This window comes from Jeotgalibacillus sp. ET6 (genome assembly GCF_029667115.1).
Lineage (GTDB): Bacteria > Bacillota > Bacilli > Bacillales > Jeotgalibacillaceae > Jeotgalibacillus.
In genome coordinates this window covers 461,374-576,716 of sequence record NZ_JARUIU010000002.1, presented here as the reverse complement: position 1 = coordinate 576,716, position 115,343 = coordinate 461,374, and the positions used below count along the sequence as shown (strand labels likewise).

The following is a 115,343-nucleotide window of genomic DNA, read 5'->3' as shown; positions in this document are numbered from 1 at the left end:
TAGAATGTTTTTGCTCCAAGGTATTGAGCCGTTTTAGCCAGCTGGTCTTCGATGCGAAGAAGCTGATTGTATTTTGCTACACGGTCTGTACGTGATGGTGCACCTGTTTTGATTTGACCGGCGTTTGTTGCAACAGCGATATCAGCGATTGTTGCATCTTCTGTTTCACCAGAACGGTGAGAGATGACTGCTGTATAGCCTGCACGTTTAGCCATTTCGATCGCGTCAAATGTTTCAGTCAGTGTACCAATTTGGTTTACTTTGATTAAGATTGAGTTTCCGATTCCCTGCTCAATTCCTTGAGAAAGCTTCGTTGTGTTTGTTACGAACAGATCGTCTCCAACTAGCTGTACGCGATCGCCAAGGCGGTCTGTAAGCAGTTTGAAGCCTTCCCAGTCGTTTTCATCAAGACCGTCTTCAATGGATACGATCGGGTACTTGTCAGCAAGTTCTGCGTACCAGTCAACCATTTCAGCGGATGATTTCACAACGCCTTCACCAGAAAGGTGGTAGTTTCCATCTTCTTTATTGTAGATTTCAGAAGCTGCTACGTCCATTGCAAGAAGAACTTCTTCTCCTGGCTTGTAGCCGGCTTTTTCAATCGCTTCAATAATGGTAGAAAGTGCTTCTTCGTTCGATCCAAGGTTCGGAGCAAATCCGCCTTCGTCTCCAACAGCTGTGTTCAGGCCTTTGCCTTGAAGAACTGATTTAAGTGCGTGGAAAATTTCTGCACCCATGCGAAGTCCTTCACGGAATGTTTCAGCTCCTACAGGCATAACCATGAATTCCTGAATGTCAACGTTGTTGTCAGCGTGCTCGCCGCCATTAACGATGTTCATCATTGGTACTGGAAGCTGCTTCGCGTTGAAACCGCCAAGGTACTGATAAAGAGGCATGTCAAGATAGTCAGCAGCAGCATGTGCTACAGCCATTGATACGCCAAGAATAGCGTTAGCGCCAAGCTTGCCTTTGTTTTCTGTACCGTCAAGCTCGATCATTGCTCTGTCAATTGACACCTGGTCAAGAACAAGATAGCTGTCGATTAGTTCTGGTGCAATGATGTTGTTCACGTTATCTACTGCTTGAAGAACACCTTTGCCCAGGTAACGGCTTTTGTCTCCGTCGCGAAGCTCAACTGCTTCGTGCTCGCCAGTTGATGCACCGGATGGAACAAGTGCACGGCCAAATGCGCCGCTTTCAGTGTAAACTTCTACTTCAATTGTTGGGTTGCCGCGTGAATCCAGAATCTCGCGTGCATAAACATCTGTAATTAATGGCATGAAAAACGCTCCTTTTAATAAATTATTTTTTAATTAGGGATGTTCCTGTCATTTCTTCAGGCAGTTCTACTTTTAATAGATCAAGAAGGGTTGGCGCTAAATCGCCCAGAATACCGCCTTCTCGGAGCTCGGCACCCTCTTTTGTTACGATCACAGGCACGGGATTTGTCGTGTGAGCCGTCATTGGGTTGCCTTCAAGCGTCCGTACTTCATCTGAGTTGCCGTGGTCAGCAGTGATAATTGCGTGACCGCCTTTTTCATGAATGAGATCGACAATTTTGCCAAGGCATTCATCTACTGCTTCAATTGCTTTAATCGTTGGTTCAAGCTTGCCGCTGTGTCCTACCATATCCGGATTGGCAAAATTCAAGAGAATCGCATCAAAGCGGTCTTCTTTAATTTCTCCAAGCAACGCGTCCGTCACTTCGTATGCACTCATCTCGGGTTTTAAATCGTAGGTTGCCACTTTTGGCGAGTCAATCAAGATTCGTTCTTCCCCCGGGAATTTCTCCTCACGTCCGCCGCTCATAAAGAACGTAACATGTGGATATTTTTCGGTTTCTGCAATGCGCAGCTGAGTCAGCCCATTTGCAGAAAGAACCTCACCAAGGGTATTCTTTAAGTCTTCGCTTTTAAAGGCAACATCTGCCTGTACTCTTTCACTATAATGCGTAAACGTGACAAATTGCAGATCGATTGGCTTGTATTGGCCAAGATCAAAACTGTCAAAAGCGGGATCCGATAAGGCAGCTGACAGCTGAATCGCACGGTCTGGACGGAAATTAAAGAATATAACAGAGTCATTATCCTGTATTCGTCCGACTGCTTCACCATCTTTTTCAATAATAAATGGCTCTACGAATTCATCATGCACTTCCTTTTCATAGGAAGCTTCTACACCTTCGCGGGCAGTGGCGTGGGCCGGACCAACACCATCTACCATCACACGGTATGCTTTTTCAACACGTTCCCAGCGGTTATCCCGGTCCATGGCAAAGTAGCGCCCTGAGATTGACGCAAACTCCCCGACTCCAAGGTCTTCCATCTGGGCTTCTGTATCCTCAATGTACGTTAATGCGGTTGAGGGGCCGACATCACGTCCATCTAAGAAGCCGTGTACATACACTTTTGTTAAACCATGTTCTTTTGCCAGCTTTAACAGGGCAAAAAGATGGTTGTAATGACTGTGAACACCGCCATCTGACAGCAGACCCATCAGATGAAGCGCTTTGTTATGACGCTTTGCATTTTCAACCGCAAGAAGAAATTCCGGGATATTGTAAAAATCTTCATCGCGAATTGAAATATTGATTCTGGTTAAATTTTGATAAACGGTACGTCCTGCCCCAATGTTCAAGTGACCAACTTCAGAGTTGCCCATTTGTCCATCCGGAAGGCCGACTGCTTCACCACTGGCAGTCAGCATATTGTGGGGGTATTCAGCCCAATATCGATCAAAATTCGGTTTATTTGCCTGAGCCACTGCATTTCCTTCTTTTTCATCCCGAAGAGCGAATCCGTCGAGGATGATTAAGGCAACTGGTGCTTTAGACATTCGCACCAGCCTCCAGCAATTGAAGGAATGACTCTGCTTCTAAGCTTGCACCACCAACAAGGGCGCCGTCAATATCACTTTGGTCCATATATTCTTTAATGTTGCCTGGTTTCACGCTGCCGCCGTATTGAACGCGCAGTGCATCTGCTGCTTCCTGGGAAAACTGTTCTGCCACAACAGAACGTACATGTGCACATACTTCATTTGCATCTTGTGCAGTAGAAGATTTGCCTGTACCGATCGCCCAGATTGGCTCGTACGCGATGACCGTTTGTTTAACCTGATCTTCGGTTAAACCGCTGAGGGCTGCTCTTACTTGTCCGCCAACGAACGTTTTGGTTTCATCGTTTTCACGCTGCTCAAGCGTTTCGCCTACACACACAATCGGAACAAGTCCGTGAGAAAACGCCGCATGTGTTTTTTTGTTGACTGACTCGTCTGTTTCATTGAAAAGCTCACGACGCTCAGAGTGTCCGAGAATCACGTACTCAACGCCAAGATCTTTAAGAGCTGCAGGACTTGTTTCGCCTGTAAATGCTCCGCTTTCTTCGAAGTACATGTTTTGAGCTCCAACTGCCACAGGAGCATCTGCAGTTAAATTCACCAGACTTTCAAGAAATAAAGAAGGTGAACAAATCACTGATTCCACTTTATCTTTAGAAGGGACTTTTGATGCGACCTCTTCTGTAAAGGCTCTGGCTTCTGAAGCCGTTTTGTTCATCTTCCAGTTTCCTGCAATAATGGGTGTACGCATAATAAACGTCCTTTCTCACTTGAATTTTAAATACTTGCCTACTCTTTGTCGTTTAGCGCGACAACGCCTGGAAGCTCTTTGCCTTCCATAAACTCAAGAGAGGCACCGCCACCTGTTGAGATGTGACTCATTTGATCTGCTAAGCCGAATTTTTCCACAGCTGCAGCAGAGTCTCCTCCTCCGATGACAGAGTATGTATCCTCTGCATCTGCCAAGGCTTGTCCTACCGCTTTTGTTCCGTTTGCAAATGGTTCCAGTTCAAAAACGCCCATCGGTCCGTTCCAGATTACGAGCTTAGACTGCTTAATTACATCACTGTAAATTTCGCGTGTTTTCGGTCCGATATCCAGCGCTTCCCAATCTGAAGGAATGGAGTCGATATCCACTTCTTTCGTATTGGCATTTTCAGAGAAATCATCCGCAACAATAACGTCTTTTGGCATGTAGAACTTAACGCCTTTGTCTTCTGCTTTTTTAATAAATTGATTGGCAAGGTCGATTTTGTCTTCTTCCAGAAGGGATTTACCCACTTCATAGCCTTGTGCTTTCAAGAAGGTGTAAGCAAGACCGCCGCCGATAATCAGGTTGTCGACGTTGTCGAGCAGATTATCAATTACACCAATTTTATCTTTTACTTTCGCTCCGCCAATGACTGCTGTAAACGGGCGTTCCGGGTTGGATAACGCTTTTCCAAGCACATCAAGTTCTTTTTCCATCAGCAAACCGGAGACAGCCGGCAGGTATTGTGCAATTCCAGCCGTTGAAGCATGTGCACGGTGAGCAGCGCCGAAAGCGTCATTTACATAGACATCCGCTAATGCAGCGAATTCTTTTGCCAGATCCTGATCGTTCTTTTCTTCGCCCGGGTAAAAACGGACATTTTCAAGAACAAGCACGTCACCTTCCTGCAAATCTGCTACAGCCTGTTGTGCTTTTTCACCGTAAGCTTCATCCACTTTTTTCACATCTTTGCCAAGTAATTCGCCAAGATGCTCCGCTACAGGAGTAAGACGCAATTCTTCAACCGCTTCTCCTTTTGGACGGCCTAAATGACTTGCCAGAATTACTTTCGCTCCTGCCTCAACAAGATGCTTAATGGTCGGCAAAGCGGCACGAATACGAGTGTCATCTGACACATTTCCGTCTTTCATCGGAACGTTAAAGTCCACGCGGCAAAAAACGCGTTTTCCCTTCAGTTCAATTTCTCTCATGCTCTTTTTGTTCATTGCAAAAGGCCTCCTTATGGTGGGTTGAGGGGTTGCTTTGAAAAAAGGGAGGGGGAACCATCCCCACTCCCCGTTATCCCCTCTAATTATAGAGGATGAAGTGGTTAAAAACCAATCATTCTTCTATAGTAAAAAGGTTGGATTTTATAGTCCTTTTTCAGCCATGAAAGCAGCTAGGTCAACACAACGGTTAGAGTAGCCAGTTTCATTGTCATACCAAGAAAGTACTTTTACCATGTTTCCTTCAAGAACCATTGTTGAAAGACCATCAACAATTGAAGAAGAAGTATTGCCATTGTAATCTGTTGATACAAGCGGCTCGTCGCTGTATTGAAGAATTCCTTTAAGGTTTCCTTCAGCAGCTTCTTTAAGCGCTTCGTTTACTTGATCAGCTGTTACTTCCTGATCAAATTCAGCTACAAGGTCAACAAGTGATACGTTTGGAGTCGGTACACGCATTGCCATACCATTTAATTTGCCTTCAAGCTCTGGAAGCACTAGAGAAACAGCTTTCGCAGCACCAGTTGATGTTGGAATGATGTTCTCAGCAGCTGCACGGGCACGACGGTAGTCTTTGTGAGGCAGGTCAAGAATCTGCTGGTCATTTGTGTATGAGTGAATCGTTGTCATCATACCGCGCTTAAGACCAAATTTGTCGTTAAGAACTTTTGCAAATGGCGCAAGACAGTTTGTTGTACAAGAAGCATTTGAGATTACGTGGTGGCTTCCTGCATCGTATTTGTCTTCGTTAACACCCATTACAAGTGTGATATCTTCATCAGAAGCTGGCGCAGAAATAATAACTTTCTTCGCTCCGCCTTCAAGGTGCTTCGCAGCGTCTGCACGCTTCGTGAAACGTCCAGTAGACTCGATTACTACTTGAACTCCAAGGTCTCCCCATGGAAGCTGAGCAGGATCTTTTTCTGCAAGGACTTTGATTTTATGACCGTCAACGACAAGGTCGTCTCCGTCTACAGTCACTTCAGCATTTAATGTTCCGTGAACTGTATCGTACTTAAGAAGGTGAGCAAGCATATTAGCATCAGTTAAATCGTTTACTGCTACTACTTCTACCTCCGGGTTATTTAGTGCTGCACGATATACGTTACGTCCAATACGTCCAAATCCGTTAATACCAATTTTTACAGTCATGAATAAGTTCCTCCTTCATAATTTTGGGGATGGTTAAATCTATTTTAAAAGGGATGACCCTTTCAAAAGCTCTTTTGCTGCTCCTTCGTCTGTAATCAGAGTCGAAGAAGACTGAGGCGTGCCTTTAAAATACGATTGAATGGCATTGGCCTTGGATGCTCCTCCCGCAACAGCAAACACATTGGGGACGGAAGCTAAATCTTTTAATTGAAGGCCGATCGTTTTGACTTTGTGTACGATTTTGCCGTGCACGTCAAAATAGTAGCCAAATGCTTCTCCTACTGCCTGACCTTCAAGAATGGTTCTGAGGTCGTCTTCGCTGGTGTTGCGGCGCTTTGCCATGGTAGCGGCATCGCCTATTCCGTGAAGAACAATAGAAGCAGAAGTAATTAAAGCCATAACTTCCTTGATGGAAGGCTCCTTCATAATGGATTCATACATTTCCCGGCTTACCTGATCCGGCACATACAAGACGCGATGCTTGGCGCCTGACTTTTGAGCCATTGTGGCACAAATGACATTGGCCTGGTTTTGAACGTCTTCCCCTATGCCTCCTCTAGCCGGAACAAAAAGCATATCCGGTGAAGCAAAGTCCGGGGTCAGCATCCCTGCAACAGACGACATGGTTGTGCCTCCTGTTACCGCGATAGTAGTATGGTCGGTTACGCAGGCCTTCATGCTTTGAATTGCAGCCCGTCCCAGCTCTTCTTTCACCCATGGCGAATCGTCGCTGTTTCCCGGTACAATCATGACACGGCGGACACCGAGTTTTTCTTTTAAGGAATCCTCCATTACGTTTATACCCACAATTTCATTCATCATGCGTTCAAGCGGCAATAAGATGTCGAAACCATCTTTTGTCAAACTCATACCGGACGCATGAATATGAAGCAGATCCTGTGATTTCAGGAACTCTACCTCACTCCGCAGTACGCGTTCAGTCATCCCAAGCGACTGGGCCAGACTTCTTCTTCCCACGGGCTGCAGAAAACGAACGGATCGCAGAATATGATACTTCTGCTGTAAATCATCAAGCAGGTTTGGCACCAATCGCTTTTGGATGTCAATAAATGTTGGCATAAAAAAGCTCCTTTTTTAAGTTGGTGTGATCTTTTATGTATTCCCTAACTGACGTTAAAATATCGAGCTGGACATTAATAGTCCCTCATAGACATATTATGTCCCATTAAGGATAAAAAAAGATCCCTGCTGCATTTTTAATCATAACAGGGAATGATTTAGGTTACAAGCAATAATGTCAAGTGTTTTTTTGCAAACGTTTACTTAGCGTAGGGTAGTCAACTTGACCGAACTGAATGACTTTCCCGTCTGTTTTTATAACCGGGATCATCAGCCCATATTCTTCTGTCCATTCGTCCCGCTCATTAATATTCTTTTCCTCTATTATAAAGAACTGATCCTCCTGCACGAGTTTCAGCATTATTTTCGCTTCCTCGCACAGGGGGCAGTCAGGGCGTGTATAAAATTCCACAATCATTGTCGCTTCCTCCTATATTTTATTCTGCGGATTGATCCTGCGTAAGGGCAAATCACCAGGGAACAACATCTTTATAAACGAGAAGCGGATTCTTTTTCAAAATGCTTTGCAAGTTCTACGATCATAGCACCCATCCGTTCCCGCTCCGGGGCTATATACCGGATTACGCCTTCGTCTCTCAAGGCTTCTGACGTTACTTTTCCAACTGAAACGGCAAGTGCCTGCTTTTCAAATACCTGAAGAATCCGGTCAGTCAGATCCTTTTTTCTCGCATAATCAAAAAGCGACCTTACCTGAATTTGTGTGGTAAAGCATACTGCATCTGCCTCACCGCTAAGCAGTTCACTGCATAGCGTTCCGACGGTTTCTTCATCGGGTGGAATATGCTGATACGGCAGAATCGTCTCAACCTCTGCACCTTTGTTTTCAAGAAATGCAATCAGGCTTGGTGCAGATTCTCCGTGAAGCTGAATCACCACCTGCTTCCGGTCAAAATCCACCTCTGCAAGCGAACGAATCAGCCCTTGCGTAGAGCCGTCTTCGTCAACAGCCAGAGGCTCAAGCCCGGTTCTTTTTAAAACGTTTAGTGTTTTATAGCCGCGGGAAGCAATTTTTGCCTCTTTGAGTCTGCGTAAAAATTCCTCCTCTTTACCCATGTTACCCGCTATTCGCAGCAGCGTTTCCGTGCCGATGCCTGTTGTGAAAATAATCCAGTCTGCGCCGTCCTCAATAAACCGGGCAACAGAGGGCTCCACTTCTTTCTCTGCTAAAAACACCGTTCCCTGGAGAGGCCGGCTGACCGGTTGTCCACCCTGTTTTTGGATCAATGCACTAATCTCTTCTATCTTTCTCGATCCGCCGATGACGATCGTTTTGCCTTCAAGTCCTTTTGCCATTGCCATCACTCCAATCCGATCTGATTGCTTTGATTAATCTTAACATGATTTACAGCTTGATGTGAGAATGAAGACAGACCGAAATATAAGCTGATAATTGATCATTAGACATATACCCGGCTTAAGCTGATAAACCCGAAGCTTTTTTACAAAAGAAAGCACCCCAGAGGTCAGTTTTATCCTGCCTACCGGGGTGCACTAAAATAATATTCATGAAGATTGTTAGTTCCTATTTTTTACTTGATTAGACCTTCCACCTCTGCCTTCACTTCGTCCGATACCGCTCCGCTTCCTCCTAAAATAACAGACCTTTTAAACTCTCTGTCCTGAATGATGGAAGCTGTTTCTGAAGGCAGGCTGTCCTTTCTTGTCAGAACTAGCAGGCTGTCAGTCTTGACTGCATAAGCCGAGCCAGTCAGTGCATCTGCAAAATCATAACCAGCTGCCACTGCCAGACGATCAGAATCTAACTGGAAGTAATCTGTGATATGAGCTGCCGTGTCATAGCGGTTGTCTCCGCCAATTCTCGTTTTCAGCTTGTTAGGAAGCTGTCCAAATACCTTGCCTGAAACAGCTCCTCGGCCCCCAATAACGATTGCCTCTTTATATTTTTTAACTTCATTGTATGTTTCTTCAGAGAGGGAACTCTGACGTGTTAATAAAATCGGATACCCATTCTCAGCTGCATAAGATGATATCGACAATGCATCGGCAAAATCACTGCCGTCTGCCACAAATGCTCTTGAGGTTTTTGCGTTCATTTTTTGGGCTACTTTGACAGCTGTCTCATATCTGGTTTTTCCGGAAATCCGTTCTACAGTCAGCCCTTTCTTTACAAGAGCTTCTTTAACGGCTGCAGAAACCGCTCCTTCTCCACCTAATAGCACTGCTTTTGAAGCACCCAGCCGTTCAATCTCAGCCAGTGTTTCTTCCCCTATTTTGTTCGTTTTCGTCAGGAGAATTGGAGCATCCAGACTTTTTGCAAGCGGTGTGCCCACCAACGCATCCGGGAAAGCATCTCCCCTTGCGAGTACAACGGTATCAGCTCCGTGCTTCCAGCCTTCTGCAGAAATAGCTGCCGCTGTTTCATAACGATTAGCGCCTTTCAAACGGTCTTTTTCTTCTTCCGATCCTTCTTCTATTACTTCAGCATTTTCTAGAGTGGCAATAAAATCAATATCTGTTTTAAAAGGAAGCAAACGGTAGTTTCCAGATTCACTGGCCCCATTAGTCCATAAAGAACTTCCTCCGTCATAATGAGAGGACTGCCAGTATCTTAGTCCAGTAGACTTATTGAAAACCATCATTACTTCTTCATCCATTTTTACTTTCACCGGCTCTTCAAATACATAGGTTGCTTTCATGCCGGTCCTGTTATTATTAATTTGATAAGGCTCTGATTTTTCCTCTGAATAATGCGCTCTGCTTAATGGCAGAGAGTCATAGGAATAAGTTTCGCTGCTGCCCGTTGTAAACTCGTATTTTTTTTCACGAAGTGTATCAGAGTCGCCTGGTGCTTCACTAGGGCGATAGGCATCCAGATATTCAGGAATCCGGTCCGTGTTAAAAATAAACACAGTGAATTCTTTTAACAAGGCATACTCTGCATTTTCGTCAATGGTTCCTGTGCCTTCTATTCCCTGCTGATATGGAGTGATCGATTGACCGATATAGTGTCCCCATCCATCTGGAGTAGCAGAATCAGTTTTGGCAATCGTAAATTCTTCACCAGTGCCTGCAACTTGGTCATCCGACTCAACAGGAACTTCCGGCTGAATATCCAATGGCTGCTGTACCAACTCTTCGCCAGCCACACTGAACCTCACTTCACTCAATCCTACAGAGCGGATATCGCCATGATTAGAGGTAAAAACAAATTTAATGAATTTTGCATTAGCTGCATTAATTTCTTTGATTTGAGCTGCTAAAGGCTGCCCAGATTCATGCTTTTCCAGTTCGATTGAGGTTAATTTAGTGAATTCCGCATCTGAAATCGTCATATCAGAAGAAACGTATACGTCGATTCCTTTTGCCCCCATTTTTTCAAGCTCCTGATCCAAAGAGCCTTCTCCGAATTGCCAGATCAGCGCATTTTGAATATTGACACGCTGCCCAAGGTCAAAAATCAAATATTCTTCCCGTTCTTCAATCGGCTTCACATTTGTCTTATCACCTTCTAAATTTCCATTCTGGCTGACTCCCAGGTACTGAGAATTCCACATGGTGTCCTTCGCGCTTTTAAAAGTGCTGCTGTTATGGATCGAATTTTGATCTACTTCAGTCTGACTTTCATATCCATTTATTCCTGACCCATCTGTTAATTGGGAAGGCAGCCGTTCCCCCCAGCGCTCTTCAAATGACGAAAAGCCCCCGACGATAGGTGTGATAATTTCTCCTGGCGAGAAAGTGCTGCTTTCATTGTTAAACCTGCGTTCAAATTCAAATCCTTCTTTAAATTCATTGTAGCGGTCTGTCATGTAATCATCGACATAAGGGGAATATGTAACATGAGAAAGTAAATCGTTATTGAAATCGAATTCGATCATTCTTAAGTAACCGTTTCCGCCCTTTGTCCCTCCTTGATAATCTACTAAATATTGATTAACCTCCAAGCCATCGTTATTTGAACGGGTTATATTAAATGCGCCATGATCATGACCATTCACAGTCATAAAAATTTGATTGTTTTCTGCAATAAACTCATCAAAAATGGCTTGAGGTGAATTTCCGTCCGTTTTCCTCACGTATGGAACACTGTCCTGTGATCCGTCAGGCTTAATAAGTGTATGGGTGATCATGATAGCTGGTTTATCCTGATGAGCATCCAGTACACTTTGCCCCCATGCCAAATCTTCATCTGTTGCATCAATATTTAAAAACAAAACGAGAAATTCTCTTCCTTCTGCTGAAAAAGTATAGGCTGAGTTTAGTTCATCTTCAGAGTGTGCCAGGTAGCCTGGTTTGTTTTCCATTCGACTTTTGCCAAAGTAATCAACATAATTGGCTCCATTTCCACCCATGTCATGGTTTCCAATCGTGACACCATATGGAACATTAGCATCGTCAAGAATGTTCATTGAACGATCGGCATTCTCCCACTGACGAATTTCATTTCCATCAACCAGGTCTCCAACATGCATCGCAAATTGAATGTCTTCCTCCTGGTAATGATTCGCCAGCCAGTCCATCTGAGAATTATAAATCTCCGGAAAATGATTTGAATAGACTTGAGTATCGGGGATAATCGCAATCTTGAATTTGCCATCATTTTCTAAGCTGCTTTCTGCTTTTGCAACCGTCCCCTGAAAAACGCTGGACAATAACAACACCATGACGAACCCTATGGAAAATAACCTTTTAAACATCTCTGCATACCCTCCTATATTTGTATTACAGATATAATGGTAGATTACAAAAATTAAAGGGCTGTGCCTGTTGCGTTAAGGTTGTGTAAAATAAAAAAATTGATAAATATGGAAATAAAAGATGGAAGCTTTTGTACACTGGTTTATTAGGTGTACAGCATTTAGCTCAGTTAATCAAACTGATTCACTGTTTGTAAAAAAACGGGAAGAAGAGTTTAAAACGTTGATCAGTTGTTTTTTGAACTTGGTCTGCCCTTAGTGAACGAAACCTTTCGAGAAGATGTTCATCGGCAATTTGCTTTTGTTATAAGTCTGATGAAAGTTTGTTGGCAGCAGAGGACATAGGAGAAATTAATTGGAGTAAGCATGAAAAGTTTATGATTTTGCTTTAAAACTTTCTTGAAGAATCACTTCTAAAAAAAAACAGTCCTGCACACCTGAACGACGAAAATCAACGTTCAATCATGTGCAGGACTGTCTGCTTACGTACATATAGGTGTGTATGCCCTCGAAGGGAATCGAACCCCTATCTCAAGAACCGGAATCTTACGTGTTATCCATTACACCACGAGGGCAAAATCAAAAGTGAATCCATTTCAATAATAAATATATATTTCATATGTGTTCTTTAAGGACACTTGATTATTATAATAGACAATTAGAGGATATGCAATAGTAAATGTCGAATCCTCTTGGTAATGCCTCAAACTTGTTAAACGTATAGTTGAATGGGTATGATGGTAGTAATACCGTAAGCAGGAAAATCAATCATATGATTTGACCTTTCCTGACCTTAGATGTATGATGACAATACATATCTCATATGAAGAGAATCAAAGGAGGCATTTCGGATGAATTTAATTCCAACAGTTATTGAACAAACAAATCGCGGCGAGCGTGCGTATGATATTTATTCGCGCCTGCTAAAAGACAGAATCATTATGCTCGGAAGCGGCATTGACGACAATGTAGCCAATTCAATCGTTTCACAGCTTCTTTTCCTGGAAGCAGACAATCCTGAAAAAGATATCTACCTTTACATCAACTCTCCGGGCGGAAGCATTACAGCCGGAATGGCAATCTACGATACGATGCAGTTTATTAAGCCAAAAGTTCAGACCATCTGTATTGGTATGGCTGCTTCAATGGGAGCATTTCTTCTTGCTGCCGGTGAAAAAGGCCACCGCTACGCTCTGCCAAATGCTGAAGTTATGATTCATCAGCCACTGGGCGGTGCACAAGGTCAGGCAACTGAAATTGATATTGCAGCGAAACGGATTCTTTTCCTTCGCGACAAGCTGAATCAAATACTTGCAGACCGCACTGGCCAGGACTTTGAAACCATTCAGCGCGATACAGAGCGTGATAACTTCATGACAGCCGGCCGTGCGAAGGATTATGGCCTGATCGATCAAATCATGGAACGAAACGATATTACAGAAACAAAATTATAAGACCATTAAAAGAAGACCCGTCCATTTCATTGGCGGGTCTTCTTTTTACATTTAAACTGCGGATCACGCTTTGTTCTTATTAAATTTCACAATGCTCGGCAGCAGCCAGAAACCAATAATTGCTCCTGTTAGTATACTGCCGATAAAAAAATTTCTTTCAAACTGTCCATTAATCAGGCTTAGGATTATGGCGAACAGCCCCAACAATGCAGCAAAGGACAGGCTGAGTACCACTCTTTTCTTATTAATACTAAAACTCCTTCTGCTTTTAACATATGGAACGTATGAAGATTGCACTATGTCTTTTCCCTGTTTCAGTCTTTTTACACTTGTCAGGACCTGGCGGTTTTTATCCTATCTTTAAAATGTGCGAAATGCTGTGGATTTATATATTTTGGGCAAATAAAAAACCCCCGCAAAAATTCAGCAGGGACGTTGCGACAAGCTATTTAGTTTCTTCCACGTATGATGCAAGCGATTGCAGAGCTTCTTCTTCATCCAATCCCTCTGTCATCAGCGTAAAGGTGGTACCCGGTCCTAATGCTAAGCTCATCAGTCCCATGATGCTTTTTGCATTAACCTTTTTTCCATCTTTCTCAATAAATACGTCTGCTTTATAACGTGTGGCTTCCTGTACAAAAAGTGCTGCCGGCCTAGCCTGCAAACCGGACTTTAATTTAACTGTTACGTCCTGTTGCTTCATTTAACATCCCCCTCATGTGGTCATATTACAGATGAAAGCTTGATTTGTATTCTTGTCTATACCACAAATCAGCTTGTTCAACCTTAATTTTCTACCATTTCTCCTTTACGGAGCTTTTCTGCGATTTGATCAATCTTCCGCAATCGATGATTAATGCCTGACTTGCTGATATTTCCACCCGAAACCATTTCACCCAGTTCCTTTAATGTTACATCCTGATAAGCCACTCTTAATTCAGCTATTTCCCGAAGCTTGTCCGGCAGGATGCTTAACCCTGCGTGCTTTTCAATAAATCGGATGTTCTCTACCTGACGCAGGGAGGCTCCGATCGTTTTATTCAGGTTAGCTGTTTCACAGTTCACCAGTCGGTTAACAGAATTGCGCATATCCCGGACAATCCGAACATCTTCAAAGCGGAGAAGTGCCTGGTGCGCACCGATTAAACTGAAAAATTCCGTGATTTTTTCTGCTTCTTTTAAATACGTGATAAAGCCTTTTTTGCGCTCAATCGTTTTGCTGTTCAGCCCAAATGTATTCATCAACTGACTAACTGAATCATTGTGCTCTTCATACAGGGTGAAAATCTCCAGATGATAAGAGGACGTTTCAGGGTTATTTACAGACCCGCCTGCGAGAAACGCACCGCGTAAATAAGCTCGCTGACAACATTTTTTCCCCAGAATGGAAGGAGAGATTTCGTGATTAATGGAAAAGCCCTCTTCCAGGATATTAAGATCTTTTAAAATTTGCTGTGCCTGTTCTACCACTCTTACTATATAAACGTTATTCTTTTTCAGCCTCATTTTCTTACGAACAAGAAGCTCGACTTGTATAGCGTAATTTTTTTTAATTAATGTATAAATTCTTCTGGCAATTGCTGCGTTTTCTGTTTGGATATTAACCACCAGCAGCCGATTGGAGAAAGAAAGCGATCCGTTCATGCGGATAAGAGCAGAGAGCTCTGCTTTTGCGCAGCAATCGGCTGCTTCGATCTGAGTCAGCTCTTTTTTAGTTTCTGATGCAAATGACATACTCATTCACCAGCCTTTCTTCAGATCATTGAAAACCACCGTCTCTTTAACTGATCGATCACAGATGTCACAAACAAATTAACGGCTGTTCAACTGGTCTGATTTCTTACTCGTAATATCTTACCAATTATTAGGAATCTCGATTTTCATGGAGCAGCTTAGCAATGATGGATGCTACCCGTTCTGTGTCGTGTCGGATGAGTCCATTATGGTGTGTAATAATTTTATCATAAACTGCCTTCAGACCGAGACCTTGAAGGCGATCTACATCAAATTGTACGGGTTCTGCCATTTCTTTATCATAAAGGGATTTTACTTCCATCGGAATTTCTTCGTTGTTTACCAGGACATAATCCAAAAAGTGCTCTCCCATATGTTCATAAAGAGCCTTAATATGATCTCCGGCTGTATAGTTGAGCGTTTCACCGGCCTGCGTCATTAAATTGCAGATATAAACCTTTGGCGCTTTAGAGGCAAGGATTGCTTTACCTATATTTTTCACGAGCAGATTGGGAAGGATGCTTGTGTATAACGATCCCGGTCCAATCACGATCATATCCGCTTCCTGAATCGCTTCCACTGCCTGAGGCAGCGCTTTCACGTGTTCAGGCGAAAGAAAGACCCGGCTGATTTTTTTTCCTGAGAAGGGAATTTTTGATTCACCCTTGATGACGGAACCATCCTCCATCTCTGCTGAAAGAAGAATGCTTTGATTAGCAGAAGGCAGCACCTGACCCCGAACATTTAATACCTTGCTCATTTCCTGTATGCCATGGGCAAAATCTCCTGTAATGGAGGTCATTGCGGCAATAATGAGATTTCCTAAGGCGTGTCCGCTTAATTCATTCTGGCTCGCAAAACGGTATTGAAACATTTCTTCAACCAGCGGCTCTACATCAGATAACGCTGCCAGTACATTTCGAATATCACCCGGAGGCGGTATGTTTAAATCTTCCCGAATTCGCCCTGAGCTCCCGCCGTCATCCGCTACTGTCACAATGGCTGTTAAGTCAAGAGGCTGGTTTTTTAAGCCCCGGAGAAGCACAGATAACCCTGTGCCCCCTCCTATTACAACAACTTTTCCCTGCTCGGAATGCTTTGGTGTCAACTTGTTTTCCTCTTGCGTTTTTCAATATCACGGTGGGTAATTCGTGTATGATAATCTTTGGCAAAGGAACGGGCAATTTCCTCAGTCAGAGCGACAGAACGATGCTGTCCGCCAGTGCAGCCAATCGCTACAACAAGCTGGCTTTTTCCTTCACGTTTATAATGCGGAAGCATAAAGGTTAAAAGGTCCAGCGTTTTTTCTAAAAACTTCTGTGTCTCGGTCCATTTCATGACGTATGTTGACACTTCCTCATCAAGACCTGTCTGCAGCCTCATGTGGTCAATATAGTGCGGGTTGGGAAGAAACCGCACATCAAATACGAGATCCGCATCGATCGGAATTCCATATTTAAAGCCGAAAGACATAACGTTCACAGTGAAAAGCGACTGTTTATTCGCTGAGAATTCTGCGAGTATTTTTTCCCGCAGTTCTCTTGGTTTTAGTGTGGACGTGTTGTAGATTGTTTGAGCACGCCCTTTTAAATCCTGAAGCAAAAGCCGCTCCTGCTCAATTCCTTCGAGCGGCAGACCAAGCGGCGCAAGAGGATGGGAACGCCGAGTTTCCTTGTAGCGTCTGACAAGTGCATCGTCATCGGCATCCAGATAAAGAATTCGCGGGGTGACGTAATCGGATTCGTGAAACTGATCCAGCGCTTTAAACAGTGAATCAAAAAATTCCCTGCCTCTTAAATCCATCACAAGCGCCACACGATTCATTTTATTGTTCGATTCCTTCATAAGCTCTAAAAACTTTGGCATCAATGTAGGAGGAAGGTTATCTACGCAGAAAAAACCGAGATCTTCAAAGCTTTGTACGGCGACTGTTTTTCCCGCACCGGACATTCCTGTTATAATGACCAGTTCAACATCATTGACAGCTGACATGAGGACTCCCCCTTTTTCTTAATTAGGATCTAAACGATAGGAAAGAAGCTTAAAATCCTTCGTATACGTAAACGTTCCATAAATAACACCCTGACCGTGTGCTACATATTCGAGAATATGACGGTCGCCTTCAGCCATATCGAGAGTTTGAATCGCTTCTACCGGCTGCCATTGAAGAATGCCTTCCGGTGATTCATCCATAATGACTCCATCTCCCTCAGTAGCTAAAAACGTAAACATCATCCACTCTGAAACGACTTCGCTGCCTTCTTTAATAATAAATGTAAAAATTCCTTTAATATCGGGATTTTTAACATAAATACCGGTCTCTTCCCGGTATTCCCGTATACAGGCGTCGCGTACTGATTCTCCTGCTTCCATCTTGCCGCCTGGTGCAACCCACCAGTTTCTGCGGGGCTTTTGAAGCAGCAGCGCCTGCCCGTCTTTTATATAAACACAATTTGTAATTCGCTGCATTTTATCACCTGCTTAATTTTGCTCATTCATTTTATTATACATGCTTTTAACTCCCTGAACAATTAGGGAGGACCCCGCGTTTACTTTGAAAGCTGATTTTTGCAAATGCCATTGTACCCGGTATACAAAAAAAGGGCACGGACAACGAGGTCCGTGCCAAAAGTAATCTATAACTAAAAGGGGGTCAATTACTTATGGTTCTACTATACCCCTAAAGTATTGCACTGCTGTTACAGTGAAGTAACGTTTCCATAAAGTTTTTGTATAGACAGATTTTTTATTGTGCGACTTTTAACGATTCTTTTAATTCTTCTACATAATGCTGAACAGCTTGTGCTGCAATGCTTCCGTCACCGGTTGCAGTTACAATTTGACGAAGTGTTTTGTCACGTACGTCGCCCGCTGCAAAAATTCCGGGTACATTTGTCTGCATCGTGCTGTCAGTTTCAATGTATCCTTCGTCGTTAAGAATTTTTAACGATTCAAACGGCTTCGTAAGCGGGACCATCCCGATATAAATGAACGCTCCATCTGCTGCAAAAGGACTCTCTGAGCCATCTTCTGTTGACATCAGCGTAACGGATCCTACTTTTCCATTTTCCTCGTTAATTTCCTTGACTGTGTGATTCCAGATAAATTCAATTTTATCATTATCAAAAGCGCGCTGCTGAAGGATTTGCTGAGCGCGAAGCTTATCCCGGCGATGCACAATCGTTACTTTATTTGCAAAGCGGGTAAGGTAGATTCCTTCTTCTACTGCAGAGTCTCCCCCGCCTACAACGACAAGGTCTCTTCCTTTGAAGAACGCTCCATCACATACAGCACAGTAAGAAACGCCGCGGCCGCCAAGTTCTTTTTCACCCGGCACTCCAAGTTTTTTATATTCTGCACCGGTAGATAGAATAATGGAGCGGGCTTTATATTCTTTAGATCCTGCTTTAATCGTTTTAAATTCTTTGCCGTCGATGATTTCTTTTACATCACCGTACGCGTATTCTGCTCCGAATTTTTTTGCGTGATCAAACATTTTATTTGAAAGATCCGGACCGAGGATATGATCAAAACCAGGGTAGTTTTCAACATCTTCTGTGTTTGCCATTTGTCCGCCCGGCACACCGCGTTCAAGCATCAAAGTGGAGAGATTTCCCCGTGATGTATATACTGCTGCAGTCATACCGGCCGGACCGGCTCCAATAATCACTACATCATAAATTTTTTCTTCTGTCATGAAAATACACTCCTTTTCGTACTCCTAAGTGGTTTCCACTTCATCCACATTTATCGTAATGTAAGAGGAAGCAGGCGTCCACTAATCTGCTTACGGCAGAAAATTTTGTATATCGTTAATGTATTTACGCATCGTTGCTGTAGATACTCCGTGTTTTTGAGCGACTTCTTTTTGCGAAACGCGGTGAGCTCTTACTTTTTTCCAGGAATATTCGACTGCAGCGGTGAGAGCTGGGATGTTTTTAAACCCGTACTGCTCCTCAGATGCAAAAAAGACAATGTGAAACCACATATAATAAAGCCCTTTGTTTTCTTCCAACGCTGCATCAAATGAACGATTCAGCAGCAGGGCAACCTCATGCGCCCGGTGAATTGGACTTTGATCCATTCGGTCACCATGGTTACGCAGCAAATTAAAATATTCTTCTTCCACGCTCGTAAAGTAAGCGGGCGGTACTTCATCTGCTAAGGATGAGCCTGCCATTGATGCTTTGAATAAAGAGAACAATCTTTCCTCCGGATACATCTCTTCGGAAAGTGCGTCATCCTCAGGCTTCGTGTTCCATGGCTCATGCCCCTGTTTTTCGGGCTGCTCATCAAGCACGCGCTTCCATGCGTCTTCTGCCACTTTTTTGTGACCGGAGTGCCATGCGGAATGAGAGAGCCAGAAATAAAAACCTGCGTCTCCTTCAAATCCTCTTTTAACAAGGCTCTTCAGCCAGCCATATGCTTTTTCGTGCCGTCCCACAAGCGCAAAAGTAGCTCCCAGTTTAAACCGATGCTCGTATAAAAACGGCCGGACAGACTCAAGCGCATCCATCAACTGATCTAATTCATCGACTCTTTCCTGATAATGATAAAAAACAGCCAGGTTGCAAAGGGCATGCAGATTGCCGGGATTCCGGTTCAGCACCTCTGTCAGCAAAGCCGTCGCCTGCTCGGTTTCGCCAAAATAAAAATAAGCCAGAGCTAAATTATTATAGGCAGACCAGTAATCAGGGAACCGCTCAATGACTTCCTCAAGAAGTTCAATGGCTTCTTTAAATTTTCCTTCAGCAAGTAATTTCCCTGCTTGCTCCTGATGCATAATCAGTTCGTCCTGATCTAAATCCTCATCCCACTCTTCCTCTTCCTCTTCAAGGGACATGAGTTCAAGCAAATCCTCTGCATCTTCAGCAAATTCACCGTCTTCATTCAGATCCAGGTAGGCAGTCGCATGCTTATAGGCCTCCTGAAAAAGTCCAAGATGTGCAAAGTTATTGGCCATAAAATAATGAATCTCTGACATTGAGGGATCCAATTTGTTCAGAACGTGCCGCAGCCTGTCATTCGAGCTTGCAAACTCGCCGATTTCTGTCTCGATAATTGCAGCCTGGACTAAAATCATTGGTTCTGCCGGTTCTAATTCATGCGCACGCAGTATATATTTCAGCGCTTTATCTAATTGGCCGCGTTGATACATGGCCATACCTCTTCTGTAATAGCTTTCTCCAGTTGGATTAAACGGATACACTTTTCCCATTCTTTCCGTTTTTTTCGATCCTTTTTTCATGTATAGCCTCCGTACATTGTAGTAACCAACCAATGATAGCATATTTTCTGATTTACCTGTTGAAATTAAGCTGATTCATGAAAAAAGAATTATGATGGCAAGGGTAAAATTTCCAACAACAAACTAAAACTTCTTCATTAGAATATGATCAATTACTCCATCTGTTCCTGTTTTGGCGCTCAGCATATTTTACATTTAAGAATTTTAAAAAAGTGATCCCCGGGCTTGCTAGAGGATCACTTTTTTAAAAATTATTTTTTCGGTTTATTATGCCGCTCTTCCAGGACGTTCAGCACCTCTTTAAATGGCAGCTTCTGCTCACGGAGCAGCACCATCGTGTGGTAAAGAAGGTCCGCCGTTTCCCACTTTAACTCTTCTGCATCACGGTTTTTGGCCGCAATAATCACTTCAGAGGCTTCTTCTCCAACTTTTTTAAGGATTTTATCCACACCTTCTTCAAACAGATAAGTGGTATAAGCTCCTTCCGGCCGCTCTTCATCCCGTTCAGCGATTAAACGTTCAAGCTTGGTAAGCATACCCGCTGAGTCTTCATTCAACTGAAGGTCTTCATTTTGATAAACCGTTTCTTCAAAGCAGGTTTGAGCGCCCGTATGGCAGGCAGGACCTTTAGGCAGCACTCGCACAACAAGAGAATCCTGATCACAATCCAGTTTGATCTCAGCGATTTGCTGCGTGTTGCCGCTTGTTTCCCCTTTATGCCAAAGCTCCTCGCGTGATCGGCTCCAAAACCATGTTTCTTTTGTCTCCAGTGTTTTTTTCAAGGATTCTTCATTCATATACGCAACTGTCAGCACGTCGCCGGTTTCAGCGTGTTGAACCACAGCCGGCACTAAGCCGTTCTGGTCAAAGCGAATGCGCGTTATATCTAAACTCATCGTACATTCACTCCCTCTTCTTTTAAATGCGCTTTTACTTCTGCGATGCTCGTTTCTTTATAATGAAAAATAGAAGCGGCAAGTGCGGCATCGGCTTTTCCATCTCTAAATACTTCTGTAAAATCCTTCGCTTCCCCGGCGCCTCCGCTCGCAATCACCGGAACGGAGACAGCCTCGCTTACCGCTTTAGTCAACGCAAGATTAAAGCCTTTTTTCTCGCCGTCGCTGTCCATACTTGTCAGCAGGATTTCTCCCGCTCCAAGGTCAACTGCTTCTTTTGCCCAGGCTACAGCCTCTTTATCGAGCGGGTTTCTGCCTCCGTGAGTATAGACGCGCCACGTACCAATTGTTTCATCCCACTTCGCATCAATCGCTACCACAATACACTGAGAGCCAAAATAATCGGCTCCCGCTTTAATTAAATGAGGATCCAACAGAGCAGAAGTATTTAAGGACACTTTATCCGCCCCTGCACGAAGCAGCCTTTTCATATCTTCAAGTGTTTTAATTCCGCCGCCCACTGTAAATGGGATGGCAAGCTCGGATGCTACGTCCTGCACAACATCCACCATGGTTTCCCGGCCTTCATGAGATGCCGAAATGTCGAGAAACACGAGCTCGTCTGCTCCCTGCTCATCGTAAGCGCGAGCGAGTTCAACAGGGTCCCCTGCGTCACGAAGCTCAAGGAATTGAATGCCCTTTACAACCCTGCCCTCTTTTACATCCAGACAGGGAATAATCCGTTTTGCAAGCATTAAGAAACCTCCTCAACTGCTTCTTTCACGGTAAATTTATTGGTGTAAATGGCTTTGCCGACTATTGCTCCAGCCACGCCGCTTCCTGATACTGCCTGAAGAATACGTAGATCCTCAAGAGAACTGACACCGCCTGAAGCTATAATCTGGGCTCCGGTTGCCTCAGCGAGTTCAATAACCGCGTCTACATTAGGGCCGCTTAACATGCCGTCGGTTGCAATATCAGTGAAAATAAAGGTTTTGGCCCCAGCCTCCGCGAGCTCCTGCCCAAGGTCCACTGCACGCAGAGCTGAGGTTTCAATCCAGCCGTGCGTTGCCACATAACCATCTTTTGCGTCCAGTCCAATCGCGATGCGGCTGCCATACTTGCCAAGCCACTCCTTTACAAGCTCTTTATTGGTTACAGCAAGGCTGCCGATGATGACGCGGTCCACTCCCTGATCCAAATAGTGAACCACATCTTCTTCCGTACGGATTCCACCGCCCACCTGAACCTTTGCTGGCAATTCGTTTACGACACGAAGGACATGCTCATCGTTAATTCTTTTGCCGTCTTTGGCTCCATCAAGATCCACCATATGAATCCATTCAGCGCCTTCATCTACAAATTGCTTTGCCATATCAAATGGAGAATCTCCATAAACCGTCTCCTGATTGTAATCCCCTTGAGTCAGCCGGACACATTTCCCGCCTCTCATATCTATAGCCGGATAAATTGTGAAACTCATTTGAGCACCTCCGTCATTTTTACATAGCGTGTATAATTCCGAAGCAGCTTGATCCCTAAGTCCCCGCTTTTTTCAGGGTGAAACTGCATGCCGAATACACGGCCTTTTCCCACCACAGCGGGTACTTCACCAAAATAATCCGCTGAAGCAACTAATGTATCCTGATCGTGTTGTGCAATATAATACGAGTGAACAAAATACACATGATCCTCTGTCAGCGCTTCAGTTAATGGCGACTGCTGATGAAAATTCAATTTATTCCACCCCATATGAGGCACCTTATAAGAGGAACCATCCTGATCCTTGCCGCTAAAATGAACCGCTCTTCCCTTTAATAAGCCAAGTCCCTGATGCAGCCCGTTTTCTTCACTTTCTTCAAACAGCAGCTGCATGCCGAGGCATATACCAAGAATCGGCTTGCCTTTCTGGACCTGTTCAGTAATAAAAGAAGCGAGGCCGGTTTCATTTAATAGCTTCATAGCATCCCGAAAAGCACCAACGCCTGGAAGAATCAGCGCCTCTGCGTGAGCCAGCTGTTCTTTATTGTCACTGATTAAATAAGGAACCTCCATACGTTCAAGAGCTTTTGAAACACTGAATAAATTACCCATTCCATAATCGACAATTCCGATCATTTACAACATCCCTTTCGTTGACGGCACACCTTTCATGCGCGGATCAATGGTCGTTGCCTCATCAAGAGCCCGTCCTAACGCTTTAAATACGGCTTCAATCATATGGTGCGTATTGTGGCCGTAATGCACATTTACATGCAAGTTCATTCTCGCTTCAAGCGCAAGCTTCCATAGGAACTCATGAACAAGCTCGACATCGAAGGTTCCCACACGGTCAGTTGGAAAATCAGCTCTCATTTCAAGATGGGGACGATTGCTTAAATCCACCGTCACCTGAGCGAGCGCCTCATCCATCGGAACAAATGCATTGCCGTAGCGCTTAATGCCTTTTTTATCACCTAAAGACTCCAAAAGCGCCTGTCCCAGCACAATTCCGATATCTTCCGTTGTATGATGATCATCAATTTCCGTATCCCCTTTTGCATCAATGGAAACATCAAATTGTCCGTGCTTTGTAAATAAGTCCAGCATATGCGTCATGAACGGCACAGCTGTTTTGATTTCCGACTTACCCTCTCCATCGATCGAAAACGAGAGATTGATATTCGTTTCGTTTGTTTTACGGTGAAAGGAAGCTTGTCTATTATTCATTGTCTGGTCCTCCTAAACATATGCTTCTATTGTGTCATTTGCTTTTATTTCTTTCGTTTTCTTACCGCCGATTTGAAAACCGGGCCTCGACTGCCCGCGCATGCGCTTCAAGTCCTTCCAGCCTGGCAAAATGAGCCACTTTTTCAGCATTTTCGACGAACGCTTCCTCGCTGTAGGCGATAATGCTGGACTTTTTCACGAAGTCTTCTACAGAAAGCGGGCTTGAAAAACGGGCGGTTCCGCTTGTCGGCAGGGTATGATTAGGGCCTGCAAAATAATCTCCAATCGGCTCTGAACTGTATCGTCCAACGAAAATCGCACCTGCATGACGGATTTTCCCGACGGTTTCCATGGCATGTTCAAGCTGGATTTCAAGATGTTCAGGTGCGATCTGATTGACAGCCTGAATTGCTTCTTCCAGGCTTTGAGCCACGTAGATTGCACTTTGTTCGTTAATCGCCGCTTCAGCGATTTCCTTCCTCGGCAAATCTTCAAGCTGAAGGCGCACCTCTTTTGATACGGCTTCAGCAAGCTCTTCAGATGTTGTCACAAGATTCGCTTGGGACAGCTCCCCGTGCTCTGCTTGTGATAATAGATCTGCGGCCACTTCCTTTGCATGAGCGGTGTGATCAGCGAGCACGGTAATATCGCTCGGTCCTGCTATCATATCAATATCTACGATTCCAAACACTTCACGCTTTGCCAGCGCAACATAAATATTGCCGGGACCCGTAATTTTATCAACGCGTTCAACAGATTGTGTTCCGTACGCCAGTGCAGCGATCGCCTGAGCTCCGCCTATTTTATAGATTTCCCTAACTCCTGCAAGACGGGCTGCTGCTAAGACACCAGCCGGCACTCTTCCATCCGGACCAGGCGGTGTAACCATCACAACGCGTTTTACACCAGCCACTTGAGCAGGGATGGCATTCATCAGTACGGAGGACGGATAGGCAGCAGTTCCGCCCGGCACATAGATTCCGACTGCATCCAATGGGGTAACCTTTTGCCCGAGAATGGTTCCATTCTTTTGTGTAGTCATCCATGATTGCTGAATCTGCCTCTCATGAAACGCAGTTATATTTGCTGCTGCTTCATTTAAAACGGACCACGTCTCTTCATCCATTTCAAGAACTGCTGCATCCATTTCATCGTCTTCCACTTTTAATGATGAAAGTTCTGCTCCGTCAAATTGAGCGGTGTACGATTTTACTGCCTGATCACCGTTTTGTCTGACATCTTCAATAATGGCTTGAACGCTTTTGCGCTGTTCTTCTGTTCCCTGATCAAGAGAAGGACGGGGAATGGAGTAGTCGGATAAATATCGTATATTCATAAGGATTATTCCTTTCCTTTCGGGATTAACGCTGTTTTTTCCTGCTTAACGGATTGTTTCTTTAGAAATCACATCATCGAGACGATCGACCATTTCCTGAATCCGCTGATGTTTAATCCGGTAGCTGACCGGATTGACAATGAGGCGGGACGTAATATCCACGATCCGCTCATATTCCACGAGCCCGTTTTCCTTCAGGGTGCGTCCGGTAGAAACAATATCCACAATTCGGTCAGTAAGTCCGATAATCGGAGCAATTTCAATTGATCCATTCAGTTTGATAATTTCCACCTGTTCGCCCTGCTCCCGAAAGTAGGAGGATGCTACATTCGGATACTTTGTCGCTATTTTAGGCGCGACTTCATTCATTACAGTATCCGGCAAACCGGCAACAGCAAGGTAACAGTGACTGATCGCAAGGTCGAGGAGCTCATACACATCCCGCTCTTCTTCAAGCATGACATCTTTTCCTGCGATGCCAAGATCAGCTACTCCATGTTCAACGTACGTAGGAACATCCATTGGCTTTGCCAGGATAAACCGGAGCTTTTCCTCCGGCACCTCAATAATCAGCTTTCTTGAATCATCAAATTCAGGAGGGAGCCTGTAGCCAGCATTTTTCAGCATAACAACTGCTTCTTCGAAAATTCTGCCCTTTGGCATCGCGATTGTTAATTCTTTCATTTTCAGACGCCTGCCTTTCCTGATCTGCCTACCATCCATTCCACCTCTGTAAATTGAGCAGTGAAACGATCCATATCCTTAACACCTGTTACATCCTGACTGATGACCTGTCTGCCCTCTGAGCGCAATTTATAAGTAAAATCGATCGCTTCTTTTCTTCTTTCCGCTGAAAATAGAACCAGCAGCGTTTCACTTTTCTCTGCCTGAGGGGATAAAGCTTCTATTAAATAGTCAAGCCGGATGCCAAAGCCTGTGGCTGCCACCTGAGCGCCAAATTTATGAAGAAGGTGATTGTATCTTCCACCATTGCCTAGCGAATAGCCCACTTTGTCCGCATACACCTCAAATAAAACGCCTGTGTAATAGCTCATATGACTGACGAGTGAAACATCCATCGTGACATATTGAGTCAGATTGTATTCTTCCAGAATGGAAAGCAGTTCTTCAAGCTCAGATAAAGGCTCTGTTCCTTTATCTCCTTCTAAAAGCTCACGCGCATCCTGAATGGAATCGCCATTTCCTCTGATCGTCAGCAAACGAAGAAGACGCTGTTTATCAATTGAAGACAGCGACAGCGATTCAACATGCTTTCGGTAGCCGACATAATTTTTATCATATAAGTATCTTTTCAGCTGCTGAGCCCGTTCTTCCGTGCCGACAATTTGCAAAAACAGTTCCTGTACAAATCCCATATGGCCAATGGAAATGGTGAAATCCTCAAGACCTGCTGTCCGTAGGGAAGAAATTAGTAATGCAATGGTTTCCGCATCACCGCTGACTGAAGCATCACCAATCAATTCAACACCCATTTGTTCAAACTCTGCAGGACGGCCTCCTTCACGCTGCTGTGCGCGAAACACATTCGCAGAGTAGGCAAGCCTGAGCGGATTGCGGTCTTTTAATAGCTTTGATGCCGCTACTCTTGCGATAGGTGCTGTCATATCCGGTCTCAGTACAAGTGTTCTTCCCTGCTGGTCGAGAAGCTTAAACAGCTGCTGATCCAAAATGGCTGAAGCTTCCCCTACCGTTTCATCGTACTCCAAAGTAGGAGTTTCTAAGAATTCATAGCCCCATGCAGACATTTCACTTTCTACATGTGAGCGGATTTGCTTTTTCATCTTATATAGATGAGGAAATGTGTCTCTCATTCCCATCGGTTTTTCAAACATAAACAACTCAGACATAATCAGGACAACCCTTTCTATTTGGAAAGTGTTTTTTAAATAATCTCATACTTTGATTCATACCTCCACTTTCAAGCCGGAAACCATCCGGTCAGACCGTGAATGCAATAAAATAACCGAAATCCTTTAGTTCGCTAATGTGGTAGTAAAATAAAGATATTTAGTAGTGTACTAATTATGAGGACGCTCGTCAAGGGGATTGACTAGTTGTTTTGATGAACCGACAGGCTGAACTGAAATCTTCTGCAAACATGCATTTGAATATAAAAAACCGTCACGACCTCCATTTAAATGGTGTCATGACGGTTCATCTTTTTATTCATACGGAAAACAGGAAAGGAGTTTAGATTAACAGCTCAATTTCTGCTGCTTCTTTTAATTCCTCCACATGTGCTACAAGTGGTTCCTGCTGTTTTTGCTGCATAAGTGACGTTCTGATGTTTTCACTTACTTCTTCAAGCTCAGGCATTTCCTGACCGGCTGCTTCATATTGCTCTACTTGAGAGTCATATGCTTCCTGAATTTCTTCATCTGTCGGTTCTTCTACAGGGACAGCCTGCTCGATATACTTATCAAATTTAATGGATTCAGCAATTTGGTCACGAAGAGCATCGACTTCCATTCCTTGTTCTTCAAGAATATTATTCAATTCTTCTTCTCCGCCGAATTGCTCTTGAAACGCATTAAATTCTTCGTCAATTTCTTCTTCAGTTGCTGTTACTTCTTCTTCATCCGCTTGTTGAAGAATTAACGTCTGATTCACAAGGGTATCAAGCGTTTGTGTTTTAATTTGTTCTGCAGCTTCTTCACTTGTCGGGTCCTGTCCCATTTGAGACATTTGGCCCTGAATTTGTGTTAGCGCTGCATTATAGTCTTCACCCGTAATTTCCTGATCATTAACAGTCGCAACTACTTCATCTGCTTCTACTTGCTGCTCATCTAATTTTGCCTGCATTTCTTCAGCAGCAGCTTGTTGTTCTTCTTGAGAAGCTTCATCTTGTGGAGCACCTTCCTCTTGCTGTTCAGTTTCTTCTTCAGGTGCATCTGCTGTATTTTCTTCGTCGTCACTGCACGCCGCTAATCCTAACGCCAACGCTCCAGCTGCGAATGGAAGTAATATTTTTTTAAAGTTCATACTTGTAAAACTCCTTCCGGATGTTTGATTCTCATTATTTCTAAGCCTAAAAAGCATTGTAACGGACAATTGATAAAAGATAAACCCATAACGCTTAAAGAATGTAAATTGACATACAATTGTCACTTTTTTAATTTTATTTTTTTATAAATGGAATATTGCAGCTGCCCCATTAGCAAAATCACTTTAAGTTAACCGAAATAAAATTGAGTTGACTTAAATTTATAATTTTATATAATTGCATTAGTACATAAGATAAAGGAGTAGATGTTATGGTTAAATCTCCACTGCACGGCATGGTGCTGGCTTCATTTTTTGCTGCACTAATGGCCATTGGAGCGAATATTACCTCCATTGTTCCCATATTGGTTATTGGCAGTATTCCCCTCACCCTTCAAACTGTAGTATGCATCCTTTCCGGATTATTATTAGGCAAGAAGTGGGGACCGGTAGCCATGGTCATTTACATGTTAATCGGTTTGGCTGGAATGCCCGTCTTTGCTCAATGGTCTGGGGGAATCCGCATACTCATCAGTCCTACATTTGGATTTATTTTATCTTATATTGCCGTAGCGTGGTTTAGCGGTTTAATTACAGAAAAAAAGAAAACCTATTCATTGCTATTAACTGCCGCTTTTTTGGGAACAGCGATTAACTATGCAATAGGAACGAGTTGGATGTACATGGCTTACAAGCTTTGGTTTGCGGCTCCGGATGGGTTTACGTATGCCATGGCCTGGATCTGGATGCTTCCTTTTGTACCGAAAGACCTCATTTTAGCCGGAATTGCAGCCCTTGTGTCCATGAAGGTGCTTCAGGCATTTCCACAAACGCGGATGAGAAAACGGGCTGCAGCGTGAGCAATCGATTATGCAGTTTAAAAAGAGCTTGGGACAACGTGTCTCAAGCTCTTTGACGGGTTCACTCCGCTTCAGGCGGCGGCTTTCCGTAGGGACGGCGCTAAGACTTTCCAGGGCCCTGCCCTGCAAAGTCTCAGCTAGCCGACATGGAGTCGCCACCTTCCGCTCACTGCTTGTCAGGTCAGCGATTTTTACCTTTCCAACTGATCGCTTGGAACCTTGCTCTTTTCCGTTTCCTTTAAGCGGATTATCTGCATCGGGTTGCCTCCTACAAAAGCTCCTGCAGGAACATCTTTATGAACGAGCGTGCTCGCAGATACAATCGCTCCGTCCCCGATCCGCACACCAGGCAAGATCGTGGTATTCGCACCAATCAGAACTTCATCCCCAATTTCTACATTTCCAAGCCTGTATTCCTTTATTAAATACTCATGGGCAAGAATGGTCGTGTTATAACCAATTACACTGTTTTTGCCGACAGATATTTTTTCCGGAAACATAACATCAAGCATCACCATGAGCGCAAAGGAGGTTTGTGGTCCAACTTTCACACCTAAAAATGTACGATAGAGCCAATTTTTCATCCCCAAAAAAGGAGTGTAGCGGGCCAGCTGAATGACAACAAAGTTCCGCATGACCTTCCAAAAGGGAATGGTTTTGTAAATATGCCACAAAGAATTCGCACCGGAGACTGCAAACCGTTCTGTGCGTCTCATTTTTTTGGCTCCGGAATGATGGATAGCAAATCACTCATGGATTCAAGCATCCAATCCGGCTGATAGGAAAGTAAATAATCTTTGCCTTTTGCAGACCAGGCAACACCTGCTGTTCTTGTTCCTGCATTTTTGCCGCCTTCAATATCGTGGTGATTATCACCGACCATCAGACTTGTTTCTGCAGATGAACCGAGCTTTTGAAGTGCAAGCAGAAGGGGTTCCGGATCAGGTTTTGCATTTTTAACATCATCAAGCCCGACAACCACATCAAAAAAATGATCCAGTTTCATCAGTTTTAATCCCTTGTTCACAACATCATTGCGTTTCGTTGAGACAATCGCCATTTTAATTCCGCGATCGGATAACGTCTGGATCGTTTCCTCGACCCCTTCAAATCCGGTAACCAGCACATCATGCTGCTCCAGGTTAAATGCACGATAGAAATCCACCATTTCCTCCACTTTTTCCGGATTTACTTTCTGAAAGGATTCAACAAGAGGCGGGCCCATAAACGGCAGCACATCCTCCCGTTTATACTGGTTCGGAAAGTAATGATCCATCACGTGAAGGAAGGATGAAATAATCAATTCGTTCGTATCAATTAACGTCCCGTCCAAATCAAAGAGGACCGTATCAATGGGTTTGTTCATAGTTCAGTTTCCTTTCCCGTGCAATTTCATTCCGCTTCCAGACATAAGCAACAGTCATCGTCAGCAGAACCGCTGTTGTGATCCGGATTAAAAGCAGCGGCAGCACAGGAATGCCAAGCGGAATAAAGATTAGTGTATCTTCTACCACGGCATGACAGGCGACTAGAAAAATAAAGGCAAGTGTTGCATCTTTTTTGCTGACGCCATCTTCCTGTACAGCCTTAATCATCACACCGGCGCCATAGGCTAAACCAATCGTTAAGCCTGCCACCAGTGTCATGGACGTATTTTCCTTCATTCCGAGCCCTCTTGTTACAGGAGCCATCCATCTTGAAAATACATCGAGCCATTTTAAATCTCTCATGATTTGAATAACAATCATGAGCGGGATCACAATGATCGCCAGCTGCAAGACACCAAACGCAGCTTTCTCGAGTGCCATGAAGACAATGGATCCCCATCCGCTCACTTCTGCTCCAGATTGTGCAGGCACCATCCCATACTGAGCGATTTCCTGACCCCCGCTCCAGACAAGGTTAATAACAATAGCGGAGACAAAAGCCAAACCTAAACGCACGACAAGGACGACCCACAGCTTCACGCCGACTTTTAAAGCCACACCTGTTTCAATCAGCAGATTATGAGAAAACGAGAGCATAACCGCAATAATAAATACCTCTTTAACGGTCATTTCAAGTGTCAAAATTCCGGCAATACCGGCATATAAGTTCAGAAAATTCCCAAGCACCAATGGAACTGCCGCTTCCCCGCTTAAACCAAACAAGCCCATAAAAGGCGCAATTAATTCAGTTATCCATGGCAGGACCGGGGTGTACTGCAGCAGCATGACAATAAAAGTAACGGGGAAAATAATCTTCCCGAGCGTCCAGGTTGTTTGCAGCCCGGCTTTTAAACCGTCAACAAAGGTTTGTTTTGTCAATCTGATCCCCACCTAGTTGTTTCGTTTATCATTGTACCGTGTATTTACACCTTTTTTCCTCCGGTAAATCATGATCGTAATCGCCCCAACAATTAAAACAACAGACAGCAGCTGTGCCACACGTATCGTATCTGTCAGCATCAGACTGTCGGTTCTGAGTCCCTCCACAAACGCACGTCCAATTGAGTACCAGATCACATACGTCAGAAAGATTTCGCCTCTTCGCGGATTCACTTTGCGCAGAAGCAGCAATAAAATCAGCCCTGCCAGATTCCATAAGGACTCATATAAAAAGGTTGGATGATAGTAAGCAAACGTTCCATCCACATTGATGTACATCTGATCAATAATCCAATCAGGAATAAAAAGGTTTTCTAAAAACGAGCGGGAGACTTCTCCGCCGTGAGCTTCCTGGTTAATAAAATTCCCCCAGCGTCCAAGCATCTGGCCTAAAATAATGCTCGGTGCTGCAATATCAACAATTTTCCAAAAGGATAGACCTTTTATTCTCGCATAAATCACACCTGTCGCAACTGAACCAATCAGAGCACCATGGATGGCTATTCCGCCATTCCAAATTTGAATAATTGCCCCCGGATTTTGCGAGTAAAAATCCCACTGAAAAATTACATAATAAATACGAGCAGAGATAATGGCGATTGGCACTGCCCATATCAATAAATCTGCAAACATGTCCTTTGGCATCCCAAGGCGGTCCGCTTCGCGATTGGCCAGGATATACCCTAATATAATTCCTGTCCCGATAATTAATCCATACCATGCGATATTTACTTCCCCAAAACTGATCGCAATTGGATCAATCGGCTGTATTGCTGCTAGCATATTCTTTCCCCTTTCAACTGGCTTCTCTTAAATATCATCATGATCCCCGTCCACAATTACATCAGCTAGACGATTTGAAAATTGTTCTGCTGCATTGACGCCCATCCGCTTTAGACGGAAATTCATTGCGGCAACTTCAATAATAACAGCTAAATTTCGTCCCGGTCGAACAGGGAGCGTAATTTTCGTCACTTCCGTATCAATGATTTTCATTTTTTCTTCATCCAGCCCAAGGCGGTCATACTGCTTATTTTTGTCCCAGATTTCAAGGTCAATGACGAGTGTCACCCGCTTATAGCTTCTGACTGCGCCCGCTCCAAAAAGCGTCATGACATTAATAATCCCAAGCCCTCTGATTTCAAGCAAATGCTCGATTAATTCAGGCGAGGTCCCAATCAGAGTATCCGTATCTTCCTGCCTGATTTCCACACTGTCATCCGCTACCAGCCGGTGCCCTCTTTTGACCAGTTCAAGTGCCGTTTCACTTTTCCCGACTCCGCTTTTTCCGGTTATCAGAACCCCTACACCATAGATGTCTACTAAAACACCATGCAAAGCAGTAGTCGGAGCCAGCTTGCTTTCAAGGAAATTTGTGAGTCTGCTTGAAAAACGGGTTGTTTTAACCGGCGTTCTCATCACCGGAACCTGATTTTGCATGGATGCTTCTATTAATTCACCCGGAACTTTTATGTCCCTGGATAAAATGATGCCAGGTGTATTGTCTGTACACATCTGAGACATCCGGTCCATTCGCTCGTCCTTTGACAAAAGCTCATAAAAAGACATTTCCGTCCGTCCTAAGAGCTGAATACGCTCTGCAGGATAATAGGAAAAATAGCCCGCCATTTCAAGACCCGGTCGCGAGATATCACTCGTGATAATCGGCCGGTGTATGCCCTCTTCCCCGCTTACCAGTTCTAATTTAAATTGATCGATAATATCTTTCGTCGTAACCTTTGCCACGAATGAAGCCTCCTTCTTAATTTCCTCTATGTATTTCCTTCGTCACCCATACTTTCTATTGTAGCACTTTGGAAATTGATTCACTATATTTGTTCTTTCAAAGAATCGCTTCAGGGTGTCTAATTTTACCCCGGCACGCAATCTTACAAGTAAAAGGGAGGAATGAGCATGACACTAATCGCGATTGATGCAGGTCACGGCTATGAAACACCTGGTAAAAGAAGTCCGGATGGAATGAAGGAGTATGAATTTAACCGGGCAGTGGCTAAAGTATGTAAGGATCAGCTTGAACAGGCTTCTGTCAGGACGCTTCAAACGTACAGTGATAACCGGGACGTTCCATTATCAGAGCGAACCGCAAAAGCGAATAACGGGAAAGTAGACTATTTTATTTCCATTCACGCCAATGCGTTCGGAAACGGACAGTGGAATGAGGTTCACGGAATTGAAACCTTTATTCACACGTCAAAAGGTCAGTCAGTCCATCCGCTTGCCAGTAAAATTCACGCTGACTTGATAGCCAAAACGGGGAGAAAAGACAGAGGCTTAAAAAAAGCAGATTTTCACGTATTAAGAGAAACTCATATGCCGGCATTGCTGCTTGAGTGCGGGTTTATGACCAATCGTGAGGAAAAGGCGCTTCTTGCTTCAACAGCCTACCGGACATTATGCGGAAAGCAAATTGCCGCCTCCATCCTGTCTTTTTTAAATAAATCCCAACCTTCCCCTGCAAAGGATTCTTCTTTGTACCGCGTCCAGGCAGGGGTGTTTTCGTCAAGAGAACGAGCAGAGCAGCAGGTAAAGAAATTAAAGAAAGCAGGCTTTGAAGCAGCAATCGGAACCATCCCATCACAGTAACAATCAGAAACCCCCAGCGATTTTCGCTGGGGGTTTCTGGCAGTCTTTAGTTTATTCGTTATTTATAAAGTGAAATAGTGGCAACGGCCAAATCAAAAAGGATTATTATCCCCTTTTTAATGTTCTCTAATAATAAACAGCAGCAAGAGTTCTCCCTGCTGCTGTCTGTCTTTTAGCCATTTTCTGAAGCAGGCTTTTTATTGCCGGATGAGAACTTCATCTTTAACCCAATGCCAATGGCAGCGAGCGCAATAAGACCGCCTATGATCCCTGTACCAAAAAAGAAAATATATAAAATCCATTTGAAAAATGCCATCATTTCCACGTCAATTATGTAAAACCCTAATAGCGAAAATAAGACACTAATACCTAAAAATGTGGCTCCAATAGCACTTAGACCAAACCACGTTGTTCGATTAATAATCTTTTCCATGTTCGTCACCTGCTTTTTCTTTTTAGTTTCTCCTAATGTACGGTTACTATCACTATACCAACAAAGCCGGTTGTGGAAACATATAGAAGGAAAAAGTTTAGACTTCGCTGCACAAAAAAAGCAGCACATTAAAATAAGCTGGGGGACTTATTTCCATGCGCCGCGTGGATGTATATGGTGAATCTGATCACCTGTATTCGGTTAATTATTCCTCTGAGGCAGGTTCTGTTTCTTCTTTTTTCACTTCATAGGGCTTTACACTGACCGCGCCTGTTTTAGCATCAGCAAACAAGTAAAGCTTGGAACCGTCATTTTTTTCACGGGTAAAATGCAGCTTTCTTTGCATTAATTCCTCGCGTTCTTCAACATGATCCATTTCACGGTGATTAATATCGAAGCGCCCGAAGTTTGATTTTAACGTACCGTCAAGACTCGCATCATTCGGAACAAAAAGGCTGATCGATCCTGCCAGCGTTTTTGCTTCGATTTTACGGGCAGAAGTGCTGGAAGTTCTGCATACAATATTGCCGTTAAGCGACTGCACATCCATCTCATCCACTGCACCTTCAATCGAAACCTTCCCATTCACACTTTCTGCATCAATTAAATCTGCCCTCGTATTCTTTACCTCTATACCGCCGTTGGCTGTTTCAAGCTCTCCACGCTCAATCAGCATATTGGCAAGCTCAATTTTGCCGTTGGCCGTTTTGACTTTTATTTTGTTTACATTGGCAGAGTCGCCATGAAACTTTCCGTTAAATAAACGGATGTCCCAGCGGTCATAGCTGTTGCGGGGAACATAAATGACAGTATCAAGCTTAATCATTTTCAGATCAGAAATAAAACGCAGCTTCTTATATTGAGCATTAAATATTACCGATTCCCGAATCTGATTTTTCGCTTTTGCTTCATCATCTGAGCGGTAAACCTTTACATCGCATTCTGCTTTAACATAATTCTCATCCCATGGCTTTATCTCAACTTTGCCGTTTGCCACACTGATTTCAATATCCTGCAGCTCGTTTTCCTGCACTTCGAATTGATGTCTGAATTCAAGTGAAGGACCCATATTAAACTCTAAATCCATTCCCTTAACTTTTTCAAAGGCATTTTGAACAAAATCCATTATGCGGTCTGATGACTGGCTGCTGCTGTCATTTCTGGTTTGTCTGCCGGAATTCGTCTGAAAGATATCCTCTAAATTAAAGGGGAATTCCTTCTTTTTAGGGCGTTCCTTATATGAATCCTTTAAAGATGAATCAGTCTGTCCGGTCGTTGAGTGGCTGCTAGTCGTGTGAGATGACGACGTTGACGAAGCGGCACTTGAACTGCTTTGTGTGGAATTCGGCTGTTTCTCAAGCGCTTCAAGCAAAGTCAGTGCTTCAGTGGCGGTAATCGTTCCCTTCTCCACCATATTTAAAATTCGTTTACGTTCGTTTTCCATTATTCTGACACGCTCCTTAAAATGAAATGGTTGTTTCAATTCTTTTGAACGTTCCTAGTCTTATTACGTATAGCACTCACAAAAGTTTCATTTGGATTTTCTTACATTAAGCATACCAGACCCACTGCTAATCTCACCGGTCTGAAGACTGAGATTCACTGGCTCTTTAGCCGTATACATTAAAAGCAAAAAGGAACTGCTCCACCAGCTTTTATGTGCATGACATGACAAGCAGTGTTCCACAGTTCCTTTTTCTTCTTAAGAGCTAGTAACCGGTTCTCCCGTTCTTTCTGCCATCCGCTTCGCCATGCGTTTGCGCTCCCGTTCAAGAACAGGCCCCAGATACTTCCCGGTATAAGACCCTTTTACTTTGACAATATCTTCAGGCTTGCCTGATGCAACGATCGTACCTCCACGGTCTCCTCCTTCAGGTCCAAGATCAATAATCCAGTCAGATGCTTTAATGACATCCAGATTATGTTCAATGACCAGAACCGTATCTCCGTTATCCACCAGACGCTGCAGCACATCAAGCAGACGGGAAATGTCATCTACATGAAGTCCTGTGGTCGGCTCATCCAGTATATAAAGAGAACGGCCGGTTGAACGTCTGTGAAGCTCAGAAGCCAGCTTCACCCGCTGCGCTTCTCCACCCGACAATGTGGTGGCCGGCTGACCCAATCGGACATAGCCAAGTCCGACATCTACAATCGTTTGGAGCTTCCTGCTGATCTTCGGAATGTTTTCAAAGAACGACAAGCCGTCTTCTACGGTCATTTCCAGGACATCAGATATATTTTTGCCTTTATATTTTACTTCCAGCGTCTCCCGATTATACCGCTTCCCGTGACAAACCTCACAAGGAACGTATACATCAGGCAGAAAATGCATTTCTATTTTTATGATGCCGTCTCCTCTGCACGCTTCACAGCGGCCGCCTTTTACATTAAAACTGAATCGGCCTTTTTTATATCCGCGCACCTTCGCTTCATTTGTGGTTGCGTAGACATCACGAATATCATCAAATACCCCGGTATAAGTGGCCGGGTTTGAACGCGGTGTTCTTCCAATCGGCGACTGGTTAATATCAATTACTTTATCCAGCTGGTCAATTCCTTTAATGGCTTTATGCTCGCCAGGTTTTGTTTTCGCTTTATGAAGCTTCTGAGCAAGTGCTTTGTGAAGAATCCCGTTTATAAGTGTACTTTTCCCCGAGCCAGATACACCTGTTACAGATGTAAAGACGCCTAATGGGATATTTACCTTTGCGTTTTTCAAATTATTTTCTTTCGCACCGCTGATTTCAAGCTTTCTTCCGTCCCCTTTGCGGCGTTCATGAGGAAGAGGAATAAATTTCTCACCGGACAAATATTTTCCGGTAAGGGATTCCTTGCTTTTCATCACTTCTTCAGGAGTTCCTGCAGCGACGATCTCTCCGCCATGGACACCCGCTCCCGGTCCTACATCAATTAAATAATCCGCTGCCATCATCGTGTCTTCGTCGTGCTCAACAACAATCAGAGTATTTCCGATGTCCCGCATATTTTTTAGCGTTTCAATCAGTCTGTCATTGTCGCGCTGATGAAGACCTATTGATGGTTCATCTAGAATGTACAGAACGCCAGTCAGCTGAGAACCAATCTGAGTGGCCAGGCGGATACGCTGTGCTTCCCCGCCGGACAGGGTTCCGGCAGCACGGCTGAGCGTTAGATAATCCAGCCCCACATTAATCAGGAAAGATAGCCGTTCGTTAATTTCCCTGAGAATCAGTCTTGCAATCTGAGTCTCTTTTTCAGTCAGTGAAAGCTCATTAAAAAATTGTCTGGCTTCTTCTATTGAATAAGCCGTTACCTGGCCAATATGGAGCTCATTGATTTTAACCGAAAGGCTTTCTTTTTTCAGACGATGCCCTCCACATGTTGGACAATCCTGCTGACCCATGTATTTTTGCATCTGCTCACGAATGTATTCAGAGCTTGTTTCACGGTAGCGCCGCTCCACGTTGCGCAATACTCCTTCAAATTGAATGGTATTCTCCCTGACCTGACCGAAATCATTCGTGTAGCGGAAATAGATCTTATCTTTTCCTGAACCATAAAGAATTTTATCCATTTTCTTTTTCGGTATATCCTTAACCGGTATATCCATGTTGATATCATAATGCTTGCATACTGCTTCAAGCATCGATGGGTAGTATTGAGAGCTTGTTGGTTCCCAGGGTGCAATAGCATGTTCTTTCAGTGAACGTGTGCGATCGGGAATCACAAGATCCAAATCCACTTCAAGCTTAGCCCCTAAGCCATCACACTCCCCGCAAGCGCCAAAAGGAGAATTAAACGAAAACATCCGCGGCTCCAGTTCATCGATTGAAAATCCGCAAATCGGGCAGGCATGATGCTCGTTGAATTTAATTTCCTCATGCTCCATGACATCAATCATGACGTTGCCTTCTGCTAATCTCAATGCACTTTCAAGTGAATCTGCAAGGCGTGATTCAGCGCCTTCTTTCACAACGATCCGGTCGACTACAACTTCGATTGAATGTTTTTTATTTTTATCAAGCTCAATTTCATCTCCGATATCGGCCATTTCACCGTTAACCCGAATACGTACATACCCTTGCTTTTTAATATCTTCCAGTACCTTGGCATGCGTGCCTTTTCGACCCGATACGATCGGCGCAAGCACCTGAAGCCGGGTACGCTCAGGATACTCATAGATACGGTCTACCATTTGTTCCACTGTCTGTGATGTAATCTCAATTCCATGGTCCGGACAAACAGGACGTCCTACACGGGCAAACAAAAGACGCAGATAATCATAAATCTCAGTCACTGTTCCCACCGTTGAACGGGGGTTTTTGCTTGTTGTTTTCTGATCAATGGAGATCGCAGGGGAAAGTCCTTCTATTGCATCCACATCCGGCTTATCCATTTGACCAAGAAATTGTCTTGCATAGGCAGAAAGTGATTCCACATATCGCCGCTGTCCTTCAGCATAAATGGTGTCAAAGGCCAGCGAAGACTTGCCTGATCCGGAAAGACCTGTCATAACGACAAGCTTATCTCTTGGGATGGTCACGTCAATATTTTTTAAATTATGGGCTCTAGCACCCTGAATGATGATTTGATCTTTTGCCATATAGGGTCATCCTTCCGCTTTTAACTCCAGTACCAGATCGCGCAGCTCTGCCGCACGCTCAAAATCAAGCGCTCTTGCTGCTTCTTTCATTTCTATCTCCATTGATTCTATTACTTTAGCCCGTTCTGGTTTGGATAGCTTTTTCATTTTTGAAGCAGGTGAAACGTATTCTTCAGATTCTTCCGCTGCATGGGTAGCGCGTATAACATCCCTGATTTTCTTATCGATCGTAACAGGGGTAATGTTATGCGCTTCGTTATAAGCAATCTGCTTTTCACGTCTCCGGGATGTTTCATCGAGAGCCCGCTGCATGGAGTCTGTAATTTTATTTGCATACATGATGACATGTCCGTTTGAATTACGCGCGGCACGTCCAATCGTTTGAATAAGTGATCGATCCGAACGTAAAAAGCCCTCTTTATCGGCATCCAAAATGGTAATGAGGGATACTTCCGGAATATCAAGTCCCTCTCTAAGCAGGTTAATTCCCACTAATACATCATACTTGCCTAATCGGAGATCTCTTATAATTTCGATCCGCTCAAGCGTTTTAATTTCAGAATGCAGATATTGAACTTTAATGCCAATCTCTTTTAAATAATCCGTTAAGTCCTCTGACATTTTCTTCGTCAAAGTTGTAATCAGTGTTCGCTCATTTTTCTTAATTCTTTCCTGTATTTCTCCAATAAGATCATCAATCTGACCTTCGATCGGCCGTACTTCGATTGTCGGATCAAGCAGCCCTGTCGGACGAATGATCTGTTCCACCATTTCCGGTGTATGCTCAAGTTCGTATGGTCCAGGCGTGGCTGAAACAAATACTGCCTGGTTCACAAGATTCTCAAACTCATCAAATTTTAACGGGCGGTTATCAAGCGCCGAAGGAAGTCTGAAGCCGTGATCCACCAGCACTTTTTTACGCGCCTGGTCACCATTGTACATCCCGCGCACCTGAGGAAGAGTCACATGGGACTCATCGACGACAAGAAGAAAATCCTTTGGAAAATAATCGATAAGTGTATAAGGTGTAGCGCCTGCTTCACGCAGAGTCAGATGCCTTGAATAATTCTCGATCCCTGAGCAAAAGCCCATTTCATTCATCATTTCAAGATCATAGCGTGTACGCTGCTCCAAGCGCTGTGCTTCAAGCAGTTTATCTTCTTCTTTAAGTACTTTCAGCTGTTCTTCTAATTCTTCTTCTATATTTAAAATGGCTTTTTTCATTTTTTCTTCGCGGGTAACGAAGTGGGAAGCCGGGAAGATGGCCACATGATCCCTGTCGCCCAGTATTTCACCGGTCAGCGCATCCACCATTCTGATCCGGTCAATTTCATCACCAAAAAATTCTATTCTGATGCAGTGCTCATCATTTTTAGCAGGGAAAATCTCCACGACATCCCCGCGAACACGAAACGTACCGCGCGTAAAGGCAATATCGTTTCGTTCGTATTGTATATCGACCATTTTCCGAAGGAGCTGGTTCCGTTCAATCTCCATTCCCTTTCGAAGAGAAACCACAAGCTCACTGTACTCTTCCGGTGAACCTAAACCGTATATACAGGATACACTGGCTATGATAATAACATCATCCCGTTCAAACAACGACGACGTAGCAGAGTGTCTGAGCTTATCAATTTCATCATTTATACTTGCATCTTTCTCTATAAATGTATCTGTCTGCGGCACATAGGCCTCAGGCTGATAGTAATCATAATAGCTGACAAAATATTCAACTGCATTATTGGGAAAAAACTCTTTAAACTCACTGTAGAGTTGCCCGGCGAGTGTTTTATTGTGCGCAATCACAAGGGTCGGCTTTTTCACTTCCTGAATAACATTGGACATCGTAAACGTTTTTCCGGTTCCAGTCGCCCCCAGCAAGGTTTGATGTTTTTTGCCTTCCTTAATGCCCTCAACTATTTTCTTAATGGCCGTAGGCTGATCACCGCCAGGCTCATAATGCGACTGAAGATCAAACTCCTGCTTCATGAATATGCCTCCCTTTTCCGAACAAGTCCTTCTTCTCTATTCATACCCTTTATCCTAGAACGAAACAGGGTAAACCGTCAAAATTATCGACTCAACTCACATCTCATTCTATTTTATCACACAGCCAAACCAAAAAGATAGCAAAAAGGGAACGTATATTCGCATGTATATTTTGGATGCTTTTTTGTAATGATGTTTTGGTGTAAAGGGCTAAAGGGGCCAGACCCCTTTAGCCCTTTACTTCAACAAAGAATAAACCAATAAGAAAACGCGTCGTCAGGAGACGCCGCGCATTTTTTCGTTATTGTGCTTCATGTATTTGTTTACAAACCAGAGGCCGAGGGTCAGGGAGGCTGCGTCTACAATAATGACAATCCAGCTGCCGACATAGCCCTTGTAGGATGATGCTGCGATAAGAGCAATTGTGAGAATCATGGCGATGGTCCGGCTGAAGGTCACTCTGGTGAAAAGGATCACCAGTAGGGCAGGGGCGAAGAGTGCAAGCAATAGTTTAGTTCCCATGTCAATCACCTCATTCTATGATTCCATCTTACGCAACTCAGTCTCCATCCGCAATAAGGCTTTGAGTGATTTTACTTAATTCACTTTGCGGAATAAACTTTTCTGCCAGCATGTCCGGCAGTACATTGTCCAAAAAGAATTTAACACAGTCCATCTCATTGAATTTTACAATGGTGGTGAGTGCCTCCTGATAAATTTCAAGAAAAATGGGCTCAGGATTTCCTTTTTGAATTTCTCCGAATGACTCATATATCAAATCAATTTTATCCGCTACTGATAAAATATTGCCCTCAAGAGAGCCGTCTTTTCCTTCTTTGAAGCGCTCCAGATAAATGTCCTGAAAGGCTGCAGGGAATTCCTGCGTAACGAATTTGTGGGTCATTTCTTCTTCCACTTCACTGAATAAACGGTTTAGTTCTGACGATGCATATTTAACAGGCGTTTTAATGTCTCCTGTAAAAATTTCAGGGTAATCATGGTTCAATGCTTTTTCGTAAAGAGATTTCCAGTTAAGCTTTTTCCCATGATATTCTTCCACAGTTCCAAGAAACTGAGCAATTTTTGTCACTTTAAAAGAGTGCGCTGCCACAGTGTGTTCATTATACAGAAATTTGCCGGGGCAACGGTATAATTTTTCCATATCTGATAAGCTTTTAAAGTAATGATGGATACCCACGTAATCCTCTCCTGCTATGATGGTATGTAGCTTATCTTAGCACCCGCTGCAAAGTTGAACAAGCGGCAGCGGATGATTTACTGAAAGTTAATATTGTCTGCCCCGTTTTATTATTAGTAGAGGATTCTTAAAGTTACGGCGTTCCTCTCATGCAGAATCTGAGGAGAAGTTACGCATTGGATCTTCCACCATAATAATTCCCAGCTGATGATGCTGCCCTTCGTGAAGAGCCCTCTGTACAAAGCGGATCTGCCCCTGATGATCCAGGACCTCGAGTTTGCAATGAGCACGGTTTTTTTGAAGCGCCGCATACAGATCACGTTCATCACGCACAAGAATTCCATTCAGTTTGTGAATAATTTCACCGCGTTTTAAACCCATTTTCTCAGCCGGGGTGCCTGGAATAATATCAACTACCATGACTCCCTTTTCTTTATTAATAAAGTAATAGCCTGATTGTCTGCAAATGGATCGAGTCCGTAATGCTAAGAAAATTCTTCCGGCAAATGCGACCGCAAAAGCGGCAATATATAAATACGGCGCCCAAAAACCAGCGACTCCCAATACGGTAACAAGTGCACTCAGCCACAAAATTTCCTTCGAAGCCTGTTTGATGATTTGTTCCGGCAAATCATGAACGACGGTTAATTGATAGCCAAGGATAAATGGAACGGCAAAAACCGCCCAGGAAGTTCCATTGTATGTGAAAATAGGCCACCATCCGCCTGCTGCTTCCAGACTTCCGGCCGGAACAAGAAAAAATAATGGCACGAACCATAGGCGCTTTGTAAAAAAAGCTCCAGCCTTTAATCCTCTGGGGGTGCGCACTGTACGTGGAGAAGTTTTTTTCACAGCGCTCCAGCGGATTAGCAGCCCTTCGGCAAGAAGTAAAAGCCCCATCACGATGCTGGCCACGCCAATAGTTCCGAGTCCTTCAGGGATCTCCAGCGCTGCCCACTCCGGTAAAGGAAGTTCAAATAGATACAGGGCATATAATACAGCGGCAGCTGCCGGCATAAATAAAGCCGGTGATAATAATCTAAATTGCCAGCTTACGATAATAAGAGCCATAAGAGCGGAAACAGCATAAACCCATATAACCGACACTTCTACACCTGCTGCAAGGATCATCGCCGATAAAACCAGTCCGATTGGAATGCCCAGTCCAACAAAGCTTTTTAATTCGAGCCATGGGGGCAGCAGACTGACCCGCAAATCGTTTCTTTCCCGCTTTACTCTCAGCACTCCTGCAATAAGCGCGGCGAGAATGGCTATGTAGAGGACGGGATTGATAAGTCCCATTAAAGCTCCTGTGCCAATTTCCTGCATCCAGTCATTCATTTTTTAGAGCCCAACCTTTCTTCTTCCACTCATTTTTCGTCCTAATGTAAATAAAAGAACCATTTAGTATCAAATGGTCCTTCTGGAAGGAAGATTCTGATAATCCTATTGTACCAAAACCAAGATCACTCTTGCATGAGAAATTTTACTCGTTCTGACTCAGGAATTCAATGGCGGATTGAAGCTGATGGTCATGCTTCGGGTTTTCCTTGTAGGTTTGAATTGCCTTATCCAGTTCAGCCAGTGTTGCAGTGTTTGCTTCACCGTTTTGTTTCAGACCGGCTGATTTTTGAAAAGCAGTAAGTGCTTTTTCCGTGCTTCCGCTAAAGTAGCCATCCGTGCGGTCCACTTCATAGCCTAGACCATTTAAAATATTTTGTAGAACAGAAATTTTCTCATCATTCATGCCTTTTTTCAGAACCACCGCTGACTGCAATGGCACCAACTCAAACACTGCAGGCTGGGACACCTCAAGAGTAGGCTGAATGCCTTCTTTATGAATCCATTTCTTATTAGGAGTCAGCCATTTAGACATCGTCAGCTTCATTTGACTGCCATCGCCCAGATCATATGATTGCTGAACAGTGCCCTTTCCAAATGTTTTTTCACCAATTAACGGATAGCCTTCTACTTCCTGCATCCCTGCCGCTAAAATTTCAGCTGCTGAAGCACTTCCCCCGTCAATTAATGTAGCGATTGGGTACTCCTTTTTCTCCTCAAGTACTGAACTCAGGGGTTCGCGTTCTCCATTTCGTTCTTCTATATACATAAAAGGTTTTTTGTTGGTAACAAATTCATCCAGCACTTCATGCACACTGGATAAAAGTCCTCCCGGGTTTCCTCTTACATCTAAAATTAATCCATTGATACCTTCACTTTCGAGCTTCGTCAATTCGGTTTTTAGATCCTCGGCTGTTCCTTTAGCAAACGTGGTAATTTCAAGATAGCCGATTTGGCTGCTTCCCAGCTTAAAACGTTTGCTATGTACTGTTTCCACCGGAATCTCATCACGGGTTACAGTAATGTCCAGATTCTTTGCAGCGTCTCCTCTTTCTACTCCTATCACTACTTTGCTTCCCTTAGGACCACGTATTTTGGCTGTTACTTCGTAAAGCGTTAAGGATTGGATGCTTTCTCCATCAATGGCTTTAATTTTGTCATTGGGCTTCAAGCCGGCCTGTTCTGCAGGAGATCCTTTAAAGCGGTCTACAATAATAAAGTTCTCCCCTTCTTTTGTTACTTCTGCTCCAATCCCGGAAAAGGATGAATCAAGTGATTGTTCGAATTGTTTGGATGTTTCGCGGTCCATATAGACTGAATAGGGATCCCCCAGTGAAGCCACCATGCCCTGAATGGCTCCATCCAGCAATTTTGCCTCATCCACTTTTTCAACATAGCTCTTCTTAATTAACTCCTGCGCTTTTTCCAGCTTTGCCAGTGTTTCAGCAACCTCTGTTTCATTTGCCTGCTGAACCGGACCTTTCTTTAATACCAGATGCTCGACAGCAAAAAACAGAGCAGCTCCCAACGCCATACATACAACGATCAGGAGAAGCTTATTATACTTTTTCAAGCGCTTCATCTCCCCTCAAAAATCATTTCCCCTTACTCTATGACAAACCAGTCAAGGATAGAAGGACAACCCGTTACGGTTCAACCAGTTGGATTAACTCCTCTTTTGTCACAGGACCCATTATTTTTTTAATAATTCCACCCTCTTTATTCACAATGTAAGTGGTTGGAATGGTAAGGATCTGATAGTTCTTTTGTGTTTCTCCATCCGAATCAAGCAGGATCGGAAACGACATTAGATTCGCTTTTACAAAATGTTTAACTGATTCTTCCCCATGGTCTTCATTTGATAAATTAACACCCAAAAGAACAACATCCGGATTTTCTTTTACATACTCAGAATAAAATGCTTCAAGCTCGGGGATTTCTTCGTGGCAAGGCGGACACCAGGTTGTCCAAAAATTGACTACAACCGTTTTTCCGCGTAAGTCAGATAATTTGATCGTTTCTCCCTGTAGATCTTGCAGCGAAAAATCAGGTGCTGCCGCTGGAGAGACCGCTGTTTCAACTGGTTCATTTGTGACCGCCACGTACCTCTCAAATCCTGGTTCATTCATCATCCCTCCGCTAGTGAGTAATAAATAAAACCCGAAGCCTCCCATTATAAACGCCCATGTTCCAGATTGAATCCACCTTCTCAACCTCCTGCCTCCTTTTTGATTGAGCCGTGTTGATAGGAGTATACGTGCGAAAAAGAAAAATAGAGATGAAAAATGAAGTTAGGGTGTGTTTTAGATCTGAATATGTTCTAAGCACGTAGGATGAGTGGTTTGAGTACGGCTTTAAGTACTGAATACAGCTTGACTATTTTTAATGCGGGGAAAATTTTATTACCGAGTGGCATTAAGGGTCTTTGGTAAGAATTACGCATAGGTTCGCAGTCGACAGGATTTCTCTTTTAAAGGTCAAAGGTTAATGTATCTAAAAAGAATAAGAGGTTGGGACAAAACTAAAAAAGGGTGTGCGAAGAGGAAGGTGGCACTTCTATTTAATAAAAGAAGCGTGGGTTACTGGTGTAAAATAATGCATATAATAGAAAGTTTCTCAATTTAATTGTAATAGTTTTCTATTTTTTGTTTACTTATATGATAATTAGAGAATAACCTACTAACTAAGTACGATAAAAGTACATTTAAAACAACCGCTGAGCTGAGAAAATACGAGGAGGAGTGAGATAACATGTATCCTAAATGGAGGCTTACAATGTTTGCCGGGATTATGGTCATTGGATTAACAATTGGGCAGATCATCACGAATACTCTGAATGCTGGTTCCATCGTTGGGTTGTTTTTAGCCTTCGTACTTACGGCATTTTTAAACTTTATTCTGGTAAAAACTAATGTGATCGGCAGAGGTAATGAAAAGAATAGTTCATAATTTTCTATATAAATTACTCTCTATCCGGCAACTTGTATAAAGTTTTCCGCGTACAGTTGAGGCCGGTATCCTATTTCTGCATTTAACATTTATCTCATCACAGGTCTTCAAATGGTTTAATTGCTTACCTGGTTAGAAATGGTCGTATAAATCTATTAAACAAAAGACCGCCAAATTTGGCGGTCTTTTGTTTTATTAGAATGAGATATATTTACGTGGATTTACTGCATTTGATTTAGATGCATTCCAGCTTCCTTCGTGAAGTTCGAAGTGAAGGTGAGAACCGAATGAATAACCTGTGTTCCCCATTCCTCCAATGTACTGGCCTTTTTCAAGGTATTGCCCGTTTGATACCCCAATGCTGCTCAAGTGAGCGTATACAGTTGTGAACGTTTTTCCATTGATGCTGTGAGTTACAATAACCATTTGTCCGTAGCCGCCGTTGTAACCGCTGCTTGCTTTTACCACATATCCGCTTGCTGCAGAAACGATGGAAGTGCCTTGTGAAGCTGCAACATCGATTCCGTAATGAATACGAGGTTTTCCATTAAGAATATCGTATCCAAATTCAGATGTTGTACGGCCAAATGCCGGTGTTGTCCATGCTCCTGCACTTGGAGCAGGCTTTGGAGCCGGCTTAGCTGCAGGCGCAGGTGCTGGTGACGGTGTTGATTGTGAAGATTGAGATGGCGCTGTGCTTGTTTGAGAAGCAGATGCTTCCTGTGCTGCTGCTTCCTGTGCTGCTTTTTCTGCTGCTGCACGTTCTGCTGCTGCTTTTTCTTCCGCCGCTGCTGCCGCTGCTGCTGCTTCACGCTGGCGTTTTTCTTCTGCTTGACGCTCTAATTCTTTCTGGCGTGCAAGTTCTGCTAAACGCTCCTGTTCAGCTACAATGCTGTCAGCGACTTCAGATTCAAGCTCTTTTAATTCGCTGTCTTTATCTTCAAGCTTTGATTTTTCTTCTTCAAGACTTGCCTGCTGTGCTTCTAGTTCAGCTACAAGTCCTTTTTTATCCTCTTTTTGTGCGGAAAGACTTGATTTAAGCCCGTCCAACTCTGCTTTTTTGCTTTCAAGTGAAGCAAGCTGGTCTTTCACTTCTGCTTCTTTTTGCTCAAGTGCTTCCTGATCATTGCGCTGTTCTTCCATAATCTGACGGTCAGCATCTACTAATGTATTAACGGCTGAGAACCGGTCAATAAAGTCGCTGAAGCTCTCTGCTCCAAGAAGTACATCCATATAGCTTACATCGCCGCCGCTGATTTGAATCGCACGTGCACGCTCTTCCAATAGTGCTGTACGCTCAGCAATTTTTTTCTTTAGTGTTTCAATCTCTTCGCGAAGCTCTTCAATATGAGCATTTGTATCATCGATCTCTCCGCTGACCTTTTCAATTGCATTGTTGGTTTCTGCAATTTCAGCATCCAGTTCTTTGATCTGTGCAGTGATTTCTTCCTGCTTTGAGATCACTTTTTCTATATTTTTATTTTTAGAAGAAATTTCCCCGCCTACATTTTCTCTTTCCTGCTGAATATCGTTTTGTTTATTTTTTAAATCGTCCATTGTTTCTGCAGAAGCTGTTCCGCCAAATGCCGGAATACTGCCTGCTATAAGTGCTGCTGTAATTGACAAGCTCAGAAATGACTTTTTCACAATACGTTCTCCCTTCAACTTTACCCTCTATTTTTATGTTTGCTCTTAAACTTTCAAAAACTTTCGGACAGACATAAAGCTTCCCCACATGCCAATGACTACACCCATTAATAGAATAAGAGCGTTTATTTGATAGATAAATGGTGTAAACTCTAGTATCTGGATAAATGAATTTTCCAACCGTGGCTCCATGAATTCATACACATTATAGTAAAGGACTGAAACGACTGCGATCGGGAGTATGGCGCCAATGATTCCGAGCCAGATTCCTTCGAGCAGGAAGGGAAACCTTACAAACCAGTTTGAAGCCCCTACAAGTTTCATAATCTCTATTTCTCTTCTTCTTGCTACAATCGTGATTTTAATGGTGTTGGATATTAAGAACATAGCCGTAAACAGTAATCCGAATATCAGAACCGCTCCAACATTCCGGCTGACTTCCAATGTTTCAAAAAGCTGATCGATTTTGTCTTCCCCATACTCGACAGCCGCTATATTTTCGATGGTTGTAATCTGACTCGCCAGCCGTTCTGTCTGCCGGGGGTCGGTTGCCTTAACAATGAATTTATCCCGCAGCGGGTTGTTTTGCTCAAATAACGCCATTTCATCGCCAAAGCTGTCTATTAAACTGGATAATTCTTCTTCTTTTGACGAATAGGTGACAGATTCAACACCCGAGAGATCAGTTATTTGATCTTCAAGTGCGCTGACAGATACTTCATCAGCTTCAATCTCTATATAAACGTTCATCTCAACGTCGTTTTCAATGTCAGTTGCAGCTTTATTCATGTTAAGCATCAAGGCTGTGAATACGCCAACCAGCAATAGTGTTACAGTGACGGCACTGACGGATGCGAATGTCATCCACCCATTTCGGATGAGGCTCTTAAAGCTTTCCCTGAAATGTCTTGAAATTGTTCTAGCCTTCATAACCATACTCCCCTCGCTGCTCGTCACGAACGATCAAACCATTTTCGATCGCGATAACGCGGTGACGAATCGTGTTGACAATTTCACGGTTATGAGTAGCCATGATGATGGTCGTGCCTCTTGCATTGATTTCTTCAAAAAGATTCATAATCTCCCATGACGTTTCCGGATCAAGATTACCTGTAGGCTCATCTGCAATCATAATTTTGGGCTGATTTGCAATTGAGCGCGCAATTGATATTCGCTGTTGTTCTCCTCCGGAAAGCTCATCGGGCATCATTCTGGCTTTATGCTTTAACCCGACCAGGTCAAGCACTTCCATCGCCCTCTTTTTAATTGTTTTAGGATGCTCTTCTATTACTTCTAAAGCAAAAGCAATATTTTCATAGACAGTCAATTGATTTAATAGTTTAAAATCCTGGAAGACTACGCCGATGTTTCGACGCAAATAGGGAACACGCTTAGCTTTTAATGTCGCAATGTCGACATCGTTTATTAAAATGGTTCCTTTAGTAGGCTTTTCTTCCCGGTACATCATTTTAATGAATGTTGTCTTGCCAGCGCCGCTGGGTCCAACGACATATACAAATTCACCTTGCTGAATATTTACATCAAAGCCGTTTGCAGCCATGATGCCGTTGGAATACTTCTTATAAACTTGTTTCATTTGAATCATATGTATACTCACCTAATCTTTGAATTTGGATCTTACTGGTTTCTCAGAGGTGTAAATTGTCAGGCTATTTACCTAGCATTTCCGATTTCGGATAGGAGAATTGAGCCAATGTCAAAATACGGAGGATACACTCGATTTTTCGCTACAAGAGTAGTATAACGATTTTAAACCTGTTTGTTAACGTTTTTTATATTACATTTATGTTTCTTCTCTGCAACAAAAAAACAATCTTTTTCCAATTTAGAAAAAAGATTGCTTTATTTACCAGTCTATTTTTTCTCAGAAAGCCATTTTGCGACTTCTTCCGCGCGTTCTCCTTCCAGCATCCCGCCAGGCATCATCCCTTGTCCCTCAAGTATGACATCAAGAATTTCATCATAGGATTTGCTTGCTCCGACACTGGAAATGTCAGGGGCGCTTGATCCCTCCAGATTTCCACCGTGGCAGCTGGAGCATTTACCCATATAAAGCTCTTCAGGATTCATTTCTTCTGTGGACGGACCTGAGCTTTCAGAATCGCCTCCGCACGCTGCGAGAAAAACAGCAGATCCCATTACAAGACTTAAAACTAATTTTTTCATTACTGCACCTCATCCTTCAGCTGTAAATCTTTATATATTACAAGTATAGCATTTTACGCCCGCTTAAATCCTTCTCCCAGCACTTCTGCAGCATCACTGACAATAACAAACGCATTAGGATCTATTTTACGGACCACATTTTTTAACTTTGAGAATTCAGTTTGATCAATTACGCACATCAGAATCGGCCTCTCGTGATCCGTATAGCCGCCATGTGCAGATAATTTGGTTACGCCGCGGTCCACTTCTTCAAAGATCGCCTGACTGATTTCTTCCTGTTTGTTCGTAATAATGTAAAGCATTTTTGAACGGCCGAAGCCAATTTGTACAAGATCGATCGTTTTACTTGTTACATACAAGCCGATTAAAGCGTACAAACCACGTTCGATATCAAACACAAAAACAGAGGACAAAACAATTAACCCATCTATCATCGCTACACATGTTCCTAAGCCTAAACCTGAATATTTATGAATGATCTGAGCCGCTAAATCCGTTCCTCCAGTAGAAGCTTTTCCTCTGAAAACCACTCCAAGCCCCATGCCAACTCCAATACCTCCGAACAAAGCACCAAGCAGCGGTTCTTCTGTCCAAGGTCCCCAGGACTCTGTTAAAAAAACAGCAAACGGCAGAAAGAATGAGCCAACGGCTGTTTTCAGGCCAAATTGAAAGCCGAGAAAGACGAGCCCTGCTATAAACAACGGAATGTTAAATGCCAGTTGAACCAGCGACGGTCTCCAATCAAATACTCCATACAAAATCGTACTAATTCCGCTCACACCGCCTGAAGCCACTTCATTGGGAAGCAAAAATACATTAAATGCAATCGCAACAAAAATAGAACCTAGGATAATATAGAGATAATCCAGAATGGTATCTATTTTGGTCGATCTCGGGTTATTTTTTCTATTTCTTTTTTTCATCGTTATGCAACCTTTCTCTTCAAACTTTGCTTTTCACCGTTTGAGAGTATAGCATGAACCAACACGTATGTGAATAACATTCAAATAGAGCGGCAGTGTGGTGAAGCACTAAAGACTGTATTCACTCAAAATAAATAACCTTTCATATAATGAGAACTCTCTCAAATCATGAAAGGCTATATAATAGAAGAAACTCGGTATTCACTTCAGGAGAAAAGGCAAATTACTGTTGTTATGCTGGCTTTTTGCCAATTAAAAGCAGTAGCGTATTAGCAGCTTTTAACCGGTTCACTGCACTTCAGGCGAGCGCTTTCAGCAGGGACGGCGCTAAGCCCTCCTCCAAAACTAACTCTGATTTACTTTAATAAGGCTATTTGCACTGACTATTGCAAGTACAAACGATAAAAATAAGACGATTAAGCTGCCAATGAAGACTTCTATAGATGAATTAATTCGCAAGAAGTGATTCCAAATAAAATTAAATATTAAAAGGTAAATGATAAAAAAAACTACTCCTAAAATGAAGTTACTAAGTTTTTTCATTCTCTCCCCCACAATAATCAGCGTCTGCTCTGCCTATTCAAGAAAGAACAAGCATCAGTAACTATAAGAAAACAAACAACGCAGACTAGCCCAAAATGCTTGTCATTCAAGGCGCAAATCTTGAGACAGAACGGACTTGCCTTTACCGGCAATGAGCATCTGGATCAGGATGAGCAACGAAGAATGTGAGTGCTTGCCTTTATTTCATCAAATCTCCTTAAGATGTCTCAACTGATAAAATAATTAAATAAGACAGTTCGCAGACTAGCTGAAAGCGCTTGTCAGTCAAGGAGCGAACCCTGACACAGAGCGGAGTTGCCTCTTCTTGCAATGAGCATCTGGGGCAGGGTGAGCAACGAAGAATGCGAGCGCTTGCCTTTATTTCATCAAATCTCCTTAAGATGTCTCAACTTATAAAATAATTAAATAAGACCGTTCGCAGACTAGCTGAAAGCGCTTGTCAGTCAAGGAGCGAACCCTAACGCAGAGCGGAGTTGCCTCCTCTGGCAATGAGCATCTGGGGCAGGGTGAGCAACGAAGAATGCGAGCGCTTGCCAGCGGTCTGCAGACTAGCCCAAAACGCTTGTCATTCAAGGCGCGACTCTCGACACAGAGCGGAGTTGCCTTTACCGGCAATGAGCATCTGGGGCGTGATGAGCAACGAAGAATGCGAGCGTTTCTCAGCGGTCTGCTCTGTGTATCAAAGATAATAAAATTCTTCAGCTACTGCACCGATGCAAACGAGGCAGACTAGCTGAAAACGCTTGTCAGTCGAGGTGCGAATCCTGAGACAGAGCGGAGTTGCCTTTACCGGCAATGAGCATCTGGATCAGGATTCGCAACGAAGAATGCGAGCGTTTGCCAGCGGTCTGCCCCTTATAGCCTGGAGCGCAAATAAGCATTAATAAAAACATCCAACTCCCCATCCATCACACCTTGAACATTACCTGATTCAGCACTTGTCCGGTGATCCTTTACCATGGAGTATGGGTGGAAAACATACGAACGGATCTGGCTTCCCCAGCCGATTTCTTTTTGCTCGCCACGGATGTCGGCAAGTTTTTGTTCCTGTTCTTCAATTCGCAGCTGGTACAGCTTTGATTTCAGCATTTTCATGGCGTGCTCACGGTTTTTGATTTGTGAGCGTTCATTTTGGCACGATACAACAGTATTGGTGGGAAGGTGAGTAATACGGACAGCAGAATCCGTTGTATTGATATGCTGACCGCCTGCACCGCTTGCCCGGTACGTATCAATTTTCAAATCTTCGGTGCGGATTTCGATTTCAATTTCATCATTGAATTCAGGCATGATATCGCAGGATACGAAGGAAGTATGGCGGCGTCCTGATGAATCAAATGGGGAGATTCGCACAAGACGGTGAACGCCCTTTTCTGCTTTCAAGTAACCGTACGCATTATGGCCTTTGAAAAGAAGTGTGACACTTTTTATCCCCGCTTCATCTCCTGGAAGATAATCCATTGTTTCCACTTTGAATCCCTGCTTTTCTCCCCAGCGTGTATACATGCGAAGCAGCATGGAGCCCCAGTCCTGAGATTCAGTGCCTCCCGCTCCAGGATGCAGTTCTAAAATGGCGTTATTTTTATCATATGGCTCACTTAATAAAAGCTGAAGTTCAAATTCATCCAGGGACTTCATATATGCTTTCATTTCAGCTACCATATCTTTTTCAAGTTCAGCGTCAGGCTCTTCTTTCAGCAGTTCATGTGTAAGCTCAAGGTTTTCCTGCGTGTCTAGAAGGTCTCTGTAGCCATGGACTGTCTCTTTTAAGGCGTTCAAATCGTTAATAACGGATTGCGCTTTTTGCTGATCATCCCAAAAAGTCGGTTCCACCATTCTCTCATCAATCTCTGCAATTTGAGCTTCTTTGTTATCTAAGTCAAAGAGACCCCCTGAAGTCCGCTAATACCTTAGCTGTTCTCTCTAACTCTGCTTTTACTTCAAACATTTCCATAATTAAGGTCCACCTTATGTTTTATTTTTTGTAAATAAAAATCCTCTTTTGTTTTTCAAAAGAAAGCTGACCCGTCGAAAGCGGCGGGTCAGTCATAAAAGAGGCTTATTGCGTAACGCCATGACAGTTTTTAAATTTCTTGCCGCTGCCGCATGGACATGGCTCATTGCGGCCTACCGGATTTGTTTTTCGGACCGGCTGGGCTTTCTTTTTTGTTTCACTGTCTTCTTTTGGATTAACCGCCTGCCCTTTTGCTACTTCCTGACGCTCAAGGTTGTTGCGGATTTCGGCTTTCATAATGTATTTGGATACATCTTCATTAATCGAAGCCTGCATCGTTTCAAACATAGCAAAGCCTTCATTTTGATATTCGCGAAGAGGATCAATCTGACCATATGCGCGTAAATGGATCCCTTGACGAAGCTGGTCCATCGCATCGATATGGTCAATCCATTTCGTATCAATTGAGCGAAGAAGAATAACTTTTTCAAACTCGCGCATCCGGTCGCCAAGTTCTGTTTCTCTTGCATTATAGCGCTCGGTCACTTTATCAAGAAGAAGTGATTTCAGCTCATCATTTGATTTACCGGCCATATCGCTTTCAACAAGCTCGCCTTCAGGTAAAAGGTTGGCAAAAATAAAGTTTTCCAGACCTTTAAGATCCCATTCATCCTTTTCCTCAACTGCAGGAGCATATTGATCTACCGCATTATATACAGTGCTTTCAAGCATCTTCTCTATAATCGTACGCAGATTTTCGGAATCTAATACCTCATAGCGGTCTTTATAAATGACTTCACGCTGCTGGCGAAGTACATCATCATATTGAAGAAGCTGTTTACGTGCATCAAAGTTATTTCCTTCTACACGTTTCTGAGCAGATTCAACCGCCCGCGTCACCATTTTACTTTGAATTGGCTGCGTATCATCCATTCCAAGACGAGCCATCATACTCTTCATGTTATCAGAGCCAAAGCGGCGCATCAGTTCATCTTCCATGGAAAGATAGAATTGCGTCACACCCGGATCTCCCTGACGTCCTGCACGTCCACGAAGCTGATTATCAATCCGTCGTGATTCATGACGCTCTGTACCAATTACAGCAAGTCCGCCTACTTCTGTCACACCTTCGCCAAGCTTGATATCCGTACCACGGCCGGCCATATTCGTAGCAATGGTTACAGCGCCGCGTTTACCGGCATCTGCGATGATTTGTGCTTCTCCACCGTGATTTTTCGCGTTTAGAACATTATGCGGGATGCCTTTTAATTTCAGCTGAGCAGAAATAATTTCAGACGTTTCGATCGCCACCGTTCCGACTAAGACCGGCTGTCCGTTTTGATGACGCTCTGCAATATCCTCCACCGCAGCCATGTATTTGCCTTTGGTTGAAGCAAATATTAAATCGGCGCGGTCGTCCCGGATAATTTCCCGGTTCGTCGGAATGGAAATAACGCGCATATTGTAAATGTTGCGGAATTCCTCTTCCTCTGTTTTTGCTGTACCGGTCATACCGGACAGTTTTTTGTACATACGGAAAAAGTTCTGGAAGGTAATAGACGCCATCGTCATTGATTCATTTTGAATCTCGAGGCCCTCTTTTGCTTCAATCGCCTGATGAAGCCCGTCGCTGTAACGGCGGCCTTTCATTAAACGGCCGGTAAACTGGTCGACAATGACGACGTCGCCTTCCTGCACTACGTAATCAAAATCAGCTTTCATGCTGACATGTGCTTTTAGGGACTGCGTAATATGGTGGTTCAACGTGACATGGGTGATATCGAAAAGGTTATCAATACGGAAAGCACTTTCTGCTTTGTTAATTCCGTCTTCTGTCAGCTGAACGCCTTTTGTTTTTTCATCGTACGTATAATCTTCGTCCAGTCGTAAATTACGGACAAAAGCGTTGGTTTGAATATACAGCTGAGTAGACTTCTGTGCCTGTCCTGAGATAATAAGCGGTGTACGCGCTTCATCAATTAAGATGGAATCGACTTCATCAATGACTGCGAAATTAAGCGGGCGCTGAACCATCTGCTCTTTGTAAAGCACCATATTGTCACGAAGATAGTCGAAACCGAGCTCATTGTTCGTGCTGTACGTAATATCTGCAAGGTACGCTTCGCGTTTTTCATCCTTCGTTAAGCTATTTAAATTTAAGCCTACTGACAGGCCTAAAAAATTATAGAGCTGACCCATTTCCTCAGCATCACGAGAAGCAAGGTATTCATTTACAGTCACAACATGAACGCCTTTGCCAGAGATCGCATTTAAATAAACAGGCATTGTGGAAGTCAGTGTTTTACCTTCCCCTGTTTTCATTTCAGCTATATTTCCTTCATGCAGAGCCACACCACCCAGGATCTGAACGCGGTACGGATGAAGTCCCAATACACGCTTAGCCGACTCACGAATGACAGCAAATGCTTCGGTCATCAGATCTTCAAGTGATTCTCCCTTTTCATGACGGGATTTAAATTCTTCTGTTTTATTTCGTAAATCGGCATCAGAAAGCTGCTCCATTTGAGACTGAAGTGCTTCTACCTGATCCGCTACTTTTTCAAACTTTTTGACATCACGCTTTGTTCCATCAAACACCTTGTTTAAAATTCCAAGCATGGTACCGCTCCTTTATATAGGCAGTTTCTGACCGTTTCTCTTCTGGTTCATAGAGAAAGACGGCCGAATTTACATCATATACTCATTCATTTATAAAAATGGATTGGAATTATGAGAAAAAATCGTAAATATACCTATCTATCTTACCATTTTGACCGGAGCAGTACAAGACGGGTGATGAGAGAGGGAGTGATGGACCAGCTTTTTTTCTTCCAATAAAAAACGAGCTTGAGACAAAAGTGTCTTAAGCTCTTTAACCGGTTCGCTGCGCTTCAGGCGGACGCTTTCCGCAGGGACGGCGCTGAGCCTTTTCAGGGCCTTGCCCTGTAAAGTCTCAGCTTGCCGTCAAATCCTGCAGGAGTCGCCACCTTCCGCTCCGCTCTCCTCTTACTATTCATAAATAATTCTTCATTTCTTGAAATACTTATGAGTTTTGTCCCAGCCTCGTTTGAGATCAGGACTGTTCCATATAATGCAGGACATCCAGATCAATATAGCCTGATTCCTGTTTGCGCATTTCGAAGTTTTCGTTGTTCAGGTAATTTTTCAATGCTTGATACAGCGTAAGATCTTCTTTTTTATATCCCAGCCGAACAAGCTGGTATTCAAGCTTCGTTTCAATATCGCCTTCAACCGGTACGATATTGTCTTTATTCGAAGGAGCAAAATAGAGCTGATGGAGCCTGAAAATGCGGTAAAGCTCATCTACCGGTGTGACATGGTCGTCGACGCGAATGTCAATAAAACGGTCATTATAGCCGGCATATCCGCCTTTTTCCTTTACGACTAATAGAGCTGCTGACTGCTGTCCCCGTGAATCTCCGCCTGCAGCCTGTCCTGCTGCAAGGGCTTCTAAAAGACGTTCTGCCAAAGAGCCTTCGGAAGATTCAAATGACCTGGCCATTGCTTCAACTGTGCCAGGAACTAAAATATTTCCTTGGACAGCAAAGTTTTTGCCGGAAATTCCCCCTGACCAATCATAGCAATTTCGTCCGGTAAATGTGGCAGCATTTCCGCTGGCGTCCACAATCCCCACCTGACGATAATCCTTGTCATCATCTTCTTCAGTCATCAGCTTTAACGTTTCTTCTGCACTTTTACCGTTCATCATATACGCAATGCCTTCAGGCCCGTATGTAGTATTTGCATATGCCTGAGTCGCCACTGCACCAACTCCTGCAACCGCATAAGGCACAACAGCCCCCACACCGAGAAACTTGGACTGTGTCGCCACACCCCACTCTCTCTCCACTGGATCAAAACCCACGATCGAATACGTCATCTCCATCACTCCTTTTTTATGCACTTTAGTGTATAAAAGGGGCCAGACCCCTTTTGTGCGCTAAAGCACTGCTCCACACATCATCATCCGCCTAAAAAGACAGCGCCGTAAATCAGCGCGCCTGCAATTACCAGGGCGGGATGGACCTTCATTTTTTCCATTAAAATAAAACTGATAATCGCCAGCACGGCTGTTTGAATTCCGCCGGATGCCTCAATGGAATCGGCAAAAAATCCCCACGTCATCACACCAAGAAGAACCGCGATGGTTGGGCGGACGAGGCTGGACATCTTTTTCACACGAGGCGAGTCTTTGTATTTCAGCAAAAGACTCAGCAGTGCCACCATTAAAATAAGGGAAGGGGCAACGGTTGCAAAAAGTGCCACTCCAGCTCCAAGCCACCCGCCTTCAGCATAGCCGATGTATCCGGCCATTTTGGTCGCAATCGGCCCTGGTAATGAATTACCCAATGCAAGCACTTCGCTAAACTCCTGGGTGGTCATCCATTCATACCGGTTCACGACTTCATTTTCTACTAATGGAATAGACGCCGGTCCTCCACCATACCCCAAAATCCCGGGGATAAAAAAAGCCAAAAAGATTTCCCAGTAAATCATAAGGTCTCACCCCGTCTTTTACGGCGTGCTTTCCCTTTGTGTCCAAAGAGCAGGGCATACGCTAAAATGGAGGCAATTAAAATGGCCGGATGAACTCCCAGCCACTCGAGCAGCAAAAGGCTGGCAGCGAGCAATACGCCGGTGATGAGCCATCCGAGTGCAGAGGAGGATTTTTTTATGAAATCCCAGGTCAGAACCCCGAGCATGACCCCTACTACAGGAATCACAGCTTGCGACATGCCGTTCACCCATCCCACATCTCTATAGGCATTTAAGGTTGTCAACAGGAGGATCATCGCAGCTACTGTCGGAATGATGGTCGCAGCGATCGCGTTTAACAGCCCTGCTATTCCTCCGACTCTGTAGCCGATATAGCCGGCCATTTTGGTGGCAATCGGCCCCGGCATGGCATTTCCAAGCGCCAGCACATCTGAAAACTCTTCATCATTCATCCACTTGTAGGTCTTAACCACCTCTTTATGGACAAGCGTAATCGAAGCGGGACCTCCGCCAAATCCAAAGATTCCTGCTCTGAAAAAAGCCATAAATAAATCGGCTTGGTTATTCTTTTTCTTCAAGTACGTCAACTCCGTATTCCATCACAAGTTTACCAGGCAGCAATATGCCCGTCTGTCCGTGATTCGGTTCCGCCCCTCAGGACGCCTGTTTCAGGATCACGCCAAATGATCTGGCCGCGTCCAAAGGGCCCGCCATCATTCATAATCTGAATGGTATGGCCTTTTCGCTGAAGCGCCTGAACAAGGTGTGCCGGGAAGGACTGCTCGACCTGTATGGTTTTTCCGTTCGTCCACTGCCAGCGCGGGGCATCAAGAGCCGCCTGCGGATTTAACTGAAAATCCACCGTATTTGCGATGACCTGAAAATGCCCCTGCGGCTGCATATAGCCGCCCATGACGCCAAATGGTCCAACTGCCTGGCCGTCTTTTGTTAAAAACCCGGGAATGATTGTGTGATACGTTCTTTTTCCCGGCTTAAGAGCGTTTGGATGCTCGGGATCTAAGCTGAAGTCATGCCCGCGATTTTGCAGCGCAATGCCCGTTCCCGGAACGACTGCACCGGATCCAAAGCCCATATAATTACTTTGAATATATGAAATCATATTTCCTTCGTCATCAGCTGCAGCTAAATACACCGTTCCGCCCTTTGGCAATTCCATCGGCTTCGGCATCATCGCCTTTTCGCCAATGGCCCTCCGGCGTTTGTCTGCATACTCGCTGGCAAGCAGCTCTTCCGTTGAAACGGGCATATCCCCAGGCTCTGAAATAAACGCCTTGCCATCTGTAAATGCGAGCTTCATCGCTTCAATCTGCTTATGATAGGTTTCCACACTTTGAAACTCTGTAAACTCAAAGCCCTGTGCAATATTCAACGCCATCAAAGCAATCATCCCCTGGCCATTCGGAGGAATCTCCCACACATCATACCCACGGTAGTTTACAGATACAGGATCCACCCATTCAGGCTTAAAGGCTGCTAAGTCCTCTTTCGTCAGGAAGCCGCTGTGTTCCTTCATAAAATCATCTATTTTTTGAGCAAGTTCTCCTGTATAAAAACTCTCAGCCTTTGTTTCGGCAATAGAAGAGAGCGTAGCGGCATGTGCTTGAGAGGACCAGATCTCGCCAATTTGCGGTGCGCTGCCCTCTGGAGCAAATGTATCAAACCACCCTTGATAGACTTTCTCTTTAAATAGCTCTTTAAATTTTTGAGCTGCTGCATTCCAGTACTTCCCAAGAACCGGCGACACCGGGTAGCCCTCTTCTGCTAAACGGATGGAAGGAGCAAGCACCTCTTCAAACGGCAGGCGGCCAAATTTTTCGGATAACTCAGCCCACGCAGCTGGGGCACCTGGAACGGTTACAGGCTCAACACCAAACATCGGCATTTTCTCGTACCCACGTTTTTTCATTTCATCTATCGTCAGCTTTTGAGGAGCCGGTCCGCTTGCATTTAATCCATGAAGCTTATCCTTTGTCCAGACAAGAGCAAAAGCGTCCCCGCCAATGCCGTTTGATGTCGGCTCCACAACCGTTAAAGCTGCAGCGGTCGCGATCGCCGCATCAATGGCATTGCCGCCTTTTTGTAGTATTTCAAGCCCTGCTTGTGCTGCGAGCGGCTGTGAGGTTGCCACCATTCCCCGCTTTGCAAATACAGTCTGCCTCTGAGAAGCAAATGGATGATATAAGTAATCTGTAATCAATGCTTTTCACTCCTATTCCTTTTACCCATTTTTCTGCTTCATATGTACTATTTCGTTTTGCGAAAAACCTCTTCTTTCAGTATAAGGGAAATGTTGTGAAAATTCTATCTTCATATAATTTCAGTCAAACCAAACATAAAAAAGAAGCTGGATAATGGTGTCTCAGCCTCTTTGACCGGTTCGCTTCACTACAGGTGGACGCTTTCCGCAGGGACGGCGCTGAGCCTTCTCAGGGCCTTGCCCTGTAAAGTCTCAGCTTGCCGTCACATCCTGCTGGAGTCGCCACCTTCCGCTCCGCTCACCTCATATTTACGGTACATTATACATTAATTTCTCAAAGGTTTTTCAGATATGTCTTAACCCCTGAATCAGCAGTATATTCTTATTGTTAAACCGATTGTTCCTGAAGCTTTTCAAGTTCAGTCACAAACCATTCTTCAATTTTACGCACAGTGGACGAAACGCTTGAAGCCGAAACATCAAAAGCTTCGCCTGCTTCTTTTTGTGTAAGAGGCGTTTCGGTGGCGTGCTGGGCCATCAGATACGAAATTGCTGCTAAATAGGTTTCAGGTTTGCGGACTTTATCTCCCTTTTGGGCGAAAAAGCTTGCTGCGATATGGCAGGCAAATAAAGACAGATCCTCGTTTGCACGGTTATCCCAGTATTTCTTCAACGACTGAAGGGCTTCCTGTTGATTGGATTTTTCCACCTCGGATGTCATTTGAGTCATCCAGTCCTGTTCAGGTGCAGCTTCTTCATTCTGCGTTCTCTCTACCATGGCATTAATCAAATCGACAAGCATTGAAGTTTTAAGCCACAAGGAACGGTCATCGCCTTCAATATCAAGCATGGATATACGTTCGATCACACGGCTGCGTTCCTCTTTTGTGTAAATGGATGGAAACATAAAGCCATAAGGCACCCATTTATCCTCGAGCGGGAGCAGGACTGCAAATACATAGTCAATCTCTGCCCACGAGTGAAATTCAGGCAGAACCACCGTATACTGATCGTCATTGATTAAATCCTTCATGACCATTTCGCGGCTGTCTTCATCCATCTCGATTACTTCAGCCAGCACCGGTCTTGGGTCGTGCCATTTCGGCATGATTTCCTTCATTCGCGGCCGCTCCTGTGATTCCAGCTGCTCATCGACAAAATGCGACCAATGCGTTTGGTCATTTTGCGTTCGCAATCCAAACATAAATGTGGAGTAAACTGTTAAAAATTGCTTTTCCTCAAAGGAAGGGGTGACATGGTCCAGAATATAGGTTAAATCCTCTTTATAGTCCCCCTGCATAGGAGCCATTTTTTCATTTAAAAATTTCAGCTGCAGATCCATTCCTTCTGTGACGAGAAGGGTTTGAATCGACACAACCTTTTTGCTTGCGCAGCATTTCTTGTATTTCTTCCCGCTGCCGCAAGGACAAGGTTCATTTCTTCCAACTTCCTGCATATAGGCACTTCCTTTTTTCTTGATTAAGCACTATTGTACCACGGAGATGCGGTGAAACAAAAAAACGCCCCTCCAATTCAGGAGAGACGCGTTATTTGTCACTTCTTAAGCTTCTGTTTCAATCAGCCCGTATTTACCGTCCTTACGCTTGTACACAATGTTCGTTCCGTTCGAATCAGCATCGGTGTACACGTAAAAGCTGTGGCCGAGCATATTCATTTGAAGAACAGCTTCTTCGCTGTCCATTGGTTTCAGGTTAAAGGTTTTTGTGCGGACAATATCCATGTCCTGTTCATCATCATTATCATCATATTGAGCATCTAAATTTTCAATTCCGTTTTCAGGATCAACGCTGGCAGCGAAGAATTCCGGCTCATTGCCCTTTTCACGGAATTTGCGGTTAACTTTTGTTTTGTGCTTGCGGATTTGACGTTCCAGCTTATCTAGAATTAAGTCAATCGCTGCATACATTTCCTCATGGCGCTCTTCAGCCCGCAGCGTTAAACGCGGCATTGGAATCGTCACTTCAACCTTCGTCTGTTTGTCATTGTAAACTTTTAAATTAACGTGGACATTTGCATCCGGCGTATCATTAAAATAACGTTCTAGCTTATCAATTTTCTTTTCCACATATTCGCGGATTGCTGGAGTTACCTCGATATTTTCGCCTCGGATATTATAGTTCAACATGTAAACTCCTCCTTTAATCAAAGCTATACTATCTATTTCTCTTCTACCCCTGATTTATCCTGCATAAGCGTAAAACTTTTAATAATTTTTTGTAAAAACCATTGGGATTCTTAGCGGATTATGTCAGAATAAAGGGTTAATTGGAAAAAAAACGAGCAAAAACCCGATCACAAGGCGTTGATCGGGTTTAAAAATGGAAGCGGATTTTTTATTAATAAGCTCCCCGGATATGCTCTTTTACATGCTCATGGTAAAAATCGTTCATCTTTCTCAGCTCATCCTGAGAAAATGAAGGGGTTTCAATGGCCTGCAGATTTTCTTCTACCTGCTGCTGGTTTTTAAAGCCTGGAATGACACAGGTTACTTCCGGCTGATCTAGAATCCACCGGAGGGAAGCTCTCGCCATATTCCCTCTTCCTTCAGCAATCCATTCAAGCTGCTGGGCAAGCTGAACACCCTTTTTAAAGCCAAGACCTGCAAATGTTTCTCCTACATTAAAGGACTCGCCGTTCTCATTAAAGCTGCGGTGATCATCTTCTTCAAACTGATGATCAAGTGAAAATTTATTTGTCAGCAAGCCGCTTGCTAAAGGAAGTCGTACGATAATTCCGACTCCCCGCTGCTTTGCCTGGTCGAAAAGTTCTTCCAATGGTTTTTGGCGGAACACATTAAAAATGACCTGAAGCGATTTTACATTAGAGTGCTCCAGACAAAGAAGCCCTTCTTCCACTGTTTCAACGCTGACACCGTAGTGCTTGATTTTCCCTTCTTTTTGAATGTCATCTAATACGGTAAAAACACTGCCTTCTTTTATAATGTCAATCGGCGGACAGTGAATTTGATATAAGTCAATAAAATCACGCTCCAGCCTTTTTAAGCTGGCTTCGCAATATTCCCGGACACGCTCTTTTGAATAGGTTTCAGGATCATGAATATCTCCCTGGCGGCAAAATTTTGTCGCAATATACACTCTGTCTCTCAGACCTCTGGTTGCTTCAGCGAGTAATTCTTCACTGTGGCCGTCGCCATAAACATCAGCCGTGTCAAAAAAATTGACGCCTCTGTCTATTGCATAGCGAAGCGCTTTAAGCGATTCTGCATCATTGTTTGTTCCCCATGAACCGCCGATCGCCCAAGTACCAAAGCTTACTTCGCTCACGCGGATGTCTGTATTTCCCAGCTGACGATAGTTCATCTGCTCACTCCTTTGAAGGTATCTGCTTAGACCTAATTCAATCGATGTATTCTTTTTTTAGCAGACAATGCCGTGACTGTCCTTCTGTTTATTTCGAGTTTTAAAGAGGGAATTCCTTCTTATATTCCATCAAATTTCAATTTTTGCCCTTTTCTTTCCTACCTGGCTGAAACAGTGAAGTCCTCCTCCGAGTACGCAGGAGGCGACAGCCACAAAACCGAAGAACGGCAGAAGGGATGGAATGATGGTGAAGACTACGATAAAGGATAAAACCCCGGCCCCCATTAAAATGGAATGCAGTGGATAAGATAAGAAGAGGATAAATGCGTGAAAAAGCACTCTCATTACACTGAGATCATAATGAACATACACAGGAAAGAGGAATAGAGCTGTTCCGGAAACGATTAAAGCAAAAAGAAAAAACAGGACAGACACCGCCATCTGCCATCCACCATCAATCGATACCAAAAAAAGGAAATCAAGATACAGCAGCAAAAGTGCAGCTATCACGAATGCTCCGAGCTTATTTGCCTTCATCCATTCATTTTTGTATGTATGCCAGAAGGTTCGAAAAACGGGAAAACCTGTCTTCCCTAGAAACCACTGCCGCAGAATAGTAAAGCCCGCAATGGACGCCGGGAAAACTCCCGCCGCAACAAAGCCCAAAAGAGAGAAAAAGAGCCAGAGAATGTTCAGATAAGCGAGCCGCATGACCCATTCACAAAGTTTATACAACCCATCCATTTTTTCTGCTGTCATTTCTCTCTTCCTTTCTGGTGTGTAGTGGCCCGTGCTTTACCCTTTGACAGAACCGGCAGAGATCCCTTCCACAATCCGGTTGCTTAAAAACAGGAAGGCAAGAAGAATCGGCAGGATGCTGATCATCAGCGTGGCGCCGATTGCTCCCCAGTCTGTTGAATACTGGCCGATAAAGTTTTGAATGCCTACAGTTAAGGTTTTAAAATTTTCGGAGCTGATGAAGGTGTTCACAAAAACAAATTCATTCCAGTTATAAATCATATTAATGATCGCAGCGGTCGCCATAACCGGTGCTGTCATCGGAAGAGTTACCTGAAAAAAGATCCGGTGAATGGAAGCGCCGTCCATAATCGCGGCTTCCTCTACTTCCCGTGGAAGCACCTGGTAAAATCCGAATAAAATCATAATCGTGATCGGCAGGTTAAATGCTGTGTACGTTAAAATAATGGAAAGCGGATGATCGATCAGACCAATGCTTGAAAACGTACTGAACAGCGGGATCAGTGTAGAGTGAATTGGAATCATTAAGCCGACCATAAACAGACCGAGAACCAATCCATTCAGCTTCCATTTCATGCGGGTAATGGCAAAGGTCACCATGCTCGCGAGCAGCACCGTTAAAATCACAGAGGATGCTGTATAAACTACCGAGTTCAAAAAGTACTGGCTGATATTCCCCTCTGTCCATACCTTGACGTAATTTTCCCATTTCGGGTCAGTTGGAATAGCAAATGGAGAAAGCTCAAATACTTCCTGATTATCTTTTAATGAAAATAGGAACAGCCAGATCAGAGGGAAAATTTGAAACACGGCGACGATGCCGAGCACCACATAAATAAACCCTAGGCCAATTTTATATCCGATGCCGGAAGATGTACTCTTTACCGGCTTTTGAGCTGGCATTTTATCCTTTTGGACTGGTCCGGCAGAATCAAGCTTTTCTTCTTCTAAAAGTTCATTTCGCATAGAGCAGCCTCCTTAATATTGAATTTCTTCTTTTGTCGCCGTTACTTTACGAATCAGCCAGGTGATGACTAGACAAATGACAAGCAGGAAAAACCCGATGGCACTGGCATAGCCAAAATCAAAACCGCGGAAGGCCTGGCCGTACATGTATGAAGCCATTACTTCACTCGCGCCATTTGGACCGCCGTTTGTCATGATGTAAATTAAATCAAAGTATTTGAGCGAGCCGACAACTGCCAGCACAATCGTTACTTTAATTACATTCATAATTAAAGGGATTTTTATTTTCCAGGCAATATCCCACGCTGTCGCTCCGTCGATTCTGGCGGATTCCACGAGTGATTCCGGTATATTTTTCAATGCCGCATAATAAATCAAAATATAAAATCCTGCATACTGCCAGATGATTGGGATAAAAATCGCAAACAGGACTAAATCAGGATTTGCCAGCCACATCGGGGGTTCTTCAATTCCAATAGACATCAGCAAATTGTTTAAAATCCCGTTCGTAGGATGATAGATTTTCATCCACAGCTGGGCAATGGCTACAGATGCCAAAAGCATCGGAATTAAGTAAATTTTTCGCAGCGTATTGGCCCCTTTAATTTTACCGGCAAGGATCACTGAAATGAGCAGGTAGCCAACGAGGCTCAGTGTGGAAAACAGCGCCAGTAAAAACGAGTGATAAGCCGAGCTCCAAAATAGCGGATCCTCAATGAGTCTTGAATAGTTTACGAGTCCGATAAACTCCTTGCTGCCCATGCCATTCCATTTCATCAGCCCGTAGTAGCCGGTTTGTACGATTGGTACATAGATTAAGGCGAGCAGCAGAAATAGAGCGGGAAGCGTATAAAGCATGATAACTTTAGGATTCGACATCGCCTTGTCCATTTTTCCCCATTCCTTTCTTTCTTCAAAATAAAAAGACATATCAGTTCAAAAGGATATGTCTTTCGTATTCGCGACAGTCCCTTCATTTTGTTTCACACTCCCGCCTGTGCCGGCTAAGACACAGTCGGAGGTGTGACAAACAGCAGTGACTATTCGATTATTCTCTTGAAAGAGCTTCCTCATGCTGCTTTGTAAAATCTTCCGGTGTTACTTCTTTGCCAAACAAAGACTGAATTAAATTCAAATGCGTTTCAGCAACAGTTGCATTCATTTGAACATCTGCAAAGAGTGTGAGATTGCTTGAGTTTGCTAATTCATCAAGTACATCAATATACAACTCAGGAAGTTCAACCGATTCTGTATCGACTTTCGTTGCCGGAATAACGCCCGCTTCTGTTACAGCTCGCTCGCCCCAGCTTTCCACAAAGAATTTCACAAATTCTTTTGCTTCTTCCTTGACCTCTGAGTTTTCAGAAACGAATAATCCGACACCCGGTCCGCCGACCCAGCTGTTCAGGTCTCCTTTTCCGCCTTCTACTTCAGGGAATTTAAAGAAGCCGATGCTGTCACGAAATTCCTGAGGGACGTCTTCATTGGTGGTATAGTTTGGAAGCTCCCATGTGCCCATCATGTACATCGCAGCATTGCCATTCATGAATTCAGATTTTCCTTCATCGTTGGAAAGCCCGTTGAATCCTCTGTTGAATGCATTGGCGTCCACAAGCGTCTGAATTTCTTCAGCAGCCTGTGCCAAAGCAGGATCTTCAAACGTTCCTTCACGATTAATCGCCTGCGTCAGTACTTCAGGTCCGCCAATGCGATCCGCTAGATACATATACCATAGAGAACCTGTCCAGCGGTCTTTATTTCCAAGAGCGATCGGTGCGACGCCGTTTTCCTCAAGCGTTTTTACGATTTCCTGGAACTCTTCATACGTTTCAGGCACTTCAAGCCCGTATTCTTCAAAAATCGCTTTATTGTAATAAATAGGTGCGATATTCAGTTCTAAAGGCAAACCGTATGTTTCTTCGTTAATTGCATAGGCCTCTGTTGTACCGGCCACAAATGAATCCTTCAGTCCGTCGTTCAGCACATCATCAAGCGGTGCAAACAGCTCGCCCTCTACAAACGGCTCCAGATAACCGGCAGCCCATGTAACACCGACGTCCGGCAGATCATTGGATGAGGACAGCACTTTTATTTTGTTTTTATACTGTTCATTTTCAAGCACTTCGGTTTCGATTGTGACGCCCGGATTTTCTTTTTCAAACTCCTCGATAATATCTTCGGTAATCATATTGTGCTGCTTGGAGCTCCCGGAAGGCCATAAATGCATAAATTTAATCGTTTTTTCGCCGTCTCCTCCACCATCCCCACTGGCTTCATTAGACGTTGAGCAACCTGCTGTAACAAGCATTAAAGCGGCAAGACCTGCAGCTGCTAATGTATGCGCTTTCTTTTTCATCTTACGTTTTCCCCCTTTGTTTGTAAGAACTGCTTTTAGTTTAGCACCCGGCCTCTATGCGGGTAAGGGAACGGTGATTGGGGAAAATTCCACTATCATTAGATCGAATTTTCTGTTATCGATTTGATTTCCTGTAGGCGCCAGGCGTCATCCCTTCATATTCCTTAAAAAGGCGGTTAAAATATTTTGCGGTCTGATAGCCGGACTGCTCTGCGATTTCAGCAATCGGCATAGACGTTGTCATTAACAGCTGCTTAGCATGCTGCAGGCGGGTCCTGGTGATATATTCACTGAAGGTCAAACCTGTCTGGTCTTTAAACAGCACACTGAAATAGCTCGAATTTAAATGCACCAGATCGGCCACTTCTTTTAACGAAATCTGCCGGTCAATATGCTCTTCGATAAACTGATAGGCTGCTTTTACAGGATGCTTGACTCCTTCCTGTTCCCTCGAGATATGAACCAGCGCCGGATCGGCTGATTTCTCTAAAATTCCTGCTCTTTCCTGTGAGGCTTCTTTTTCAAAGGCCGCTTCCACAGCTTCGATTAATTTTGATTTGGACACCGGCTTGACTAAATAATTTAATACGCCGAGAGATATCGCTTCCTGAGCAAAATGAAATTCCGAATGGCCGGAGATGATGAGCGTTACGGGACGCTGATTTAAGCTGTGAATTTTTTTGACGAGTTCAAGTCCCGTTATATCCGGCATGCAAATATCCGTCACCAGAATATGAATTCTCTTCTTTTCCACAATCGCAAGTGCTTCCTTCGCTGTAGCCGCAGCGATCACTTCATGCTTCCCGTTTGACCAGATCTCAAGTGTTTTGGTCAGTCCTTTTCGGGTCGTTTCCTCATCATCAACGATCAAAATAACTTTTATATGATTCATTTATTTCACTCCTATGGATGTGGCAATTCAAAGGACACCTTCGTCCCTCTTCCAACTTCACTTTGGATTTCAAGCCCTTTCATGTCATGCCCTTCAAAATGAAGCTTCAGCCGTTTATGAACATTCGCCACCGCAACTCCATTTCCCTTCACTGAAGAAATTCCTTCTGTTTCCATCGAGGCACGGATTGCCTGCAAAGCATGTTCCGGCATGCCCGGGCCGTCGTCTTCGACTGTAAGAATCAGAAAGTCTGAATCGGATGCAGGAAGGACGGTAATTTTCACATGTCCTTTCCCCTCTTTGCTTTCAATTCCATGTAAAATCGCATTTTCAACGATCGGCTGCACGATAAGCTTCGGTATTTTCACCTGTTCATAGCGCGGTTCAAGCAAGATGCTCCAATCAAGCTTTTCTCCAAATCGCATTTTCATAAGCTGAATATACCGTTCCACATGATCCAGTTCGGTTTTAAGCGTGACCCATTCATTTTTCTTCGGTCCGCTGATCGTATAACGGAATAGCTCCGACATCGCCACCACATGATCGGCCAGTTCTTCTTCCTCTTTCTCCTCCAGCAGCCAGTAAAGCGCATTTAATGTATTAAATAAAAAATGCGGATTAATCTGTGCCTGAAGCGCTTTCAATTCTGCCTGATTTCGAATAAGCTCTTTTTCATACACCATGCGAATCAAATAATTCGTGTGATCCACCATCTGGTTGTAGGAAAGATTCAACTCATTAATTTCGCTGGTGGAGGAGCTTGGGGTGATCGTATGGAATTCCCCTTCTCTCGCTTTTTTCATCGTTTTGGTCAGCTTTTGAATCGGGTTGGTAATCATGGTTGAAAAAAAGTACGAGGACACAAAGAAAATAACAAATCCAAGTGCAGCAGATCCAAAAATGATCGTCCGCAGAACCGATGTACCAGAGGTTAAAGCCTGAACCGGAGTTGCAATCAGGACCGTCCATCCCGTTACATTGGATTGTTCCTGAACGAGTATGTACTCCTCCCCGTTCATTTCGACCGTTTGATTGTGCTGTTCAAGCAGCGGCAGGACATTGAGGCGGTAATTGGACGTAATGACCTGGCTATCATTGCCGAGCAAAATCTTATAATCCTCTGATTCCGACGTTTCACCGTTCTCTGAAAACTGAAAGTACGAAGGGTTAATCCGGATCACTAGGTATCCCCCACTTTGAAAGTTCCGGTCGATCAAACTGATTCTTCTGATCGCAAGGAGAGAGCCGGGGTATTCAGGATCCTGTCCAATCCAGACCTGCCTGCCTTTTTCCTCCTCTGCTTTTTCCACCCACTTCCGGTCCACCCGATCAAATAAATTGGCGTCATCTAAGGGGAAAAGCCGCTGATTTTGCGAAGAATAAAGCTCAAAGGATTGAATGCCATCTGAATACGCCTGAAATGTATTCCCGATTGAAAGCAGGGACTGGCGCTGCTGAAACGTGGCAGTTTCTCCATTTGCGAGCCGGTTTAATAGCTGCTGAATGGATGGATTGGTCGCCACCTGCGTGGTCAGCAAATCAATCTGCTCATACAGCGTATCCATTCTTCCGGATGCCTGAACAGCGGTCTGCTGAAGCTGTCTTTCTGCATTATCTTTAATAACCGTACCACCAAAGTGATAGGTCATAATGCCGACAAAGGAGAGCACAATCGTCATAACGACTAAAAAAACAATTAAGATTTGATTTCGCAGGGTGTTGTACTTATTTAAACGGTCACGCATCGTACCCATCCTTATTCAACTATTTTTTTTTAACTCTATCAGATTGGGGAATGTTCGGATAGAGTGAAAAAGCCTGGCACAAATTTGTGTCTCAGGCTCTTAGACCGGCTCACTTCGCTTCAGGTGGACGCTTTCCGCAGGGACGGCGCTGAGCCTTTCCAGGACCTGCCCTGCAAAGTCTCAGCTTGCCGTCATTTCCTGCAGGAGTCGCCACCTTCCGCTCCGCTCACCTCATACAACTGCACATGGTGTATCGGTTTTTCTAAACTTTTTTATTTATATCTCAACCACAATATTATTCGCTAATCAAAACCATTCTCGTTAATTCGACTGTTTGTTCCGGTGCCTTGGCCCCTTTGCTGAAATCAGCCTCGGCAGTAAATTCATACAATCCCGGATCAAGATCATCCAGGAAAGAAAAGCCGCTGTCAAAGGTAAGCGTCTCCTCTTTTTGCAGCAGTGTGGTTACTTCGTCCTCCCCTGCCTTTTTCGTACCTAATACTTCCCCACCATCCTCTTTTACCGTAAAATCGAACAGGCCGCTGTTATGTATAATTTCAGAATGCACATCATCACCTGTATACTTTATCGTTGCTATAAAGGTTCTTTCCTCCTGGTACTCGATTATTTTTACTGTAAGAAAAAAATCATCGTAGTTCTTGTTCTTGGATTTTGTCTCCGTCCAATCTTCGCACGACAGCAGAGAAAATGAAGCAATAATGGCAAGTAAAAATGGCTTAATAAGCGCTCCTCCTCTTTCAATGCATTATATGTATTTATTGTACTTACACTATATCAAATGAAACTAGGTGGTTCAGCCCTCATACACCGTGCATGAAATTAAATTCACTTTTCGCTATACTGAAGAGACTAATCACAAAGGAGCACAACGATGGGAAATGAAATGGAAGACTTTATTATCCAAAACTATCAAAAAGAAGAGCGAATGATGATTCTCGTTTTTGCGCAGTGGTGTGTAAATCACGATCTTGATCCAAAAGCACTTTACCTTGAAGCGTATTCGGATCAGGCTGAAAACCCTGAGCTTAACGGCGCAATCGATCTGACCGTTTCAAAGGATGAAGCCGGTGAAGTACCTGATGACACGGTGCTCGGGGTGCTCTCGATGTTTGGAAACGATGACCTTGCTTTTGTCGTGTCGCAGGAAATGGAGAAGCTGAAAAAGAAGAAAAAATAATAGCAGATCAAAAAATGAGGCTGGCAATCTGACCAGGCCTCATTTTTTAGTAAAAGCTTGCTGTAGAATAATTTAGGAAAGACCATTCATGCGTGTGCGCTTTTCCCTAATGGATAGGTGATCTCAGAGTGAATATTCAACATCTCTCCGTTTCATTTCCTTGCTAATTCTCCATTCCTAACTTCAACATTATGCATCTAAGCGATTTTGGCATCTACTTGTCTAATGATGATATTCAGCAATAAGATCAGCCCGACAAAGGCTAAGCTTGGCGCAAGGACAATCCAAGGTGCGGTTACCAGATCCGATATACTTTGCCCGACCATTCCTGCCCATTCACCTGATTTTGAAAGAGATAGATCCTCATCTGCCCCAATAATGCCTCCTTCTAATTCACCACCGATAAAAATTTGAAATACACCAAGATGAAGCAGCAGGATCAGGGCTGATATCATTTGCTGTAAAAGAACGATCATCAATCGGGGTCTCAGAACGGGAATAATATGCTTTAACACGATATGACGCTTTGAAGCCCCTAGCTGAAACGAAGCATGTATATACTCCATTTTTAAGATCTCCCCAAATTCCTTTGAAAAGACCATCATCAATAGCGGTATACCGACCAGCGTCAAAACGAGAAACTGAAAGGACATCAGCGGGACCATTCCATGTGTTTCATCTATCGGTAAGAAAGCAAATGCCAAAAAGTACACTAAAATAAATGCAGGGATATTGATGTATGGCTGCATAAAGGTTTCGATTAGTTTTCTGATCGGTTTCCAGGTAAACGTCAATAGCGCTCCAAAGAAGATGCTGAATACGACTCTCAGCAGGCCTACTCCGAACACAAAAATCAACGTATATTTTGCTCCGTTTAAAATTCGCAGGCTTAAATCATTGCCATTCCGATCCGTTCCAAGCGGATGATCAAACGATGGCGGGAACGGAGGCGAGACCATCTCTCCGGCAGCATCCGGCTTCATGTTAACCGGTTTTACCCCCTCTTTAAATCCCCATTCATAAACAAAACTCGCTGTTAACAAAAGCAGCAACAGGACTAAAACCGAATAAATAAGAGTGTTTGAGTTAGTTTTCATCATTCACTCTCCTTTTATTAATCTGTGAAAAGACCCCTTGCAAGAGTACATAGGGAATTAAAAAAAGCATAATCGCAATAGCCAATATACTGCTGTCATTTGCGCGGTAAAGAATCATCGTAAAGCCTTGAATAACAAATAAATACTCAATCACAATGAGGCCTGAAAGCATCATCCAGTAAATTAACCCCACATGATTAGTGATCGAAAAAAAGATATTTCTTAACACATGAATCAAAAAAACATATTGCCGCGAAAGTCCTTTAGATAGGGCAAAATCTATGTATTCCTTTCTTTGTTCATCATCATGAATTCGTAAAGAAATCTTTAACAGAAGCACAGTCGGCGTAATGCTTAAACAAATCACCGGCAGCAAGTAAACATCATTTCCGATCCCGTAAAGCTTAAGCAGCTTAAAACCGGTTTCTTTATATAACAGGATGACGCTTAATTGGAAAATCAAAATTAAGATCACATCAGGGATGCAGTCCAAAAATACCAAAATCCACTTTGCGAACTTTTTCATGCGATTGGTTAGCAAATGATACAAATACGTAAAAATCAGTACAACCACAAAAGCAATGCCTAATGACATGAGTAAAATAGACATGGAGTATTGGTAGGCTTCCAGCATATAGCCCATATCAATATGAACACCCCGAAAGGTCGTTTCTTCCCGATCATAGAAACTTAATAGACCGATCAGAGCTGCGGCAATTTCCTGCACATAATTAACAGGGAAAAATCCAACAGCAGCCTCTTCCATTTTACTTGATGTGAGCAGATAAGGCAGAGACGCGATACTGCAAATGCTGATAATCATAACCATCAATTTTACGATAGAGATAAATGTTAGTTTCAGTACGTGAACGGGGGTAATTTTCTCGATCTTAAAAACTCCTTTAGCCTTAAACAGAGCAACCATTTAGAAGTCTGCGGGAAAAATAGTTAAATAGGTGGGACTTTTTCCATTTATTATCATAGCAAACTTTCTAAAGAAAAAGGTCTATTTTAACTATATTTTCAGAAAAATAAGCGTCCATCACCAAACAGAGCTGCCCGGACGTGGACAGCTCTTTTCTTTAAAAAGCGCGCGATAATGGACGATGTCACCAGAGAATGAACAGGTCGAGCCGTATAGGAGGGACGGACAGGCCATACAAAGATCCAGTCTTTGCTCGTACAGTTCATCTGATGCAGTCTGTTCAGCCCCTTCCATCAGTTGGTCGAAGTCAATGGATTCGGGAAAACCACAGCTTTTACATCCTCTTTTTTCAGTCATCTCCTGTCACCTCTATATGATAGTTAAAACAGAAACGGACATGGCAGGCAGTGTAACCGTCAGTTCCCCATCCTGGAGGGTGAAGCTTTCCAGTTCTCCAGGCTGAACCCGGTGAGGCTCTTCGAATGTATTGTGCGCATTTGCCTCATTTCCTGTCAGCACCCTGCCGGAAACCTCATTGATCTCCCCAACTAGTCCGCGAAGCTGAATGGAAACAACGGATTCTTCACGATAGTTTAAATTGCATAAGCTGATCGTGACATTTCCTTCCTTGCTTCTTGAAGCAGAAGCACTGACAGAAGGCAGCTGTTCTCCATTCAATTCATACGTATCACACTTTACATCCATTTCAAGCTTGACTGCGTCCTGATGAACCTTAAACATTTCAAATACATGATAAGTTGGCGTCAGAATCATTTTTTCTCCTTCTGTTAAGATCATGGCCTGAAGAACATTGACGGTTTGGGCAATATTCGCCATTTGAACGCGGTCATTGTGTTCATGAAATAAATGAAAATGCACACCTGCCACAACGGCGTCACGAATAGTGTTTTGCTGATAGAGAAATCCGGGATTTGTTCCGGGCTCCACATCAAACCAGGTGCCCCACTCATCAATGATCATCCCGACCCGTTTTTCCGGATCATACTTATCCATGATCACCGCATGCTTTGAGATAAGCTCCTTCATGTACATCGCTTTTTGCAGCGTGATAAACCACTCCTGCTCGGTTGCATCCAGCGCAGATCCTTTCTTCTTTGAAAAATCTCCAGGAGTCGTGTAATAGTGCAGACTCAGCCCGTCCATCATAGGAGCTGCTTCGCGCATCAGCACTTCTGTCCAATGATAATCAGCTGTAGAAGCGCCGCCTGCAATTTTGTACAGTTTATTTTCACCGTAATTTCGTACATAGGTTTGATACTGACGGTACAAATCAGCATAATATTCCGCCCGCATATGTCCGCCGCAGCCCCAGTTTTCATTCCCCACGCCAAAGTATGTAAGCTTCCAAGGCTTTTCCCGGCCATTTTGCCGGCGCCAGTCCGCCATCGGAGACTCTCCGTTAAAGGTCATGTATTCCACCCATTCAGACATTTCCTGAACCGTTCCGCTGCCGACATTTCCACAAATATAGGGCTCCGTTCCAAGCATCTCGCACAGCATCATAAATTCATGCGTGCCAAAGTGATTGTTCTCCACAACGCCTCCCCAATGCGTATTCACCATTCGCTTACGCTGCTCACGGGGACCAACGCCATCCTTCCAATGATACTCATCTGCAAAACAGCCCCCAGGCCATCGCAGCACCGGAATATGAAGGTTCTTTAACGCCTCTGCCACATCATTTCTGATTCCATTGGTGTTGGGAATCGGTGAATCCTCCCCCACCCAGATGCCTTCGTAAATACATCTTCCAAGATGCTCGGCAAAATGTCCGTAAATATTTTTATTTATTTTTCCCTGTTCCAAATCTGCATTGATGGTTACTTTATTCATGGTTATCTTCTCCTTTGCACAAAATGAGATCGCTTTCATTTTTCTTTGAATGAGTTCAACAAACAGTTCTCCTTATGCAGGAATTTGTCCGTTCTTCTTTGAGATTAAGAGATAAATAGAATAATTCATCCGTACAATTTTAGTTTATAGAGTTAGTCGGTTCTTGACAAGTAAGTTTTCAGAAAATTAAGTGAAAAATAAAGCTGTTTTCCCAGCTCAGTCCTAAATTGTGCGTACAACTTAAACAAAAAATACCCTTGAAGGCACTGGTCTCCTCTTTAAACAGAGTCTGATTCAGTGCCTTCAAGGGCCGCTTGATTAATTTCGCTTATCGTAAAAGGTGCCGTCGCGATTAACCTGATCGTACGGGTTAATGTACTTTTTCATATTCGTCTTTTTAGACCGCAAACTCGACAGTTCATCCTGCAAATGAAGATGATTGGTCGCCAACAGCTCCTGTATGCGGCTGTTTAAGCTGACAATCTGGTTGCCCATTTCGCGCTCCTCGGGTGAAAAAGGCTCACTGATTTGCGGAAAAAGCTCTTCTCTTTCATCAAAAAGAGCATTTACCTGATCGATCCACTCTTCACGGTTTTCCTTCTTTCCGTTAAGCAAGATGGAATAAATCGCTTTAGTTAAACGAAGGCAATGTTCGACTGCACTCATGCCTGATTTCCTGCACCAAATTGCTTTTGACGCTGCGTCTGGATAACCGTTTTCCATGTGTCGCGAAGCTCTGTTACCATGCCTTCCACTTCTTCAAGAATGGCGCGGTCATGGTTGATATTCGCTTCCATCAGACGGCGGTTCATGTAGTCATACATCACCATCATATTTTGAGACACCACAATATCCATATTCAGGGTCACCATAAACTCCTGAATGATTTTCTGCGCTTTTTGAATCGATTCATTTCTTTTTTCGATATTCTGATCCTCAATCGCAAGCTTGGCCTGTTGGATAAATTTAATGCAGCCATTGTAGAGCATAAGAGTCAGCTCGCCTGGACTTTTTGTCGTGACAGAATTTTGCTGATAGGCAGCATACGGGTTATGAATAGCCATGTTGACACTCCTTTTTCCTTTTAACGCTTAACTTACATGCCTCCGCTAAATGACTGCATCAGATAGGCGGATTGCTGATTGGCTTTTTGAATTGCCACTTCCATCGCTGAAAACTGTTTATAATAGCGGCTCTCAAGCATCGCCAGCCTGGATTCAAACCGGTCGATCCGGTCATCCATATTTTCAAGATTCCGGCCAATGGCATAGGTATTGCCCACACTCGTATCCCGGCCCGCTTTGGCAATAATATCGTCTCTTGTCGCAGAAATCGTTTCTCTTAATCTTCTGGCAAGGCCCTGTTCTTCTTTCACAGGACTGTCTTTTGCAAACACATCATAAATGGCAGTCGGATTATCTGAAATGGCCGCCCGCAGCTTCGTTTCATCAATAATCAGCTTGCCGCCGTCACGGTAGTTGTTTGACGTCGTAATGCCGAACTCAGACAGGCGGTTCGCATCGCCAAGCCCTTCGACTGCGCTGTATAAAACCTGACGCATCTTGTTCAGGGAGCCGTTTAACGTGGCATCTCCACGCAAGGTTCCGCTCATCGCCTTTTCATCCCACAGCTCTGCTTCTTTTTCGGTTAATTCAGAGCGCTGTGCATCTGTTAAAGGAGGGAAATCACGGTATCTGGTTTCAGATGTTTTCTTGCTGATTTCTTCAATGAGTTTATTGTATTCGTCCGTAAATTTCAGGATCGATTCAAAGATTTTTTCTGTATCAGGCGACGAGTTAAATTGTATGTCCTTGCTGCTGGCTTCATTGATCGTAAATTCAAAGCCATTTAGCGTAAACTTATTGGAAAACCGTTCTGTCTCAAGACCGTTGTAAGTAAACTTGGCATTTTGGCCGGGAACGATATTGGCTTCATCAAGCTTTAGGGTATTTGCAAAAAAGTCTCCTGTCAGCTTAATCTCAACGCCTCCCTCTACTTTTCCGGTTTGTTTGGACGACATAGAAACGGTATCGGTAAATGAATCGTAGAACATGTTGACGTTCGCGTTTTTATTAATCTTCTCAATTAATGAATTCATTGATTCTTCAGCTGGATTAAACGTTAAGGTGTAGCCTTCGGGATCAAGCTCCCCCTTCTCGTTAATCGTCTGAATCGTGATCGTTTGTTCAGGATCACCCGCAACGCCGAGCTTGGCAGAGGGATCAAGCCCAATTTTCGCGTCGCTTCGAAGAGTCGCAGCACGCGCCACCTGGCTGACATTAATGGTCCCGCCCATATCGCTTGTCGCAGAAAGACTTCTGATGGAAACGTCAGGCGAAGAGCTCGTCACTGTTTTTTGTGAAAACGTTGAAGGCCGCAGCACCGTATCAAAAATAAGATTGCTGAAGTCATTCATTTTCCTATTTAAATCACGGTAATTATCCCGCTGCCATTCTGTATACTGCTTTTGCTGCGTCAATTTATCGAGCGGCACCCGATTGGCATTCATCATCTCTTTCACAATCGAATCAATATCCATGCCGCTAGCAAGTCCGTTAATTCTCATACTCATTTCGCTTCACTTCCCTCAGATCTTTTTATCTACCAGCAATCCTAAAAATTCGGTCATCGATGCGTGCATATCAAGCATCCTCTTTGCCGGGATTTCCCGCACAATTTCTTTTGTCATTTCATCCACCACGGTTACGTAATATTCCTTCAGGCCTTCATGAAATTCAAATTTTATATGTGTAGGCGTTGGAGAAGCTGCTAAAAACTCATTCATGCTTTTCACGATTTTATCTACCTTAGTGGTATCAATGCGTGAAGCAAAACCTGGTCCATGATTGAGCTCCACGACTTCTTTTGCAGAACTTTCTTTTCCTTCGTTTACCTTTGGGGCATTTTGAGGCAATGACTGTGAAGCAATTTCCCTGGTCGTTAAAGATGACATAACCTTCTCCATACTCGGCACCCGCCTTTTAGGGTTCTTTTTGTTTATATCGGCCTCTTTGACATATCATTAACGATTTTTCGAGAAAAGTAGCGGTTCTTTTTCAATAGACAAAAGAAGTAAGCCTTCTGTTTGTGACTAATAGCCTATTTTCAAGTCTTTTCCTATTTAAAGTTGAAGCGGATGGATGTTGTTCATTACAATAAAGGAAAATAGTAGAAACTAAAGGAAGTGAAGCGATGACGCAAACAGTCAGATATGATGCAGCCGCTTTAAAAGAAACGATGGAAGAGCGTGTAAACCAGTACGTCACCTTTCGCGAAAGCCTGGACGTCTTACGGGAAAAAATGAGAGCCGTAACGGACCTTGGCGAAGCGTTTGAAGGAAAAGCAGCCGAAGCCATTAAAGGATTTTTCACCGCCCAAATCGATGTCGTGGACATGTGGCTGCAGCTGGTGGAGCAGCAAATTGCGTTTATGGAAGATGTCGGAGCGATGGCAGAAGACCGCAAACTCGGCGGCAGTACGAAGATGGATGGACCTTTCCTGGAAGACGACCTGAATGCCGCTCACAAACGAACAGCGGACATGATTCAGCAGCAGCACGAGGATCTATCCGCGATCCTCTCGCGCATCCGAGATCTTGTCTCACTTGAAGCCTACTCCCCATCCCAGATTGAACTATCCATGCAGGACGCGAAAAACAAGCGAGATGACACGGTTGAACAAATGGAAGAGCTTGATCAGGTTCTGACCGATGAGTACGGTCTGTCAGTTGAATCTGAAACACTGATTCTTGCCCTGATCGAAGGATTGCTTCAAGCCACCACACAAAACGGAACATTCTCGCCCATGTCTTTTAATGTACACGCCTATGAAAACAGCGAAGCCCATGCTGCCATCGAAGCATCCCAGCAGCGCAGCACCGAATACATTCAGCATAAACAACAGCTGCACGAAGCACGCGAAGCCCAGGCACGGCAAGCCGAACTTGATGCCCGCTCCGGACTTCAAAAATTTCTGGACGGCACGAAAAACTTCGTTGGCGAATTTTCAGGCTATTATGATACAGTGAGAGCATCAACCGGCGTCGACCCTGTCACCGGCCGGGAGCTCAGCGCCTCTGAACGAACCGCCGCAGCCGCCTGGGCCGCAGCAGGCATCGTCCCGATTCTCGGACCCGCCTCCAAAGTAGCTAAGGGTGGAAAAGCCGTATTCGCAGTCTCAAAAGGATCAAAAGCAGCCACCGCACCGCTGACCGCATTTAAATCCAGTACCCAGGCCTTCACCCGCGTCTCCCACGCAGAAAAAGGCATCTACGGCCTCGTCAGCGCCAACGGATTATCCGGCTTCTTTTTCGGCCAGGACCTCCTAGGCAACGAAGTCACCGCAGAACAAAGAACCGAAATGCTCATGATGGGCTCCATGCTTCCATTTGGCGCGGGGATGAAAATGGTTAAAGGCAATGGGGCTGATGTATTGGGTAGTGTTCCTAAGAGGACGGATGATTTGGTTAAACCTCCTCTTAATAAGAGTAATTTTATGCAACTAGATAGTTTTAAATCCTCTACTACTTTTAAAAGTTTATTGACTAAACATGAGATCAGTGAAACAGAGCTGCATGTTTTGGTAATGAGTAAAGTCGATAACCTTTCCGATGCAGAAAAAGCAGTTTTAAAGAATTTTAGGGATGCAGTACCATCACCTGATAAAAATACAATGTTACAAAAAGTCATTTCAACAGGTGATATTGAAAATTATTTGAAAGATACAGATCCTTATGCAGCAATAGGAGGATGTATAGCTAAAGCCAACGATGTGAAACATCTAAATTCAGCGAGCGATGTCTTTGACGGGCTTCGTTTAGATTACCCGGGAACAAAATTTTCTAAAGATACTGACTATGCAGTCATTCGATTTAAGTCTGAAGAAGTAAATAAGTTAGAAATACCATATTCTAATAAGCTTTCTGACACACCAAATGCTAAGTCCTCTTTTGGCTATCCTCAAACTGGTAATGGATTTACTTCTGCTAGAGATGGAAGTTTAATTCCAGAATTTGAAGCAAGAAGTTTCATGAAGCCACAAGATGGCGCTGAAATTTTCAAAGTCACAAACGGTGTTGAAGAACTCGTTGGTGTATATGATGCTAAGTTAAGCAGGTTTATAAAAGTAATAGAGTAAATAAAGGAGGAGAGTTAATGGTCAGAAATGATACTTATTGTTTATACAATGGAAAAGAGTATCGGTTTGTTCATAATCAGGCCGGTCTCTATGAAATTGTCACAACAGACAAAACTATTATAGATGCATCGTTTAAATTGTATCGAAATGAGGTCTATACAAAACAAGTCAAGTTGGATGATCTAGAAGAAGTCTATTCAATTACAAGTCTAGCAGTATATAATGGAGATGTTTTTCAAGTTAGTCGCTCTGTTGGAGCAGATATAGAAATATACACAACAGATTTAAAATTAGCGGAAGACAATAAGATGGAAACATTTGGAAAAAGTGAATACATCAAAGTAGTTCCTATTTCAGATGTTGAGATGTTTGAAGAGAAAACGCTCTTAAACATAAAATGAATACAACTATGTTAAGCCTCATAAATACTAATTGAAATTTCAAATAATTACTTAGCCCTGCAGAGTACGAATCTCAATAGGGCTTTTTGCTATATTCCTTTTCAGTTAACCTTACTCTAGAAAAAAATGAAATGACTCATAAAAGTGAAGCTAAATATGAAGCCGTACCTTATGATGCAGCCTCTCATTGTGATAAAAAATTTAGCTTAAGAACGAATTAGCATGATGAACTATTTCAAACTCCCTCCTGTTTTCTTGACTATTATTATAGTGAGAGCATCAACCGGCGTCGACCCTGTCACCGGCCGGGAGCTCAGCGCATCTGAACGAACCGCCGCAGCCGCCTGGGCCGCAGCAGGCATTGTCCCGATTCTCGGACCCGCCTCCAAAGTAGCTAAGGGCGGAAAAGCCGTATTCGCAGTCTCAAAAGGATCAAAAGCAGCCACCGCACCGCTGACGGCCTTTAAATCCAGTACCCAGGCCTTCACCCGCGTCTCCCACTCAGAAAAAAGCGTCTACGGCCTCGTCAGCGCCAACGGCTTATCCGGCTTCTTCTTCGGCCAGGACCTCCTCGGCAACGAAGTCACCGCAGAACAAAAAACCAAAATGCTCATGATGGGCTCCATGCTTCCATTTGGTGCGGGGATGAAAATGGTTAAGGGCAATGGAACTGATGTGCTGGGGGTTGGGGTTAAGGGTACGAATAAAGGTAATATTGTTAAGGAAATAAAAGAAATTGATTTCGGAAAACATATTGTCAAAGGTAAAAACGGAAAAAACAGTTAATTCCAAATGCAAAGTATGTAACAAATGATGACTATAGATACACTACCGATGAACTTCGGCGTATAGTTAATGTTGAGGCTCCTGAACTTATTTTAAAAAAGGCTGACAGAAATAAATATGCACAAGCAAATGTAGGAAAAAGAGATAGATTACCTGATGATGATGGTGGTCATTTAATAGGTGCACAATTTAATGGTCCTGGAGACATTGATAATCTTGTACCACAAAATAGTCAGATTAATAGGAGTGGTGGAGTTTGGTATAATATGGAGACTGAATGGGTAAAAGCACTAAAGGAGGTACCTCCAAAGAAAGTTTCCGTAAATATTAAACCAATATATTTAAATGATTCATTACGCCCAGATTCGTATAAAATAAGATATCAAATTGAAGGCGAACTACAAGTAAGGTTGAAGATAAAAAATAAATCAGGAGGTTGAGGATGTGAGCTTTGAAATTGAACTAAATGAACTATACAAACAGATTGCTCAACAGGTTAACGATATAATTCCTATTGAATGGACCGACTTTTATTTTAATGGGGAAGTGAAGGATAATGAAGGGGGAGTATTCTTCTTTTTTTATCCTGTTGACAGTAATGAGCCAGTTTATTCTCACGATATACCAGATATTTATCCTATAGATGAGAGTTCCTATGATGAAGAGCTTGATAAATTGTTTGAACTAACAGTTAAACTGCAACAGGTGTTCATTGATAATGATCAAGACCCTTGGTTTTCGGTAACATTATTACTTAATTCATCTGGAAAACTAAATATAAATTTTGATTACACAGATTGGCATAATAGTGAATTTGGCCCATCAAATAGGATTAAATATTTTCAATATAAATATGTAAGTCGGAATAAAGAACAATTCGATATAGAGTTAATCGAGAGAATGAAAAAATTCGAGGACAAATAAATGTATAGATCAACATATGTTTTGTTAGATGAAGATAAAGAACAATTTGAGGATTACTATAAAGATAATAATGACCTAACTTCACTAAAGACCTCTGTTAAAAGAAAATAATAGCTTAAGATGCAAACGCATTTAATTTTCTTATTCAGATTTTTTACCAAAAAAACACCTGTTTTGCGTATGGGAGCAACAGGTGTTTTTTATAATTAACCTCACAATTCCATATAATATTCTCTAAATTTACTCACTCATTTTAAAAAACAACCTCTCCCCCTCCAATCCCAATCTAAGTTTCGGCAGCCTATTTATCTGTCTAATTTACTTTCTGCAACCTTGACATTCGCCGGCCACACATAAAAAAAGACCCCAGCTGAGCTGAAGTCTTTTGAAAAAACCTAAAATTAACGAAGAAGTTGAAGAACACCTTGTGGCTGTTGGTTAGCTTGAGCAAGCATCGCTTGAGCAGCTTGAGAAAGGATAGAGTTTTTCGTTTGGTTCATCATTTCTTTCGCCATGTCTACGTCACGGACACGAGACTCAGCAGCAGTAAGGTTTTCTGCAGATGTGTTTAGATTATTAATAGCGTAATCTAAACGGTTTTGGTATGACCCTAAATTTGAACGTTCTGCTGAAACTGATTTAATTGCATCATTTATAACGGTTATTGCAGCAGTAGCAGTAGCAGCATCCGAAGAAATATCGATAGCATTAGATGCTTCATCATCACCATCTGCAATTGACAGACCAGTACCACCAGTCATATCAGCAAGAGTTAAGGTAATTTGTTGACTTTCATTTGCCCCCACCTGGAAAGAGAAAGTTCCAGTTCCATCAGGACCACCTACACCAGTAAGTAAATCTTGTCCGTTAAATTGTGAATCCTTTGCAATTCTATTGATATCTTTTGCAAGTTGATTTGCTTCATCTTGAATTGCAGTACGGTCTTCTGTTGTATTAGTATCATTTGAAGCTTGAACTGCCAATTCACGCATACGTTGAAGCATAGAATGAGTTTCGTTTAATGCACCTTCTGCAGTTTGAATTAAAGATATACCATCTTGAGCATTACGTCCTGCTTGCTCTAAACCACGAATTTGTCCACGCATTTTTTCAGAAATTGAAAGTCCAGCAGCATCGTCACCCGCACGGTTAATACGCTGACCTGAAGCCAATTTCTCCATTGAGTTAGACTGAGCACCAGTTGCACTTGAAAGCTGACGGTGAGTGTTAAGAGCTGTGATATTGTGATTGATAATCATTTGTAATTTCCTCCCTGAATGTGTCGCAAACGTCCTTGTTCGCGAGTTGGTTTTTTCGAGCAAGTCGATAGCGGCGCCGCTGTCTTTTTGCTTACACTACTTATATCGGACCTTGGTGGGAGTTGTTAATAGTTTTTTAAAAGTTTTTTTCGTTTTTCCGGGACTTTTTTCATCTATAAAAAAAGCTGCACCGGGTTAGGGAGCAGCTTAGGGTTTTCGGATGAGGTTGAACACATCGGCGACGCCTACGGAGGCGGATTCGTTTTCTTCCTGAATGTTCAGGTAGACTTCCTTGCGGTGGATGTCGACGTGCTTGGGGGCGTGGATGCCGAGTTTTACCTGGTCGCCGCTTGAGCTGATGACGGTGATTTCGATGTCATCGCCAATTTTGATGGCTTCACCGGTTTTTCGTGTCAGTACGAGCATGCGCGGTCACTCCTTTTCTTCAGCGGGGGTCAGGATGCGCTGACGTGTTTGGTAGCCGCTGTCGTTTAAAATGACTTGCTTTGCTTTACGGTTGGCTGTGTTGAAGATCAGCGGTGCCTGCAGATTGGCAGTCGTCTTTTCAAACGGCTCCTGCACATTTAAAATGACGAGGGCAAGCGCGTCTTCCGGTTTTTCAAGACTCAGGGCACTCACCGTCGAGTCATCAAGTTTAAATTGATAGTCTGCGGCAAAAGCAAACGGATTGGTGACGACAAATCCAAGCTCCGGAGTTGAAGTGGACTGCAGTACATGAAAGACATCGTTTTCAGGAAACGCAATCAGGGCAAATTGTTTTTCGCCTACAAATCCGGGAATGCCGCTTTCAAACAACCAGAATTCCTCCTGGTTGGCTTCGATCTGACCGTGGTATTTTGTTTCAAGAGTTGTCATGCATCCCATTCCTTTTTGTTAAATTTCCGTATTGACGACACGCATGCTAAGTGATTCACGTTGTCTCATGGAGATTGCCACGTCTCCGGCCTGGTGGTCGATCACAGGCTTTTGAGCGCGTGTCCGGTTGATGACTTTTTGAGGAGAAGCGTCAATATGAGTGCTTCCTTGTTGATACTTTACCTTAACACTAAAAGGCGGAGGGATAAACCCGATATTAAAGGACTGCTCAGGGCCGTTGCTGTTTCGTGCGGCAATTGATTGAATGACGCGGCCGCCTTTTTCAATTTCCATCAGTTGATTGCCTTCACTTGTTCTTCGGCTCATGCCAGCCTGAACTTCCTGCATCCCTTTGTTTGCCGCTTCCCGAATCAGCTGTGGCGTGCGCTTCAGTCCCATCGCAGCCCATGCTTGAGATTGATCAATCGTTAATCTGCCGGGTGTCGTGCGGATGGTCATTTGTGCCTTCGGTGATTCCAGATCAAGTTTAGCTGACGGCTGCTGAATCGACTGGCTTGCTTTGGTCGAGCTTATGTTAATTTTGGCAGATTTGGATTGCATTTGTAGCTGCGGAATTTGCATCGCATTCACCCCATGGCGCAGAATCTTATCTTAACGAAGGAAATCCATTAAAGAAGGCTGGACAATACGAGAACCGATGGATAGTGCAGCCCGGTGAACACTTTCCTGTACTTTAAGGTCCGTGATCACCTTTTCAAAATCAATGTCTTCATTTTCGGACATGATTTTTGTTGCGGTTACTTCCTGTTCTCCGACACGGATTTCCATTAATTCCACCCGGTTATGACGGGCTCCTAAGTTCGCTCTTGTATCAGTGACATTTGAAATATGGCCGTCCATTTGATTTAAAAAGCCGCTGATATCTTTGCCTTCTGTATCTGGATCATTCAGTCCGGCAATAAGAGAATCCAGGTCATCGAAAAGGTCAGATGAAAATACTGCAGTTGGATCTACATTGACGGAAATATATACGCCCTTAGACAGTTCCAGGTCGACCGATTCAGAGTTTGCAGATACCTTGACAGGATCTTGGGATAGATCGATCGGCTTTTGGAGTGTACTGGTTCCATTAAACAAATACTTATCTCCAAACTTTGTGTTGCCAAGCTCGGCCAAATGCTCTTTCAGCTGGTCGATTTCTTCGCTGATTGATTTTCTTTGCGCAGCGTCATACGTATCATTTCCTGCCTGCACGATCAATTCACGCACACGCTGAAGCGCGGAGCCTGTTTTATCGAGTGTGGCATCTGAATTTTCGGTCCAGTTATACGCTTCAGAGTAATTTCGTTTAAACTGCTCCGTTTCAAGCATGTTGCGGCGGTAGGTGATCCCTTTCATGGCCACAACCGGATCGTCTGACGGGCGGTTAATTTTTTTCTGTGTGGCAATCTGGTCCTGGAATTTCCCCATTTTTTCAAAGCTGGATGATAAATTCCGCATCATATTGCCTGACAGCATGGATTGAGTCACACGCATGATCGATCACTCTCCTTATCTTCCGACTAAGCCCATTCCGTTTATAATTTTATCGAGCATTTCATCCACCATCGTGATGCTTCGTGCAGCGGCGTTATAAGCATGCTGGAACTGAATCATGTTGCTCATTTCTTCATCAAGTGATACGGAGGACACTGATAGACGTTTTTCTTCAACCGACTCGGTCAGCACGAGGCTATTTTGCCCCATCCGGTTTGCCTGCATCGCATTGACGCCTAAACGACCGACCATTCCTTCATAAAAGGCATTTAGGGATCCGTTTTCGATCGCGCTTAAACCCGGAAGATCAATCGTTTCGTCTGTTCCTTCAAGCTTTAGTGCACCGTCTGACAAGATCATGCTTTGAATATTGGAAAGATTAATGGCATTTTGCCCGTTTCCTGCGTTTACCTCTCCGTTTTCGGATATGGACATGGAAGCTGCGATATCCTGTGGATTGAGGTCAGCAAGCTGGATCCCTTTTGCTGCTCCCTGAAATGAAGCCGAATTTGCAAGTTCAAAGAATGGTTTTCCAGGCTCTCCCTGAAGATCGGTTCCTTTTTCATGAACGGCATTAAAGGCGTTCGCGAAGGTAAAAGCGAGCTTATCCAGGTCAGTGAGCATATCCGGATAAAGTCCTTTTTCAACGGTTTCGCCATTAGCGTTTGTATGACTGTAGCTGTAGGATTCGATCATGCCGCGGAGCTTGCCTTGCGCGAATTGAATCGTGCCATTTTCATTGGCAAACGGCAAAGATGTGTTCAGTGCTTTTCCTTCACTTGTGAAAAGCTGAAGATTTTTAACGGTTTCCGGGGTTTGATCCGCCATTCTGCCATTTGCATCTGCAAATCCAAGCTGGTTGAACCGGTTTCCTGTTACAAGCGGCTGCTCTTTGCCGTTTTCGCTCACAAGCGTGATAGTATAAACGCCTTCAGCGATTTTAAGGTCATTTCCGCCTGAAGGTGTTTTCTGTACATTGATTTTTACCATTTGTGAAAGCTCGTCCACTAACGCATCCCGCTTGTCATACAAATCATTTGGCAGATAGCCGTGGGGTTCAACGCCTGCAATCTGGCTGTTTAATCCGCTGATTTGCTCTAGCAGGGAATTGACGCTTTTTAAGCCGATGCCGATTTCACTGCCGATATCTTTCTGGATGGTATTAAGGGAATCGCTGGCATAATGAAACGTATCCACCACTGCCTGGCCGCGCTCAAGGACAACTCCTCTGGCACCAGTATTTTCCGGATTGACGGATAAATCCTGCAACGACTGCCAAAATTCTCCCATAACGGCAGACAACCCGTTCGTTGTCGGCTCATTCATCACATCCTCCATTTTACTGAGGGAGGTTGCACGCGCGTCCCAATACCCTAGTTTATTGGATTCATTGCGGAACTGATCGTCGAGAAAGCTCTCGCGCACCCGCTGAATGGAGCCTGCTTCTACGCCTGTTCCCAATTGTCCTGGAATTTGCGGGCGGTTCATGGCAGCCGTCGGGAAGGCCTCAGTCGGCGTGAAATTCACACGCTGTCTTGAGTAGCCCGGTGTGTTGGCATTGGCAATATTATGACCTGTTGTGTGCAGGGCGCTTTGCTGTGTGTTCAAGGCGCGTCTTGCAACTTCGAGTCCGTGAAAAGTAGACATTCTTCAACCTCCAGTGTAGTCAGATAATCAGGTCAGGCTTGTGAGTCAAAAAGCGGCTTGATCGTTTCATTTGATTGATCGTCGCCTCGATTGCCGTAGGTTTGCCCATCGGCGCTCGGCATCAGCAGGTCCATATTCAGCGAAACAAACTGCATCGACTGCTCCAGCAAAAGCTGATTCAGTGCGTTGGTTTCTTTCAGCGCTGTCAGCACGGCAAGCATTTCTTCCTGCATGTGCAAAAGAGGTTCGTGCTCTTTTTCTTCTATATGTGGAAGTGCTTCCTGCAGGCTTGCATTGTTTTTGCCGGTCAGCTCTGTCATCAGTCCGATGCGTTTTTGCTCGAGTGTGTTAATGGCATGGATATGCTTTTGTTCTTCCTGCATCAGGGCTGTTAAGGAGGTCAGATTACCTTCCTTGATGACAGCCGTTTTATTTATAGAGATCTGCTGCAGACTTTTATGCAGCTTCAGCATTTTTTCAAGTAAGTCAATCAGTGATGATCCCGTCATTGGGTTCTCCTTTGGTCAAAAAGTGATCGTGCTTCTCTTTTGTATATCGGCTCTTTTGTGGTTTAGTTAATGCTTTTAAGGCAATTGTCACTTATTACGTGTACACATTAATCAGCATGCCTTGAATCTGGCCGATTTTGCTTAAAATATCAATGCCTTTTTGCTCTTTTTGGAGCACAGAATTGGTCAGGTCAATCAGGCCCTTGTCCACTTCCTTGACGATTTTATATACTTTCGTTCGCCCTCTGCGGTTAAAGCCGCGCTGGTCTTCAAGCTGAAGCGCATTGCCGACGGCTTCTTCCATAAACTGCTTCACGAGTTTTTTATATTTTTTTAAGTCTTCAACAGATCGGGATTCTGCGAGTACTTTTCCCTGGTCTTCAATTTCCTTGGACATGGCGGTCATTTTATCAATGAGCGTGCTGCCTCTTTTTTTGGCCATCACTTCGGAAAACGAGGTGGATTCTTTGGCTGTCTCGGCTTTGGCGGAAGCTTTAGCCGGTCCTGTTTTTGAGATGCGCTGAATTTCCATTTTTATCACTCCACTTGTAATCGTTCCTTCTATCATACGTGCTCCTATAAAAAAGGGGAAGAAGCCTATACTCCCATGGCTCTTCCCTCTCACGGCTTTATTGAAGCAATTGCAAAATTCCCTGCGGCAGCTGATTGGCTTGTGCAAGCATCGCCTGTCCGGCCTGGTTTAAGATATTATTTTTCGTGAACGTCGACATTTCTTTTGCCATGTCAAGATCACGAATTCGTGATTCAGCAGCCGTCAGATTTTCATTGGCTGACTGCAGGTTTGTAATCGTATGTTCAAGACGATTTTGAACCGCACCAAGCTTGCTGCGTTCCTCAGAAACAGATTGAATCGCTTTATCAAATAGGGTAATAGCTCTTGAAGCATCCTCCGTTGTCATGACACTGACGCCCTGAGAAGCATTCACACCTGATACAGTCAGGAAGGTGCCGTCCGCTGTGCGGCCAATGCCAAGCTTCGCTGCATCCATTGGATTGACAGTCAGTGTCAGCATTTCAAGCTCATTGGCGCCAATTTGGAAATCAACGCTTAGCGCTTTTCCTTGATTCGCGACAAAATCGCTGTCTTTAAATTCAATTTCAAGACCATTCGCTGCCCCGTCATCTGTTTTAATCGTTCCGACTGTTAATGTGTTGCCAACAACAGAGAACGTTTCATCAAGTGCCGGTGCTTTTGTCGCAGGATCCGCAATGGCAGAACCAACAACCCCGTCAATTTCTTCTAGAACTGAAGCCAGATCCTTGCCTTCAGGGTCAATCGTGACGGATGCTGTTCCGCCTGTATACGGAACGGCCGGCTTGCCAAAATTGATTGTTAAGCCGTCAAGCTTCAGGGAGTCGCCTTCTTTTGGTGTTTCGCTGAACGTTAAGCTCACCCGCTCAGAAGAAGCTGCTTCCGGATTTGCTTGAAATGTAGTTGCCGGTCCTCCGGTAAATGGACTTGTCCATCTTGCGCCTGTTAGAGTCGGATCAACGGCAACGGAAACATCGGCTGCCTCATTTGGCGACATTGGGTTTTGAGTGGAGAAGGTTAATGCGGCCGGGTTAATTTGGCCGTCATTTGCCGCACCGGCATTTGTAGCAGGTGTTTTTGCAACGGTAAAGCTTGGATCAGCTGTTCGAACAGCTGTTTCCAGTGCATTAACTAATGTATTAATATTGCCTATTTTCGCTGTATCTGTTGTTGCTGCTGTATTCCAGCCGGTTACATTGACCGCAATATTGCCTGAAGCGGTTAATCCTGCTGTAGGGGAAGCTGCGTTATCAATTTCGTATACTTTGCCATTAATCGTAAACTTTTTGCCTTCAATGCCTGCATTATTCAATTCTCCCACTGACATCGGGAAATCAAGTCTTGCACTTGCCGGCTCACTTGGTGCTGCCGTTACCGTTCCGCCAAATACGCCCAGACCTTTATAATCAACTTGTGCATTCGTCGTTTCAAGGAAGGCTCTTCCTGTATCCGAGCCGTTTAACAGTTTTTTCTGGTTAAACTGTGTGGTGTCTGCAATCCGGTCAATCTCTGAAGTTAATTCGTTAATTTCAGACTGAATCGCTTCACGGTCTGTTTCTTCAAGAGTGCCGTTTGCCGCCTGAATAGAAAGCTCTCTCATACGCTGAAGAATATCATGAGTGGAAGAAAGGGCGCCTTCAGCTGTTTGCACAAGGGAAATCGCATCAAGGGAGTTCCGCTCTGCCATATCAAGGCCGCGGATTTGAGAACGCATTTTTTCAGAAATGGCAAGTCCTGCAGCATCATCTGCTGCTTTATTGATCCGAAGACCGGAAGAAAGCTTTTCAAGACTTTTCGATGTTGCACCCATTGTCTGATTTAAATTTCGGTAGGCATTTAGTGCTTGGATATTATGATTAATTCTCATTCTTTTACTTCCCCGCTTCCATTGGATTCAGATTGCGCTCCTGCACCATGATGTGTTTTTCGTATTGAGAGGTTCCTATTTTACCGGCAGGCTTTGCGGCTGCTGGCTTTGTTTTTAAAATTTCGGTCCACGCTGCAGAGAGCTCTTCCAGAATGGCGAGCAAGTCTTTTGCCCCCTGCGCATCCTTTTTTATATTTGCCTCAATGGTTTTTTGCGCTATGTAGTTATACACCGCATCCAGCTGATCGGCAATGATGCCTGAGTCATAATTCAGCCCTGCTCCGAGGCGGCGCATAATATCATTTACTTTTTGCAATCGTTTATTTGCTTCCAGAAACTGCTTGCGCTCCATTAATTGAATAGCATCTTTTAATTGAGTAATCGCTGCTTCATAAAGATATGAAGTCAGTTCCTGTGAAGATTTTTGATAAAGTAATTCTTTTGTTAGAAAGTTCATCTGTTCTCCTCCTGCCTATTGTCTATATCGGCTGGAGAATCGGTTGTTTAATAGTTTTTTTCCATTTCCTCGATTAAAATCAGCATCTCTGCAATAACGGAATACAGCTGCGGGGGGATGCTGTCGCCAAGGTCAATATCGAGTAAATTGGCAAGCAGGCTTTCGTCTTCCTCTAAATGAACATTATGCTCCTGGGCAAGCTCGATAATCCGCTGGGCAAGTGCACCGCTCCCCTGCGCCACAACACTTGGTGCTCCGCCATTTTCATCATAGCGAATGACCGCAGCAGAAGGACCGCTCGTTTTTTTTCTGGCAATCTGATTAAAATAGTGCGGCATCATATACTGAAATCAAACCCTTTCTCGGTCATGGCCGGAATGGCGGATCGCTCTTTTCCTGGCTCAGGTGAAGCAGAAACTGTTTCTTTCAGCAGTTTGGTAAATTGAATGCTGCCAATCTCATAGCCGATGTCTTCAAGACGGGCTTTGGCGAGTGACGTGAGCGGCTTCATTTTTTCTTCAAAGCCAGGCAGATCATTTTTCACTTTAATCGACAGCATCCGGTCGTTGGCTGTCAGCGCAATGCCGACTTCTCCAAGCTTTTTCGTTTCAAATAAAAAGTACAGACTGCAGTTTTCCCAGTCCACCTTCTGCTCCCCGCTTTTTGATTGAAGAAATACTTTAAATTCCTCCACTTTATTTTCGAGAAGATAAGGAAGCGTCATCACCATGCTTTGAAGGCCGTTTGCATCTGTTTTGCTGAGCAATTGCTGGCCTGTCAGCTGCGTGAGCATCGGATCACTTTTGCCGGCTTGGGATTCGCCTTCTCCCTGCGCCATTTTCAGCAGCATGCTTTTAAGCGACGCGCTTAATTCCTCCTGCGGCTTCCCCTTCGTTAAAAGAGCATGCGACTGTTCGTGCTCATGCGTTAAGCCCATTCCTCTCACATGATCAAAAAGCTGGCGGCCTGTTGGCTCCTGGTGCAGCATGTTCATGGAATGACTGACTGTCGTCGCCGCCTGCTTTGAAAGAGAAGGTGGGTCAAGCTGAAGAAGCTCGGTTGACACCATATGCTGAACCCGCACATCTGCCGGCTTAAAATTGATTTTTTCCATCATAAATTTAACCTCAGACACCACTTTGGCTGCTTCTGCTGTTTGGCCTTTTGCCACTAGTCTCGCTGCTTCTGCAAGCTGGGAGCTTCCTTTTAACAGCTTTTTTTCCGTTGCCATATCGGTATACAGCATAAAGTCGCTTTTTAAAATAGCCTGATCGAGCATTTTAATCGTCGCTTCAAGCATCGGCTTTACTTGCGGCACCGCTCTTTTTTGCTGTAAAAGCAGCTGCTGATCGATATGCTGGAGATTTCTCGTAATATCTCTTTTAATCTGTTTAAAATCAATGGCCGCCTGCGACAGTTTTTCAGAGATTCTTGTTACGATAAAATCCTTTGACTGAGCGGGAAGTGCGGCAGCGAGCTGCTCGGAAAGCTGGTAGCCTTCGTCTCCTGCTGACGTCTGTGGTTTCAGCTGCATATGCGCGGGCTGAAGGGCCTGCATCACTTCCTGCCTCGCCGCAAGCTCACGTCCCTGATCAAGTGAAGCTGACGCTTTTTCCACAGCCTTTTGAATCGATTGCGACAGCGAGGCAGGCAGCTGCTCAGAAGCAAGTACCGTCTGCTGGATTTCTTTTAACACTCCAGTCATATCAGGGTTTTTCTGAACGTTTATGATCGCTTTTTGCAGCGAATCTACCAATTGATCCAGTGCCGGGTCGGATGGAGACTGAAGAGTAGAAGACGGTTGATTGGAAAGTGCCGTCATTTTTGAAACCATAAGCGCCTCTAACTTTGCTGCATCAGACACTTTTTTAGATAAATCGGCTGTCAGCTCAGCTGAAAATCCGGTCTGTAATGCGGAAGCAATCTGCCTGAGACTGGCGCCGCTCTTCAGCTCTTGAGAAAGCTGTTTAAGCACAGGGTCATTGGGGAACTTTTTGGACAGCGTCTGCAAAACCTCTGCTAATTTGCCTGCTCCCGCATCGTAAAGCTGCTTTGGTGCGTTGGAGAGCTTGGACTGAAGAGCAGGATCGAGTCCTTCACTTTTCAGCAGTTTCCCTACTTCTTCACCGACTGTTTTGCCGTGAAGAGCAGCGTGAACGAGATGCAGCTGCTTTGCAGACATGTCGAGCTGTTTTTGAGCAGCGGCAGTTACACTGTATAGCTTGTCATCCAGGTTTCCGCTGCTGTTTTTTAGAAAAGAAGTGAGCTCCTGAAGCGCTTGTTTTGTCACAGGAATGCCTTTATCCTGCAAAATCTGGACTGCCGCTTTTACATCAGAAGACACCGGCTTTCCTCCATTTAATGAGGTGAGCTGCTGATCTGCGGAAGGTTTCACCGCTTGCTTTACAGGAGGCTCTGCAGGTTTGACTACAGGCAAACCGTCCTTTGTGCCGATCACTTCAACGAAAGCTTTTCCTGATGAAGGCAGATCCCCCTCCGTTTTCACTTTCATTTCACGGCCGCGAAGATCTACGGTTGCTTCTCCGTTCGCATGCTTTTCTTTTATTCTCACTTGAAAAATATCGCCTTTTTTAACGGCAGCCGGGACCTCTGACTTTGAAAAATTTGAAACAGCGGAATCTATATTAACCTGCATCATTCCTGCACCTCCTGTACATGTATAAAAAATAAGCCTTTAAATATGAGCGTTGGCAGAAGAAAAGCCCTTGTTCTCACAAGGGCTTTTCAACTTTAGCTGTTCAGCTGCGGAAATGTTTGAGCAGGTCCGCTGCCGTTTGTTTAGGATCTGCCTGATACGTGCCGTTTTCAATCGTGAGCTTCAGCTGATCAAGTTTTTCCTGTCTTTGTGCCTGGATGGAGCTGCTTTCCTGCATTTCCTTCGCCTGTGACGAAATTTCCAGCTTATCTGCTTTTTGAAGCTTTTGAGCATCCGCCTGATCTACTTTTGCCTGCTGGCGTGCGTAGGGGTTAAGATTTGCACTATTAATTGAATTTATCTTCAAGACAAGTCACCTGCTTTCCTTTTTGCTAAAGGTTGTTTGTTACCTATTATATCGGCAGGCTTTGAAAAAATTAAAGGCGCACGGGAAAATTAGAAATAAAGTCCCATGCGCCTTTTTCATATTTACGTATATTTTCTTGAAGAAAGATACGTTTTTTGCTGGTTGCTTTTGGAGGCTTCCTGAAAAAGACGGTTCGATTCCTCAAGCTTTAAATCACTTTTTATTGAGTCTGTGCATGTTCTGCAGAGCTTTGCCTGTGTAATTAAAGTCCCGCACTGATCGCACGGGTAGCCGAGTCCCGGAAATTGAGCCGGCTGAAGCCTGCGCTTGCGAACCCACTTGTACAGCTGTTTTTCCTCTGCTCCGGTTACTTCAACAATCCGCTCCACAGTTGCTGCACGGTTTTCACGCCTGCGCAAAAACTGATATACCTGTTGAAATAAATCCTCTTCTGCCTGGTGGCATTGCAAGCACACATCGCGAAGTCCGTTATAATTAAAGATCGCATTGCACGCAGGACAATTTCTTAATTCCGCCATGATAAAGTCCCCTTATTCGGTTTTTCTCCATTATATAACATAACCTTTATAAGTAGGTAGTATTAATTAGGAATTTCATACTATTTTTAGCGGCCGATGGTGATGGAACAAATTTTCCCTGCTCCTGCTTCCTTTAAAATATAGGCTGCATGCCGGATCGTCGTCCCTGTAGTATATAGGTCATCAATTAAAATAATGGACTCGTTTTGAAAGGTTTCTGCAGTCCAAAAAGGGTTGGTGGCCGCGTGGCGGTCCTGCTTTCCTTTTTTTGCCTGGGAAACTTCAGGGTTATCCATCCGGGAAAGGCTTGTCCGGTAAGGAAGATTTGCGCTTTCAAGCAGCGCTTCTGTTTGATTGAAGGTGCGGTCGATTTTTTTGCTTTCGTGAAGAGGAATTGGAAGAAGGAAGTCGTAGGGCATCATGCTTTTTACCACCTCAGCTAAAGGGGCACTGAAGCAGCCTGCGATGGCATAGTCCCGATCGTATTTAAACCGTTTGATCAACTCTTTTAACCCTTCATTATAAACGTAAAGCGATCGATTTTGATGGAGAACACTGCTGTAAACAGGGTGCTCTGCCCATGTAAGGCAGTCTTTGCAGGAGAAGGTTTGTTCCGCAAGAGGTCTTGAGCAGATGGTACAGATCGAGTCATGACGGATTACCTGAAGCAGGCTCATGCATTCGCTGCACAAAGAAGTATGCTTGCGCGGTGTAAAAAGATCGCTCCAGGAAATTTCTATTAAAATGGGTTCATGACAGCTCAAGCAGCGGTTCATGTTTCTTCTCCTTAAGCAGTCCGTCTTTTTTAGCCTGATGATTCATTCGAATGATATGCTTTTGGGCTTTGACGATTGCTTCTGTATGACCAAAATGAAAAAAGGCGACGATGCCGCTCGGGTAGCGGAAATCACGTCCTGCTCTCCCCGCAATCTGCACAAGCGCACTTTCTGTGAAAATCGCCTTTTCTGCCCCTAGTACGGCTACATCAATATTGGAAAAGGTGACCCCTCTTTCTAAAATGGTGGTCGTCAGCAGGATATCAAGCTCTTTCTTTCGCATTCTGTCGATCTTCGGCCCTCTTTTTGAATCCTTGGCGTGAACCGACTCCAGATTGGGTGTATAGGCTTGCAGCAGCTTTTCCACTTGGATCATCGTTGGAATATCCGGCATGAACAGCATCATACGCTTTTTCACAGCGAGTCTGCTTTCGATCCATGATCTAAAACTGTAGGGTAGCTGCTTCTTATCGATCGATTTTTTCCAGTTTCCAAGCCATCTGGTTTCCGGAACGGGCAGTGGATAGCCGTGGTATCTCGCGGGGATCACAATGGCCTGCAGACTGCCTTTTTTTACTTCATGCAGGAGAGCAGTTGCAGGTGTGGCGGTAAGATAGATGAGGGTTGAGGCTGGTTTTCTCGCGTTTTGTGCAGCTCTTTGAAGCGTGACGTCTCCATGATAGGGAAACGCGTCCACTTCATCAATCACCATTACGTCAAATGCGTGCTGGAACCGGTAAAGCTGATGCGTGGTGGCAATGGTCAGCCGGGCAAGATCGTTTCTGTGCTCACTTCCTCCAAAAAGAGCCTGAATGGGTGTTGTGGGAAAAGCCTGCTGAAAGCGGGGAAACAATTCCTGAACCACATCTCTTCTTGGTGTAGCAATACAAACCTGCTGGCCCTTTTCAAGCGCATGAGCTGCAGCCTGAAACAAGATTTCTGTTTTACCCGCTCCGCATACAGCATGAACGAGCGTTGACCGTTTCTCTTCAACTGCTCGGACTAGCTGATCCGAGGCTTTTTGCTGGGGAATGGACAGCGTTCCCTCCCACTGCAAAATGGGCTGCTGCAGCGGCTCCAGGGGCTCATCTTCCGGACCAGACCATTTGACAATCGGATTGCAAAAAGACGCTTTGCCCATGTTAATACAGTTTCTGCAATAGGTGCACGGACCCTTGCATCTGGCGCATGGCTGCTCGTAAAACAAATGAGACTGCTCATTAAAGCAGCGCATACAGCGGTATGTGTACTTTTTCTTTTCGATAGATGGAGTGAAGAAAATGTGGTTGGATTGAAGGTGTTGCTCTATTTCCTGAGGAGTAACTAAATGGAGAACCTCGTCTTTTAAAAGCTGCCTGCCGGAGAGGACCGTGCGAAGCTGAGGTGATACACAACATGTATTCAGATAAATAACCTCCTTTTAGGGCAAAAGTGGAGAACGACATCCGCCGCTCTCCCGGTTTTACTCTTTTTTCATCCAGCCAAGGCCCATAGAGCCTTCTCCTAAATGAGTGCCGATCACCGGTCCGAAGTGAGAAATCCGAAACGTGACATTTGGCAGCTGCTGTTCAAGCTCATGCTTCCATTCATGCGCTTCATTTTCACGATTAGCCTGAATAATGACCGCCTGAAGATGATCATATTTATTCGCATCCTCAGCCAATAGGTCAACCATTCGTTTCATCGCTTTTTTGCGTGTCCGGATTTTTTCAAATGGTTCGATCTTTTTATCCACAAAATGCAGCAGCGGCTTCACCTGAAGCAGGCTTCCGATCATCGCCTGTGCATTCGATAAACGCCCGCCGCGCTGAAGGTGGCTGAGATTATCCACCATAAAATAGGCTCGGGTCGTTTCCTTCAGTTCATCAAGATACGCAACAATCGTTTCCGCTGAGCAGCCGCGCTTGGCCATTTGAGCTGCTTCTAACACAAACATCCCCTGCACCATGCAGGAAATCTCTGAATCAAACGGATACACCCGGATATTCTCCACCATGTCCCCCGCCTGCACAGCACCGGAAAACGTTCCGCTGATCTCACTGGACAAATGGATGGAAACCACTTCGTCATACTCTGCTGAAAGCTCCTCAAAAAGAGCCGCAAACTGACCAACTGCAGGCTGTGAGGTTGTAGGAAGATCCTTCTCCACACGCACTGAGTCATAAAATTCCTCAGTCGTCAGATCAACCTCCTCCTGATACATTTTCCCAGCCATAATCACGCTCAATGGAATCATATGAATCGAAAGCTCATCCCGAATTTGTTTTGGTATATATGCCGTACTATCCGTCACGATCGCCGTCTTCATTCCACCATTCCTATCCCTGCAATAAAATTTCAATTACCGTAAACTTGTCCGCAGACCCTATGCTCCTATTCTAGCCCAAGAACTCGTTGAATGCATCTCTTTCCTTCAATGTTATTTTAGAAAAAATAAAAACCCTCTGTTGTATACAGAGGGCACTTAACAGGTGAATTATGAAGAACGGGCAGTCATTTCTTCAACCGGTTTCTTCGGTTTGCTGCCAGACTTTTTCCGATCAATATTTCCAATAATCATCCCAGAGCCTGGAATATGCTTTACAACCCATGAAAAACCTATGCTTCCCAGAGTAGAAAACAGAAAAGCGAAAACTCCGTATGCAGTGGCCGATAAATCAAAGGGCTGAAATCGTGCATAAAAGTCGATAAACAGCAGATGAAGCAGAAAGATTGGAAATGAATATTTACTTACAACCTTAATGACTGCCGGGACGGTTTTAAAAGAAGCTGTTAAATAAATTAAAGATAAAAACAGAAAAATCGTGTAAAACAAGACATCATTCCTTCTGGATGAAACGACAATATAATTATCTGCTATAACATTGTAAAATCCGTAAACCATTGAAAATAAAGCTAAAACGATAATACCCGGACCAGCCTTGCGCAAGAATTTTTTCCACTGAAGAGCGTATCGTCCTGCATAATAAGCAACAATAAAGAAAGCAATCCAGCCTGGGAAGAACACTCTGCCGTACTGAACCCAAAGCACTTCCAGAGATTCATGCGGCGCTGGGAGAAATGAAACATAATAATTGTAGAGAATATTAATGACAATTGCTAAAGCTGTCATTAAATATGGATTAACCTTATGGGAATAGCGGTTAAATAAAAAGTGCAGAAAATAAAGCTGAAAAATAATTAATATAAAATATCCATTCCAGCCGCTCATCAATATATATCGGTATAAAATGGCTCCCGTATATTCAAGAGAAAAACCATTTACGAGATTATAATAAAAAGCCGAAATAAATGAAATTGATAGATAAGGAATAAATATATACATAAATCGTTTCTTCCAAAATCCTTTTGGTGCAGTGTCCTGATACGTATAGCTCAATATATAGATTGAGATCATGACAAACATTGGAGTAGCAAAGATAAAGGCCATCTGAATCAAAACTGCCAAATCATATGAAAAAGCAGGCAATTCATATAAACCTTTTACTCTGGCAATGGAATGGACCCAAACCACACTTAAACAGGCTGCAGCTCTAATCCAATCAATTCCTACAATTCTTTCTTTCATAAAGCTGCCTCCCTCCTCATCCTAACCTTATAAAGAATAGCACAAAACAATCGTAAAAAATATATGAGATTTGGATAGTTAAATTGCTATTTTCAGGTATTTATTCAATGAAATGCAGGAAATCTTTATAGTTGACAACTTGTATATACACGTATATGATAAGTTTGTAAATGTAAGCGCTGTTTCTGATTAACTTGGACTATCTTTTATCCAATAGGGAATAGATGAATGGATGGCATAACGTCACGGAAATGAAAACGGTTACGGGAGGGTTATTGATGAGTGATGTGAATAGAGAGGAAGTCCGCCAGATTGTCGAAGCGATTGGCGGGAAAGAAAATATCGACTCTGCTACTCATTGTGTTACACGGCTGCGGTTCGTGCTGCATGATGACAGTAAGGTGGATAAGAAAAAGCTTGAGTCCATTGATGTTGTAAAAGGGTCTTTTGCAAACAGCGGACAGTACCAGGTAGTTATTGGACAGGGTCTTGTAGATAAGGTCTATAAAGTACTGGCAGAGGAAACGGGCATTCAGGAAGTTTCCAAGGATGATGTAAAAAATGCTGCGGCGAAGAAAATGAATCCACTGCAGCGTACAATTAAATTGCTTGCAGATATCTTTATTCCGATTTTACCTGCAATTGTTACAGCCGGTTTATTGCTGGGGCTGAACAATGTTCTGACAGTCGAAGATTTATTTGGCGAAGAATCACTTGTTGCGATGTATCCTCAATGGGCAGATTTAGCCACGGTTATCAGTATTATAGCCAGTGCGGCGTTTAACTTTTTACCCGCTTTAATAGGGTGGTCAGCAGTTAAGCGCTTTGGCGGAAATCCGCTGATGGGGATTGTCCTCGGGCTTGTACTTGTACATCCCGGTTTACTCAGCGCCTATGCTTATCCGGACGCAGTAAGAGAAGGTACAGTTCCAACGTGGAATTTATTCGGTTTAACCGTTGAATCCATCGGTTATCAGGGACAAGTACTGCCTGTTTTATTTGCAGCTTATCTCTATGCTTTAATCGAAAAATTCCTGAACCGGAAAGTACATGATTCCATTAAGCTTCTCGTTGTAGCTCCAGTTGCTCTATTAATTACGTCACTTGCTGCATTTATCGCAATCGGGCCTTTAACATTTGCTGCCGGAACTGCTATTGCAGATGGGGTTATCTGGATCTTTAATAACTTTGGATGGCTCGGCGGTTTAGTTTACGGCGCGACATATGGAGTGCTTGTTATTACAGGAATGCACCATACATTCCTTCCTGTAGATCTTCAGCTGATTTCAAGTAATATTAACGGAACGTTCCTGTGGCCTATTCTTGCTTTATCGAATATCGCGCAAGGATCAGCAGCGTTTGCGATTTTCGCACTGACATTCTTTACGAAAAAACAGGATGAAAAACTGAAAGGTCTCGCCAGCTCCTCTGGTATTTCGGCTTGGCTCGGTGTAACGGAACCTGCACTGTTCGGTGTTAACCTCCGCTATCGCTTTCCGTTTATCTTTGCACTGACTGGATCAGGTATCGCAGGGCTTCTGCTCGGTGCTAACTTTGTTCTGGCCAACTCGATCGGTGTCGGCGGTGTACCAGGAATTATCTCCATTCAAAAAGAATTCTGGCTGATCTTCAGCATCGGGATGGCCATCGCGATCGTTGTTCCATTTGTCCTAACCCTTCTTTACGGACTATTCGTTAAAAAAGGAAAACTCGAAGACTAACAACCAAAAGCGTTCGCAGACATTTCAGCGGACGCTTTGTTTGTAATAAAAGCTTTACCTAAGTAAAGGGGCCAGACTCCTTTACTTAACTAAAGAAAAGTAAATTCTATTACCAAGTTAAATTCATTTTCAAGGAGTGATTCACGTATGGAATGGTGGAAAAAAGCGGTTGTATATCAGATTTATCCAAAGAGTTTTAATGATACGACAGGAAATGGCGTCGGGGATTTAAACGGGATTACAGAGAAGCTGGATTATTTAAAGAAGCTTGGGGTGGATGTGCTTTGGCTGACTCCTCCTTATAAGTCTCCACAAAATGATAATGGCTATGACATCAGTGACTATTTCAGCATTCACGATGAATACGGAACGATGGATGATTTTGACCGCATGCTCTCTGAAGCGCATGATCGAGGAATTAAAATTATTATGGATATCGTTATTAATCATACATCTACTGAGCATGAGTGGTTTGTGGAATCACGCAAGTCTAAAGACAGTGAGTACCGTGATTTTTATATTTGGAAGGATGCGAAAGAAGACGGTACTGCGCCAACCAACTGGGTGTCTAAATTTGGAGGCAATGCCTGGAAGCTGGAAGAAAAGACAGGCCAGTATTATTTGCATTTATTTGATGTCACACAGGCAGATCTGAACTGGGAAAACGAAGCTGTTCGTGAAAAGCTGTATGACATGATGAATTATTGGGCGGAAAAAGGCGTCGATGGCTTCCGCCTGGACGTAATCAACTTAATTTCCAAGGATCAGTCATTCCCTGATGAGGATGGTGATGGAGACGGCCGTAAATTTTACACAGATGGCCCAAAGGTTCACGACTATATGCATGAAATGAACCGGGAAGTATTTTCAAAGCATGACCTGCTGACAGTAGGCGAAATGTCTTCCACTACAATCGATCACTGCATCAAGTACTCTAATCCTGAACGCGAAGAACTGAGTATGACGTTCAATTTCCATCATTTAAAAGTGGATTATCCAAATGGCGAGAAATGGACGGTTGCTGATTTTGACTTTATTAAGCTGAAGGATATTTTATCCACCTGGCAGGTCGGCATGAATGAAGGCGGCGGTTGGAATGCCCTCTTCTGGTGCAACCATGACCAGCCGAGAATCGTATCGCGCTACGGAAATGACGGGGAGTATCGCACTGAATCAGCTAAAATGCTGGCCACAACGATCCATATGATGCAGGGAACGCCTTATATTTATCAAGGTGAAGAGTTCGGGATGACCAACCCTCACTTTAAAACTATTAAAGATTATCGGGATGTAGAGTCTTTAAATATTTACAAGCAGCTGATTGAGACCGAGCATTCAAATGAAGAAATCTTAGCCATTCTAAATCAGAAATCCCGTGACAATTCACGTACGCCGGTTCAATGGAGTGCTGAAGAAAACGGCGGCTTCACAACTGGAACACCATGGATTCCTGTGGCTAAAAATTACAAAGATATTAATGCAGAAGCAGCGGTTGCAGATTCTCAGTCCGTTTTTTATCATTATCAAAAGCTGAATGCGCTGCGCAAGGAATATGACATCATTACAAACGGAAACTATGAATTACTTCTAGCGGATGATCCGGCTATTTTTGCTTATACGCGAAATACAGAGGAAGAATCCCTACTTGTAGTGAATAATTTTTATGAAAACCCTGTACAATTTGAGCTGCCTTCTGAGACAGCCCAAAGACTAAACCGTTTTTCTGACCGCTCTGTCCTGATCAGCAACTATGATGACGTTAAAGGCTCCGCGGATTCCTTTGAACTCCGTCCATACGAGTCCATCGTCTTTCGTCTTAAAAAGTAGTACCAAATGCCATTTTAAAAGTTTGGGACAAATCAAGAAAAGCTCCATATATAAGACTTTTTAGTAAAAGCGGAAGGCGGCGGCTCCAGCAGGATATGACGATAAGCTGAGACTTTACAGGGCAACACGCTGAAAAGTCTCAGTCGCCGTCCCTGCGGAAAGCGTCTGTCTGAAGCTTAGTGAACACGTCAAAGAGCCTGAAATTAGGCTCATTTTCGTACATAATTTTCCGAATGTAGGCTCCAGCCCACCCCACTTTCACTTTCTAATCATTAACTAAAAGAAAGTACCCGGTGAGGATGGATGACCATGGCGAAAAGCAATCGAGGAAAAATACTAAAAAAACGTTCTATTAAGAGCGGAGAGCCCTATCGCGGCACCTGCCCGAAATGCAAGAAAACCGGCATTAAATTGCTTCATTCTCATGTCAGCCCAACAAAAGATGTTCAAAAAGTCTGTAAAAACTGCAGGAATAAATAGCATTTGGAACTGAGGCTAAGTTTAATAATAAAATCAAAAAACCGGCCCTTAAACGTTTAAGGGCCGGTTTCTATTATGTTTATTCAGGATCTGCCATAAAATGAATGGACGCGATTTTCCACTCATCCTCCACTAAATGAAAAACGGTGATCTGGCGGCCCGTTCTGGTTACCTCTGCACCACTTTCAGTATCTGTAGTAGTCAAAATCATATTAGCAAACACATGTGCTTCATCTTCCTTATATTCGTTGATCGTTTTTAATTCCACTTCACGCTCAACATCAAAGGATTCGAATACTTCTTCAAGAGCTGCACGTTCTTCGTCTTCGTTAAAGTAACCGTCCCCCGTTCGCAGCAGCTGAAGGTATCCATCAATATCTTTTTCGTTAAAGGTGCTGATGTATTCATCGAAAAGGGATAGAATGGCCTCTTCTTCTTCCGGCGGAACATCTTCTGCTTTTTCCACTTCTCCCTCGCTGTTCATTTCAAAACCGATTTCCGAATCTCCTTCTGTACCGGAATCTTCAGACTGCGTATGTGTATCGATTCCCTCTCCGTTTTGACCATCGTTAACGGAACCTGTATTATCGTTCGTTTCATCACCGCTGCAGGCGGCCAGGAGTAAAGCAAGCAAGCCGGCGCCTATTGCAGTTCTCATTTTTTTACTTATCATAGGCTGGATCATCCCTTCTCTATAGTCTTTTCACCGATGTATTGGGGTTATACCCTGCTTCCTTCCATTATGATACAATAAAACAGGGTGATCTTATATGGCAACAACCAATAAATATATGAACATTTTTCAAGAACTTTCGGAAGAAATCAAGCAGGGAATCTATGAACCTAACTCGCTTCTTCCTTCAGAGCATGAGCTTTGCGAGCGCTTTGATACTTCCCGTGAAACCATTCGTAAAGCGCTTACTTTGTTATCTCAAAATGGATTTATACAAAAGATGCAGGGCAAGGGCTCTTTAGTGCTGGATGTCAGCAAAATGACCTTTCCCGTCTCAGGTTTAGTGAGTTTCAAGGAGCTTCAGCAGTCTCTTGGCAGAAATATTACAACGACCGTCCATAAGCTTGAACTGACAGAAGCAGAAGACTGGCTCTCGCCACAATTGGAGTGTGAGAAGGACTCGCTGGTTTGGGAAATTGTGCGCGCAAGAACCATTGACGGCGAACGAGTCATTCTTGATAAAGACTGGCTTTTGCAGTCAAGCGTTCCATCTCTTACTGAAAAGATCTGCAGTGATTCTATTTATGCCCATTTGGAGAATCATTTAGGCCTGAACATCTCTTATGCAAAAAAAGAAATTACAGTGGAACTGGCCACAGATGAAGATCGTACACTGCTTGACCTGGACGGCTACAGCCATATTGTACTCGTACGAAACTATGTGCACCTTGAAGATACGACTATTTTCCAATATACAGAATCGAGACACCGTCTGGACAAGTTTAAGTTTGTCGACTTTGCCCGAAGACGAAAATAATGTTGCAAATAGAATGCTTCGCCTGAAGGGAATAGCTCTATGTAACTGAAACATCCAGCTTTCTCCCCTACAACCGACATTTCCCAGGCAATATTCGCCTGCCTTCGTCATTCCAGCTGTGCTTATGTTCCAATAAAAAAAGAGCCGGGGACAAAAAATGTCTCTGGCTCTTTTACGGTTCACTGCGCTTCAGGCGGAAGCTTTCCGCAGGGACGGCGCTGAGCCTTAAAGTCTCAGCCTGCCGTCATGTCCTGCAGGAGTCGCCACCCTCCGCTCCGTTCACCTCATACTAATAATATAAACTTGCTCATTTTTTACAGTTATACCCTATTCTCTTCTTAAAACTTATCGTACTTCCACCCAGCCGTTTTTAATGGCCGTTACAACGGCTTGAGTCCGGTCGTTTACATTCATTTTTTGTAGAATGTTACTTACATGGTTTTTCACAGTTTTTTCGGAAATATATAGGCCTTCGCCAATGCCGCGGTTGCTTTTACCGTCTGCAAGCATTTGAAGTACTTCACATTCGCGTTTTGTTAAGAGGTGAAGTGGACGGCGTACTTCCACCTGCTGGAAATTACCTGTAAATTCAGCATCTGCAAGTCTGCGGAACTCGTTGACAAGGTTAACGGTTACTTTAGGATGCAGGTATGATCCACCATCTGTTACCGTTTTAATCGCATCAATGAGAGCATCCGCGTCCATTTCCTTCAGCATATAGCCCAAAGCTCCTGACTTCAGAGCATGAGAAACATAGTTCTCATCGTCATGAATCGATAAGATGATGACTTTCGCCTCAGGGAAATTTTCAATAAGCGTTTTCGTTGCTTCTACTCCATTAACTTCCGGCATATTTATATCCATCAGGACAACATCGGGCTGATGCGTGTCATATAAATCAATTGCCTGTGAACCATCGTCCCCTTCTGCGACTACTTCAAAGGATTTTTCAAAATCCAAGATTCGTTTTACGCCTTCACGAAAAAGCTGATGATCATCAATGATTAGTATTCTTGTCATATATATTTTCCTCCTTGATCATATAAAATCCTTTAAAGCGGTACTTGAATCAAAATAAGGGTTCCGGATCCCGGTCTTGAATTGACCGTGATTTCTCCCGCAAGCAATTCTACCCGTTCTCTCATGCCTATTAAACCAAAAGATCCCTGTTTTTTTTGAGAAGGATCAAATCCTTTTCCGTTATCTTTAATCACAACTGTGATCCGGTCCTGCCGGATTTCAACTTTAACGGAAATTTCAGTGGCATGTGCATGCTTCAGGGCATTTTGAACTGACTCCTGGACAAGACGAAACAAGGATACTTCATACTTGGGATGTAATCGTGACTCTTCGCCTATTTGGTGAAACAATAATTTCGTACCGTTGCTGTACTCTTCAATTGAACTGAGGTATTTTCTTAACGTTGGCACAAGCCCGAGGTCATCAAGAGCCATTGGTCTGAGATCGTAAATAATGCGCCGCACTTCTGAAAGCGCAGAGCGAACCATTTTTTTCAGACTCTTAATTTCAAGAAATGCTTCCTGCGCTCCTTTGTCCCTATAGACCCGTTCAATTAAATCGGAACGCATCAGGACATTTGCCATAAGCTGAGCCGGTCCATCATGTATTTCCCGGGAAAGCCTTTTTCGTTCTTCTTCCTGTGCTTCAATAATTTGAATGCCAAATTCCTGTTTTTGTTTTGCATCCTGCAGGGCTGCACCCATTTGTTTTAAATCACTATTTAAATAGGTTAGAACTGCAGATATCTGTGTTACGAGGTTCTCCGCTCTCTCAATCGTGTCCAGCATGCTCTGCAGTCTTCTTTCCAGCTCGTCTCTGCGGCTGCGAAGCTGTTTTTCTTCCTGTCTGTTGACCGAAAGCTGTATCTGGAGATCATGGGCCGTTTCATACGCTTGGCGGACTTGCTCTTCAGAAAAGTTTTTAAAATGGTGACTGACTTCAGCCAGCCGCTTACGCGCAAATCGTGATCGTCTCTCAAGGTCATCACCCTCATAAATTACAGTAGTGATTTTCTCCCTGATCTGACTAAGCTCTTTTACAAGCCCTTCATAATCATTTCGCGTCTGCTCCCCAATTTCAAAAATATCTGATTTGCTTTGGTCCACTGTATCGATCATTTTACCCAAAATGATGTCAAGCATTTGGGAATCCAAACTAGTTGCGGACACAATTCAGACTCCTTCCTATTTACATAGTGTCTTTGTAAAAAATTATACTGTTTATCAAGGAAAAAAGAAAGTGTTCCTCAGTATATGTTTTTGACGCAGTAAATGTCGGAATTCATCGGTGTATTTACTTTTTCAGAATAGTAATTTCCTAAGTATCTACACAAACCTGAACCTAGTCTATTATACCATCAATAGAATGTCGCGATATTAAAGTATCATTACAATTGACGCATATGACATTTCACCTTCTTTTCAGTTTACAGGGTTATGACGAAAATCCTCGTTTATTGTTATAATGGTGTAACATAACGAGCGAAACTGAAAAAGGAGTGCCATATATATGTTGAAAAAATATCGTACGATTGCCAAAAAAGGAGAAAATGAAATTATTATTGAAAAATCCCGGTTTATAACTTCTGTACAAAGAGTGGAATCAGAGGAAGAAGCGCATACCTTTATTCAGGAAATTAAGCGCAAGCACCCTTCCGCTAATCATAATTGTTCGGCATATATGATCGGGGAACACAATCTCATACAAAAAGCGAATGATGACGGAGAGCCATCCGGCACAGCCGGAGTCCCTATGCTTGAAGTGTTAAAAAAACGGGATCTTAAAGACACGGTTGTTGTCGTGACCCGCTACTTTGGCGGTATTAAGCTGGGTGGCGGCGGCCTCATCAGAGCATACGGCCGTTCTGTAACAGAAGGAATAAATGCAGCAGGGATCGTAGAGCGGACACTTCATTCTCTTGTCAGCACCACTATTGACTATACGTGGCTTGGCAAAATAGAAAATGAAATCCGCGCCTCTTCTTATCGGCTGCATGACATCCATTATTTAGAAGACGTTGTCATAGAGACTCATGTAGAAGAAGATACAATCGAGGACTTTAAAGAATGGATGACGAATTTAACAAATGGCCAATCAAAGATAGAAGTTGGGACACAATTGTATGTAGAGGAAAGCATTGGCAGCAAGTAAAACCGCAATTAAACTGTAACGAAAGTTTCATTTTACTGAAAAGCGGAAAAAGAGTAGAATAGAGTTTGGGCTGTTAAAAGCAAATCTCTTGACTAGTAGTGTTTCTTACAATAATAGAACGTATTGCGCTGCCCTTAGGTTTAAACAATAAATTAACCATCAAAGGAGCCATTACACACAATGGATAGAAAAACGTATAAAAAGAAAAGAAAATTGAAGAAACGTGTCATCATGATTCTTCTGCCGATTATGCTATTGGCTTTTTCAGCAATTGGCTATAGCGGATATTTATATTTTAAAGCAAAAAATGCTGCTGACGGGTCATACCAGGAACTTGAAGGCCGTGCGCAGTCCGACATGCGGGAAGAAATGGTGGATCCGGCAACTGATAATGTCTCCATCTTATTCCTGGGCATTGATGAAAGTGAAAAAAGAACAGGATCAGCCGGATTTGAAGGGGGAAATACCCGTACAGATGCGATGATTCTTGCCACTCTCAATAATAAAGATAAAACAGTCAAACTCGTAAGCATCCCGCGTGACACACTTACGTATATACCTGAAACGCAGCAGGAGGACAAAATAAACCACGCTCATGCCTATGGTGGTCCAAATGCATCAATGAATGCAGTGGAGGGCTTGCTGGAAGTACCGGTTGATTATTATGTTCGAATGAACTTTTATGCTTTTATGGATGTGGTAGAGGCGTTGAATGGTGTGGAAGTAGATGTACCTTTTGATATGACAGAAATGGATTCTGAGGATAGCTATGATGCGATTGAATTGAAAGAAGGACGCCAGGTGTTAAACGGTGAAGAAGCATTGGCTTTTTCACGAACACGTTCCTATGACAGTGATGTGGCTCGTGGAGGACGTCAGCTTGAGGTAATGGAAGCAATACTGGATAAAACTACTTCCATTGGATCCATTAATAAATATGCGAATGTAATTGAAGCGATCGGTGACAATATGAAGACAAATATGCGATTTGACGATATGAAATCGTTTATGGCATACGCAGCTAACTCCGACCTGAATGTGGATATGAAAACTCTTCAAGGAGAAGGCGTAATGTATAACGGTGTCTATTACTACGAACCCTATGAAGAAGATTTAGAAAGTATCAAGGCTGAACTGCGGGAGCATTTAGATATGCCGCTTCTTGCATCTAACCATTTCAATAACGAAGAGCCATATGAACCAGAATCACAACAAGAAGACATCGAAACAGAATCAAATTCAAATTGGTAAACTGGTGAACAATGTATATCAGATTTACCCCCTAATCTACTCTTAAAGAGGTCGGGACAAAACTCGAAAAAGTTTAAAAAACGAGATTGTATATATAAATAGTAAGAGGTGAGCGTAGCGGAAGGTGGTGACTCCTGCAGGATATGACGGCAAGCTGAGCCTTTACAGGGCAACGCCCTGAAAAGGCTCAGCGCCGTCCCTGCGGAAATCGTCCGCATGAAGCTCAGTGAACCGGTCAAAAAGGCTGAGACAATTTTGTCTCAGCCTTTTTCTCTTTCCAGTGAAAGTGAATAAAAGTAAATTAAGCTGTAAACCTGATGAGAGCATTGGGCTGAAGCTAATAGACTTATGGGTAAACAAATCAAAAGAAGTTATCACAAAACCGAAAAAATTCAAAACTGAGACCGTATATTTCGTTCATATAAGGTGAACCAGAGAACAGAGCCTGAGACACACTTGTCTCAGGCTCTGTTCTCATTTCCTTATTCAGCTTTGGTACTAACTGGTATCTATTCAACAATCACGATAACTTAATTAATCGACTTAAGCTCTTCTACTACATTCTCACTAATTACACCTGTACCACCATAAATTGTGTAATAGAATGTACCACGGTCAGTAAATAGGTTCTTCACTGAAGCAGGAAGGCTGTTCTTTTTCGTTAAAAGTACAGGCTCGCCAAATTGAGCTGAAAGTACAGATCCTGTTAGGGCATCCGCGAAGTTCTGGCCAGTTGCAAGGCTGGCATAGCTTGCATCCATTTTCAACTGCTTTACAACCTGTACAGAAGTTTCATAACGGTCTTTACCGCCGATACGTTTAGGGTTAGGAAGTTCTCTGTATACATCTGTCGAAACGACGCCTTTACCGCCAATAATCCAGCTGTCATTGTAATCTCCTACTATATCAGCTGTTGGAGATGGAAGAGAATTCTTTCTTGATAGCAAAATTGGGCTCTCCATGTATGCAGCATAAGATGCGATAGATAGAGCATCCGGGTAGTTGCTTCCGTTTACAACATAAGCAGTCTCTTTCCCTGGTAATTCGTCTGCAATTAAAGCGGCAGTTTCATAGCGGTCTTTACCGGAAATACGTGTTGTTTCAATTCCCATTGTATCTTCCAGATAGCTTTGAACACCATCAGAAACAGCATAAGATCCTCCAACGATTGTAATGTGATCAGGATCAAAATATTCAATTGCTTCTTCAACAACATCTGGAATAGAGTTGTTTCTTGTTAATAGAATAGGAGCTTCCAAATGATAGGCAAGTGGTGAAGCAGCAAGTGCATCAGGGAAATCGGTTCCTGTTGCAAGAACAAGTTCTGATGTGTCTCCTTCAAACCAGCCTGCTTTTGCAATTTCAACTGCAGTTGCATAGCGGTCTTTACCAGAAAGTCTATCAATAGTAGGCTCGTCGGTAAATACGCTAGTCTCTAAGAAATAGCCTTCCTCTTCTCCTGAGTTGTTTTCATCAGTAATATTAAGATAGTATGTTCCAGGTTCAAGTTCAGTCACAAGATCATAGAAGCCTGTGTCGTCTCCGTATTCTTCATCAGGAACTACTTCACCTTTATCCGAATTATAAAGTTCTAGTTTAAGTGCCATGTCCGAAGTATCAGCGTTTGGGTATGCAGTGCTGACAAAGTATGCTGCTTCATCGCCTGTTACTTCAAACGTAAAGTAGTCCGTGTCGTCTGCTGGAAGATGCCCAGTTACGAAGCTGTTTTCTTCGATCAGATTTGCTTGATCAACCGAATTATTAGGTTCAGTTTCTGACATTGAACCTGCTTCCATCTTATTCATTCTTGGTTCTGCTCTCTCCTGATCCGTGCTGTCCCCATTTGCAAAAGCTGATTGACTAACAACTAGACTTCCTGCCAGTGCCAATGATGTTACCAGGCCCCACTTGCTTTTCATTTTTTCACTTCTCCCCGCTCATAAAGTATAGTGTAATCGACAGATTACGATAGGATTACACTAAAATTATATAGTAGTTACGAACATTTTTCTATGTTTTTAGAATATAATGTTAATAAAATAAAATCTTTACAAAAAAACTGGATAAAAACCACAATGGCTTTTACCCAGTTAAAAATGATACTCTCTTAAACTGTATTTACTTTCCTCTCGTGCGGACAAAGTTTAAAAATGGTTTTTGTTCTTTTCCTAATAAACCAATACTTTCCACGATCAAACCAATTGCCACCAGAACGACAGCAATCACCAGTATCGCCCCCCACAGTGTGGACTGGGAGAAAATGAACGCCGACATACTGAACATCGTGGCAATTCCGTAAATAATTAAGACCGTTTCCTTATGAGAAAAACCAGCATTTAACAAGCAATGGTGTAAATGTGATTTATCTGGTGCAGAAATAGGTTTTTTATTCACAATTCTTCTGATGATTGCAAAGAATGTATCAGAAATTGGTACACCTAAAATTAAAATTGGAACTAGAAGGGATATCACTGTAATATTCTTAAATCCGAGAAGGGCCAAAACTGAAATCATAAAGCCCAGGAATAGCGACCCTGTGTCTCCCATAAAAATCTTTGCGGGATGAAAATTGTACACTAAAAATCCGATAGTGCTTGCAGCTAAAATAGCTCCAATCATTGCTACGTACGTGTCACCCATGATGATGGCCATTCCGGAAATGGTAATTAGGGCGATTGATGAAACTCCTGCCGCAAGTCCATCCAGACCATCAATCAGATTAATGGCATTTGTAATCCCAATAATCCAGAGAAGCGTGAGTGGAATAGCCAGGTAGCCAAATTCCAGTCTTCCTCCAAATGGGAGGTTAATGAATTCTACTTGTACTCCTCCCCACAATATTACTGTGAGAGCAGCAATAACTTGTCCCAATACTTTGAGCTTTGGAGAAAGCTGAAAGCGGTCATCAAGTGCTCCAGTTAAAATGATGATACTGGCTCCTACAACGATTGGCCATGTATATTGACCAGCAGGCTGTGTAACAATAAGAGCAATAATAAAGCTGAAGAATATTGCCAAGCCTCCCATACGAGGCATGATTTTTTTATGAACTTTTCTGGCATCCGGGGTATCGGTAGCGCCAATAGCAATTGCAAACTTCTTTACTAATGGAGTTAAAATAATCGATAAAACCAAAGCCATGACTATACCTACATATAACATGCCTTACCTCCTTAACTACCCATATGCATTCTTTTTTCAGTTAAATTTTTCTAATCACATAATCCATAGTACATTATACCATCAATAGAAGAAAATAAAACAAAATCTTTGGCTGTTAGTTGTACTGCCTTAAATATAGACGCATAACGGGCAGAGAAGTTTCATTTATTCAACATTTTTTTATATTCTTTTAAAAGCGAATCCTGCAGATGGCGAAGGGAAAAATTATTTTCTGCATGGTTTCTTAGTTTTTTTCCTTTTTCAGTCAATTCTCCACTTTTCTTCAAGCTATATGCTTCCATTAATGCACTTGCCAACTGCGCATGGTCATCAATGGCTACCACCCATCCATAGGAAGGGTCGGGGATTAATGAGCGCACTCCGCCTACATCAGTAGTAATTACGGGCGTTTCTTCCCGGGCAGATTCAAGCAAAACTAACGGAAAGCTTTCACTTTTTGAAGTCAATAAGGAGACATCTGATAAAGATAATAATTCATCAATATCCGATCTAAATCCCAAAAAGCGAAGATTCTTCTCAATATTTAAGCTTTTGGCTTCATTCAGTAATGTGTTTTTTAAATCGCCTTCACCTACAATAAGAACAGTCAGATCTATTTTGTCTTTAATGGAAGCTATCGCTTTAAAAAGGACAGAATGACCTTTTACAGGATGAAGACGGGCAACAATCGCAGCTGTAAAATCATCTTCGGATAAGGATAAGTTCGTTCTGTCTCCCCTTATTTTCTCCCGATCAAACGAAATGCCATTGTAAATGGACACAATTTTGTTGTCAGGAATACCATAATTTTTCAACATACTTTTAAATCGATCAGAAACAGCAAAAATTTTATCCGTTTTAGCCAGTGACCATTTATTTAGAGCTGAAAATAGGGTGCTCATTTTTTTATTATGCATAAAATCCAGATCGGGATCACTATGAACGGTCACAGCCCATTGAGCATGCAGCCTGTTCTTTATTAATCGCACGAATAGATTGGCTCTGGCTCCATGGCTGTGAACAATGTCAAAATGATTTGACTGTATATAGGTCCTAAACTTTTTCAAAAAAGAAAGATCATACCTGCTTTTTTGCTCCATTAATTCAACGTTTATTCCTTCTTTAAGGGCTTCGTCATAAAGCTTGCCTTTTTGGAAAACAAGAAGCATCATCTCATGAGAACGCTCACCCTTAAAAAGGGATAAAAGATGATTTTTAGATCCTCCTGTTTCACCACCGCTTATTACATGCAGAATTTTCATATTACCGCGTCCCTTTTTGGAACTTTTCTTTGAGTACGAGTAATAAAAATTGGGGAAGAGCGAGCTGACGTTTAAGTCTCGATGGCTGACTTAGCAGGCGGTACAGCCATTCCAGACCAAATTTCCTGAATACGTATGGCGCTCTTTTAACATTGCCGCTGAATACATCAAAGCTTCCCCCTACTCCTTGATAAATGGCTGCAGACATCCTTTGCATGTTTCCATCAATAAATCGTTCCTGTCTAGGACTTCCCAGGGCAACAAATACAATATCAGGCTTTGCCTCATTGATTCTGCTGACAATCACTTCTTCATTTTTTTCGTAGCCGTTAATATAGCCGGCAACTTGCAGGTTAGGATATTTTCCCTTAATTTTTTCAATGGCTTTGACTACAGTTTCTTCTTTAGCCCCATAGAAAAAGACCCTGTAATTTTTCTCGTTGGATAGCTGGAGAAGATTTTCCATCATGCCTACTCCTGTAATGCGCCATCTGATCGAGCCTTTAAGCAATTTTGATGCAATGGACACACCGACACCATCAGGGATTTGATAAGCTGATTGGTTAAGCAGTGCAGCAAGTTTCTCGTCCTTTTGCGCCATCATAATTTTTTCAGGGTTTATCGCAACGATTCTACCTTTGTCTCTGCTTTGGATTCGCTTTTCAATATCCTTTAATAGTGTTTCAATGGGCAAAGCAGTTACCTTTACACCTAATATACTTTCTTTTGAAGTCATAGAACTGTCCTACCTCTCTTGATCTTCGCTGCCATGAAAAACATTAACTGTTTTTAGAATCACCCAGTTTGTAGACTTTAAATTCATTTCGTTCCCATTCAATACGGTCAATACAGTTTTTTGTATCAAACACGACCGGACTTGAAACTAATTTCTTCACTTCATTTAAATCCAGTTCTTTAAATACCTGGTGATCCGTCAAGATTAAAAGCAAATCCGCATCAGCTGCCGCTTCTTCAAATGAACCGGTTTGTTCTGCAAATTCAATTTTGCTTGCATGAGGATCATATGCTGTAAATCGGACACCCTGACTTCTCAGATGTTTAATTACCTCCATAGATGGGCTTTCACGCATGTCATCTATATTCGCTTTAAATGCGAGTCCCAGCACCGCTACTTTTCCTTCAGGTGTGCCATTGCTTTCGAGAATTAATTTAGCCCGTTCTGCTGTATATGAAGGCATTGAATCATTTGTATTTCTTGCAAGATGAATAATATTGGCAAGATCCGGCTGCTTTTCAACGAGGAACCAAGGATCTACCGCTATACAGTGACCACCTACTCCAGGTCCTGGAAGATGGATATTTACGCGAGGGTGGAAATTTGCAAAGTTTATGGCTTCCCAGACATTAACGCCAATTTGATCACTGATTTTAGCCAGTTCGTTGGCAAATGCGATATTGATATCGCGATAAGTGTTTTCAATTACTTTTACCAGCTCAGCCGTTGTCGCATCCGTAATATGGATTTTTCCTTTCACGAATGTTTCGTATAATTCCACAGTCATATCAGACGAAACGGAATTAATCCCGCCAACAATCCGGTCATTTTCTACAAGCTCAGTAAAAAC

The 115,343-nt window shown here is 43.5% G+C and carries 109 protein-coding genes and 1 tRNA gene (2 of these 110 only partly in view); 15 read left to right on the top strand and 95 right to left on the bottom strand.

What is annotated here, in order from left to right:
* From eno to P6709_RS07940, 10 genes are all read right to left on the bottom strand, one after another.
* A protein-coding gene (gene eno, locus P6709_RS07985; protein ID WP_278240369.1) for a phosphopyruvate hydratase crosses the window boundary here: on the bottom strand, positions 1-1,280 show its 5' portion. The gene continues 16 nt to the left of window position 1, outside the view; 1,280 of the gene's 1,296 nt are visible here — the first part of the coding sequence; the start codon lies at positions 1,278-1,280; the stop codon falls past the left edge of the window.
* A gap of 22 nt (positions 1,281-1,302) precedes the next feature.
* Positions 1,303-2,835, bottom strand: a complete 1,533-nt coding sequence (gpmI, locus tag P6709_RS07980) for a 2,3-bisphosphoglycerate-independent phosphoglycerate mutase (protein ID WP_278240368.1) — start codon at positions 2,833-2,835, stop codon at positions 1,303-1,305.
* A complete protein-coding gene (tpiA, locus tag P6709_RS07975) occupies positions 2,828-3,589 on the bottom strand; it encodes a triose-phosphate isomerase (protein ID WP_278240367.1) in 762 nt (253 codons plus the stop codon). The genes gpmI and tpiA overlap by 8 nt, the downstream gene beginning before the upstream one ends.
* 38 nt (positions 3,590-3,627) lie before the next feature.
* Entirely contained in the window at positions 3,628-4,815 is a 1,188-nt protein-coding gene (locus tag P6709_RS07970) for a phosphoglycerate kinase (RefSeq protein ID WP_278240366.1), read from the bottom strand.
* Positions 4,816-4,959: 144 nt separating this feature from the next.
* Entirely contained in the window at positions 4,960-5,967 is a 1,008-nt protein-coding gene (gap, locus tag P6709_RS07965; protein ID WP_278240365.1) for a type I glyceraldehyde-3-phosphate dehydrogenase, read from the bottom strand.
* A 39-nt stretch (positions 5,968-6,006) separates the two neighbouring features.
* Positions 6,007-7,047, bottom strand: coding sequence for a sugar-binding transcriptional regulator (locus P6709_RS07960; protein WP_278240364.1), 1,041 nt, complete (start codon positions 7,045-7,047; stop codon positions 6,007-6,009).
* A gap of 178 nt (positions 7,048-7,225) precedes the next feature.
* Positions 7,226-7,465 (bottom strand): glutaredoxin family protein, encoded by a 240-nt coding sequence (locus tag P6709_RS07955; protein WP_278240363.1) that lies wholly within the window; start codon positions 7,463-7,465, stop codon positions 7,226-7,228.
* Positions 7,466-7,536: 71 nt separating this feature from the next.
* Positions 7,537-8,361 carry a uroporphyrinogen-III synthase gene (locus tag P6709_RS07950; RefSeq protein ID WP_278240362.1) on the bottom strand — a complete coding sequence of 275 codons (825 nt, stop codon included), beginning with the start codon at positions 8,359-8,361 and terminating at the stop codon, positions 7,537-7,539.
* A 236-nt stretch (positions 8,362-8,597) separates the two neighbouring features.
* Positions 8,598-11,726, bottom strand: coding sequence for a cell wall-binding repeat-containing protein (locus P6709_RS07945; protein WP_278240361.1), 3,129 nt, complete (start codon positions 11,724-11,726; stop codon positions 8,598-8,600).
* A gap of 503 nt (positions 11,727-12,229) precedes the next feature.
* Positions 12,230-12,301 (bottom strand) — tRNA-Arg (locus P6709_RS07940).
* Positions 12,302-12,577: 276 nt separating this feature from the next.
* On the opposite strand from P6709_RS07940, the gene clpP reads away from it, so the two are divergent.
* Positions 12,578-13,180, top strand: a complete 603-nt coding sequence (gene clpP, locus P6709_RS07935; RefSeq protein WP_278240360.1) for an ATP-dependent Clp endopeptidase proteolytic subunit ClpP — start codon at positions 12,578-12,580, stop codon at positions 13,178-13,180.
* Between the two features lie 445 nt (positions 13,181-13,625).
* Here the strand turns inward: clpP and P6709_RS07930 are convergent, their stop codons facing one another.
* The 16 genes from P6709_RS07930 to P6709_RS07855 all read right to left on the bottom strand — a co-directional run bounded on the left by P6709_RS07930 (position 13,626) and on the right by P6709_RS07855 (position 28,106).
* Positions 13,626-13,883, bottom strand: a complete 258-nt coding sequence (locus tag P6709_RS07930) for an HPr family phosphocarrier protein (RefSeq protein WP_278240359.1) — start codon at positions 13,881-13,883, stop codon at positions 13,626-13,628.
* 83 nt (positions 13,884-13,966) lie between these two features.
* Positions 13,967-14,914 carry a DNA-binding protein WhiA gene (gene whiA, locus P6709_RS07925; protein WP_278240358.1) on the bottom strand — a complete coding sequence of 316 codons (948 nt, stop codon included), beginning with the start codon at positions 14,912-14,914 and terminating at the stop codon, positions 13,967-13,969.
* A gap of 130 nt (positions 14,915-15,044) precedes the next feature.
* On the bottom strand, positions 15,045-16,022 hold the full coding sequence (locus P6709_RS07920; protein ID WP_278240357.1) for a gluconeogenesis factor YvcK family protein: 978 nt from the start codon (positions 16,020-16,022) through the stop codon (positions 15,045-15,047).
* Positions 16,019-16,906, bottom strand: coding sequence for an RNase adapter RapZ (gene rapZ / locus P6709_RS07915; protein ID WP_278240356.1), 888 nt, complete (start codon positions 16,904-16,906; stop codon positions 16,019-16,021). Before rapZ ends, P6709_RS07920 begins: the two co-directional genes overlap by 4 nt.
* Before the next feature lie 18 nt (positions 16,907-16,924).
* Positions 16,925-17,383: an NUDIX hydrolase gene (locus P6709_RS07910; protein WP_278240355.1), complete on the bottom strand. Its 459-nt coding sequence runs from the start codon at positions 17,381-17,383 to the stop codon at positions 16,925-16,927.
* 277 nt (positions 17,384-17,660) lie between these two features.
* A complete protein-coding gene (trxB, locus tag P6709_RS07905) occupies positions 17,661-18,611 on the bottom strand; it encodes a thioredoxin-disulfide reductase (RefSeq protein WP_278240354.1) in 951 nt (316 codons plus the stop codon).
* Positions 18,612-18,701: 90 nt separating this feature from the next.
* Positions 18,702-20,162, bottom strand: coding sequence for a tetratricopeptide repeat protein (locus P6709_RS07900; protein WP_278240353.1), 1,461 nt, complete (start codon positions 20,160-20,162; stop codon positions 18,702-18,704).
* 251 nt (positions 20,163-20,413) lie between these two features.
* Complete coding sequence (gene hisIE / locus P6709_RS07895; RefSeq protein ID WP_278240352.1) at positions 20,414-21,058, bottom strand: bifunctional phosphoribosyl-AMP cyclohydrolase/phosphoribosyl-ATP diphosphatase HisIE; 645 nt, start codon at positions 21,056-21,058, stop codon at positions 20,414-20,416.
* Positions 21,055-21,813, bottom strand: coding sequence for an imidazole glycerol phosphate synthase subunit HisF (gene hisF, locus P6709_RS07890; RefSeq protein ID WP_278240351.1), 759 nt, complete (start codon positions 21,811-21,813; stop codon positions 21,055-21,057). The genes hisIE and hisF overlap by 4 nt, the downstream gene beginning before the upstream one ends.
* A complete protein-coding gene (hisA, locus tag P6709_RS07885; RefSeq protein ID WP_278240350.1) occupies positions 21,813-22,541 on the bottom strand; it encodes a 1-(5-phosphoribosyl)-5-[(5-phosphoribosylamino)methylideneamino]imidazole-4-carboxamide isomerase in 729 nt (242 codons plus the stop codon). The genes hisF and hisA overlap by 1 nt, the downstream gene beginning before the upstream one ends.
* Positions 22,538-23,176: an imidazole glycerol phosphate synthase subunit HisH gene (gene hisH / locus P6709_RS07880; protein WP_278240349.1), complete on the bottom strand. Its 639-nt coding sequence runs from the start codon at positions 23,174-23,176 to the stop codon at positions 22,538-22,540. The genes hisA and hisH overlap by 4 nt, the downstream gene beginning before the upstream one ends.
* Positions 23,177-23,767, bottom strand: a complete 591-nt coding sequence (hisB, locus tag P6709_RS07875; RefSeq protein ID WP_278240348.1) for an imidazoleglycerol-phosphate dehydratase HisB — start codon at positions 23,765-23,767, stop codon at positions 23,177-23,179.
* A gap of 61 nt (positions 23,768-23,828) precedes the next feature.
* Entirely contained in the window at positions 23,829-25,103 is a 1,275-nt protein-coding gene (hisD, locus tag P6709_RS07870; protein WP_278240347.1) for a histidinol dehydrogenase, read from the bottom strand.
* Between the two features lie 45 nt (positions 25,104-25,148).
* A complete protein-coding gene (hisG, locus tag P6709_RS07865; RefSeq protein ID WP_278240346.1) occupies positions 25,149-25,787 on the bottom strand; it encodes an ATP phosphoribosyltransferase in 639 nt (212 codons plus the stop codon).
* Positions 25,788-25,789: 2 nt separating this feature from the next.
* Entirely contained in the window at positions 25,790-26,971 is a 1,182-nt protein-coding gene (locus tag P6709_RS07860; RefSeq protein ID WP_278240345.1) for an ATP phosphoribosyltransferase regulatory subunit, read from the bottom strand.
* Positions 26,972-27,314: 343 nt separating this feature from the next.
* The gene (locus P6709_RS07855) at positions 27,315-28,106 is read right to left on the bottom strand and encodes a SurA N-terminal domain-containing protein (protein ID WP_278240344.1); all 792 of its coding nucleotides are present in this window, start codon (positions 28,104-28,106) and stop codon (positions 27,315-27,317) included.
* Between the two features lie 272 nt (positions 28,107-28,378).
* Here P6709_RS07855 and P6709_RS07850 point away from each other — a divergent pair, with 272 nt between their 5' ends.
* A complete protein-coding gene (locus P6709_RS07850; protein ID WP_278240343.1) occupies positions 28,379-28,966 on the top strand; it encodes a biotin transporter BioY in 588 nt (195 codons plus the stop codon).
* Positions 28,967-29,157: 191 nt separating this feature from the next.
* Here P6709_RS07850 and P6709_RS07845 read toward each other — a convergent pair whose 3' ends face one another.
* From P6709_RS07845 to hprK, 5 genes are read right to left on the bottom strand one after another with little or no spacing between them, the layout of a single operon-like run.
* Positions 29,158-29,682, bottom strand: coding sequence for an acyltransferase (locus P6709_RS07845; protein WP_278240342.1), 525 nt, complete (start codon positions 29,680-29,682; stop codon positions 29,158-29,160).
* The gene (gene ppaX / locus P6709_RS07840; protein WP_278240341.1) at positions 29,679-30,332 is read right to left on the bottom strand and encodes a pyrophosphatase PpaX; all 654 of its coding nucleotides are present in this window, start codon (positions 30,330-30,332) and stop codon (positions 29,679-29,681) included. Before ppaX ends, P6709_RS07845 begins: the two co-directional genes overlap by 4 nt.
* Positions 30,316-31,272, bottom strand: coding sequence for a nucleoside recognition domain-containing protein (locus tag P6709_RS07835; RefSeq protein ID WP_278240340.1), 957 nt, complete (start codon positions 31,270-31,272; stop codon positions 30,316-30,318). The genes ppaX and P6709_RS07835 overlap by 17 nt, the downstream gene beginning before the upstream one ends.
* A 12-nt stretch (positions 31,273-31,284) precedes the next feature.
* A complete protein-coding gene (lgt, locus tag P6709_RS07830; RefSeq protein ID WP_278240339.1) occupies positions 31,285-32,115 on the bottom strand; it encodes a prolipoprotein diacylglyceryl transferase in 831 nt (276 codons plus the stop codon).
* A 27-nt stretch (positions 32,116-32,142) separates the two neighbouring features.
* Positions 32,143-33,078, bottom strand: coding sequence for an HPr(Ser) kinase/phosphatase (hprK, locus tag P6709_RS07825; protein ID WP_278240338.1), 936 nt, complete (start codon positions 33,076-33,078; stop codon positions 32,143-32,145).
* A 168-nt stretch (positions 33,079-33,246) separates the two neighbouring features.
* On the opposite strand from hprK, the gene P6709_RS07820 reads away from it, so the two are divergent.
* Positions 33,247-33,936 (top strand): N-acetylmuramoyl-L-alanine amidase, encoded by a 690-nt coding sequence (locus P6709_RS07820; protein ID WP_278240337.1) that lies wholly within the window; start codon positions 33,247-33,249, stop codon positions 33,934-33,936.
* A gap of 172 nt (positions 33,937-34,108) precedes the next feature.
* Here P6709_RS07820 and P6709_RS07815 read toward each other — a convergent pair whose 3' ends face one another.
* The 9 genes from P6709_RS07815 to P6709_RS07775 form a co-directional block, all read right to left on the bottom strand.
* Positions 34,109-34,369 (bottom strand): hypothetical protein, encoded by a 261-nt coding sequence (locus tag P6709_RS07815; RefSeq protein WP_278240336.1) that lies wholly within the window; start codon positions 34,367-34,369, stop codon positions 34,109-34,111.
* Positions 34,370-34,574: 205 nt separating this feature from the next.
* Positions 34,575-35,813, bottom strand: coding sequence for a DUF4097 family beta strand repeat-containing protein (locus P6709_RS07810; RefSeq protein ID WP_278240335.1), 1,239 nt, complete (start codon positions 35,811-35,813; stop codon positions 34,575-34,577).
* A gap of 258 nt (positions 35,814-36,071) precedes the next feature.
* Positions 36,072-38,954, bottom strand: a complete 2,883-nt coding sequence (gene uvrA / locus P6709_RS07805) for an excinuclease ABC subunit UvrA (RefSeq protein ID WP_278240334.1) — start codon at positions 38,952-38,954, stop codon at positions 36,072-36,074.
* 6 nt (positions 38,955-38,960) lie between these two features.
* Positions 38,961-40,943, bottom strand: coding sequence for an excinuclease ABC subunit UvrB (gene uvrB, locus P6709_RS07800; RefSeq protein ID WP_278240333.1), 1,983 nt, complete (start codon positions 40,941-40,943; stop codon positions 38,961-38,963).
* A gap of 276 nt (positions 40,944-41,219) precedes the next feature.
* A complete protein-coding gene (locus tag P6709_RS07795) occupies positions 41,220-41,465 on the bottom strand; it encodes a CsbA family protein (protein ID WP_278240332.1) in 246 nt (81 codons plus the stop codon).
* 37 nt (positions 41,466-41,502) lie between these two features.
* On the bottom strand, positions 41,503-42,141 hold the full coding sequence (locus tag P6709_RS07790; RefSeq protein ID WP_278240331.1) for an HD domain-containing protein: 639 nt from the start codon (positions 42,139-42,141) through the stop codon (positions 41,503-41,505).
* Between the two features lie 147 nt (positions 42,142-42,288).
* Entirely contained in the window at positions 42,289-43,482 is a 1,194-nt protein-coding gene (locus P6709_RS07785) for a PDZ domain-containing protein (RefSeq protein WP_278240330.1), read from the bottom strand.
* Positions 43,483-43,627: 145 nt separating this feature from the next.
* Positions 43,628-45,055 carry a S41 family peptidase gene (locus P6709_RS07780; RefSeq protein ID WP_278240329.1) on the bottom strand — a complete coding sequence of 476 codons (1,428 nt, stop codon included), beginning with the start codon at positions 45,053-45,055 and terminating at the stop codon, positions 43,628-43,630.
* 73 nt (positions 45,056-45,128) lie between these two features.
* On the bottom strand, positions 45,129-45,695 hold the full coding sequence (locus P6709_RS07775; protein ID WP_278240328.1) for a TlpA family protein disulfide reductase: 567 nt from the start codon (positions 45,693-45,695) through the stop codon (positions 45,129-45,131).
* A 562-nt stretch (positions 45,696-46,257) separates the two neighbouring features.
* Here P6709_RS07775 and P6709_RS07770 point away from each other — a divergent pair.
* Complete coding sequence (locus P6709_RS07770) at positions 46,258-46,431, top strand: hypothetical protein (RefSeq protein ID WP_278240327.1); 174 nt, start codon at positions 46,258-46,260, stop codon at positions 46,429-46,431.
* Between the two features lie 195 nt (positions 46,432-46,626).
* Here P6709_RS07770 and P6709_RS07765 read toward each other — a convergent pair whose 3' ends face one another.
* The 21 genes from P6709_RS07765 to P6709_RS07665 all read right to left on the bottom strand — a co-directional run bounded on the left by P6709_RS07765 (position 46,627) and on the right by P6709_RS07665 (position 71,069).
* The gene (locus P6709_RS07765) at positions 46,627-48,078 is read right to left on the bottom strand and encodes a murein hydrolase activator EnvC family protein (protein WP_278240326.1); all 1,452 of its coding nucleotides are present in this window, start codon (positions 48,076-48,078) and stop codon (positions 46,627-46,629) included.
* Positions 48,079-48,123: 45 nt separating this feature from the next.
* Entirely contained in the window at positions 48,124-49,008 is an 885-nt protein-coding gene (gene ftsX / locus P6709_RS07760) for a permease-like cell division protein FtsX (protein WP_278240325.1), read from the bottom strand.
* The gene (ftsE, locus tag P6709_RS07755) at positions 48,998-49,684 is read right to left on the bottom strand and encodes a cell division ATP-binding protein FtsE (RefSeq protein ID WP_278240324.1); all 687 of its coding nucleotides are present in this window, start codon (positions 49,682-49,684) and stop codon (positions 48,998-49,000) included. The genes ftsX and ftsE overlap by 11 nt, the downstream gene beginning before the upstream one ends.
* Before the next feature lie 269 nt (positions 49,685-49,953).
* Complete coding sequence (gene cccB / locus P6709_RS07750) at positions 49,954-50,265, bottom strand: cytochrome c551 (protein ID WP_278240323.1); 312 nt, start codon at positions 50,263-50,265, stop codon at positions 49,954-49,956.
* Positions 50,266-50,318: 53 nt separating this feature from the next.
* Positions 50,319-51,188: a YitT family protein gene (locus P6709_RS07745; protein ID WP_278240322.1), complete on the bottom strand. Its 870-nt coding sequence runs from the start codon at positions 51,186-51,188 to the stop codon at positions 50,319-50,321.
* Positions 51,189-52,607: 1,419 nt separating this feature from the next.
* A protein-coding gene (gene prfB, locus P6709_RS07740) for a peptide chain release factor 2 (protein ID WP_442905308.1) occupies positions 52,608-53,706 on the bottom strand; the annotation gives its coding sequence in 2 pieces (ribosomal slippage) (positions 52,608-53,633 and positions 53,635-53,706; 1,098 coding nt in all).
* A 105-nt stretch (positions 53,707-53,811) separates the two neighbouring features.
* Positions 53,812-56,325, bottom strand: coding sequence for a preprotein translocase subunit SecA (gene secA, locus P6709_RS07735; protein ID WP_278240320.1), 2,514 nt, complete (start codon positions 56,323-56,325; stop codon positions 53,812-53,814).
* Between the two features lie 454 nt (positions 56,326-56,779).
* A complete protein-coding gene (locus tag P6709_RS07730) occupies positions 56,780-57,607 on the bottom strand; it encodes a DUF1028 domain-containing protein (RefSeq protein ID WP_278240319.1) in 828 nt (275 codons plus the stop codon).
* Between the two features lie 83 nt (positions 57,608-57,690).
* Positions 57,691-58,224, bottom strand: a complete 534-nt coding sequence (locus P6709_RS07725; RefSeq protein ID WP_278240318.1) for a chromate transporter — start codon at positions 58,222-58,224, stop codon at positions 57,691-57,693.
* Entirely contained in the window at positions 58,221-58,802 is a 582-nt protein-coding gene (locus P6709_RS07720; protein WP_442905307.1) for a chromate transporter, read from the bottom strand. Before P6709_RS07720 ends, P6709_RS07725 begins: the two co-directional genes overlap by 4 nt.
* A 29-nt stretch (positions 58,803-58,831) precedes the next feature.
* Complete coding sequence (ggt, locus tag P6709_RS07715; RefSeq protein ID WP_442905317.1) at positions 58,832-60,376, bottom strand: gamma-glutamyltransferase; 1,545 nt, start codon at positions 60,374-60,376, stop codon at positions 58,832-58,834.
* Positions 60,377-60,830: 454 nt separating this feature from the next.
* Entirely contained in the window at positions 60,831-61,898 is a 1,068-nt protein-coding gene (locus tag P6709_RS07710; protein ID WP_278240316.1) for a YecA family protein, read from the bottom strand.
* Positions 61,899-62,003: 105 nt separating this feature from the next.
* Positions 62,004-62,588, bottom strand: coding sequence for a ribosome hibernation-promoting factor, HPF/YfiA family (hpf, locus tag P6709_RS07705; protein WP_278240315.1), 585 nt, complete (start codon positions 62,586-62,588; stop codon positions 62,004-62,006).
* A gap of 211 nt (positions 62,589-62,799) precedes the next feature.
* The gene (locus tag P6709_RS07700; protein WP_278240314.1) at positions 62,800-63,783 is read right to left on the bottom strand and encodes an aldo/keto reductase; all 984 of its coding nucleotides are present in this window, start codon (positions 63,781-63,783) and stop codon (positions 62,800-62,802) included.
* A 129-nt stretch (positions 63,784-63,912) separates the two neighbouring features.
* Positions 63,913-64,542 (bottom strand): YesL family protein, encoded by a 630-nt coding sequence (locus P6709_RS07695; protein ID WP_278240313.1) that lies wholly within the window; start codon positions 64,540-64,542, stop codon positions 63,913-63,915.
* A gap of 36 nt (positions 64,543-64,578) precedes the next feature.
* Positions 64,579-65,445: a carbohydrate ABC transporter permease gene (locus tag P6709_RS07690; RefSeq protein WP_278240532.1), complete on the bottom strand. Its 867-nt coding sequence runs from the start codon at positions 65,443-65,445 to the stop codon at positions 64,579-64,581.
* Between the two features lie 75 nt (positions 65,446-65,520).
* Complete coding sequence (locus tag P6709_RS07685) at positions 65,521-66,399, bottom strand: carbohydrate ABC transporter permease (RefSeq protein WP_278240312.1); 879 nt, start codon at positions 66,397-66,399, stop codon at positions 65,521-65,523.
* Positions 66,400-66,556: 157 nt separating this feature from the next.
* Entirely contained in the window at positions 66,557-67,864 is a 1,308-nt protein-coding gene (locus P6709_RS07680) for an extracellular solute-binding protein (RefSeq protein WP_278240311.1), read from the bottom strand.
* 115 nt (positions 67,865-67,979) lie between these two features.
* The gene (locus P6709_RS07675; RefSeq protein WP_278240310.1) at positions 67,980-68,756 is read right to left on the bottom strand and encodes a response regulator transcription factor; all 777 of its coding nucleotides are present in this window, start codon (positions 68,754-68,756) and stop codon (positions 67,980-67,982) included.
* An 11-nt stretch (positions 68,757-68,767) separates the two neighbouring features.
* Positions 68,768-70,501, bottom strand: coding sequence for a cache domain-containing sensor histidine kinase (locus P6709_RS07670; RefSeq protein WP_278240309.1), 1,734 nt, complete (start codon positions 70,499-70,501; stop codon positions 68,768-68,770).
* A gap of 295 nt (positions 70,502-70,796) precedes the next feature.
* Positions 70,797-71,069, bottom strand: a complete 273-nt coding sequence (locus tag P6709_RS07665; protein ID WP_278240308.1) for a hypothetical protein — start codon at positions 71,067-71,069, stop codon at positions 70,797-70,799.
* Positions 71,070-71,393: 324 nt separating this feature from the next.
* On the opposite strand from P6709_RS07665, the gene P6709_RS07660 reads away from it, so the two are divergent.
* Complete coding sequence (locus P6709_RS07660) at positions 71,394-71,699, top strand: hypothetical protein (RefSeq protein WP_278240307.1); 306 nt, start codon at positions 71,394-71,396, stop codon at positions 71,697-71,699.
* A 197-nt stretch (positions 71,700-71,896) separates the two neighbouring features.
* On the opposite strand, the gene P6709_RS07655 is transcribed toward P6709_RS07660, so the two are convergent.
* The 8 genes from P6709_RS07655 to flaG all read right to left on the bottom strand — a co-directional run bounded on the left by P6709_RS07655 (position 71,897) and on the right by flaG (position 78,540).
* Entirely contained in the window at positions 71,897-72,796 is a 900-nt protein-coding gene (locus P6709_RS07655) for an ABC transporter permease subunit (RefSeq protein WP_278240306.1), read from the bottom strand.
* Entirely contained in the window at positions 72,786-73,721 is a 936-nt protein-coding gene (locus P6709_RS07650) for an ABC transporter permease subunit (protein WP_278240305.1), read from the bottom strand. The genes P6709_RS07655 and P6709_RS07650 overlap by 11 nt, the downstream gene beginning before the upstream one ends.
* Positions 73,722-73,838: 117 nt before the next feature.
* Complete coding sequence (locus tag P6709_RS07645; protein ID WP_278240304.1) at positions 73,839-74,078, bottom strand: DUF6171 family protein; 240 nt, start codon at positions 74,076-74,078, stop codon at positions 73,839-73,841.
* A gap of 12 nt (positions 74,079-74,090) precedes the next feature.
* On the bottom strand, positions 74,091-75,575 hold the full coding sequence (locus P6709_RS07640; protein WP_278240303.1) for an alpha-N-arabinofuranosidase: 1,485 nt from the start codon (positions 75,573-75,575) through the stop codon (positions 74,091-74,093).
* Positions 75,576-75,893: 318 nt separating this feature from the next.
* Positions 75,894-76,241, bottom strand: a complete 348-nt coding sequence (locus P6709_RS07635; RefSeq protein WP_278240302.1) for a hypothetical protein — start codon at positions 76,239-76,241, stop codon at positions 75,894-75,896.
* Positions 76,238-76,639: a flagellar export chaperone FliS gene (gene fliS / locus P6709_RS07630; protein ID WP_278240301.1), complete on the bottom strand. Its 402-nt coding sequence runs from the start codon at positions 76,637-76,639 to the stop codon at positions 76,238-76,240. Before fliS ends, P6709_RS07635 begins: the two co-directional genes overlap by 4 nt.
* A 32-nt stretch (positions 76,640-76,671) precedes the next feature.
* Positions 76,672-78,147, bottom strand: coding sequence for a flagellar hook-associated protein 2 (locus P6709_RS07625; protein ID WP_278240300.1), 1,476 nt, complete (start codon positions 78,145-78,147; stop codon positions 76,672-76,674).
* Between the two features lie 15 nt (positions 78,148-78,162).
* Positions 78,163-78,540, bottom strand: coding sequence for a flagellar protein FlaG (flaG, locus tag P6709_RS07620; RefSeq protein WP_278240299.1), 378 nt, complete (start codon positions 78,538-78,540; stop codon positions 78,163-78,165).
* Between the two features lie 227 nt (positions 78,541-78,767).
* On the opposite strand from flaG, the gene P6709_RS07615 reads away from it, so the two are divergent.
* The 5 genes from P6709_RS07615 (at position 78,768) to P6709_RS07595 (ending at position 82,822) form a co-directional block, all read left to right on the top strand.
* A complete protein-coding gene (locus P6709_RS07615) occupies positions 78,768-80,711 on the top strand; it encodes a T7SS effector LXG polymorphic toxin (protein WP_278240298.1) in 1,944 nt (647 codons plus the stop codon).
* A 17-nt stretch (positions 80,712-80,728) separates the two neighbouring features.
* A complete protein-coding gene (locus P6709_RS07610) occupies positions 80,729-81,112 on the top strand; it encodes a hypothetical protein (RefSeq protein ID WP_278240297.1) in 384 nt (127 codons plus the stop codon).
* 222 nt (positions 81,113-81,334) lie between these two features.
* Positions 81,335-81,898: a pre-toxin TG domain-containing protein gene (locus P6709_RS07605; protein ID WP_278240296.1), complete on the top strand. Its 564-nt coding sequence runs from the start codon at positions 81,335-81,337 to the stop codon at positions 81,896-81,898.
* A complete protein-coding gene (locus tag P6709_RS07600) occupies positions 81,898-82,338 on the top strand; it encodes a DNA/RNA non-specific endonuclease (protein ID WP_336618994.1) in 441 nt (146 codons plus the stop codon). The genes P6709_RS07605 and P6709_RS07600 overlap by 1 nt, the downstream gene beginning before the upstream one ends.
* Before the next feature lie 4 nt (positions 82,339-82,342).
* Positions 82,343-82,822, top strand: coding sequence for an immunity protein YezG family protein (locus P6709_RS07595; protein ID WP_278240295.1), 480 nt, complete (start codon positions 82,343-82,345; stop codon positions 82,820-82,822).
* A 401-nt stretch (positions 82,823-83,223) separates the two neighbouring features.
* On the opposite strand, the gene P6709_RS07590 is transcribed toward P6709_RS07595, so the two are convergent.
* The 18 genes from P6709_RS07590 to P6709_RS07505 form a co-directional block, all read right to left on the bottom strand.
* Positions 83,224-84,081, bottom strand: coding sequence for a flagellin N-terminal helical domain-containing protein (locus P6709_RS07590; RefSeq protein WP_278240294.1), 858 nt, complete (start codon positions 84,079-84,081; stop codon positions 83,224-83,226).
* Positions 84,082-84,288: 207 nt separating this feature from the next.
* A complete protein-coding gene (gene csrA, locus P6709_RS07585) occupies positions 84,289-84,507 on the bottom strand; it encodes a carbon storage regulator CsrA (RefSeq protein ID WP_278240293.1) in 219 nt (72 codons plus the stop codon).
* Positions 84,508-84,513: 6 nt separating this feature from the next.
* Entirely contained in the window at positions 84,514-84,957 is a 444-nt protein-coding gene (gene fliW / locus P6709_RS07580) for a flagellar assembly protein FliW (RefSeq protein WP_278240292.1), read from the bottom strand.
* Between the two features lie 18 nt (positions 84,958-84,975).
* Complete coding sequence (locus tag P6709_RS07575; RefSeq protein ID WP_278240291.1) at positions 84,976-85,539, bottom strand: DUF6470 family protein; 564 nt, start codon at positions 85,537-85,539, stop codon at positions 84,976-84,978.
* A gap of 30 nt (positions 85,540-85,569) precedes the next feature.
* Positions 85,570-86,454: a flagellar hook-associated protein FlgL gene (gene flgL, locus P6709_RS07570; RefSeq protein ID WP_278240290.1), complete on the bottom strand. Its 885-nt coding sequence runs from the start codon at positions 86,452-86,454 to the stop codon at positions 85,570-85,572.
* 15 nt (positions 86,455-86,469) lie between these two features.
* Entirely contained in the window at positions 86,470-88,101 is a 1,632-nt protein-coding gene (gene flgK, locus P6709_RS07565; protein WP_278240289.1) for a flagellar hook-associated protein FlgK, read from the bottom strand.
* Positions 88,102-88,133: 32 nt separating this feature from the next.
* On the bottom strand, positions 88,134-88,610 hold the full coding sequence (locus P6709_RS07560) for a flagellar protein FlgN (RefSeq protein ID WP_278240288.1): 477 nt from the start codon (positions 88,608-88,610) through the stop codon (positions 88,134-88,136).
* A gap of 94 nt (positions 88,611-88,704) precedes the next feature.
* Positions 88,705-89,142 carry a YaaR family protein gene (locus tag P6709_RS07555; protein ID WP_278240530.1) on the bottom strand — a complete coding sequence of 146 codons (438 nt, stop codon included), beginning with the start codon at positions 89,140-89,142 and terminating at the stop codon, positions 88,705-88,707.
* A 97-nt stretch (positions 89,143-89,239) separates the two neighbouring features.
* Positions 89,240-91,030 (bottom strand): flagellin N-terminal helical domain-containing protein, encoded by a 1,791-nt coding sequence (locus P6709_RS07550; protein ID WP_278240287.1) that lies wholly within the window; start codon positions 91,028-91,030, stop codon positions 89,240-89,242.
* Positions 91,031-91,034: 4 nt separating this feature from the next.
* Complete coding sequence (locus tag P6709_RS07545) at positions 91,035-91,487, bottom strand: flagellar export chaperone FliS (RefSeq protein ID WP_278240286.1); 453 nt, start codon at positions 91,485-91,487, stop codon at positions 91,035-91,037.
* 47 nt (positions 91,488-91,534) lie between these two features.
* The gene (locus P6709_RS07540) at positions 91,535-91,828 is read right to left on the bottom strand and encodes an EscU/YscU/HrcU family type III secretion system export apparatus switch protein (protein ID WP_278240285.1); all 294 of its coding nucleotides are present in this window, start codon (positions 91,826-91,828) and stop codon (positions 91,535-91,537) included.
* Positions 91,825-94,146, bottom strand: coding sequence for a hypothetical protein (locus P6709_RS07535; protein WP_278240284.1), 2,322 nt, complete (start codon positions 94,144-94,146; stop codon positions 91,825-91,827). Before P6709_RS07535 ends, P6709_RS07540 begins: the two co-directional genes overlap by 4 nt.
* Before the next feature lie 100 nt (positions 94,147-94,246).
* On the bottom strand, positions 94,247-94,510 hold the full coding sequence (gene flgM, locus P6709_RS07530) for a flagellar biosynthesis anti-sigma factor FlgM (RefSeq protein WP_278240283.1): 264 nt from the start codon (positions 94,508-94,510) through the stop codon (positions 94,247-94,249).
* A 122-nt stretch (positions 94,511-94,632) separates the two neighbouring features.
* The gene (locus P6709_RS07525) at positions 94,633-95,049 is read right to left on the bottom strand and encodes a TIGR03826 family flagellar region protein (RefSeq protein ID WP_278240282.1); all 417 of its coding nucleotides are present in this window, start codon (positions 95,047-95,049) and stop codon (positions 94,633-94,635) included.
* Positions 95,050-95,135: 86 nt separating this feature from the next.
* Positions 95,136-95,825, bottom strand: a complete 690-nt coding sequence (locus P6709_RS07520) for a ComF family protein (RefSeq protein WP_278240281.1) — start codon at positions 95,823-95,825, stop codon at positions 95,136-95,138.
* Complete coding sequence (locus tag P6709_RS07515; protein ID WP_278240280.1) at positions 95,800-96,966, bottom strand: DEAD/DEAH box helicase; 1,167 nt, start codon at positions 96,964-96,966, stop codon at positions 95,800-95,802. The genes P6709_RS07520 and P6709_RS07515 overlap by 26 nt, the downstream gene beginning before the upstream one ends.
* Before the next feature lie 321 nt (positions 96,967-97,287).
* A complete protein-coding gene (locus P6709_RS07510) occupies positions 97,288-98,133 on the bottom strand; it encodes a DegV family protein (RefSeq protein WP_278240279.1) in 846 nt (281 codons plus the stop codon).
* Positions 98,134-98,301: 168 nt separating this feature from the next.
* Positions 98,302-99,393 (bottom strand): acyltransferase family protein, encoded by a 1,092-nt coding sequence (locus tag P6709_RS07505; RefSeq protein WP_278240278.1) that lies wholly within the window; start codon positions 99,391-99,393, stop codon positions 98,302-98,304.
* 278 nt (positions 99,394-99,671) lie between these two features.
* Here P6709_RS07505 and treP point away from each other — a divergent pair, with 278 nt between their 5' ends.
* Together treP and treC are read left to right on the top strand one after the other, a co-directional pair.
* A complete protein-coding gene (gene treP, locus P6709_RS07500) occupies positions 99,672-101,114 on the top strand; it encodes a PTS system trehalose-specific EIIBC component (protein WP_278240277.1) in 1,443 nt (480 codons plus the stop codon).
* 147 nt (positions 101,115-101,261) lie between these two features.
* Entirely contained in the window at positions 101,262-102,941 is a 1,680-nt protein-coding gene (treC, locus tag P6709_RS07495) for an alpha,alpha-phosphotrehalase (RefSeq protein ID WP_278240276.1), read from the top strand.
* A gap of 559 nt (positions 102,942-103,500) precedes the next feature.
* On the opposite strand, the gene P6709_RS07490 is transcribed toward treC, so the two are convergent.
* Complete coding sequence (locus tag P6709_RS07490) at positions 103,501-104,094, bottom strand: YybH family protein (protein WP_278240275.1); 594 nt, start codon at positions 104,092-104,094, stop codon at positions 103,501-103,503.
* A gap of 97 nt (positions 104,095-104,191) precedes the next feature.
* Here P6709_RS07490 and treR point away from each other — a divergent pair, with 97 nt between their 5' ends.
* Positions 104,192-104,911, top strand: coding sequence for a trehalose operon repressor (treR, locus tag P6709_RS07485; RefSeq protein ID WP_278240274.1), 720 nt, complete (start codon positions 104,192-104,194; stop codon positions 104,909-104,911).
* A 345-nt stretch (positions 104,912-105,256) separates the two neighbouring features.
* Here treR and P6709_RS07480 read toward each other — a convergent pair whose 3' ends face one another.
* Positions 105,257-105,931, bottom strand: coding sequence for a response regulator transcription factor (locus P6709_RS07480; protein ID WP_278240273.1), 675 nt, complete (start codon positions 105,929-105,931; stop codon positions 105,257-105,259).
* A 32-nt stretch (positions 105,932-105,963) separates the two neighbouring features.
* Complete coding sequence (locus tag P6709_RS07475) at positions 105,964-107,100, bottom strand: sensor histidine kinase (RefSeq protein ID WP_442905306.1); 1,137 nt, start codon at positions 107,098-107,100, stop codon at positions 105,964-105,966.
* 340 nt (positions 107,101-107,440) lie between these two features.
* Between P6709_RS07475 and P6709_RS07470 the strand changes: the two genes are divergently transcribed.
* Positions 107,441-108,082 (top strand): YigZ family protein, encoded by a 642-nt coding sequence (locus P6709_RS07470; protein ID WP_278240272.1) that lies wholly within the window; start codon positions 107,441-107,443, stop codon positions 108,080-108,082.
* Between the two features lie 180 nt (positions 108,083-108,262).
* Positions 108,263-109,333, top strand: a complete 1,071-nt coding sequence (locus tag P6709_RS07465; protein WP_278240271.1) for an LCP family protein — start codon at positions 108,263-108,265, stop codon at positions 109,331-109,333.
* 530 nt (positions 109,334-109,863) lie between these two features.
* Here P6709_RS07465 and P6709_RS07460 read toward each other — a convergent pair.
* From P6709_RS07460 to P6709_RS07440, 5 genes are all read right to left on the bottom strand, one after another.
* Positions 109,864-111,252 (bottom strand): cell wall-binding repeat-containing protein, encoded by a 1,389-nt coding sequence (locus P6709_RS07460; protein WP_278240270.1) that lies wholly within the window; start codon positions 111,250-111,252, stop codon positions 109,864-109,866.
* 199 nt (positions 111,253-111,451) lie between these two features.
* Positions 111,452-112,495, bottom strand: coding sequence for a glycosyltransferase family 4 protein (locus tag P6709_RS07455; RefSeq protein WP_278240269.1), 1,044 nt, complete (start codon positions 112,493-112,495; stop codon positions 111,452-111,454).
* A gap of 161 nt (positions 112,496-112,656) precedes the next feature.
* On the bottom strand, positions 112,657-113,757 hold the full coding sequence (locus tag P6709_RS07450) for a glycosyltransferase family 4 protein (RefSeq protein WP_278240268.1): 1,101 nt from the start codon (positions 113,755-113,757) through the stop codon (positions 112,657-112,659).
* Position 113,758: 1 nt separating this feature from the next.
* Positions 113,759-114,493: a WecB/TagA/CpsF family glycosyltransferase gene (locus P6709_RS07445; protein WP_278240267.1), complete on the bottom strand. Its 735-nt coding sequence runs from the start codon at positions 114,491-114,493 to the stop codon at positions 113,759-113,761.
* Positions 114,494-114,536: 43 nt separating this feature from the next.
* Positions 114,537-115,343 carry the 3' portion of a nucleotide sugar dehydrogenase gene (locus P6709_RS07440; RefSeq protein ID WP_278240266.1) on the bottom strand. The gene runs 471 nt beyond the window's last position, so 807 of the gene's 1,278 nt are visible here — the last part of the coding sequence; its start codon lies off the right edge, out of view — the gene reads right to left on this strand; the stop codon is at positions 114,537-114,539.

Bases quoted from the DNA above. Each gene is read 5' to 3' on its own strand.
- gpmI (WP_278240368.1), bottom strand. From the start codon at position 2,835: ATGTCTAAAGCACCAGTTGCCTTAATCATCCTCGACGGATTCGCTCTT.
- tpiA (WP_278240367.1), bottom strand. From the start codon at position 3,589: ATGCGTACACCCATTATTGCAGGAAACTGGAAGATGAACAAAACGGCT.
- P6709_RS07970 (WP_278240366.1), bottom strand. From the start codon at position 4,815: ATGAACAAAAAGAGCATGAGAGAAATTGAACTGAAGGGAAAACGCGTT.
- gap (WP_278240365.1), bottom strand. From the start codon at position 5,967: ATGACTGTAAAAATTGGTATTAACGGATTTGGACGTATTGGACGTAAC.
- P6709_RS07960 (WP_278240364.1), bottom strand. From the start codon at position 7,047: ATGCCAACATTTATTGACATCCAAAAGCGATTGGTGCCAAACCTGCTT.
- P6709_RS07955 (WP_278240363.1), bottom strand. From the start codon at position 7,465: ATGATTGTGGAATTTTATACACGCCCTGACTGCCCCCTGTGCGAGGAA.
- P6709_RS07950 (WP_278240362.1), bottom strand. From the start codon at position 8,361: ATGGCAAAAGGACTTGAAGGCAAAACGATCGTCATCGGCGGATCGAGA.
- P6709_RS07945 (WP_278240361.1), bottom strand. From the start codon at position 11,726: ATGTTTAAAAGGTTATTTTCCATAGGGTTCGTCATGGTGTTGTTATTG.
- clpP (WP_278240360.1), top strand. From the start codon at position 12,578: ATGAATTTAATTCCAACAGTTATTGAACAAACAAATCGCGGCGAGCGT.
- P6709_RS07930 (WP_278240359.1), bottom strand. From the start codon at position 13,883: ATGAAGCAACAGGACGTAACAGTTAAATTAAAGTCCGGTTTGCAGGCT.
- whiA (WP_278240358.1), bottom strand. From the start codon at position 14,914: ATGTCATTTGCATCAGAAACTAAAAAAGAGCTGACTCAGATCGAAGCA.
- rapZ (WP_278240356.1), bottom strand. From the start codon at position 16,906: ATGTCAGCTGTCAATGATGTTGAACTGGTCATTATAACAGGAATGTCC.
- P6709_RS07910 (WP_278240355.1), bottom strand. From the start codon at position 17,383: ATGCAGCGAATTACAAATTGTGTTTATATAAAAGACGGGCAGGCGCTG.
- trxB (WP_278240354.1), bottom strand. From the start codon at position 18,611: ATGACAGAAGAAAAAATTTATGATGTAGTGATTATTGGAGCCGGTCCG.
- P6709_RS07900 (WP_278240353.1), bottom strand. From the start codon at position 20,162: ATGAAAAAAGGATCGAAAAAAACGGAAAGAATGGGAAAAGTGTATCCG.
- hisIE (WP_278240352.1), bottom strand. From the start codon at position 21,058: ATGAGTTTAGATATAACGCGCATTCGCTTTGACCAGAACGGCTTAGTG.
- hisF (WP_278240351.1), bottom strand. From the start codon at position 21,813: ATGCTTGCAAAACGGATTATTCCCTGTCTGGATGTAAAAGAGGGCAGG.
- hisA (WP_278240350.1), bottom strand. From the start codon at position 22,541: ATGAGTTTCACAATTTATCCGGCTATAGATATGAGAGGCGGGAAATGT.
- hisH (WP_278240349.1), bottom strand. From the start codon at position 23,176: ATGATCGGAATTGTCGATTATGGAATGGGTAATTTATTCAGTGTTTCA.
- hisB (WP_278240348.1), bottom strand. From the start codon at position 23,767: ATGAATAATAGACAAGCTTCCTTTCACCGTAAAACAAACGAAACGAAT.
- hisD (WP_278240347.1), bottom strand. From the start codon at position 25,103: ATGAATATACGATATTTATCCGACTACTCCATTCCCCGTCCTTCTCTT.
- hisG (WP_278240346.1), bottom strand. From the start codon at position 25,787: ATGAAAGAATTAACAATCGCGATGCCAAAGGGCAGAATTTTCGAAGAA.
- P6709_RS07860 (WP_278240345.1), bottom strand. From the start codon at position 26,971: ATGTCTGAGTTGTTTATGTTTGAAAAACCGATGGGAATGAGAGACACA.
- P6709_RS07855 (WP_278240344.1), bottom strand. From the start codon at position 28,106: ATGAACTTTAAAAAAATATTACTTCCATTCGCAGCTGGAGCGTTGGCG.
- P6709_RS07850 (WP_278240343.1), top strand. From the start codon at position 28,379: ATGGTTAAATCTCCACTGCACGGCATGGTGCTGGCTTCATTTTTTGCT.
- P6709_RS07845 (WP_278240342.1), bottom strand. From the start codon at position 29,682: ATGAGACGCACAGAACGGTTTGCAGTCTCCGGTGCGAATTCTTTGTGG.
- ppaX (WP_278240341.1), bottom strand. From the start codon at position 30,332: ATGAACAAACCCATTGATACGGTCCTCTTTGATTTGGACGGGACGTTA.
- lgt (WP_278240339.1), bottom strand. From the start codon at position 32,115: ATGCTAGCAGCAATACAGCCGATTGATCCAATTGCGATCAGTTTTGGG.
- P6709_RS07820 (WP_278240337.1), top strand. From the start codon at position 33,247: ATGACACTAATCGCGATTGATGCAGGTCACGGCTATGAAACACCTGGT.
- P6709_RS07815 (WP_278240336.1), bottom strand. From the start codon at position 34,369: ATGGAAAAGATTATTAATCGAACAACGTGGTTTGGTCTAAGTGCTATT.
- P6709_RS07810 (WP_278240335.1), bottom strand. From the start codon at position 35,813: ATGGAAAACGAACGTAAACGAATTTTAAATATGGTGGAGAAGGGAACG.
- uvrA (WP_278240334.1), bottom strand. From the start codon at position 38,954: ATGGCAAAAGATCAAATCATCATTCAGGGTGCTAGAGCCCATAATTTA.
- uvrB (WP_278240333.1), bottom strand. From the start codon at position 40,943: ATGAAGCAGGAGTTTGATCTTCAGTCGCATTATGAGCCTGGCGGTGAT.
- P6709_RS07795 (WP_278240332.1), bottom strand. From the start codon at position 41,465: ATGGGAACTAAACTATTGCTTGCACTCTTCGCCCCTGCCCTACTGGTG.
- P6709_RS07785 (WP_278240330.1), bottom strand. From the start codon at position 43,482: ATGAATGACTGGATGCAGGAAATTGGCACAGGAGCTTTAATGGGACTT.
- P6709_RS07770 (WP_278240327.1), top strand. From the start codon at position 46,258: ATGTTTGCCGGGATTATGGTCATTGGATTAACAATTGGGCAGATCATC.
- ftsX (WP_278240325.1), bottom strand. From the start codon at position 49,008: ATGAAGGCTAGAACAATTTCAAGACATTTCAGGGAAAGCTTTAAGAGC.
- ftsE (WP_278240324.1), bottom strand. From the start codon at position 49,684: ATGATTCAAATGAAACAAGTTTATAAGAAGTATTCCAACGGCATCATG.
- cccB (WP_278240323.1), bottom strand. From the start codon at position 50,265: ATGAAAAAATTAGTTTTAAGTCTTGTAATGGGATCTGCTGTTTTTCTC.
- P6709_RS07745 (WP_278240322.1), bottom strand. From the start codon at position 51,188: ATGAAAAAAAGAAATAGAAAAAATAACCCGAGATCGACCAAAATAGAT.
- secA (WP_278240320.1), bottom strand. From the start codon at position 56,325: ATGCTTGGAATTTTAAACAAGGTGTTTGATGGAACAAAGCGTGATGTC.
- P6709_RS07730 (WP_278240319.1), bottom strand. From the start codon at position 57,607: ATGACGTATTCGATCGTGGGTTTTGATCCAGTGGAGAGAGAGTGGGGT.
- P6709_RS07725 (WP_278240318.1), bottom strand. From the start codon at position 58,224: ATGATTTACTGGGAAATCTTTTTGGCTTTTTTTATCCCCGGGATTTTG.
- ggt (WP_442905317.1), bottom strand. From the start codon at position 60,376: ATGGTGGCAACCTCACAGCCGCTCGCAGCACAAGCAGGGCTTGAAATA.
- P6709_RS07710 (WP_278240316.1), bottom strand. From the start codon at position 61,898: ATGCAGGAAGTTGGAAGAAATGAACCTTGTCCTTGCGGCAGCGGGAAG.
- hpf (WP_278240315.1), bottom strand. From the start codon at position 62,588: ATGTTGAACTATAATATCCGAGGCGAAAATATCGAGGTAACTCCAGCA.
- P6709_RS07700 (WP_278240314.1), bottom strand. From the start codon at position 63,783: ATGAACTATCGTCAGCTGGGAAATACAGACATCCGCGTGAGCGAAGTA.
- P6709_RS07695 (WP_278240313.1), bottom strand. From the start codon at position 64,542: ATGACAGCAGAAAAAATGGATGGGTTGTATAAACTTTGTGAATGGGTC.
- P6709_RS07690 (WP_278240532.1), bottom strand. From the start codon at position 65,445: ATGCCAGCTCAAAAGCCGGTAAAGAGTACATCTTCCGGCATCGGATAT.
- P6709_RS07685 (WP_278240312.1), bottom strand. From the start codon at position 66,399: ATGGACAAGGCGATGTCGAATCCTAAAGTTATCATGCTTTATACGCTT.
- P6709_RS07680 (WP_278240311.1), bottom strand. From the start codon at position 67,864: ATGAAAAAGAAAGCGCATACATTAGCAGCTGCAGGTCTTGCCGCTTTA.
- P6709_RS07675 (WP_278240310.1), bottom strand. From the start codon at position 68,756: ATGAATCATATAAAAGTTATTTTGATCGTTGATGATGAGGAAACGACC.
- P6709_RS07670 (WP_278240309.1), bottom strand. From the start codon at position 70,501: ATGCGTGACCGTTTAAATAAGTACAACACCCTGCGAAATCAAATCTTA.
- P6709_RS07660 (WP_278240307.1), top strand. From the start codon at position 71,394: ATGGGAAATGAAATGGAAGACTTTATTATCCAAAACTATCAAAAAGAA.
- P6709_RS07655 (WP_278240306.1), bottom strand. From the start codon at position 72,796: ATGAAAACTAACTCAAACACTCTTATTTATTCGGTTTTAGTCCTGTTG.
- P6709_RS07650 (WP_278240305.1), bottom strand. From the start codon at position 73,721: ATGGTTGCTCTGTTTAAGGCTAAAGGAGTTTTTAAGATCGAGAAAATT.
- P6709_RS07645 (WP_278240304.1), bottom strand. From the start codon at position 74,078: ATGACTGAAAAAAGAGGATGTAAAAGCTGTGGTTTTCCCGAATCCATT.
- P6709_RS07640 (WP_278240303.1), bottom strand. From the start codon at position 75,575: ATGAATAAAGTAACCATCAATGCAGATTTGGAACAGGGAAAAATAAAT.
- P6709_RS07635 (WP_278240302.1), bottom strand. From the start codon at position 76,241: ATGAGTGCAGTCGAACATTGCCTTCGTTTAACTAAAGCGATTTATTCC.
- fliS (WP_278240301.1), bottom strand. From the start codon at position 76,639: ATGGCTATTCATAACCCGTATGCTGCCTATCAGCAAAATTCTGTCACG.
- P6709_RS07625 (WP_278240300.1), bottom strand. From the start codon at position 78,147: ATGAGTATGAGAATTAACGGACTTGCTAGCGGCATGGATATTGATTCG.
- flaG (WP_278240299.1), bottom strand. From the start codon at position 78,540: ATGGAGAAGGTTATGTCATCTTTAACGACCAGGGAAATTGCTTCACAG.
- P6709_RS07615 (WP_278240298.1), top strand. From the start codon at position 78,768: ATGACGCAAACAGTCAGATATGATGCAGCCGCTTTAAAAGAAACGATG.
- P6709_RS07610 (WP_278240297.1), top strand. From the start codon at position 80,729: ATGGTCAGAAATGATACTTATTGTTTATACAATGGAAAAGAGTATCGG.
- P6709_RS07605 (WP_278240296.1), top strand. From the start codon at position 81,335: ATGATGAACTATTTCAAACTCCCTCCTGTTTTCTTGACTATTATTATA.
- P6709_RS07590 (WP_278240294.1), bottom strand. From the start codon at position 84,081: ATGATTATCAATCACAATATCACAGCTCTTAACACTCACCGTCAGCTT.
- csrA (WP_278240293.1), bottom strand. From the start codon at position 84,507: ATGCTCGTACTGACACGAAAAACCGGTGAAGCCATCAAAATTGGCGAT.
- fliW (WP_278240292.1), bottom strand. From the start codon at position 84,957: ATGACAACTCTTGAAACAAAATACCACGGTCAGATCGAAGCCAACCAG.
- P6709_RS07575 (WP_278240291.1), bottom strand. From the start codon at position 85,539: ATGCAAATTCCGCAGCTACAAATGCAATCCAAATCTGCCAAAATTAAC.
- flgL (WP_278240290.1), bottom strand. From the start codon at position 86,454: ATGCGTGTGACTCAATCCATGCTGTCAGGCAATATGATGCGGAATTTA.
- flgK (WP_278240289.1), bottom strand. From the start codon at position 88,101: ATGTCTACTTTTCACGGACTCGAAGTTGCAAGACGCGCCTTGAACACA.
- P6709_RS07560 (WP_278240288.1), bottom strand. From the start codon at position 88,610: ATGACGGGATCATCACTGATTGACTTACTTGAAAAAATGCTGAAGCTG.
- P6709_RS07555 (WP_278240530.1), bottom strand. From the start codon at position 89,142: ATGGAAATTCAGCGCATCTCAAAAACAGGACCGGCTAAAGCTTCCGCC.
- P6709_RS07550 (WP_278240287.1), bottom strand. From the start codon at position 91,030: ATGAGAATTAATCATAATATCCAAGCACTAAATGCCTACCGAAATTTA.
- P6709_RS07545 (WP_278240286.1), bottom strand. From the start codon at position 91,487: ATGAACTTTCTAACAAAAGAATTACTTTATCAAAAATCTTCACAGGAA.
- P6709_RS07540 (WP_278240285.1), bottom strand. From the start codon at position 91,828: ATGATGCCGCACTATTTTAATCAGATTGCCAGAAAAAAAACGAGCGGT.
- P6709_RS07535 (WP_278240284.1), bottom strand. From the start codon at position 94,146: ATGATGCAGGTTAATATAGATTCCGCTGTTTCAAATTTTTCAAAGTCA.
- P6709_RS07525 (WP_278240282.1), bottom strand. From the start codon at position 95,049: ATGGCGGAATTAAGAAATTGTCCTGCGTGCAATGCGATCTTTAATTAT.
- P6709_RS07520 (WP_278240281.1), bottom strand. From the start codon at position 95,825: ATGAACCGCTGCTTGAGCTGTCATGAACCCATTTTAATAGAAATTTCC.
- P6709_RS07515 (WP_278240280.1), bottom strand. From the start codon at position 96,966: ATGGGCAAAGCGTCTTTTTGCAATCCGATTGTCAAATGGTCTGGTCCG.
- P6709_RS07510 (WP_278240279.1), bottom strand. From the start codon at position 98,133: ATGAAGACGGCGATCGTGACGGATAGTACGGCATATATACCAAAACAA.
- P6709_RS07505 (WP_278240278.1), bottom strand. From the start codon at position 99,393: ATGAAAGAAAGAATTGTAGGAATTGATTGGATTAGAGCTGCAGCCTGT.
- treP (WP_278240277.1), top strand. From the start codon at position 99,672: ATGAGTGATGTGAATAGAGAGGAAGTCCGCCAGATTGTCGAAGCGATT.
- treC (WP_278240276.1), top strand. From the start codon at position 101,262: ATGGAATGGTGGAAAAAAGCGGTTGTATATCAGATTTATCCAAAGAGT.
- P6709_RS07490 (WP_278240275.1), bottom strand. From the start codon at position 104,094: ATGATAAGTAAAAAAATGAGAACTGCAATAGGCGCCGGCTTGCTTGCT.
- treR (WP_278240274.1), top strand. From the start codon at position 104,192: ATGGCAACAACCAATAAATATATGAACATTTTTCAAGAACTTTCGGAA.
- P6709_RS07480 (WP_278240273.1), bottom strand. From the start codon at position 105,931: ATGACAAGAATACTAATCATTGATGATCATCAGCTTTTTCGTGAAGGC.
- P6709_RS07470 (WP_278240272.1), top strand. From the start codon at position 107,441: ATGTTGAAAAAATATCGTACGATTGCCAAAAAAGGAGAAAATGAAATT.
- P6709_RS07465 (WP_278240271.1), top strand. From the start codon at position 108,263: ATGGATAGAAAAACGTATAAAAAGAAAAGAAAATTGAAGAAACGTGTC.
- P6709_RS07460 (WP_278240270.1), bottom strand. From the start codon at position 111,252: ATGAAAAGCAAGTGGGGCCTGGTAACATCATTGGCACTGGCAGGAAGT.
- P6709_RS07455 (WP_278240269.1), bottom strand. From the start codon at position 112,495: ATGTTATATGTAGGTATAGTCATGGCTTTGGTTTTATCGATTATTTTA.
- P6709_RS07450 (WP_278240268.1), bottom strand. From the start codon at position 113,757: ATGAAAATTCTGCATGTAATAAGCGGTGGTGAAACAGGAGGATCTAAA.
- P6709_RS07445 (WP_278240267.1), bottom strand. From the start codon at position 114,493: ATGACTTCAAAAGAAAGTATATTAGGTGTAAAGGTAACTGCTTTGCCC.